This is a genomic window from Arthrobacter sp. PM3 (assembly GCF_003352915.1).
GTDB lineage: Bacteria > Actinomycetota > Actinomycetes > Actinomycetales > Micrococcaceae > Arthrobacter.
Window position 1 is genome coordinate 2,546,644 of the sequence record NZ_CP022314.1, and the last position, 92,528, is coordinate 2,639,171.

Sequence of the window (92,528 nt, forward strand, 5' to 3'; positions counted from 1 at the left end):
CGGCTACCGGGGAGCCTTTGCTATCCACGATTCGGATGGTCGCGGAGTCCAGGGGCGGCATAGTGACTGTGCCGACATCGGCTGCACCGCCGGTTAACGGCTTGGTGACGATCGTGAGTCCTGAACCGACGTTGGTGCGCGCGTATTCGAATACCAGCTGCGGTGACGTTTCAGCTGTGGGGATGCTGAACTGCCCCTTGTCGTTTGTAACTTGGTTGGGGTCCTGAATGCCGCCGGCTACGAAGGCCGGCGCTGCCGCCAGGGGTACGCCCGTTGAATCAACAAGAACACCAGTGACAAGGGGTACCACGGCACTTTCTGCCGAAGGCATGCTCACGAACAGCGCAGCAAGCGACATCACGACGACGGCAGAACCGCTCGTGATGCGCTGCCAGATTGGCGAAGAAGATCTCATACGCCGCCCCCCAATATCAAATAAGTACGGAGACACGAGTACCGCGCCCCACAGAGATACTCGATGGTATCGACACGCCAGGGAAACACCGGCAACCAGCCGATGGGCGTTGCCAGGACGATCAGGAGGATAACTTCAATTCACGTCCCCGTGAGCCGACGACCGACAAGTACCGGCCTCTACGCTCGCCCGGATGACTGGCGTCGGGTTGCAGGCTGCCACAATGCTGGCGGGTATGCCCTTGGTGGCCACGGAGCCGGCGCCGGTGACGCTGTTCACGCCGACGTTTCCCCCGGACGTGCAATGGCGCCCCCGTGGAATCATGCCCTCGGAAGCCTCGATTTGAACCAGTGCCCAGACCGGCCAGACCGATGCGCGGCAATTGACCGCCGGCGTTACGCCCCGCCCGTCTCCGTTGGCGGCGGTGTTCTTGTGGATCCGATGGCGTCGTTGCGACTGGCCTCGGGCCGGAGCCAGGCGTGAGGGCAGTGGACCTTTGCTTGGGACGATTGCAGGCGTCAGTGAACCGTCCCCAATATTCCATCAGCGGAGGCTGTTGTAGCACTGAAATGACTCCGTTGCGCAGCACCTAGATGTTGTTAGCCCGCCACACCGGAGCGGAGGAGAAGCGTAATAATTCCGCCACTTCCGTGTCCCTTTCCTGAAGCTCCCAGCCAATACTCAGGTTTTCCGTTTAGGCGGTTATAGTTCCTCGTGGGGGGATTGATCTGTCTGACCTGACACAAGGCTATATCTCAGTGACACCGCATGGCGGAGAAGCCACCCAGAGAACCAGCCAATCGAGTTAGACAGGAAATGCCATGACAGAGAACACGACGGTGCCCGACGCCAAACGCGAAGACGGGGCGCAGACAGCAGCGACGAAGGCAAAAAAGCCGGTGAACATACTCGGACTTATCGCTCTCATCACATCGGCGCTCGGGTTCATTTTCGCTTGCATGCCCGGTGCTCTCATCGTGGGCTGGGTACTGTTGCCAATCGCATTCGTTCTGGCCCTCGTTTCTCTGTTCCTTAGGGACAAAGCCAAATGGATGGGAATCACTGCCCTGATCGTCTCGATTGTGGGAACGATCGTCGGGTTCGCCGTGTTCTTTTCCGTTGTCGCATCGTCTGTCGACAACGCTTTCGGAAGCGGAGACACCAAAGTCGCCCAGCCGTCCAACAATGCAGGTGCCACTGGCGGAGCCGCAGACGCGAAGCCTGCAGCCAATGCCGGAACCCGCGAGAACCCTTACCCGATCGGCTCGGTTATCGAGTCTAAAGACTGGCGCGTTGTGATCAACTCAGTCACCCTCGCCGCCACGGATGCCGTTGTTACTGCCAACGAATTCAATAAGCCGCCGACCGCAGGGTCGGAGTACATTATGGTGAACTACTCCGCTACTTACATTGGCGATGACGCCAACGGTCAAATGCCCGCCTTCGTGTCCGTTGATTACGTCACAGCGGACGGTAATACTGTCAACGGCCTCGACAAGCTCGTGGTCGCCCCGAAGTCTATCGATACCACGAGCACGCTTTACAAGAATGCGACCGCAACGGGCAACAAAGCCATTGAAGTTCCGACCGCCACGGCCGGGCAAGGCGTCCTCGCCGTCAGGCCGGGCATGCTAGGCGACAAGGTATTCGTCGCCGTCAAATAGCACGTACAGGAAAGGCGCAAAGCCCCCGGCCGCAACCGGGGGCTTTTCTGTGTCGGACTACCGCCAGTGGCAAACTTCGTGATGGTGAGTTGAGCTCCCGACCCAAAGCTGTCCAGAGCGTGCCTCAAGTCCATGTCCCTTGTTCGTGCGCAATCTGACATCGTGGGCCGCCCTGAGGTGATGGCGTCAGTCCTGCAGCACCCAGGCGGCGTTGTTCGGCTGCCGCCAGCCGTCCGCCGCCAGGGGTGCAGCGCTGAGCAGGACCGTTCCGGCAGGCAGCTGCTTGGGCTCGGTGCCTATTGCGACGGCGACGTGGAAGTGTTCGTTGCGTTCGCAGATGAGGAGGTTTCCGGCTTTGACACGCCAGATGCCGCCGTCGTCCGCGGTGAAGACCTCGTTCTTCCACAACTGTCGGCGCAGCTCCAGCGCCGCCTTGGTCAGGCTCAGGGCCGACGTCGCGTCCTGCTGCTGACGTTGGACGGCGTGTGCGCCCCAGCCTTCGGGGACCGGGAGCCACGGATCGGCGGCGGTCTCAGCAACAGAGAACCCAACGTTCCGCGCCCCGTCCTCGGTCCACGGCAACGGGACACGGGTGCCGTCGCGGCAGACGCCGCCGCGGGCCCACATCGGATCCACCGGGGCCTGCACCGGGACGTCGACCTCGGGCAGGCCGAGCTCTTGGCCCTGGTAAAGGTACGCGGCGCCGGGCAGTCCCAGCAGCGCCACGAGGGCGATCCGCGCCCGGGCGGCGCCTAGGGAACCGCCGCCGAAGCGGGTGACGGAGCGGACGATGTCATAGTTTTCCAGCGCCCAGGTCGGGGCGGCGCCGTGCTCCAGACGCGCGGCTTCAAGCTCGTTGCCGACGGCGCCCCACGGGTCGGGGTCGGCCTCGTTAGACGCCGGTCATGTTAGGTCGGGGACGGGAGAGATCCCTCGCTCGGCCCGGCGCTGCGGGTCGGCCGCGTATTCCGACCACCCGCCAGGGTAGAGGCGACCGCGGCCGAGCTCGGCGTGCTCGAGGACCAGGAGGTTGTGGCATGCTGTGATGCCCGAACCGCAGTAGGAGACGACGGCGGAGCCATCCTCGATTCCGGCGCGGGCGAACGCCGCAAGCACCTCGGCGATCGGGCGCAGATGCCCTCTGGCGTCAAGGTTTTCCCGGCACGGGACATTCACTGCGCCGGGGATGTGCCCCGGCTGGGGATCGGTGGGGACTTGGAGAGTGCCGTCGAAACGGTCGGCGTTCCGGGCGTCAACAATGACGCCCTCCCATCCCTTGAGACTCTCAGCCTGCACGAGGAGGTCCGCGGGCCAGGGGGCCGGAGTGAAGCCTGCCGGCGAAGGTTCCACCGGAGCTGTTTCGAGCCGGCCTGCCCACGCAGCGATGCCGCCGTCGAGTAACGCCGCGCGCGTGCCGAGCGCCCTCAGCATCCACACGAGCCGAGCCGCGATGACACCCCCGGCGTCATCGTAGGCGACAACGACCGAGCGGTCGCCAATGCCCAGGGAAGCCATGCCGCGGGCGAAGACCTCAGGTTCGGGAAGCGGGTTGAGCCCCCGCGGGCCGGGGCCGCCCGAGAGCCATGCGTCGAGGTCCACGAAGATGGCGCCCGGGAGGTGCCCGCGGTCGTACGCCGCCCTGCCGGACGAGCCGTCCAGGTACCAGCGAACGTCTGCGACGATGACCTCGTCCCGGTGGCCTGCAAGCCACGCGGCATCAACAAAGGGGGATATTGCAGCGGGCTGCTGGGGCGCGTCCATGAAGGCCACCCTAGACATGCTTCCACCATTCAAGACATTTTGTCTCAAATAGTGAAAGGGCTCGTAATTGCCCCTGCGTACGCCCGGAAGTTACAGCCCGGCTCAGTCCCGGAGCACCCAGACGGCATTGTTCGGCTGCAGCCAGCCGTCCTCTGTCAGCGGCGCGGCACTGAGCAGAACCGTTCCGGCCGGCAGCTTCACGGGTTCCGTTCCCATCGCGACGGCGACGAGGAAGTGCTCGTTGCGTTCGCAGATGAGGAGGTTGCCGGGCTCGACCCGCCAAGTACCGCCGTCGTCCGTGGTGAAGACCTCGTTCTTCCACAACTGCCGGCGCAGCTCCAGCGCCGCCTTGGTCAGGTTCAGGGGGGACGTCGGGTCCTGTTCCTGCCGTTCGACGGCGTGGGTTCCCCAGCCGGCCGGGACCGGCAGCCACGGATCCGCGATGGATTCACCGAGCGAGAACCCGTGGTTCAGCGAAGCGTCCTCCGTCCAGGGCAGCGGGACGCGGGCGCCGTCGCGGCAGACGCCGCCGCGGGCCCACATCGGATCCACCCGGGCCTCCACGGGGACGTCGACCTCGGGCAGCCCGAGCTCCTGGCCCTGGTAGAGGTACGCGGCGCCGGGCAGTCCCAGCAGCGCCACGAGGGCGGCCTGTGCCCGGGGGGCGCCAAGCGAACCGCCGCCGAAGCGGGTGACGGAGCGGACGATGTCATGGTTCTCCAGCGCCCAAGTCGGGGCGGCGCCGTGCTCCAATCGGGCGGCTTCGAGCTCGTTGCCGACGGCGGCCCACGCCTCCGCGTCCCAGCCGAGCTTCACGAACGCGAACGCGAAGGCCTGGTGCATCTCGTCGGCGCGGGTGTAGCGGGCGGCGCGGGCCGGTTCCAGGTTGACCTCGCCCACCAGCAGCCGGTGCGGCTCGTACTTCTCGGCCAGGGTGCGCCAGCGCCGGTAGACCCCGTGGACGTCCTCCTGGTCCGAGACCTGCGGGTTGGACCGCAGCCCGTCGACCACGCCGCCCTCGGACGGCGAATCGGGCAGGCCGTCGGCCTTGAACAGGGCATGTGCGACGTCGATGCGCAGCCCGTCCACGCCCTTGTCGAACCAGAAGCGCAGCACGCCGTCGAAATAATCACCGACGGCGGGATTGCGCCAGTTCCAGTCCGGCTGCCCGGCCGAGAACAGGTGCAGGTACCAGTCTGTGTCCGTCACGGAACCGGGGGTGGCGCGGCTCCAGGCCCGGCCGCCGAACACGCTCTGCCAGTTATTCGGCGGAGTCCCGCCGTCCTGGCCTTCAACAAAGTGGAACATGTCCCGCTCCGGCGAGCCCGGGCCGGCCGCGAGGGCCGCCTGGAACAGCGGGTTCTCCGACGAACAGTGGTTGGGGACGACGTCGAGCAGGACCCGCAGGCCCAGCGCGTGCGCCGCCGAAAGCAGGACATCGAACTGGTCCATGGTGCCGAACAGCGGGTCCACGCCGCAGTAGTCGGTGACGTCGTAGCCCTGGTCCACCTGCGGGGAGGGCTGGAACGGGGTCATCCAGATGCCGTCGACACCGAGCGCGGCGATGTACGGCAGCCGGGCGGTGAGCCCGGCGAGGTCGCCCACGCCGTCGCCGTCGCCGTCGGCGAAGGAACGCGGGTAGACCTCGTAGATGACGGCGGACTGCCACCAGTCCGGCGCGGGCGCCAGCGCCGTCTCCTCGAGCGGGCCCGCCTGCGGGCCGGGAACAGGGCTCATTTGCTCGCGCCCGCCGTGAGGCCTTCGACGATCCGCCGCTGGAAGATCAGCACCATAATCACCAACGGTACGGTGACGATCACGCCGGCGGCCATCTGCTCGCCGAACGGCGCCTGGAATTCGGTGGCGCCGGTGAACTTGGAGATCGCCACCGTGGCTGTCTGGATCCTGGGGTCGTTGATCATGGACAGCGCGATGATGAACTCGTTCCAGCTGTGGATGAAGGTCAGGATCGCGGTGGTGAACACGCCCGGCGCGGCGAGCGGCAGCAGGACCCGGCGGAACGCCTGCCACTTGGTGCAGCCGTCGATCATCGCGGCTTCCTCGAGGTCGAACGGCAGGGCCTTCATGAACGTGGTGAGGTTCCAGACCGCCAGCGGGATCGCGAAGGACAGGCTGGGGACGATCATGGCCTGGTAGGTGTTGATCCAGCCGAGGTCCGTGAAGAGGCGCAGCAGGGGCACCACCACGGAGATGCCGGGGAACATCGACGTCGCGATGATCACGCCGAGGATCAGCGACTTGAAGCGGAAGTTCAGCCGGGAGATCGCGTACGCCGCAAAGACGCCCAGGACCAGCGCGAACGCGGTGGTGGTGCCGGCCACGATCAGGGAGTTCAGCAGGGCCTGGCCGAACATCGTGGAGCCGTCGAACACCTTGACGTAGTTCTCGATCGAGAACGGCTGCGGCAGCAGTGTGTTGTCGAAAATGTCGGCAGTGCGGCGCATGCTGGAGACCAGCATCCAGTAGAACGGCGCCAGGCAGTAGGCGAAGATCAGCGCCAGGCCCAGGTACACGCTGTAGGAGCGCCAGCTGCGCTGTTTTTTCGGTTTGCCGGGGCCGACGACGGCGGCGTCCGCCTTGGGTGCGACGGCGCCCGATGCGCCCGGGGCGCCGGAGTCTTTGGCGGCGTTGCGGAGGTCTGAGATCGTCATCGGGTGGCCTCGGCCTTCTGCGTGCTGGCGGTGGGGGAGTCGGTGCGCTTGGCGCGCTTTCTAGAGGCCAGGCGCAGTTCCTTCGCGCCGGTGACGTCGGCGCCGAGCACCTTCACGAACACAATCGCGACCACCGCCACGTACAGGAAGAGCATCACCGCGAACGCCGAGGCGGAGCCGTAGCGGAGCTGGTTGGATTCGTCCCACGCGAGCATGGAGAGGGTCTCCACGGATTCCTTGCCGGGTCCGATCAGCACGAACGGGAGGTCGAACATGCGCAGCGCGTCGAGCATCCGGAACAGCACGGCGACCAGCAGGGTGGGCTTGACCAAGGGGAGGGTGATGGAGCCGAGCTGGCGCCACCAGCCGGCGCCGTCGATCTTGGCGGCCTCGTAGACTTCGGCGGGGATGACCTGCATGCCGGCGAGGACCAGCAGGCCGATGAACGGGGCGGTCTTCCAGACCTCGGCGATGATGATGGCCGCGCGGGAGGCGTTGCCCTCGGCGGTCCAGAGGATTTCGCTGCCGAGCAGGGTGTTGGCGATGCCGTCGGACTGGAAGATCCAGCGCCACAGCAGGCCGGACACGGCGGTGGGCACGGCCCAGGGGACCAGGATGCTGGCGCGCAGGAAGGACCGGCCGCGGAAGGCACGGTTCATGGCGAGGGCCAGACAGAGGCCCAGGACGGTCTCCAGAAACACGGTGGTGAGGGTGAAGAACGTGGTGTTGCCGAGGGCGTTGAGAAAGCGGCGGCCGGATTCGCCGACGAACAGGTCGGCGTAGTTGGCCAGGCCCACGAACGCGTCGACGTCGGTGACGAAGCCGTCCGCGTCCAGGCCGGACTCGGCGCGGAACAGCGACTGGTGCACCGCGGAGAGCAGCGGGTACAGGATCACCAGGGCCAGGACCAAGAGGGTGGGGGAGAGCAGGAGCGCGGCCATGCGGCCTTCGCCGGAGGTGAGCCTGCCGCGGCGGCTGCGGGTGTCGCGGTTGCGCGGGCTGGCTGATGGGGGCGTGCCGGGCTGCGCGCCGGCGGGCGGGGCGGTCGTCGTCGTCATTCTGGGCACCTCACTGGTGGTGCAGCTGCCCGGCCGGCCGGGGAATTAATCGGCGGGGCCGGCCAGGCAGCTGCTAGGGGGTTGGTATTGCTGGGCCGGACTACTTGGCGGCAAGCTCGGTGAGCTTGGCCTGCATGTCGTTCAAGGCCGTGTCCGTGTCCTTGGCACCGGTGATCGCGGCGTAGGCCTCTTCCTGGATGGCCTTGGTGGTGGCGCCATACTGGACCACCTTGGGCCGCGGCTGGGCGTTGCTCAGCGAGGTCAGCAGGGTGGGGAAGAACGGGCGCTTGGCGACGACGGCGGGGTCCGCGTAGAGCGAGGCGTAGGCCGGGGCGCGGGAGGACAGGGCGAGGCGCTTCTGGGCCTGTTCCTCGCTGGTGAAGAACTTGATGAATTCCAGGGCCGTGGCCTTGTTCTTGGTGAACGGGGACACGGCGAGGTTGCGCCCGCCCAGGGTGGAGACGCCGGGACCGTCGGTGCCCGGGATGGAGGTGACGCCGAACTTGCCGGCCACCTTGCTGGAGCCGTCGGTGGCGCTCAGCGAGGAGTAGAGGAAGGGCCAGTTGCGCAGGAAGACGAGCTTGCCGTCCTGGAACGCGCGGCGGCCCTGCTCTTCGAGATAGGTGATGGCGTCGGAGGGGAAGAGGCCTTCCTTGAAGCCGTCCACCAGCAGGTTCAGGCCCTTCTTGGCCTCGGGGGTGTTGACGGTGGGCTTGCCGTCGGCGTCGACCACCGTGCCGCCGGCGGAGGCCACGGCCTCGGAGAAGTTGACCGTGAGGGCCTCGTTCTTGTCGAACTGGCCGGCGTAGCAGGACATGCCCTTGGCTTCCGGAAGGGCCAGGACGGCCTTGCAGGCGGTCTTCATCTCGTCCCAGGTCTTGGGCGGGGCGGCGATGCCGGCGGCCTTGAGCAGGTCGGAGCGGAAGTAGAACAGGGCGCCGTCGGTGTAGTACGGGGCGCCGTAGAGGGTGTCGCGGTACTTGGCGGCGTTGACGGGGCCGGGGATCATCTTGTCGGTGGGGACGGCGTCGGCCGGCAGCGGCAGGATCCACTTGTTGGCGGCGAACTCGGACGTCCAGACGACGTCGAGGTTCAGCACGCTGAAGGTGTCCGACTTGATCTGGGCGTTCTGGATGAGCTGCTGGCGCTGCTGGTCCGCGGAGTCCGGCAGTTCGATGAACGTGACCTTCTCGTCCGGGTGGGCGGCGTTCCACTCCTCGATGCTCTTGTTCGCGGCCTTCGACGAGTCGCGGGAGGAGACGTAGTTGATGGGGCCCTTGCCCTCGAACGCCACGGCGCTGCCCGGGGCGCTCTTGGCCTCGGGTGCGGTCCCGCCGCAGCCGGTGAGGGCGACGGCGGTCACGGTGAGCGTGGCGGTGGTGGTGAGAAGAGTCTGCCAGGTGCGGCGTCGCTGCCTCATGTGTTGCTCCTTGTCGTTTTTGGGGGGGTGCGGGTGTTTTAGTGCGTGCTGAAGCCCGGCCCCGGGCATGCGGATGCCGCGGGGCCGTTGGTGGGTAAATCGGTGGGTGTTTAGGCGGCCGGGCTAGCCGACCGGTTCCAGGGTGCCGGGCAGTGTTCGGTCTGCCGTTGATGGGTTTGGCGGCGCGGTGGAGCCGCGCTCGATCATCCGGTGCGGCATGATCTTCGGCCCCAGGTCGCGGGAGCGGAGCAGTTTCTTGACCGCCATCCGTCCCATCTCTTCTAGCGGCTGCGCCATGGTGCTCAGCGGCGGGTTCACGTGCCGGGAGGTGGAGGTGTTGTCGAAGCCCAGGACGGACACGTCTTCCGGCACCCGCAGGCCGCGCCTTTGCAGTTCATTGACGACGGCGGCGCCCATCTCGTCGCTGACAGCGAAGATCGCGGTCAGGCCGGGATCCTGGCGCAGCAGGTCGTCGACGCCGGGGGCGCCGCTTTCGTAGAAGAAGGTCCCGGTCCCGGTGACCGGGGTGCACGTGGCCTCGGCCATGGCGCGGAGGTAGCCGCGCTGGCGGGGCTGGGCCACGTAGACCGATGCCGGGTCCCCGGCCAGGAGGCCGATGCGCCGGTGGCCGAGCCGCAGCAGGTGACGGGTCGCGTCATAGGCTGCCTGCTCGTCGTCGATCGCCACGCTGGGGGAGCCCGACTTGTCGCTGATGGCGACGGAGATGATGGGGACGTTCGGCCCCAGCAACTGCCTGGTCTCCGGGGTGATCACCGCGGAGATGAGGATGACGCCGGCGGCCCGGTAGGTCCGCAGCGTCCGGAGATAGCCGGCGATGTAGGCGGACTTTGCCCCGGTGCGGCCCAGCATCACGGCGTAGCCGCGTTCCTGGGCTTCCTCCTCGACGCCCTGCATCACCTGGGAAGCGAGGGCATCCGAAACCATCGGTGCGAGGAGCCCGATGACCGAGGTCTGCCGCGTTTTCAGGCCGCGGGCCAGGGAGTCGGTTTCGTAGCTGAGCTTCCTGACCGCCTCTTCGACCCGCTCCCGGGTTTCTTCGGAGTATCCGACCAGTCCGTTGACTACGCGGGAAACAGTGGCGGGTGAGACGCCGGCGTGCTTGGCGACATCGCGGATTGTTGCCACTGTTCCTCCTCCCTGAGGGCTGCCTGCGGGCGCTGCGTAAGCCGTGATGATGGCGGTCACGCAAACGGTTTACGTAAACGGTTTCGTAAGGTGCAGGATCAACAGTAAGGGCAGACGTGCCGAAGGCGTGACTGTTTAGGAAACAACGCCCTCAGGAGGGCCCGCGGCGCCCGGTCCGTCGAACACTGCGCTCGTGCTGCTCTGGGGCACCACCACGTGGACGGCGTTGCGCTGGACGGTGAAATCGGTGGGCGTGGCGGTGGCGATCTCGCCGTCGAGGTTCACCGGCAGCGGCTGGTCGGTGACCAGCCGGACCTTCGTGGTGGTCAGGTGGTACACCCGGTCGTGTTTGATGAAGCTTCCGTCCTTGAGCAGCCGTGCGATGCTCACGTGCTCCCGCAGAGGGCCCGCCAGGATGGCGTAGATATCAAGGATGTGGTCATCGATTCCCGCAGTGGGGGAGACGGTGTTGCCGCCGCCGTAATGCCGGCCGTTGCCGACCGCCACCTGCAGCAGGTCCTCAAGCTCCAGCGGCTCGTGGTCGCCCTCCGGAAACTCGAGGCGGGCCCGGAACGGCTTGTGCCGGGCATATGCCCGAACCGTGGCGATGCTGTAGGCCAGTGGCCCGAGGGACCGCTTCAGGCGGGGGCTGAGCGCCTCGGTCACCGCCACCGAGAGGCCCACGGATGCGACGTTGAGGAACGGCTCACCGTTGGCCCGGCCGAGGTCGATGTCCACCACCTTGCCTTCGGCGACGGTGGCGCACGCCCCGGCAAGATCGTTGGGTATCTCCAGCGTGCGGGCGAAGTCGTTGGCGGTGCCCAGTGGAAGCACACCGAGGACAACGTTGGTGCCGGCCACCCGGCCGGCGGCGTAGGAGACCGTCCCGTCCCCGCCGCCCACAACCACAAGGTCATGCCCGTCCGCAAGCACCCGGTCAAGCGTCCCGGCCAGGTCTGCCCCCGACCGCACCTGGTGCACGGCGGAGATCGGCACGCCGGCCGTGCGCATCGCGTCCACGGCAGGTTCGTGTGATGCCCCCCGGCGGGAACCGGCGTTGATCACAACGGCGGCGGAGCGTGCGTCCCGGGGAGCCTTCATGAAAATCATGCTAGCCCGCGGACCTGTGAATTCCGTCAGCCGGCCACCGCCGCCTTCGCGGCCTGCGAGGCCGCCATCCACTCGCTCAGCCACGGGGCCCGGACGCTGGAGGTGATCCGGCAGTCGGCCACGAAGGTTCCCCGGGCGCCGGCGTCGATCCAGTCGGTGAGCGCGGAAAGGTCCGCCAGCGAGCGGATGATCGCCGATTCGGCACCCAGCGCCCGGGCGACGCCGCTGAAGTCCACCTCGGGGATCAGCATGGGCTTCTCGGTCAGGCCCTGGGACCCGTACTGGTGGATTTCGGCTCCGTAGGCGGCGTCGTTGTAGATCACGACGACGGCGCTGCTGGCGGCGCCGATCAGCGATTCGAGGTCGGACAGGCCCATGAGGAACCCGCCGTCGCCGGAGGCCAGCACCAGGGTGCGGCCGTCCTCCACCGCGCGGGCGGCGCCGACGGCGCTGGCAAGGCCCAGCCCGATGGTCTGGTACGCCGTCCCCACCATGACCAGGTCCTGCGGCCTCGGGATGCGCCAGTACATGGGCGCCCAGCCGACAAAGTGCCCGCCGTCCTGGACCACCGTGCGGCGCTCCGGCAGCACCGCATCCAATGCGGTGGCGAGGGAGCGCGGGTCCAGCCGGCCGTCCGGCGTCTCCGCGGAGCCCGGGTGGTGGGCCGGGCCTTCGGCCAGGCGTTTGCGGGCCTCCGCGCGCCAGGCTCCAGCGGTGCCGGCGGCCGGCGAAGCCGGGCCATCCAGCATCTTGAGGATGCGTGCCGCAGCAGACTTCACGTCCGCGCTGACGAACGTGTCCACCCGGGGGTGCGTCGGCTGGAGGGCGGCGTCGATCTGGATGACCGTGCTGTCCGGGCCGAGCAGGTGCCCGAACCGCATGGTGAAGGGGCTCAGGCTTGCGCCCGCCACGAGGACCACGTCGGCCTCACCCATGAGCCCGGCCGCGGTGTCGGTGCCGAAGCCGCCCGCGACGCCGAGATAGCCGTCGCCCTGGAGGAGGTTGAGCGCCAGCGCTGTTCCGGCGGTCAGCGCGCCGAGGCGGTCGGCGAGTTCCCGGAGCTCCGGGCCGGCGCCGGCGAGGTGCGCGCCGCGTCCGGCCAGGATCAGCGGACGCTGCGCCCCGGCGAGCAGGCGGGCTGCCTGCGCAAGGTTGCCGTGGCCGCCGCCGTCGACGTCGTCACTTCCGGCCGGTGCCAGCGGCGCCGGAAGCTCTTCATCGGCCGCCTCGAGTGCCGCGAGGTCGTAGGGGATGGCAATCACGACGGCGGTGCGCCTGGTGAGTGCGTACTCCACGGCCTGCTGCGTGATGGAACCCGCGGCGTCGCGGGTGACGGTGAAGGTGGCCGCGCCGAGGCCCGCGGCGATGGCTGCCTGGTCCACGTCCTGGGGGCGGGCGCCGGTGCTCGGAGCATCCCCGGTGACCAGCACGACGGGGATTTGTGCCTGGACCGCTTCGGCCAGGGCGGTGAGCGCGTTGGTGTAGCCGGGGCCGTAGGTGGTGGTGCCCGCGGCGAGACGGCCCGACGTCCGGTAGTAGGCGTCGGCCGCGGCGATGGCGGCGCCCTCATGCCGGACGGCGGAGAAGTGGAGCCCCAGCTTCTCGGCGGCATCCAGGAAGTGGACGTTTCCGTTGCCCATCACACCGAAGAGATCAGTGAGGTAGCTGCTGAGAACCTGTGCCACGCGGCCGGAAACGGTGAGTGAAGTCATGCAGGAAGTGTGTGTGCTGGGTCACGAATCGGCAAGAGCGTTGCCCTTAGATGGGATTTTTGGCAGTCCAACGGCGCAGGAAGTGAAAATCTGCACACTCGTGGTCCGGGCCAGGCGCCTTAGTCGGCGGGGCGGGATTCCTGCTCCGAGAGCCGGGCCAGGAGGCCGTCGTAGCGCGGGGGCATCAGTTCCAGCACGGAAATGGCGGTACTGGTCCGCTGGATGCCGTCGATCTCCAGGATCTGGTTGGTGATGCGGTAGAGGTCGGCCGTGCCGCGGGCCACCACCTTGGCCATGAGGTCCGCATCCCCGGTGGTGGCGTGCACCTCGATGACCTCCGGGATCGCGGCGAGCCCGTCCTCCACCGCTCCGGTGCGCGTCTGGCTGATGGACAACGAGAGGAAGGCCATCAGCTCATAGCCCAGCGCCGCGGGGTCCAGTCGGCGACTGAACGACCGGAGGGCGCCGCTACGCTCGAGCCGCGCCAGCCGTGCATGGACAGTGTTCCGGGCGACGCCGAGCGTCCGCGAGAGTGCCAGGGCGCTGGCTTCGGGATCCTTGTCCATGGCCAGGATGATCCTGCCGTCCAGGGAATCCAGGGTGCGAGAGTTCGGGTTGGTCATATTTTCACCGCAAACAATAGAAGTTGAGCAGAAGTCCCAATGGAATGAGCGTATCTTGCATTGTGCGGCGGGTCACAATCATGATCGGTCCTCATGACCCATGATCAGCTCCTCACCGCACCGGACACCGCGCTTCCCACCCTTCGCGGGGCTGTGGCCGGACTTCCGACCTACGTTCCGGGACGGCGGAGTGCCGGCCTGGACATTGCCGCCCTCGCCAGCAACGAAAGCCACTACGAGCCGCTGCCCGCGGCCGCCGCCGCCGTGACCGAAGCGGCCGGCACCATGAACCGCTACCCGGACAGCGCCGCCGTCGAACTCCGCGAACGGCTGGCCCGGCACCTGGGCGTCACCGTCGGGGAGGTCGCGGTGGGGCCCGGCAGCGTGGGGGTCCTCCAGCAGATCATCACCGGACTGTGCGACGCCGGCGACGAAGTGATCTTCGCCTGGCGCTCCTTCGAGGCGTACCCCATCCTGGTGGAGCTGGCCGGCGCCCGGCCGGTCCGCATCCCGCTGGACGACGCCGAGGGCCACGACCTCGAGGCCATGGCTGCCGCCGTCACCGACCGCACCAAGGTGATCCTGCTCTGCACCCCCAACAATCCCACGGGCGTGCCGATCAGCCACGAGCGCATCGAGGCCTTCCTGCAGTCCGTCCGGTCCGACATCCTCGTGGTGGTCGATGAGGCCTACGTGGAGTACGCCGACGCGGGCAGCGGCCCCAATTCCCTGGCGCTCTACCGCCGGTACCCGAACGTCTGCATCCTGCGCACCTTCTCGAAGGCCTACGGACTGGCCGGCCTGCGCGTGGGCTACGCCGTGGCCGCGCCGGCCATCGCCCAGGGACTGCGCCGCACCGCCCTGCCCTTTTCCGTGAGCGCGCTGGCCCAGAAGGCGGCCATCGCGTCCCTCGACGCCGGGGATGAGATGGAAGTGCGGGTTGCAGCCGTCAAGCAGGAGCGCGCCCGGATGGCCGCGCAGCTGGAAGCGCAGGGCTGGAAACTGCAGCCAAGCCAGGGCAATTTCCTGTGGATCCGCGCGGATGACACCCTCCGGGCAAGGCTGGTGGACGCGTTCGACCGCGCAGACATCCTGGTCCGGGCGTACCAGGGCGACGGCCTGCGGATCACCGTGGCCGATGCCGCCTCCAACGACCGCGTGCTCCGGCTCCTGGCAGCCCACGCAGGCTGAACTCCTCCTGACCTTTACCAACCCGTTCCACCAACAACCAGAGGACTCCCATGGAACAACAGACAACGACGTCTGGCCGCGCACTGGGCGCGGCACTCAAACCCCGCCAGCTCACCATGATGGGCCTGGGAAGCGCCATCGGCGCGGGCCTGTTCATCGGCTCCGGTGCCGGCATCCAGGCGGCCGGCCCGGCCGTGCTGATCTCCTACCTCGTCGCCGGCACGCTGATCATCCTCGTGATGTGGGCGCTCGGCGAGATGGCCGCCGCCAACCCGGACAGCGGCGCCTTCTCCGTCTATACCGCGAAGGCGTACGGGCCGGTGGCCGGCGCCACGGTGGGCTGGCTGTGGTGGGTGCAGCTGGTGGTGGTCATCGCGGCCGAGGCGCTCGGTGCCGCGGCCCTGCTGGCCACCATCTTCCCGGCCCTGCCGGTGTGGCTGATGGCTTTCGTGTTCATTGTGGTGCTTACGGCCGTGAACCTGACCAGCGTCAAGAACTTCGGCGAATTCGAGTTCTGGTTCGCCCTGCTCAAGGTGGCGGCGATCGTCGGGTTCCTGGCGGTGGGCGCTGCGCTGCTCTTCGGCTGGCTGCCGGGCGTGCCGTCGCCGGGCCTGTCCAACTTCACGGGCGCCGGGTTCGCGCCCAGCGGCTTTGCCGGGATCGCGACGGCGCTGTTCGTGGTGGCGTTCGCGTTCGGCGGCACCGAGATTGTCTCCGTCGCCGCAGCTGAGACCGCCGAGCCTGCCCGCAGCGTGAAGAAGGCAGTCCGCACCGTGCTGTGGCGCATCCTGGTCTTCTACATCGGCGCCATCTTTGTGATCGCCGCGGTGGTTCCGGTGGGGTCGGCGGGGCTGAAGAGCCCTTTCGCCGCCGTGTTGGACGCCGCCGGCATGCCCGGCGCTGCCACCGCCATCACCCTGGTGGCCGTCGCTGCGCTGCTGTCGGCCCTCAACGCCAACCTCTATGGCGCGTCTCGGATGGCGTACTCCCTCGCGGAGCGCGGCGAGGCACCACGGGTGCTGGCCTCGGTGTCCAAGGCGCGGGTCCCGGTGGTGGCCGTCCTGGCCAGCGTCGCCTTCGGCATTGTCACGGTCGTACTGGAGCTGGCCTTCCCCGACATGGTCCTTCCGGTCCTGCTCAACATCGTGGGCTCGACGTGCCTGCTGGTGTGGACGTCCGCCCTCCTGGCCCAGCTCGCGCTGCGCCTCCGCGCCGACCGCGCGGGCACGGAGCTTCCCCTGCGGATGCCCGGCTTCCCGGGGCTCACGGTGTTTGGCCTGGTGATCCTCGCGGCGATCTTCACGGTGGGCTTCATCGGCGAGGACTCCCGTCCCCAGCTCCTGAGCACGTTCGGGCTTGTGGCGGTTCTTGCGAGTGGGTGCTGGCTGAACCAGCGGAACCGTAAGGTTGCGCCGGTTGGGGAGTCCTCGGAGGACGCCAAGGAGCCTGTGCTGATCGACTAGATCACGTGCTGCGGACCCGCATGGCGGTCCGGTGCACGCGGAGGGCGCGTCCGGCTTTGGCCGGGCGCGCCCTTCGCAATGCTTTGCCGACACCGCCGGCTTCAACACCATCTCCGCCGGCGCGCCATCATCGCATACTCGTTCGGCGCAGGCCACCGTCTCCATCCTGCTGTACGCGATGGGCTGCGACTCCGTCCTGCCCGAGGCAGTCATCGGCATATTCCAAGGTCACCGTCAGCCGTGGACCGAGGTCGGCGACGGCGCTGAACGTCGCTTCGAGCCGGGAGGAGCCCACGGACGATGCCGCGAAACGGGTAGGCAATGACGCGGTACCGGGGTGCCGGGCGGTGCGGTGGAGCCGCGCTCGATGAGCCGGTGCGGCATGATCTTGGGTCCGAGGTCGCGTGAGCGGAGAAGTTTCTTGACCGCCATCCGGCCCATCTCCTCGAGCGGCTGCGCCATGGTGCTCAACGGCGGGTTCACGTGCCGGGGGGTGGAGGTGTTGTCGAAGCCCAGGTCGGAGACGTCCTCCGGCACCCGGAGCCCGCGGCGCTGCAGTTCGTTGACGACGGCGGTGCCCATTTCGTCGCTCACCGCGAAGATCGCGGTCAGGCCGGGATCGTGGCGCAGCAGTTCGTCGACGCCGGGCGCGCCGCTTTCGTAGAAGAAGGTCCCGGTGGCGGCGACGGGCGTGCACTTGGCCTCGGTCATGGCGCGGAGGTAGCCGCGCCGGCGGGGGTGGGCCACGTGGACCGACGCCGGGTCCCCGGTGAGCAGGCCGATGCGCCGGTGCCCGAGCCGCAGCAGGTGCCGGGTCGCGTCGTAGGCTGCTTGCTCGTCGTCGATGGCTACGCTGGGGGAGCCGGACTTGTCGCTGATGGCGACGGAGATGATGGGAATGCTGGGGCCCAGCAGTTGCCGCGTCTCCGGCGTGATCACCGCGGAGATGAGGATGACGCCGGCGGCCCGGTAGGTCCGCAGCGTGCGGAGGTAGCCGGCGATGTAGGCGGACTTGGCGCCGGTGCGGCCGAGCATCACGGCGTAGCCGCGCTCCGGGGCTTCCTCCTCGACGCCCTGCATCACTTGGGAGGCGAGGGCGTCCGAGACCATCGGTGCGAGGAGTCCGATGACCGAGGTCTGCCGGGTATTCAGGCCCCGGGCGAGGTGGTCCGTTTCGTAGCTGAGCTTCCTGACCGCGGCCTCGACTCGTTCCCTTGTTTCGTCGGAATAGCCGACCAGTCCGTTGACCACGCGGGAAACAGTGGCGGGGGAGACGCCGGCGTGCTTGGCCACGTCGCGGATGGTAGCCACTGCTCCTCCTCCCTGAGGGTGCCTGGTTGGTTGCGGAAACCGTCGTGATGACAGTCACGCAAACGGTTTACGTAAACGGTTTCGTTCGGTGCAGGATCAACAGTAGGGGGAGACGTGCCGAAGGCGTGACTGTTTAGGAAACAACGCTCTCAGGAGGCGCCGCGGCGCCCCCTCCGTAGAACAATGCGTCAGTGCTGCTTTGGGGCACCATGGCGTGGACGGCGTCGCTGGGCGGTGAAGTCAATGGACGCTGCGTGGAGATCTCGCCGACGAGGTTCACGGCAGCGGCTGGTCCGAGAGCAGCCGGACCCCTGAAACCCCGCCAGCTCACCATGATGGGGCTGGGAAGCGCCATCGGCGCGGGCCTGTTCATCGGCTCGGGCGCGGGCATCCAGCTGCCGGCCCGGCGGTGCTGATCTCGTACCTCGTGGTCGGCACCCTCATCATCCTGGTGATGTGGGCGCTCGGCGAGACGGCCGCCGCCAACCCGGACAGTGGCACCTTCTCCGTCTACCCCGCCAAGGTCTACGGGCGGGTGACGGGCGCCACTGTGGGTTGGCTCGCTTGGATTGCGCAATAACCCTGCGGGCGCTTGCAGACCGCGTTGACAGTCGGCCTCTGCCGCTTTGCCGGCACATGACTTGGTAGAAAGTGAGTGGGCGGCACTCGATGACCTCACGGATATTGATCGTCCGACTTTCTTAATGAACCAAACGGTGCTGTGTGGGCGGCTACACGACTAAGCAGGCTCGGGCAGTGTGAAAGCGTTTGACAATTGGCTGAGAAATTCGGGTTGCGGCAATCTACGTCCTATGTGGAGATGAAACCCAACGGGACAGACATCCGTAGGACAACAAACTTGCCTACTGCCGTGCGTAACATGATTCACCACCCGGAAAATCAGAGGAGAATTTTATCCGACACTGACCTAAGCGACAGCATTGAACTCCCTCCAGGCATAGCAAAGCGCCTCGCACCGCCACTTCCCGGCCTAACCTAAGCTTGCGGCTGGAGGCGCCTGCAGCTGCTTATCGAACAGCACCTTGGTCATGTGGGACAGGCTCGCGGACGTGGTTGTCCGCTATGGCAGGCCTGTCCCCGAGCAGGTGACGGTCTCGCGCTGCCCGTGCGGGCGGTCCGCCCGGCGTTACAGGGGCCCTCCGTGCTGTTGCCCGTAGTGCACGCTCAAACCGGCATCCCCAGTCCTACATGAAGACTGTAATCGGCGTCCTTCAACTAAAGCGCCTGCCAAAGGTTCAGTCCGTGGAACGGCAAGAGTCAAAAATCCCTTATGCTTCATCAAATGAGTCAGACCAGCCTACCGCTTCCCAGTCCTGGAGATTGGTGCCAGCCCGATGAGCGACGCTCGGGCATTCGATCCGCGCATGAGATTCAGTCACCTGAATTTGATCTCGACCTGTGGCGCGTATACGAATGGCTTCTTGATCGGCCGATTGGAGAGTTGCTACGTATAGCAACCGATGATGCAGTGAAATATGTTTTGGACGGCGCGCGGACATGGAGATTCGACCTTAGCGATCAGTCCGTCGACTCAGATGAGCGTGCATCCGTTGGTGTGAAGCTTCAGTACCATGTGATCCAAAAATTAGGATTGTCGAAAGAACCGCCCTTGGACACGTCGATCTTGGGAACTGCTGTTGAGATTAAGGGGACAGTCAGAAATACGTGGATGATCCCGCGGGAGGGACAATGCGAGGTGACGTTGCTAATCCGCATTGACGCGGTCAACCATACTTTTGCGGCATGGCTAATGCGGACCCACCGAGCCTGGTTGACCGGCAAGAAGGGAAACCGGGATCTCAAACGTTCACCCCGCGCGGAGGCCGTGCGCCGCTACGCACTTGAGGTTGTCCCATGGACGGATCTGCCGCCAGAACCGCTTCGATTACTCAACCATGAGCAGCTTAAAGTCATTTTTCATGAGAAAAATGGCCTACGTCGTCGGCTGACAGCATTGTTCGAGTTTCTACCCATGGTAGTAGTACCCCGTGAGTCGATATCGGTGGTCGGCGCTGGACTAAGGGACCCCATGAGGAGGGCACGTGAAGTCAAGAACGATCTGCGTTCGAAGGGCCTGATCCTCCTCGTAGGAACCTGGAAGCGCGAACGGAAGGCAGCCGAGGAATGCGGTTTCGACCTCCCGGATGAAGCGTGGGTAGCCGTCCCTCTGGAGCGATTCCAAGAACTGAGTGTGTCCGTTCCCCCACTGAATTAGGTTGGGACGTGGAATCGGCCTCAGGACGGTCATCCTGGGAGCGTTTCCGGGACGGCGACCCGCTCTCTTCACTTGCAAGTGGAAGCCTAGGGATTGTCGACCCCGGGCATTGGCATGTCCCGTATGCTAACGGCCCCACCACTCTGTTCCAATCGTATAGTTCATCTCGATAAAGTTGCTGCATAACATCGGGTTTTTAGAGACGGGGGCGGCGTGGCAAAGGGAATTAGAGATTGGTCTGATGGCGAAGTGTCCGCAACTGTGCGTAGCTACTTCGACATGCTACTGCTAGAAGTGTCGGGCCGGGCGTATGTTAAAAGCGATTTCCGTAGGGCGTTGATACCGCTACTCAATAATCGGTCGGAGTCAGCGGTGGAGTACAAGTTTCGAAACATCTCGGCGGTGATCATGCAGCTGGGCTTGCGACCGCTCCGCGGCTACAAACCTGCCTTAAACTATCAAAAGTCTTTGTTTTCTGAAGTCGAGCGTCGGTTAGCGTCCACACCTCACATTGTAGAGCTAATGGTGTTCGAGGCCGGCCATGCACCTGCAGCAAACCAAGGCAATACGTTGAATGCGACTAGCGCCGCTATCCCCAAAACTATACATATGAAGTCGGCTAGAAGGGCTAAAATTACCACCGCTTTTCCTGACTATGCAGCTATCGAAGCGCAAAACCGGGCACTCGGATTAGCCGGCGAACTGGCCGTCCTTGATTTGGAGTACCAGCGGCTTTGCAATGCGGGAAAAGTTTACCTCGCTAGAAGGATTGATCACGTTAGTGCCTCCCGAGGTGACGGGGATGGGTTCGATATTAGTTCCTTTGAAGTCAATGGCAAGGAAAAGCTGATTGAGGTGAAGACCACTAGGTCGCGTGCGGAAACACCATTCTTCATCACCAGTAACGAGTTGCACGTGTCTGTTACGCGAGCGGATAGCTACTATCTCTATAGGGTTTTCAACTTTGGAAACGACAGCGCCTGGTTTTCCCTGCAAGGAAGTCTTGAGCAGACCTGCCAATTGCAACCCAATAGTTTCACCGCTGTTCCATACAAAAGTTAACATCGCGGGGCCCTCATGCCCGAACCGAGGAGAGCGGCTTATCTGTGCCCCTACAGTATGCTCTATGCCGGAGTGACGCGACGAGTCATTTCGCTTCCTGGCTATTGAACAGGTCGCAGCCAAACTGGAAGTCGAGCCACCTGCTATTTGTCTGCTTCTCAGAACCAACGAGCTCCGGGGCTAATAATTCGGTGGATGGAGTTATCCGGCCCGCATGTTGAGGTCGTTGAGGATTCTTAAACATAGGTCAACCGAGGTGGAGAAGTTCGGGCCAGCATTAACGCGCGCCATATGGCTCGTGGGAGATCCATGATCTTTGTTGTGCATTTGACTGATGGCGGACGTCGGGACCGGCGCTCGGTGTGCGGGTCCCGCAGAATCATGTCATGGCTGACAGGTATCCACCTAGGCCGCCAGCGGTGTTTCCATGAGACCGCGTGATTCGTGCTGCCGGCAGTAGGCGGCGAGTGGGGAAGCTCTATGACGTGTTCTTTATCGAGTTGAGAAGCGAAAACCGTGTTCTTGCCCATGTCGTAGGCGAGCGTCCCAAACCGAGCTAGCGAGTCTGGAAGAATGGGCACATCATGAATGGAATGGAACGCGCGAGCGAGCTGACAGTGGTCGAGATCTGTGCGGGAGCCGGTGGACAGAGTCTGGGGTTGCACCTTGCAGGGTTCCGGCACACACTCGCCGTCGAGCTTGACCGCGATGCGGCCGAAACCCTCGAGCGTAATCTGTTACGCCTGGCAGCCGCTGAGGGGCACCCCGAGCCGAAGGTTGCGGTCGGGGACGTTGCTGACGAGTCAGTGTGGGACCCCGCCGAACATGCGGGAGTCTCGCTGCTCGCAGGGGGAGTGCCATGCCCCCCGTTCTCGACTGCCGGCAAGCAACTGGGCTCGTCGGATGAGCGAGATTTGTTCGCCTGGGCCGTCGAGGCTGCTGGCCGCATGAAGCCTGACGCCGTGCTGCTGGAAAACGTCCGGGGGCTATCGATGCCGCGGTTCGCCGGGTATCGGCAGGCCGTCCTCGACCGGTTAGCTGAGCTGGGGTACCGCGCCGACTGGCGGCTGCTTGAGGCAAAGAATTACGGTGTCCCGCAATTGCGGCCTCGCTTCATCCTCGTGGCTCTGCGTGAAGAATTCGCGCCTTACTTCAACTGGCCTGAGCCGACCCCGGCAGTACAGACGGTGGGCTCTGCACTCTATGACCTCATGGCAGTGAACGGCTGGCCGGGCGCTGAGGCCTGGGCGGAGAGGGCCGACCGAGTTGCACCGACAATTGTGGGCGGCTCCAAAAAGCATGGCGGGCCCGACTTGGGCCCCACCCGGGCGAAGCGCGAGTGGCGCGCCCTGGGAGTCGACGGCCTTGGGATCGCCGATGCAGCGCCGGGCCCCCATGTCCCAGTAGATTTCGTCCCCAAGCTGACCAATCAAATGGTCGCCCGCATTCAGGGCTGGTCGGGCCAGCCGTATGAGTGGGACTTCGCTGAACGTAAAGGGCGAAAAACTACGACCTACAGGCAGATCGGCAACGCGTTTCCCCCACCGGTAGCCCGGGCTGTCGGGGTCGCCATAGCATCCGCATTACATAAGGACGGAACCCCGACCGGCCTCCACGGCGGGGGCAGCCACGACGAGGTCTACCGGGCGCTTCGTGAGCACGCCGGCTTTGTCTCGATCGCGGGCCTGCGGAAGGCGCTCGGAGGAAGTCTGACCGACGACGAGATTGAGCGCAGGGTCGACTTCATAAGCCGTGACTTTGAGGTTGAGGTGCGCCTTCGCGGCGGCGTGCCAATGTACAGGCTGGGGGAGTGGCGGGCGTTCCGCGGGCAGGCGGACCACGCCCGTCACGAAGTGTTTGCGGTCGATCGCCTGCGCGCGAAGGTTAGCTAGCCGACTCGTCTATGACGCTGTGCGTGAGTGATCTTGATTGTTGAGCGCTGCGGCCGGTGTCTCCGACCGCGTGTCGTGGCCGTCGTCGGCCTGTCAACGATAGGTCTTTGGCACACTGTCTTCATCTAGTTTTAGGAGCTCTTCATGCCAAACTTCGGCATTCCTCCAAAGGGGGAGGAAATTAAAGCAGTCATCGACCAGCGCCTGAAGCTGGCGATGACTGAAAACGGCGCGAAGGTCACCATTGACTGGCGTGGGGAGCCCCGCCACCTATACGTGATCTCCATGCCGGTCGATATGCTCTACTTCAACCCGGACACCCATCGAATCCGCGCTCAGCGCACGCTCGACCAGGAGCGCGATAGGGCCATTGAGCTAGATCCCTGGGGTCAAATTGCCCAGGACTACCTGCACGATTTGCTTAGGCAGCGGCCGTCGAACCCGGACCAGACGGACCCCGACTATACCGCGCTCATGGACGAGCTGGACGACGTAGGCCAGCGAGAGCCCGGCATCGTAACTCCTCACGGGATCTTGGTCGACGGCAACACTCGAGCGGCCGCGCTGATTGATCTCGGCGAGCAGAATATTAAGGTCGGCGTTCTGCCGGAAGACACCTCGCGTAAAGATATCAATGCTGTGGAGTTGTCACTCCAGCTTCGTAAGGACCGCCGACGCGACTACTCCTACATCAATCGGCTTATTGCGATCGACGAGGAGCTGGGGAATGGGCGCTCCGAAGCCGACGTTGCCAAGGACTTCAATATCAAGCTCGCGACGCTGCAGCGTGACCGCTGGGTCTACGCGCTCATACTCGAAGCGATCGACCGAAGCAAGACGGCGGATGGGGCGACCCTGCGCCTGATCGATTTCGAACAACACCAGGAAAAGCTACGTGAGCTCCACCGCGATTTCACAAAACTAGCAATAGCCGATTCTGATGCTGCCAACACCCTGAAGCAGTCGCGTCTGGCGATGGTTCTCCTGGACTACCCGAAGACGTCCCTGCGTCTCGCTGAGGCAGAATTCCACACGCGATATCTCGAGAGCCGTCTCCCAAAGGACCTGAAACCGAATCTATCCGCTTTGGAGAAGGTCTCAGTTCCGGGCATTCCAGGAGCGGTTCTACCTAGCCAGAGTAGCGCTTCTGCAGCAGCCGAAGCTCTCACTAACCAACTTCTCCGTGCTAAGGCAACGGCGACTGATGGCAAGAGCGCAAACCCCGTGGATGTCTTATGGGCGTCGGGTGTCATGAAGCAGGCGCGCGATACTTTCGACGTCGCCGTTAAGCTTGCTGGGCAAAATGCCGAGCTTGTAAAGAGGCAGACCGCGGTCCCTGAGCGGCTGACTGATGCCGCGGACTATGTTACTCAGTGCGCGAGCGAGTTCGCGGAGGCGAAGGCAAAGCGAGCCCTTGACGACGAGGCTTTTGACGATGCACTGATCGTGCTCCGCGACAGCCTCCAAAGTCTCGCCCGCCAAGCCGGACGTACTTTCCCCGCGCCCGGGGAAGGCGTAGCTTGGCTCCTTAAAGCCGTCCGGTCCAGGTGACGGTGGCTGACGGCCCGAGCCTCGCCATCGGCCTTGCGGCGGAGGTGACGCGCGCCAGGCTCATCGCTCGGCCTGGGCTGGAGGGTGATCTCCGTAGGTTGGCTGTTGGCTTCCGCACGAGCACGCATCGGTCACCAGGCATTGTCGAGATTGGGCTCGACGACCTTCTGACAAACCTTGAGGTACTCAGCAAGTGGCCGCACGCAACGGACGGCGACGTGACATGGGACGAGCCGCTTCAGGCGCTCGTCGTCGACTCGCTGAACGATGCCCAAACGCTGACTGGGCAGCTGAATGACACCGGTGCGCCGGAAGCGGTGGACACCGAAGCCGTCCCTAGCCTTCTCGGGCCCGAATGGACAGGAGACCTGACTTCGTTCCAACTGCGCGACATCGCCAAGCTGCTGTCGTTGCGGCATGGAGCCAATTTTTCCGTCCCAGGTGCCGGTAAGACTAGAGTTGGACTGGCCGTATTCCAGGCGCTTCGTCGCCAGGAGAATGTCGAAAGACTACTCATCGTCGGCCCCAAGTCGAGCTACGAAGCATGGTGCTACGAGAATATGACGTGCTTGCAGCCGTCGCTGTCTATGGAGGTGGCCGACGGTATCCCGTCCAGCACTGCGCAGGCAGTCATCGTCAACTACGAGCGCCTTCCCAACATGGTGGGATCCCTCGGCCGCTGGCTCACGGAGAAGCCCTCGATGATCATCCTCGACGAGGCCCATCGCATGAAACTCGGGGCGGACGGCGCGTACGGCGCAGCCTGCCTCGCTCTCGGCCCTCGCGGCAGGCGCCGGCTCATCCTCACAGGGACGCCAGCCCCAAACGGTGTCAAGGACCTAGAAAACCTCTTTGGATTCGTGTGGCCCGGAACTGGTCGCCAGAGCGTACTCCGGGCGGTCAACGGCGGCGACCTCGCCGACGCCAGCCGCGCGCTTAGGCCGCTCTTCACGCGAACGACTAAACGCGAGCTTGGTCTGCCGCCAGTAGAGACTAGCCTTAGGACTGTTCCGCTGCCTCCTTTGCACGCGGAAATTTACGAGGCCCTCGTTGGCCAGTTCTCCTCCCGCGCGACCGGACACGAGGGCGACTTCCAGGCTCTTGGGCGGATCTTGGTGTACATGCTCATGGCTGCGACGAGCCCTGCCCTCCTTACGGTCGGAACCACACAGTACGAGCCGCTTGCATATCAGGTGCCGCCGCTTCCGGTTCCCGAGCGGTCGTCGCTCTACCAGCTGATGCAGGACCTTCCCACCTACGAGATGTCGCGGAAGTATCAGGAAGTGCTTGCAATCGTCCGTGAGAATGCTGCCCAGGGTCGGAAGACGCTTGTGTGGTCAACCTTCATTCGGAGCCTCAACACCCTACAGCGAATTTTGGTGCGGTTTGGCCCTGCGCTCGTCCACGGTGGCACCCCGGACCGCGAAGAGCAGATCCAGCGGTTTAGGAACGACCCGGACTGTATGGTGCTGCTGTCGAATCCTGCAACGCTCGGCGAGGGGATTAGTCTGCATCACGAGTGCCACGACGCGGTTTACGTCGACCGTGACTTCGCCGCGGGCCGATTCCTACAGAGCCTCGACCGTATTCACCGTCTCGGGCTCCGACCAGGCGTCACAACCCGGATCACAGTCCTCGCCTCAGAAGGCACCATTGATGAAGTGGTCGCGGCACGGCTTGCGAACAAGTTGACGTTTATGGGTGGCATCCTCGATGACCCCGCGGTTCAGCAGCTGGCTGACCTGGATGAGGAGCCTTCGGTCGGTGGAGGTCTCGGCCAGGGGGACCTTCAGGCGTTGATGGGCCACTTGCGTGCGTCTTCCACCTGAACCGGTCCTTCTGGCCGCGCGGCGCTGGCTGGAACTTCTCCCGTCGAGTGGTGGCATTCCACGTGCCCAGGCGCTGCTCACGACGCACAGTCAGTACAGCGACTTGTCGCCCACTCAGTACGCGACAGCACTTAGTTGGTTGCGGGACCTGGAGCTCCTAGGGAAACTCGGATCCCCCATTCCCCTAGCAAATCTGGTACTTGGCGCGATCTTTGAAAAGGCAGCACCACCCTGGGTTCAGGACGCCGACGAGCTCGTTCAGTCACCGGAAGAATTGCCTACAGACATCGTTTCGGCAGGGGAAGTGCTCGGACTCGATGCGAACGGGGTATACGAGCAGCTCGTCACGAGTTGGGGTAAGGTCAACGCGGCTATTCGCGAGCGGGTTGGTTTTGCGGGCGAAGCAGAGCTCGTCTCGATGCTCAAAGAGAGCGCTGACAGCCGCGTCGACCACGTGTCGACGTGGTCCGATGGGTTCGGATACGACATTGCCTTCGCTCAGGGGGCTGCGTCCGCCCACTTGGAGGTGAAGAGTACAACGCGGACTGGACGATTCACTGCCTACCTGTCACGGCACGAGTACAGGGTGATGCTACGAGACCATCGCTGGGTGCTCGTCATCGTGCGGCTTAGCGCCGACCTCCGCATCGTCGCCGTAGGCTCAGTGCCTCGAGACTGGATTGCTGCTGCCGTACCACGCGACGCAGGTTCTTTCGGGAGCTGGGCGTCATGCAAGCTCGAGGTGCCCGGCGAGGTAATCGAGGATCGTGTCACGCAGCTTGGAGTGGATGTGGCCAGCAGACTTCCGCCGTGGCGTACCGTGCAGCCGCGAGCGACCGCTCGGCGAGCCTGATCCCCGCATTCCGCCGCAGAATCATATGATCACGGGGAACTAATGACCACGCCTGGCTAGGCAAGATTAAAAGGAACAACGTGAAACAACCGGCGTGGGATGACCCCGAGACCAAAGCGGGGACCATGATTCGCGGGGCGCTGTGGCTGCTGCAGGTGGTCGGTGAGGGGCGTACCTTCACAAAGAACGAACTGCGAACGGCTTTTCCCGGCATCTCACAGATCGACAGACGGATCCGGGATCTCAGGGACTATGGCTGGATACTACACTCCAGCGCCGAAGACGCATCACTGCTTGCCGAAGATCAGCGGTTCGTGAAGGCTGGCGTGCCGGTGTGGGACCCACATGAACGCAGGCAGGCTTCGCCCCGAAAGGCGATTTCGAGCAAGGACCGGCAGGCAGTACTTATACGAGACGGGTACATGTGTACACTGTGTGGCATCGCGGGCGCTGAGTCTTATCCAGACGACCCCGTAATGACGGCTGTCGTGGCCGTCTCGCGGCGCACTCTCCGAACCTTTGACGGCCGAGAATCCGAAACGTTTGTGACCGAGTGCAAGCGGTGCACGTCAGGACGGGGGGAATCGCCGATTGACGAGCGCGACGTCCTTTTGGCCGCGGCGGAACTTAGCCCCCAAGATCGCCGGCGTTTCATTCGGTGGACGGAGCGTGGCCGACGCGGCAGCACCGAGCTCGACCGCGCATGGGCGGCGTACCTGCGGATACCGAGTGATAGGCGAAAAGGCGTGGCCGGTCAGCTTGGCCGGGAACAGTAAAGACAAACGCCCAGAAAATGAAGCCCAAATGACGTGACAAAAACCCGGCGAACGTCGGAGCCCTGGAAGTGGCCCTTCGACCGGCGAGCGGCATGGTCGCTAGCCGCAGCAAAAGGCGGTCAACTGTTGTTGACAGTCAGCGGCAGCCGGGTCTTATCCGGTTCTCGTGCGTCCAGCCTCTGCCGCTCACATGCAGCTCCCGCCTAACGCCCTCAGGCGTGGAACGGAGGCACCCCTAGTCTCGGAGAGCCGCCAATACTTACGCCCGCCCGCTTGTTAGGGCTGGTTGCCATGCCTCACGACAGCTCAGTCATGCACCGTCACCGATAATCTGGCTCCATCCGCTTGGTCCTTCCCTTCGAGCGCCAACGGTCTTGCGCGGAGTGATGAAGAGGCTGAGGAACAGCCCAGTGGGGTCGATCCTCGGCACCCCTGGCTTACCCGTGTTCCGCGCCGATCGTTTCGCAGGTGGAACTCGAGCGAGACTAACGCGACGAGCACCTTACATTCCTAAGCCCTCGTTGGAACATTACCTGAGGCTTCGGAAGAGGTTGATGACATGGTTTGGGTTGCGGTCAAGCATGAACATATCGACATAAACCACTCCATCCAGATCGGCGCATTCGTCGTTAATCTGTGCTGTTGCCTTCGTCAGCCTGTCCGACATCAGGTCAGCTTCTCCTGATTCCAGGGGATGCCGCAGGATCACCGCGATGCGTCCTTCGGCTGCTTTGTCCCACAGTGCGCAGGCGGCGAAGTCGTTCTCGAGTAGAGAGACGTTGTAGACCGCAGCCCAGTTTTTGATTGCTTGCCGTTGCTTGTCCAGCTCGATGGTCAGATTCCGGCCGTCGAGTACTGCTTTCAAGTCTCTGGCTAGACGCCAGTCAAGGAGTGCGTGGTAAGCCATATTCGAATAATCACGCAGGCAGCGGTAGCAGGAAGACGAGCACTCCACGGAGTGCTCACCCGCCAGTTCATCCAGGTAGGTGTCAATGTCGGCGAGGTATTCGTGAAGGATCTCGGGTCTTCCCAGGTGGGTGCTGAAGCCCGCGCCGTTCTCCAAGGTGTCGGCAAGGAAAGCGAACGTGGTTGGCTCGCCGTCCTTTAGCCCGGTAAAAATTCCGGCGTTGAATTCCTGGGATTGAATGTCTAGCTTCTTCGCAGCCACTGTCCTCATTAGGAAGCTCAGTGAGTACCAAGCAGCTCGGCGGCCTTGAATAGAGTCATACGCGCCGTGTTGTTGAGGCGTTCCGGTGCTTAGATCTAGCCGTAGCCCCTGAAGCTTGATTTCGGCTGACTGCGGTCCGTAGAACAGGAAGTCCGTCGGTTGAATTGTTCCCAGCGCAGCAGCGATGGAGGGCTCGGACTGGTCGGTGTGCACCGCACTCGTCCCATCAGGAGCTATGGCTATGTAGCCGCCCCAGTAATCGTTCGGGAGGGCTTGCTTGAACTGGAAGGATTTGCCGGAGTTGTCATTGATCACATACCGCTTCCCACGGCCCGAATATGCGACTGAACCGGGGAGGGAAACGGGCTGCAGTTTTTGGAGGTCGGCCACGGCCCGGATAGAGGTCGACTTGGGTGACCAGGAGAAGTTGCCGTCAAAGTCTCGGGGGGTGCCTGCACGATATCCTTTGGGCTCCCGGAGATCGATGGTACTGAAGATTCCGGGGTCAGCTCCGCACTGTGGGCAAGAGCCGGCCGCGTATACCGAGCCTATTGGTTTTTCTTCCACGTATGCACACTGCCTGCATACATCGATTAGTCGTTGGTCACCCAATGCATTGTCTTCAGCCGTAACTGTGCGACCAGCAGGGTAGAAGGAGGCCACTCCGATGACAGGATAAATTTTCCCGTCGCGCACCAGCTCACTGCCGGGAGCGAACTGGTTAACTGCCATCGCTGCATCGCGGTCGATTACATTGTCCGGCGGCCAGGGGAAAGCGGAGCTTGGTTTCTTGAGGTAGAGGTCCCGAACCTTTGAGGGGAACCCGAACATCGGCAGGAGGCCGCTTTCGGCCAACCGCTGACTAAGGTCGGAATGGCCGGGGATGTCACTGAAGGCAACCATGGAAATATCCTCAGCCAGGGAGGCGATACTGGCACGTGCAATGTCCAAGTCATCCTGGCTTAGGTTCGTGTATGTCGCCAAACCGGCCACCGCCTCCTCAACTGTTGCCCGGTTGTCATTGAGCCATCGACTTAGCAGTGGCTTCACCCTGGCCCAGTCCGATACCAACCCGAACTGGCCATGTGTGTTGTTACCTAATCCGGAGAATGCGTCATCCTGAGAGAGGGCGTCGGTAAAGCCGATGAATGCACGCCGGAGCGTTTCACTTCTCAGAGCACGTGTATAAATTTCGGGACGGTTGAGGGCCAGGTATGGCTGCGGTGTTGGTTCACTGGTGATGAGTTCGGGCCGTCCAAAGTAATACTCATCGTGGCTACGGCCCCTGCACACGGTGAGTGACACCGCCATGGGCGTCAGACGTCGGCCGGCACGCCCTACGCGCTGCTGGTAGTTGAATCGGGTGGGTGGCATGTTGGCCAAGATGACGGAATCGAGGGCGCCAATATCGACGCCAGCTTCCATCGTTGTGGTGACGGAGAGCAGCTCAATCCCGTCGGACTTCTTGTTCTCCGTCTGGTTGAGGAAAACATTCTGGAACCGGGCTTGCCGGGATTGGGCGGCGAGCCGATCGGTTTGGCCGGTAAGTTCGGCCGCGGTGAGACGGAACTGGCCCTGGCCATAAATGGCCTTATGCCCGTAATAATCAAGTTCTGTCCCATGGGCAGTTGCCTCTGGGAGGTCCTTACCGCAGTACGTGCACAGACCGCACCCAAATACCAGGTGTCGGCGTCGGCAGTTCTGACATGTCCATTCACTGCTGGAGGGCTGGTAGATGGTTGCCATCTCGGCGTGGATGAGAAAGTTGGATACTGCGTCGCCCCATACCTTCCGGACCAATGTCTGAACGTCATCAACGTCCATGTCGAACTTCAGCGAGACTGCCTGCCAGAAGGTCTTCAGCTTCCTCGGTGGCGTGTCGGAAACGTTTCTCATGCCGGCGAATCGGCGCATTCCTGCAAGGATGCGCAGGCTGGACTGTGCGATGGCAGCCGGAGAGGATGGGACATTCTCAGTGGCGCTGACAGATCCCACGAGTCCAACCCAACCTAAACCTAGCGACTCATAGTCGCGTCCTACCCCAGAAAATAATCCGTCAATGATTTCCTTCTGCACGTTTTTGTCTATGGCACTCTCGAGCTTCTTCTGGGCAGTGGATAGGTCTGTTTTCCGTGCTGGTGAAGGATCCCAGCGGTAGATAGACGACCAGGATGAGGGGACTTTCTCGTCAGTTTGCTGGAGAGAAGCCGATGGACCGCCGGGATTTGTACCCATCTCCACAAGCCGCTGACTAACACGGTCGGTGAGAACGGGAAGTGAAGGAGATTGAGTAAGTCGGCGGATGGCTTCCGTTTCCGGCACGTCACTCTCAAGGTCCCACACGTCCTGCAGGAGGGTGAATGCGTTCAGATCCTTGGCACGCAGGCGTTTGATCGCGTCCTTGGACTCTGCGGTCTTCCTTCCGTCGACGAAATGTTCCTTGGCTAACGGAATATCGACTGCAATCTGATCCGTTGCCGCAAGTTCCGTACGGAGGAGCAACCGCAACAGGTCCTGGTAGTGGCGGAGGCTGATTCCGGAAGATAACTTGGCCGCGTCCTGCCGGCTGTCCGTGAAGACGATGGTTTTCCGGTTCGCGGGCTCGAGGTCTTGGAGCAGTTCTGTGATGAGCACCTGATTTATTTTTTCGAACCCGGTGCGCATGGCCCGAATGGGTGATCTTTGACGTTTCTTGTCTGACGATGCCACTGGCCCATCAGCGGTGTGGGTTACCTCCCAGTCATCGGCGCAATTAGGGCACCGCGTCGGGAACGGCGACAACTGCTCTGGGTTCCGTTTGAAGACGCCCGAATTTTGGCCGCGCTTGCCTGCTGGTGTGGCCACGTGGAACGTCCAGCCTGTGTGGTCGTTACTTCCGGTCGGACGGAGCTCGCCCGTCTCGGGCCTGAGGATTGAGCGCCTGAATGCGTACTCTACTTTTTTGCCGTCTGCAGTCCATTCCCGATCCTCCAAATCCGGGTTCTGCTTCTGCGGCCAGTAAAGAAGGTAGTTATTGGCTGTCCGCTCGAGACCCGCCTGATCGGGTAGATGTTCGATGTCGGACAGGTCTGCCAGCAGGGTTACAGACTTTCCCGGTGGCTGGGTCGAACCGGCGGGTACGTACCCTCCCAGGAAGACGTCTCCACAATTTTGGCAGTACAGGAATTCCAGTACTCTGGAGCCGCATAGGCACCGGCTGACCGGTTCGGAGTACAGGCGCCCTACAGGACGTGTCGGACTGCGCCCTTCCTGAACTTCAGGGCACGCCGGGTCGGTGCAAGCCCACATACCCGGTACGTTGCGGAAGAAAAGATGGCTTCGCAGTAGAGGCCATCTGACCGCGCCTGCCTTCTCCGGAGAGGCTGCAGCAGCTTTTAAGAGCTTCTGTACTGCCTGTCGGCGCGAATCTTCAGGCAGCGCGGGGAATAGATGATGTTCGATCTGCTTAAGAGACTTCGCCTGCGGTTTTGATTGAGGATCCCCGTTTTCTGCCAGGAAGAAGACGTTACTCAGGGCACTGGCTCCCGTGAGCTCGTCCGTGTGGCCGGGGACGCCGTCTGGGGTTGCGAATCCCGTTTCCGACAGGTCTAGAGTCGGATCCTGTGCGCGGATGAGCTGTCCGGAAAGGAAATCAAATGATTCGCGCGGCACACCAAAGAATTCCTCAACGAAGGCCTCGTCCCGGTTAGATTCCAAGGAGGCTGAGGCGGCGATAACTTGGAACTGGCTGGAGTCTTCGGCCAGTCCGAGCCTCATCTTGAAGTTGCGGATGAGCAGCGCGACTTCTGTGCCGGCGGTACCTCTGTAGGAGTGCAGTTCATCGACGATGAAAGTGAATCGATGGTCAGAACTGGCTTGAAGCCATTCACGGGTTGAGTCGAAGTACGGACTGTCACGCTCGCGCAGGAGCAGGACGTTGAGCATCGAATAGTTGGTGATGAGGATGTCGGGGGCAGCGTGGGCCATGTCCCACCTGGAGACCATCTCAGCTCCGCCAAGATGGGGCATGAAGTACTTAGACTCGTCATCGAGCTGTTGCATCTGGGTACTGCGTTGGTCGATATCTTGAAGATAGGAGCGGAGATTTCCCACGGCAACTTTATTGTCTACTGCTCCGGTGACGGGCGTTGCCCCGGTGTACCGACCGAAGTAAAAGCGGTGCCCGCGCCTGTTCTTGTCCAACCACGTCCGGGCCGCGTCACTGTCCAGTGCCTTCCGCAGCCGGATCAGCTGATCATCAACCAGCGCGTTCATCGGATACAAAATGATGGAGCGGACAGCTTTGGTGCGTCCAGCCTCTGTCTCCCGCTGTGGCACAAACGGACTATCTGCCCCTCTCCACCATGTCGCGACGGATGATCCGTGACCGGTCCAGGAGGTTGATTCGGCCAAAAGGTTAGAAAGTAGGGGCAGAAGAAAGGCCTCCGTCTTACCTGCACCGGTGCCTGCGGTCACCACCACATTGCGTTTATCCCTTACGGCCGATGTCAGGGCTGACTCCTGGTGAGTGTACAGGTCCCGACCGGCAGGCACGAGACCGGTCCGGGCGAACTCAACCAAGTCCTTTGAGGCGTGCGCGTGTTGTACTGACTCCTCGAAGGACTGCGTGGAGGCCACGTATTCGGGGCGCAGTTCGATGAAGGGTTCCCTGTAGACGCCGTTGTCCTTGTCGAGGATCCGACGTCGTTCTGCTTCAAGGTTTTCGTCAGCCAGCCCGAACGGTGTGTCGTAATAACGAAAATATGACTCCCGCAAGTGGTCGAACGTCTCCACGATGTCTAAAGGCATGATGTCGGCTTTCTGTAGGAACGAGTGGCAGCGTTGCATATGCTCTAATGCACTTGCAGGTGTTGGTGAATGGATCGAGCGACGGCTAGAGCAACAGAGTGGGGTACATTCTCATACGCCCATGCCCCGCCCAGCGACTTGACGGGGCTGACTCCGCTGCACAGGGCCAGTGCTCGCCGGTGTTCCACCGGTAGCGGCAGGGTCGCATTGACACGGAGTGTCCCGATGGGATCTGCGCTTTCTTCAAGGATCTTCAATTGGAGACACTGCCTGTCCACTTCGGACATGGCCAGGCACATACCTTCGGCATAGCCAACTGAGGACCAGAGCCCTGATGTGAACAACCAGTATTGCCACCGTCCGTTCACCGTTTGCCTGAACAATCCGTCCCGGCGGAAGGCCTCCACGTGAGTGAACTCCCGTTGGAAGATGTTGAACATCTCAACTGCTGCTCCGTAAGTGTTGGGTCCCGCTGATCGAGGCCCGGGACCGAGCAGAGGAAGCTCTGCGGCAATGGACAAAGCAGCGCAAGGGAAGAACGACACTCCTGCAGCGCCGGCAACCTCCCTCAGTTCTGCTTCACTGTCGTATTCAAGGAGAAGGACCCTTGGGTCGCCGAGCGGGGCTGTTCCGGTTTTCGGGGGTCCGACCCTGTGCAGCACAGCTTCCGCTTCGAGCCGGTCTTCTAACTCCGTTGTGCGTTTGCCGATGACCAATGCAAACGCCGAGGACCCTGGAAGTTGTGTCAACACCGTTGGCCGGATTCGCCATTTGCTCTCCGACCACAACAAATCCAGATGCCCCAACACCTCCAAACGTCGCAGATACGCTCGAGCAGCATTCGTTCTGGCATACGGAAGACCGTCCATCAACGCGGCGACTGATGACGTCACGTCAGAAAGGCGGCCGTGCCCACGAAAACTTAACCACTTTAGGACTAGGTCACCGTCCATTGATGCTGTCCTCCATTGACTGCGACAAATATGCTCTCCACAAGCGGTCCGGGTTGCCGATGGTTTCGCCAGCGGCCCGGCGCCAAAAAGCCCGGGCCTGGCCGTCTATCGATCCGAAGTTCGGTGGATCAGCCGCAATCCGCTGGGGCTGCGACAGCTTTCCTGCTTGTTCAGTCAAAACAAAGGTTGTACCCTTTGGGACAGAGATTTTCCACCGGTAGGAATCGGGGAATCCGAGCCCTGTGATGAAGAGGGGAATAGGAGGTTCACCACACCTTTGCACCAGTCCCGAGGGAGTCACGAACCATACAGCGGCGTCCCGTCCCCGTCTGCAGAGCACGAACTCGAGCGCTCGCGTTTTTGGCATCGCGCCGCCCGGAGGCATGACCTCGTCGTGACCGTTGGTGTGCGCCGCTTCCCACTGAGCTGCAGAGCCGGTGGAGTGGACGAAAAAATCCAAGGCGACGCCAGCGACAGAAACTGTGTGCTTCCCCTCCGCAAAGGGCCCGGCGAGCCGAAGGGGAAAGAGGGAACCGTTGGCCTTCACTTGTGTTCCGGGCAGTCTGTTGTCAAGTACAACGTGAACGTACTCGTTAGAGGATCCCTCGGGAAGCTGCACATCCGGCTCACCTCCTAGCAGGTAGTGACGGCCCCCGACATCCGTCCGCAATTCAAGACCGTTCGCAAGTTTAGGCCGCAAGCTCGGAGGTGCTTTCAGGAGCTGGCCAAGGCTATTGAACGAACCCGCCACTGACAGGTCAATCGGCTCCACTAACGACACGTCTACATACACGACCCATCCGGGAAAGACCTTGCCGCGAAGCTTCCAATACCCGGGCGCGGCACTTTTGGTGAGGAGCTCGTCCATCTCTGCTACGTCATTGTCCTGCACAACGAACACGTGGGGCTCGTCCGGCGTGGCGTCGGGCACCGACTGCCAGCGGCCCGATGAAGGATCGATGCGCAAGATCCACACTTGACGCACATTCTTGGTCAGGACCGCTTTGGCTCCTGTTGCCCGAAAACGGTGATTAATCAGAGAAGCGCCTTGGGGGAGGCAGCCTGCTACTACGTCGTAGACAGAACCGTAATCTGGTTTTTGGATGGAGAAGAGTGAACCGTTGTCCTGCCTAAGTTCGTCCCTATCCAACCGACGATCGATAGGGACTACCCAGCTGATCGACCAGTCCTCTGGGTCGATACACATGCTCAGGTCCAACCGCACCCGGCCCTCGGCTGCAGTCGGTCCGGAGGTTTCCTCGGCAGCCAATTTGGCTATCACCGCTAAGAGCAACGGATTTCCCGAGCCTTTTTGAACCAGGTCCACGAACGCCGTGGAGAAACCCCGTGGCTTGTCTAGCCACAGGCGGAGTAAGGCTAACAACTGATCTGGTGACGGTCTGGAGTTGCGATCAACACGGAGCCGGTCAAAAAAACCGGACAATCGATCCCGGTCGGACGCTTTCAACACGGTTTGAGAAAGCGGATAGCCGATTCTGTTGAAGGTCTCATGAGTGCGGATAGTGCTCGGGCCTAAGAGACCCTGGTTTCTTTCTATCCAGTCATCGAGCGTCTGCCACATCTCAGCAACTACATCGAAGTGCTTATGGATCCCGGTCGCGGTGAGCCTGTTTGGACCGGACGTCATCAGGTCGACCAGCCGAGGGTAATAAGCGGCAGAGGAGAATTTTCCGTCGTTGCGCATTCTGGACCCTGCGATGACGGTCACGGCCAACACAGGCAGGCATGGTGGGGGTTGATCCTGCGCACCCTTCCTCCAGGAGGCGAGCCGCCGGTCAATAGGCTCGAATACTGTGGACTTGTCGGTTTGCCGGAGCTCTGCGAGAACAGCCGAGCGCAGTGACCCCGCCGGATCGGGCAGGAGAGGACAAATCCGTGCCAGTTCCTCATCATCGAGAAACATGATGACGGGTTCATCAGGCTGTTTCATCGAGAAGAATTTATCCGACAGCGCCCACTGCCATCGGTCGTAGTCCATATGATTTTCCAAAACTTCCTTGTCCCCCACCTGCATCACTGTAATTGGTGCCACCGACACTCTTGGTTGACCACGCTGCAGAGGAGCTAAGAAAAGTCACGGGACACCAGTACCGCCGGGCACGCTCGGGACTAGGCGGCAGCCCAGGAGCTGACCCCCGTCTTGCCGCGATCGGCCACGCCTGTGCTTACGAAAGGCATTGTTCAATGGAATCAAACAGCGAGCCTCCCACCGTCGTTTTCGGCTTGTGGGACGCTCCTACCCAGTCATTAGTGCAATTGACTTGAGTGCCGGAGCGGGCGTACCGAGAACGAGTGGGAAGAGATGCGCGAAGCGGCGGAGGGCTTTCTCATCTCAACTGCCGAGAAGGGCGGTATGACAGACTATGGCACCCTGAACCGTGCGATTTCGGAGGAAACGGGGCATCGACCATTTAACTTTGGGCAAGAGCCGGAGCGCGCGGCGATAAGACGTCTTCTACGCGAGATTTCGCTAAAGACTAACGAACAGCATGGTGTCATGCTTTCGGCTCTAGTTACGCACCGGGGCTCGAACGACGAAGGTGCCGGTTTCTACAAACTTGCGGCCGAACTCGGAAAGATGCCACGGAAGCCATCCGAGGACGACAAGCTTCAGGCTCTCGTTCGCCTGACTCGAGAAGTGCATGAGCACTACGCTCGCCGAGGCATGACCGATCGCGCTACGGCCAGTCAACCGCAGTCTTCGTGAAGTCAGGGCTAAAAGGGCTGCATCATTCAGCAGTGAAAAAGCCTGAGCACAGTGTCGAAAGGACGGTTCGTCCGTTCTTTATACGAGAGCCGTAAGCGCCCGGTTGTGGCTCGCCAAACGATGGCAACGTGGGACTGTTCCTGGGGGCGAAGACCAAACTCTCCTCCGCTGCCTAACAGAATCGGTGCGGGCGGCTCAGAACAAGGGGCGAGGGACTCGTAGCTGGCGAGGTCGCTGGACATCCGTGGGTGCCATCTCGATCACGGACAGCACGTCGTCTTTGCCCAGTTGCGGCCGCTCCGTCGGGCTTATGAGCTGCTTAAGGCTGTCCTCGATCCGGTGGTCAGCGCACCGTCCGGGACCGGCCTCAGTACCGTCGCCCCGCCGGCCTTGATAGCACCTGCCACTTTGTCCGCTGTTCCCGCCACAGTATTCTCCACACCTCGTTTGGTTTCTCTCGCGAGATTAGCACTGCCTGCGCTCGTGCCTGCTCAGGCGATGGGTCCGTGCGCAGTGCTCACACCTGCAAGTTCTGGTGCAGCAGTTCGCTGAGCATTTTCAGCAGTGCCTGCATCTTCGTCTTGTGGCCCAGAGCCTAGAGGCTGCGGTTGTCAAGGGTCGCCGTAGAGTTCATGACCGTCTTGCCGCCCTTGCATTCAACGGGTGCGGTAACATTGCTCGGTCACAAAGTTCCTCACCACTCCGAAGTGGCGCCTGCTTTGCAAGGACCATCGTGTGTGAAGATGTTGGGATGACCGACAACGACCGTGAACTCTCCCTATACGTCGAGGGGAGAAATGCGTTAGTGGCAGGCGACCCGACAGCAATTGCCGAGCTTTTCCGCAAGCTTGACGTCAAGGAGGAGGCCCGCGCGAACCTAGCGTCAGGGGTGGCGGATCTGCTTGCCGGCCTGGCTGGGGCGGCTGCCCTTGCCATGTCGGCTAATGTCCCGGGCAACTCCTTCCACATGACTCCCGAGTCCTACGCTCGGTTCCTGGAACTCGCTGGGTCCACCAAGGAAAAGCTCGGGATCGTCAGCGGTGTGCTACGCCAGTCCGATGGCAGGATCGACACCATCATCGAACTGGTGAGCTCCTCACCAGTCAACCCCGCCGCGGCCGCGAACGTGCAGATTATGGCAGCAACTTTGGCGATCCGCGTGGCGCTCAAAGACCTCGATTCCCTTGTTCAGGCCGTTGACGCGAAACTGGACACGATCGTCCGGGATAACCGTGACGAGGCGCTCGGTAACGTGCAGGGCACAACCCATGTCCTGGATAAGGCGTTCGGGTACTTCGAGGAGACCGGGCGGCTCAACGACGCCCTTTGGGACCAAGTGTCGGGACAGGCGGCCGCGCTCGCTCAGGCGCACGCCGTCGCTCTCAATCACCTCAACACCATTGCCGATGGTCTCGCCGTCAAGAATCTCGGCAAGCGCGTGGGCAACGCCGAGGCGGCGGCCAAAGGCGAGTTGAAGCATTGGCTGGTCATCGCGGCTGTAGCTCTCACAAACATGGTTCGAATGGACTCCTTGGAGGCTGTGCGCAGCGCGCAGGACGGATCAAATTCCACAGCTCACTCCCGTCACATCGCCAAGTCGCGGGAACGGCGAATGGCAAGCACCACCGCGGCAATTCAAAATCTGTCCGACGCGGTATCGGCAGCCGTGGCCGTCGATACGTTCACCCGCGTTGCGAATCCCATGGATATGACCAGGCTCTACACCGCCGCCGAAGAACTGCAGCGGCTCGTGCGGATCTTTAGTTCGAACTTCGGCATGCCGGAGGCCTCGAGCATCAAGCGCACCCAGTGGCACGAATCGGTGTTGCGACTGGGCCAGAAAGCGACCGGGGCGGTGGCGGGTGCCGCCGTTGCTGTTGCCGATGGAGTGGCTTCAGTTCCAAAAGCGATCGGCGGAGCTGTCGAAGACACCATCCTGCATGTGGCTCAAGGGATTGAGGAGCGTAGGGCGGTACCCACAAAGACTACAGATACGGAAATTGAATCTGAAACCGGAGATGCGGCAATCACTCGGTAGTCACGTTGTTGGTCTTGTGGTGGCCTAGCTGCAGTACTTTCGCGGTGCCTCGGGCCGCAGAAGCGGACAGGTTAGCGCTCGGCACGGCGGCTGGCAGGTCTGTGGCACTCAGGCAACATGATCGGCGTCGATCGGCTGCGGGGCGCCATGAGTCTCTCCTTGAGCCAAGTCCAGGGCTGGATTTGTTGGCACGATCCGCCGCAGTGTCGCCAAGCACAGGTCGCGCTGTCAACAGTATGCGCTGCCGTCGGTCTCTGCCCCTGCTTGCCCCTTAAGGATCCGCATAGGCAGTAACGAGCTCAGCGGAAGCGCAGCAACTACGACACCGGCAACGACGCCCGCGCCGCCAAGGTGATCGGTGACCTCCGCGACAAGGTCACCAGCACGGAGCAGATGCGGGCCATCGGCTTCTGCGTCTCGGTCCAGCATGCCCACTACATGGCGGAGGTCTTCAACCGCGCCGGCATCGCCTCCGTCGCGGTCGACGGCAGCACGGACGACGCCGACAGGGCGACGGCGCTGAAGCTTCTCGCCGCACGTGAGATCAACTGCATCTTCGCCGTCGACCTCTTCAACGAGGGCCTGGACCTGCCTCAGGTGGACACCATTCTGATGCTCCGGCCAATGCAGAGCGCCACGGTCTTCCGGAGAGCGTCAAAAAGTCTGGGGCCGGCGGCACGGTGCACAACTTGGTCTATTGCCGGGGAGGGCGGCCTCTGGTCCTTCCGGCCTGCCAACCGGGAACGGCGGTATCCAGAAGTTTGACCTTTTCAGCTTCGAGCTTGCCGCGGCGGTGTTTGGACCGCTGGGTGTGGATCCACACGCCGAGGGTGTGTTCCCGCTCAGAATCGCACCTCCTGTGGCGGGGCCAATCGTTGCCTTCTTCGCGGAAGTCGACCAGCTGGGCCAGCCGTCGGTGCCATCTGGCTTCCTCTGCCGCTGCCCTGTGGTTCCGACCCCATCCCTGTACTCCGGCAAGGCCCTCGCGGTAAGCCCCGTGTAGGGTGCCCTGGACTGCCTCACGTCGGCGGTCCGAAAGCCACCGCGCCATCGACCGTTCGGATTTGTCTTCCGAGCGTTCGCGGGGGAGTCTGCCCTTGGCTTCGATCCAGGCGATGATCTCGTCCATGCAGGCAAGGCTCGAGGCAGAGGGCTTGGGGTTAGTGCCGGCGGCAGCCAGATGTGCCGCCTCGAGCCTCGGGTCCTGGCGGCGCGCGATGACAAGGTGGTAACCGACGGTGGCGGGCTCAGCGCCGACGAGGTCAGCGATGCGTTTCCGGCTCAGCCCGAGCCGGTACATCAACACCCATTCCGCGTCAGGGGCGCGCCGTACCTTGCTGTCCATGATGGGTGTCATCTTGCCACAGCGCCGGCTAGAAACAATCCGAACGGGGAACGTATTGGTGTCGCACGGGGCTTGGAGTGAGAGCGGATTGGGCGAGGAGTGATCTGGGAAGTTCTGCCAAGTTCTAGCTGGTTCTAGGAAAAACCGTAGAAGCAGCTGGATCCAACTAGAACTTGTGAGAACTCGGAATACCTGAGGTCTTCACCCCGAGAAACCGTGGGCTGAGGACCTGAATTCTAACCCCATGTGCTCCCGACGGCGACCATTGGCCTCCGTCTGTCCAGAACCGGTCCACCACCCTTTTTAGGTGACGCGAAGCCCTTGGCCGTTGTGGACCTCTCGGAGATGATGATTGCAGCGGACTGAAAGGGATGAGGAATGTCTGATGCGGATCAGGAAGCCCGAGCGTCTAGGAAGGAACCATTCTGCGTATACGGACGGGAACCCGGGCGGCCCAACTTCGGATTACCCTCGACGAGGTCCAAAGACGCCGGACGCCGGAGGCGGTAATACGACTTGCACAGCTAACGCCCCCTAAGCTGCCGTCGCCCTTCGCCACGTTGAGAATGCCCAACGGGAAGCTCCCGAGGGATCCGGAGGCTAGGAGAGAATTGGCTCTCCATGTGCGCCGCAATATTTTGGCGGCGCAGTTGAAGGTGGCCTTGGACAAGGAACGGGGCCGGCGGATCCCGGAGGCCGTGAATAGGCTGGCCCAGCGAGAGCTCCCAGAACTGGAACAACGAAATCCCACTGGAAGATGTCGTTGGTGTAGCGCCCTTTTAATCCTAGAACGCTCAAGGGCTGTAGGATCCTCATGCTCATACTCATACCCCGACGAAAAGGAGCCGCCTCATGGCATCCACCAAATACTGCTGTGGTCAGATCTACGAAGAAGGCGAGAAGGTCTGCGCCAGCTGCGGCGAAAAGCTCTGACGGCACGTCCACCCGCAGGGATGGATGAAGCCCACCCTCTGCTCCAGAGGGTGGGCTTTCTTTTCCCTTTAGCCCTATTGGGTTTTGGGCGTCGGACCATCGAGGTTGTTTTCATCGGAGGCGTCGCTGGCGACGTCCTGGTCGGACGCCAACATGCGCCTTGCCAATCTGGCGGCCTGAGCCGTCCTCAGCTTGGCGTAACTCATCATGCTGACTTTGACTAGTGTGGCCCGGCTACCAATGCACCAGCGATGAGCAGATCCTGCTGACGCGTGTCCGTCGAACCGTCATGATGGCCCTTCCCATACACCGGATTTCCTGCCGTGGCTCCCCCTGTCGGCGAGTGGCGATAGTTCGAGCCTAAGGGGGGATGCAGACAAAGTTTCCCGGCCGGGCCGCAGAGGTTGTAAGGTTCCGACATGGCTTGTAGTAAATGCGGATTTGAAGGTCACAACAGTCGTTCGTGTGAAGGCCCCCATTGGCCGTGTTCCAATTGCGGCAAGCCGACGGCCAACATGAACGATTACTCCGAACGCCATGATCGGTCGTATTGTTCCCCGTTTACCAGCCCAGAATGTTGGCGTTGATTGGAACTCGGGGTTCCTTAGCGGCCTGATGTTTCGCTCAACTGAGTCGCGCGACAAATACCTCCGAGGGTGCAGCTAACCGGGACTTGGAGTCTCGGATTTCTAAGGCCGACTTCGGGATCAGCGGCCGTCTCTCGCCCGGGGCCAAAAACCTTGTCTAGTTCGGCGGCAGCGCCCTCAGGCAGTGGTCGGGCAAAGCCGACCCGGGCCCCCAAAGTGAGTACGTGCCTTAGTTCATCCGCTTGTGTAGGTGATAGGGGCCCTGATGGGGACGGGCCTGGAAGGCTGGGCCGGCGTCCCCGCCGACGCGCCGCGGTCCAGTCGCAGAGCGTTCGTCCAGCATGACTGGTGAGAACGGAACGGTGGTCGCGAGGGCGGTAACCCCAGCTAACCGCGAATGAGCGCTAGTGGCGGGAGTAGAGGTTTGCTCGGCTCAAGAAAAGTGGTGGAGTTTCGGTTCGCGCTCCAACGTTTAGTGCTACGAAACAGCCGTCCCGAGTCCTCCCTGTTCCGCCGTGCAGTTGACTGCGGCGCACTAGATCAGCATAAGCGCACTTGAACGCTAATGGGCCTGATACTCAGTTATCATTTTCAAGGACTCAACGCACGGCGCATCGCACACCAATGTCGAGACGACGAAGATCGTCGTTAGTACTGCCGCCGCTGGACAGCCTCGACAAGGTGAAAGGTGTCAGATGATCAAGTCGGCCAACCAATACCCCGTGCACACGCTGTTCAGCCACGAGGGCAACATTCTGTACAGGATCCCTCCCTACCAGCGGGAGTATTCCTGGTACAAATCCCATTGGGAGGACCTGTTCGATGACCTCATCGAGGCCGAAGGAGCGCACTTCCTAGGCACCATTATCACTCTCGATCAGACGACCGACACGCTGGAGGGAAACATCCTCCATGTAATCGACGGCCAGCAACGGCTCACGACGCTGACCCTCCTACTGGCTGCTGTCTACTCAGTGCTCAAAGAGCACTTCGCCGAGCTTGACGACGACACTCGCACCGACCTTACGAACCTTGGTCGGCTACTGGTGCGCAAGTCGGATGAGCAGCCCAGGGTGACGCCGCAGAAGCAAGGGCACAACCTCGGCGACTATCGCAAGGTGCTGCAGGAGGCGGGCTTGCCGATCCTGGGGGAGTGGAAGCCGTATTACCGCAGCCGCCGGATTGCGAAGTGCTACGGCTACTTCCGGTCAGCCATCGTGAAGCTCGCCGAGACGGATGAGATCGCCGTGACGGAAGCCGCGCTGAGGGTGCACGAGGCGGCACTGCGGGCGGTCATTGTGAAGATCGAGGTCGCCAGCCACGCCGACGCCTTCGTCCTCTTCGAGTCGCTGAACAATCGCGGCATGCCGCTCTCGCCCGTGGATCTGATCAAGAACCACCTGCTCGCCGAGTCAGAGAAACGGCAGGTCATGAACGTCGACGAGGCGTTCAAGCACTGGAACGAGGTGCTAACGAGCCTCGGCGACAGTTACGCCACCCACGAGCGCTTCCTTCGCCACTACTACAACGCCTTCAAGGCGGAGCTTCCCGACGTACTTAATGCTTCTGTCGCAACGAAGTCCAATCTGATTCGGATTTACGAGACGCTCCTGGGGTATGACCTGAAGCAGATCATCGATGCACTGGTGGAGTCGAGCAAGATTTACGGCCGCGTCAACTGCGTGGTCGAGCTCGATCAACCGACGTCACTGGACCGGGCGTTCCAGCGACTGATGCGGGCCCAGGGAGCGCCCTCCTACGTCCTGCTCATGTGGCTGATGTCGAAGCAGTCGGAGCTGAAACTCTCCAACGATCACCTCGAGTCCGTCGCGCACCTCCTGACCAGCTTTTTCGTGCGGCGTAACTTGACTGGGTATCCGCCGACCTACGTGTTGGCAAAGTTGTTCATGACCTCGATCATCACTGTGGGCGAGGCGCGTGGCGACGAGGTCTTGGCCGTCGTCAAGGAACTGCTGAATGCGGCTTCGGCCACTGACGAGGAATTCCGGGCGCGTCTCGTGGGGCGGATCTATCAGGAGAACACTGACGTTGCGAGGTTCGTCCTCGCGACGCTGGCCGAGGACGCCATGACCAAAGAGACCAAAGTTGATCTATGGCTTCAGGAGAAGAACCATTTCGTCTGGACAATCGAGCACATTCTGCCGCAAGGCGAGAACCTCCCACTGGCGTGGCAGCAGATGCTGGGTGGCGAGGGGGTCGCGGGCGAAGTGCAGGAAGAGCACCGGCACAGGCTTGGCAACCTAACCATCACCGCCTACAACAGCAACCTCGGCAACAAGTCCTTTCTTGAGAAGCGGGACCGGAAGGACCCGAAGGGCAGATACATCGGCTACCGCAACGGCCTATCCCTGAACGCAGAGCTGGCCGCGAGAGACTCCTGGACGGCCAACGACATCGAGGAGCGAACCCAGGTGCTGGCCGACAAGGCGGTCGAGCGGTTCCACCTCAGCTGAGCCGAGGGTCGTAATGCACGACATCGTTCGCCCCACGCCAATGGGCGCCGGACTCGAAGCCGTCAGAGGTTTTCTAGGTACGGAACGTGGTGGAGTTCCGTCACGGAATAACCTCTGCTGGCCAGGGAAAGAAGTGAGCCTGTGGGGACTTAGCCTCGACCACCGCGACCTCGTCTACCACGGTGCGGAACTAGTGCTGGTTGCTGAGTTCTTCCGTCGCCGACTCATCAAGATTAACCAAGAGCGCCCATTCGCCGAGTCTCAGCATGCTCTTCGGTCGACGCGCACCAGTCACCTGCCGTTACCCGGCTATTCAAGTTTTAGGATGCTTTCATTGCTCGAACCGTACTCTGACCCGATCATCGCCACACTCCGCAGCCTGTTGCCCAAGAAGCGAGAAGATTGGCAGTTGGTCGGTGTTGTCAACCGAGACAAGGACGTGTATTCGTTCGGCACTGATTCGAAAATTATCGGTCGCGCATTTGAAATAGTCGCCGCGGTTTACATTGAAAAACTGGCAGCGGCCCTCGGCTATAGCTTTCATGAATCGACAAACCAAACCACGTATCCAGACTTTTACCTCACGAAGCCTGACGGTCGGCGAATCGGTATCGATGTAAAGTCCACTTATCGGTCATTGAACGGTGTCGGGCAGGTGAGGTCGTTCAAATTCACGCTCGGGAGTTTCACTAGCTACCTCCGCAACGACACCAAGAACATCGAAGGCCAGTATTCGGATTACGACTCTCACTACGTCCTCGCGTTTCTATATACGCGAATCACGGATTACAAACCGATGAAGAAGTCGATCCATGAGATTGACGAAATCCCGCCGACTTACGACGATGTGGAGGTCGTCTTTCAAGAGAAGTTTCGAATAGGCGGCGACAAGACTGGCAGTGGTAACACCGACAATCTGGCAACTATTCAATCTAATACTGCCGAACCGTTTATCTACGGGGCGAGTCCCTTCTCTGTTCTGGGTAAAGAAGTATTCGATCATTATTGGAGCAATCATCCCCGCAACGCGGACCCCGACGGTGTCAAGAAGTCACTTTATAAGAATCTGCCGGCCTATTTTGATTGGCTTTCTCGCCAAGAGAGCGCTCAGTTTGATCACATAGAGCTCCGCAAAAAGTACGAGGACTACAAGGATTGGGTTCGTGTGCAGGGTTGGAAGATAAGTCTGAACTAAAGTTCTGGTGCCTGCATGCTGGGCTGGGAAACGCCCCGGCTTTTTGTTGACTTTGGGTCTTAGGCGCTATGAGCGGGGTCCGATCGATTGTTTCATATTCGATGGGCGTGGGTTTTGCCCAGCCGCCTCTGCCGTCGCTGGGGATGGTTTGTTCTTTCGATCCAAGTTGTAATGGCAGGGTGCGTTTCCTGCCGCGTGAACCAGCGAGGGAAAGGTCAGCTGCAGGGCCGGAGCATCGAACCTCTGCCGGGCCAGCCTGAGTTCGTAGGTACCGGTCGAGGCCTTCCTCCCGAATGCACGATGCCTTGGCGGAGCAGAAGCTCTGAGATCCGGTGCCCTGACCGCATGAGGTCCCCTCGGGCCTCCTCCAGGGCGCGGACCAGGTCACGGACCGCTTCCTGGTCCGCTGACGGCATCCGGACAATAGTGATTTCGCCTAGTTTTAGCAGCCGGGACAGGTGCAGGGCTTCGTTAGCGTCGGTCTTGGCCCGTTCCCCGGACCGGCGTTGGAGTTTCGACGCGGTCGCGAACAGCCTGTCAAGCCCGGCGGCGTCGGAGCAAGAAAATGAGAATCAGCCGGGCCGTCTCCTATCAACTTCGCCATCGCCGCGACCTCGCCGGCTGGTACTGGTCCTTGGCTCCCGGACCGGACCAGGCCAGCCCAATGCGCAACCAGGTTCCGTGCCGGACACCAGGGCACGGATTGCCGGAACGTCCCAGTGGAGTGCGGTTCTTTGCAGCGCGGGGAGTGAACCCGCGTTTGACCTGTGGGCAGCCCGCAAACGGGACACGCTCGACATTGCTACAGCAGCGGTGGCCTCCAGCCGAACACTTCGTCCTGCGGTAACCAACCCGCGCATACCAGCTGATCGGGCCGTCGCCTTTGACCCGCTGACCGCTCCGCCCGACACGCCGGCACCCCACGAGGAAACGGTCCCGGACTACCAAGCCCGGGTTCGCCAAGCCCTTGACAAACGATCCCTACATACCAGGTCAAAGAGTCAACAAAACCCGGGGCGATCCCCCTGCGGTAGTCACCGGGTCGACGGTGTTCTTCGGTGAAACGACCAAGGCCTCAATAACAGCGCTACGATTCAGTTCCTTGGCACCCACATGATAGAAGTGATCAGTGGTGTGCACTACGCCATGAGCCCACAAGTCTAAGTGACCATTCGTGCGGTGTCGGTTGCTATGCCACATACTAAGCGCATAGCCTGAGGGGTTTTTTTGAGTTATTTCCGCGAGCAGGTCTGCTTTCTCCTCGGACCAGGAATCAAAGTATCCGTCATGTCGACCGATGTACGGTGGGTCGAGGTATACGAAGTCGTGCGCCTCGACGTCTTGGTAAGCATCTTCGAATGACTGATTAGCAAACGTCCAATCAGGTCGAGCCTGGAACAACTCCCCAAGCCATCGAACCTGATTGGTGATCTTTGTGATCAATGCCGGCGCAAAGCGGTTGGGCTTGCGACCGAAAGGAACATTGTAGCCACCTGAAGAATTGAACCGGATCATTCCGTTGAAATTCGATCGCTGCAGGAACAGGAAGTCTAGGGGGGAGTGCTCCTTATTAAAGCGATCCCGGACTTCGTAATAATAGCTCTCCCTCCCATCGGGTGTGTCAGCAAGTTTGGGGGCCTCGGTTTCGAGATATTCCCTGACCATGGGCGCAGTAATTTTACCGTCATAAAGAGATTGGTAGAACCTGATCAGGTGCGGATTCGTGTCCGAGAAGATGGCACGCTGGGGTGCGAGGTTGAATCCTACGACACCACTGCCCATGAAGGGTTCGTGGTAAGTGCCCACCCCGTCCCACATAATGTTCGCGGCGATAAAGGAGACCAGCTTTGTCTTGATGCCTTGAATCTTTATCGGTGGTACTTGAACGTTTGTGAGCTTCTGGGGGAGCGACACGAATACCTGCCCTGTGGTTTGCTGAAAGGTCAATTATAGCGTCAGAGTCGAACGCTGGGGTCGCGGACGGGAGCTCTGGGCACGAGTGTTGAGAAAATTTGCGCAGCTGGCGGATGTGCCGGGGGAGTCTGGCTCAAAACTTGTCCCGCCCAGCCGGGTTCCGGGCCCCCACGGGCGTGGCGAGCCAGACGAGGCCGGCGAGAACGGCGTAGCCAGCGGTGATGGCGGGGAGGCTGAGGACCCGGCTGGCCTGTCCGGCGACGAGGCTGGGGACCGCGGAGCCCGTATACGAAATCGCGTAGATCACGACGAACAGGCCGGCGCGCTCCCGGGGGAGCGCTTGGGGCAGGAGGATGTTCATGCTGCCGGAGGTGGCGAGGCCCATCCCGATGCCGCCGAGGATTCCGGCGGAGCTGGCGACCGTGAGGCCGATGCCGGCGGCGGCGACCAGTGTCATCCCGATGCGCTGCGCGGCCTCGGGGGTGAAGCGTCCGGCGAGGAACCCGCCGAGGAAACTTGGTGCCATGTTGGAGGCGAACACGGCGGCCGCGACCAGGGGTCGGCGCGAACTCGACGAGCGGCCCGGAGAGGAAAACGCCGAGGGCTAGGCCGACGGTGGCAGGCGCCGTCGTGACCGCCAGGACCCGCCGTCTGGGGCGCCGGGGTGGGGTGTCGACGATGTAGGCGCCGATGGCGCTGGAGGCGAGACCGGCGGCCAGCCCCTGCAGGGACCGGCCGATCAGGAGGGGCAGGTAGCTATGGACCCACAGCAGCGTCAGGCAGCCGGCGGCGGCGAGCAGGAGCGCGACGATCGAGACGGGGCGGCGGCCGTGGTGGTTGGAGAGCCGGCCGAGAACGAGCAGGGCGAACACGGCGCAGGCGAAGTAGGCGACGGCGACCAGCGAGAACTCGTCATTTGGCCAGGCCGTCGGCGCTCCGGTAGGTGTCGTAGAGCGGAATCGCCGCGGCCCCGGCGGCGAACGCGGAGACGAACGAGACGGTGGCCGCGACGAAGCCGCGCCCCTCGCCGGGGGCGGCGGGGGCGGCGGCACGGGCGGGGCCGGGATGTGTCTGGGTCATGGGCTTTCTGGACCGCGAGGGTCCCTGGCGTCAGCGGTTGACGTAGCCCAGATGCTGGTCGTTGTAGCGGGCGCCCTGCACGCCGATCCGCTGCGCGATCGCGTCGAGGTCGGCGACGTCGTCCGCGGACAGGGCCACCGACGTCGCCCCGGCGTTCTCCTCGATCCTGGCGGTGCTGCGCGTGCCGGGGATGGGCACGATCCACGGCTGCTGCGCGAGCAGCCACGCCAGCGCGATCTGCGCGGGCGTCGTGCCCTTGCTGCGGGCGAGGCCGGCGCCGTGCTCGACGAGCGCGGCGTTGGCGGACCGGTTCTCCTCGGTGAAGCGGGGGATGGTGGCGCGGACGTCGCCGTCGGCGAAGCTGGTGGCCGTGCTGACGGTGCCGGTGAGGAAGCCCTTGCCGAGCGGGCTGAACGGCACGAACCCGATGCCCAGCTCGGCGAGCGTCGGCAGCACCTCCGCCTCGGGGTCGCGGGTCCACAGCGAGTACTCGCTCTGGACCGCCGTCACCGGCTGCACCGCGTGCGCCCGGCGGATGGTCCCGGCAGAGGCCTCCGACAGCCCGAAGTGCCGGACCTTGCCTGCCGCGATCAGCTCCCCGACCGTGCCGGCAACGTCCTCGATGGGAACGTCGGGATCGACGCGGTGCTGGTAGAACAGGTCGATGACGTCCGTGTGCAGACGCTTCAGCGAGGCGTCGGCGACGCGGCGGATCTGCCCGGCCTGCTTTCCAGGCCCACGCTCTTGCCGCCCTCGATCCGCCAGCCGAACTTGGTGGCGACCTGGACCTGGCTTCGGATCGGCTCCAGGGCCTCACCCGCCAGCTCCTCGTTCACGTACGGCCCGTATACCTCGGCGGTGTCGAAGAAGGTCACCCCGAGGTCGACGGCGGAGCGGATCACGGCGATCATGTCCGCGCGGCTGCCGAAAGCGGTGCGGTCCCCACCCCGCAGCCTCCGGCTGACTGCTGCTCCTAAGAGCGTCTGCCAGAATGGCCGGCAAGATCGGGATGCCGCCGCCTGAACCACCTGAGCTGGAGCCGGAGAAGATCCGGGCCCTGATCAACTACACGGACAGGAAGGCCGCACTCATGGAGGCTGAGAGATGGAGCTGGTCCGTGAGCTTGGCAGGGGCATCTCCGGAGAACGACCTGACCGAACTAATCGAAGGCTGCAGGTTCACCGCGCAGGGCCTGCAGGACAGCTACGATGGGCGGTTCTGGGACGGAACCCGTCACGGTCTCCCACCGGCGTTCGCTGGCGGATCGGTCACAGTTGCGTGTTCACCCAGCAACTCCTGCGGGCTGCAGTTCCAGCCGGAACACCCACAGCAGCACGTCCTCGCCGGGCACGTACCAGTCGCGGTCCGGAACCCTCCGGAAGCCCAGGGATTCGTAGAGGCCATGGGCGCGTTCCATGAAGGTCGCACTCGTGATGCTGATTCCGCCGATGTCCGGCAAGGACTGCGCATGGTCGATGACCCGGCGGACAACGGTGCGCCCAATCCCGCCGCCTTGAACGGCCGGATCAACGGCGAGCATCCGGAACTCGAGCTCGTTGTCGCGGGCGATCTCGCTGTACGCCTGCCCCGGGAAGGTCAGCGTCACCGCCGCGACCACAGTGCCGGAGGCTTCGGCCACCCACACCTGTGCATGCTCGGCGCGGTGTTCCACGTTGTCCAGCACGCTCATGTACGGGTGCCCGGCGGTGAAATGCCCGGCGCGGAGGTACGCGTCCCGGGTGATTCTCCGGACCTCGCGATAGTCGGCCGGCCCTGCAGGCCTGAAATCTAGGTTCACCGGGAAGCAACCGAAGATTCAGTGGCCCGGGCGATGTAGTCCTCCAGCGGGGCCAGCGCCGGCTGGGACGAGGGATCACCCACCGCATCCGCGCCGACGGCATTCGCCACCGCCAGCGAGCGGCCGTAAGGAAGCCCCGCCCGGATCGCCAGGACCAGGGCCGCGCAAAACGCGTCGCCGGCGCCGACGGTGCTCGCCACTGGCACGGACAGGGCCGGAGCCTCCGCCACCCGCCGCCCGCGCTCCAGCAGCGCCGATCCGTCCTTGCCGTACGTCACCGCCACCAGGTTCGCGCCGGCCAGGGCCGGGATCAGCTGATACTCGCTCTCGTTGACGATCACCAGGTCGCACCGTTCCAGCAGCTCAGCCGGCAGGTCCATCGCAGGGGCGGCATTCAGCACGAAGAAACCGGTGGAGCGCCGGGCCGCGTCCAGCACCACGGGAAGACTCACCTCAAGCTGGCACAGCACCGTTTCGTCCGGACCAAACGAAACGCCCTCCAGCGAGAACCCGGCGTTCGCGCCCGGGCACACCACGATCTGGTTCTCGCCGTCGCGGTCCACCACGATCAGCGCCGTACCGGTGGCGCCGCCGTCGAGAACCTCCACATCGGCGGTGTCCACGCCCGCACCGGAAAGGGCCGCCAGCATGAGGCGGCCCGGGGCGTCGTCGCCCACGGCACCGATCATCCGGGCGCTCCCGCCCAGCCGGGCGGCGGCGACGGCCTGGTTGGCGCCCTTGCCGCCCGGCTGCTGCTGCAGGACACCGCCGCCGATGGTCTCGCCGGCGGTGGGAAGCCGGTCCGTGGTGGCGATGATGTCCAGGTTGATGCTGCCGACGACGGTGACGGCAGGAAGTCGAGTGCTCATGGGAAGTCCTATCGGGTCCAAGGGGGCTGGATTAGGAAATAGTGTACGGCATGGTTGTACTTGCGAGTCATACATGGTTGTATAACAACTCACATCCTAAAGGCAGGCCCGACCTGCAGAACAAAGGAGTTTGATGTGAACACCCCGGCAACAGTCGCCACTTCGCCGCCCGCCGCCGTCGAAACCCAAACGGGCGAGGACGCCACAAAACTCGGTGGCCGCCGCGCCGCCCTGCTGATCTCCACCCTGCTGCTCGGCGTGCTGTCCTTCCAGCTCAACGCCAGCATGGTCACCCCGGCGCTGCCGCAGATCGCGGCTTCCTTCGGCCAGGGCCCCGACAGCGCCGCCCCCGTCCAGTCCATGTTCTTCCTCGCCGGCGCCATCGCCGGGCCCGTCATCGGACGCTGGAGCGACTTCATCGGCCGCCGCGCCGCCCTGCTCCTGGTCCTGGGCATCATGGGCACGGGCACCATCCTCTGCATCGCCGCCCCCACCCTGCCGCTGCTCATCGCCGGCAGGTTCCTGCAGGGCGTCTCCAGCGCGGTCTTCGCGCTCGCCTACATCGTCCTCAGCGAAAACCTGCAGGCCCGCGTCTTCGGCACCTCCGTGGGCATCATCGCCGCCATCAACGGGGGAGTGGGCGGCGCGGACGGCTACGTTGGCGGCCTCATGGCCGAGACCCTCGGCTTCCGGTCCATCTTCGTCGTCGTCCTCGTCCTGACGGCCATCGCCGCCGCCTGCATCATCAAAACCGTCCCGAAGGGCCGCCCCCAGGGCGTCCGCGGCGCGATGGACTGGTGGGGCGCCGGATCCCTCTCACTGTTCCTGGTCTTCATCACCTACTTCGTCTCGGGCGGCTCGGCCGCCGGCTGGACCGCCCCCAGCACCCTGGCGCTGCTCGCCGGCACCATCGCGTCCTTCACCGCTTTCTGGATGATCGAGAAAAAGCGGAACCACCCGCTCATCGCCGTCCACCACCTGCGCTCCCGCCAGGTCTGGCCCGTCATCGCCACCACCGTCCTCACCCTCGCCGGCATCTTCGCCATCATCAACTTCACAGTGGTGCTGCTCAGCCAGGACACCCACCACGGCTTCGGGCTCAGCGCCTCCCTGTCGGCACTGCTGTTCCTGACCCCCGCCGCGCTGATCGGCGTCTTCGCCGCACCCCTGGCCGGCTGGCTCGCCGACCGCCGCGGCTGGATCAAAACCCTCCGGGCCGGCACCGGGCTGAGCCTGGCCTGCGCCATCGCCGCGGCCACGTTCTCCAATAACCAGACCGCCGTCCTGATCGCCATCGCGGCCCTCGGCATCTTCTACAACGGCCTCTTCCTCACCGCCATCAACGGACTCTCCGTCCTGCTCTCACCCAAGGAAGCACCCGCCGCCCTGCCCGGCATCAACGGCGCCTCCTTCGGCATCGGCGCGAGCCTCGGCGTCGTGCTCGTGGCACCGTTCGCCGCCCAGGCCACCTCCGCCGGCTACGCCACCGCCCTCTGGATCTCGGTCGCCATCACCGCGGCCGCCTTCCTCGTCAGCCTCTTCGTCGCCGCCCCCAAGAGCGAAAAACTCTGATCCTCCACACCAGCACCAACTGAAAGAAGAACCATGACCATCACCAGCCACCCGTTCTACCTCGACTGCGACACCGGCATCGACGACGCCCTCGCCCTGGCCTACCTGCTCGCCTCCCCGCACGCCGACCTCCGCGGAATCGGCACCGTCAGCGGCAACGTCAGCGCCGCCGTCGGCGCCCGCAACACCCTGGACCTGCTCCAGCTCGCCGGGCACGCGCACGTCCCCGTCGCCCTCGGCGCGCACGACCCCCAGGCCGGCACCTTCCACGGCGGAGCGCCGTGGGTGCACGGCGCCAACGGGATCGGCGAGGTCACGCTGGCGACGGCGGCTGCCGGGCTCGCGCCGGAGACCGCGGCGGAGATGCTGGTCCGGCTCGCCCACGAGCACCCCGGGCGGCTGCGGGTCCTGGCGATCGGGCCGCTGACCAACATCGCCGCGGCGCTGCGCCTGGATCCGGGGCTGCCCGCGCTGGTGCAGTCCATCACCATCATGGGCGGCGCCGCGTTCGCGCCCGGGAACGTCACCGCCGTGGCCGAGGCCAACATCGCCAACGACCCCGAAGCCGCCGCGGAGGTCTTCGCCGCCGGCTGGGACGTGACCCTGGTGCCGCTGGACGTCACCATGGCCAACGTGCTCGAGGAAAGCCATCGGCAGGAGCTGCTCGCCTCCTCGGGCGCTGTGCCGCGGGCGCTGGGGGAGATGCTGGGCTACTACTTCCGGTTCTACGAGAGCCAGTTCGGCCGGGCCTGCTCGGCGATGCACGACCCCCTCGCCGCGGCCCTCGCGGTGGGCGGCGTCAGCGCGGCGGTGGCCCCGGTGGTGACGGTCGACGTCGACACCACGTCCGGGCCCGGCCGCGGCCAGACCATCTGCGACCTCCGCGGACGGTACATGGACTACCCGGAGCAGCCCGGCGCCCGCTGCCGGGTGGTCCTCTCGCTTGAGGAGGACTTCGCGCCGCACCTGGTGGAGGTGCTGCTGTCGTCTGGTTCTGAACGTACGACGGCGAAGCTCGCCTCCGCGGTCGCCTAACGTCGACTGGCTGCAGCTGCGCGGGGCCTTCGGACATTCCGTGGAGACTACTTCGAAAAATGACAGCCAGTGCACAACTGAGCAGCTCCCTCGCCAGGTCGGCGGTGACAGGGAGCTGCTCAGTCTTGAGCGGAGAAGTCGCCGCCGGGAAGGTCGCGTACTGGAACCCGGCGGCACAACTCGCGTTGTTGAATTGGGGTCAGGCTCCCTTTCGCTTCTCGGCGACGACGAGGGCGGTGACACGGGTCCGCTCTGCGCGGCCGTACGTCTCTTTGGTGAGCAGAATGCCGATCAGTCCGATGACGGCTGCCATCATATAAAGCAGTGAAGCTCCGGGCCAGCCAATCCAGCCGACGAGCAGAGCCGCAAGAAGTGGGGCGAACCCGCCGATCGCAGCGGCGACCTGATAGCCGAGCGAAGCGCCGGACGTGCGCGTCGAGGTGCCGAACTGTTCGGTGAGGAGCGAGCCCTGCACGCCGGTGAGCGAAGCGTGCACGATCCCGATGCCGAAGATGAACACGGCGATGACAAGTGCGGGTGTGCCGTCATTGGTGAGCAGGTACATCGGGAACGCGAACAGGATTGCCGCGAGGCAAGCCACAATGTAGATCGGCCGGCGGCCGACCTTGTCAGTGAGCGCCCCCATGGCGAATGTGACAACGATCGCCACGATGCTGGCCGCTGTGATGGAGCCGAGTGCTGTGGGGCGAATATCGGGGAAACGCTGGGAAAGGTAGCTGAGCAGGAACGTGGCCGTCGAGTAGTAGGCAAACGACTCCACCATGCGCAGGGCGATCACGCGGAGGATGCTGCGCCAGTCACGACGAAGGGTGGTGAGGAACGGGTTCTTTTCGATCTGTCCCTCCGCCTTGGCCGCCTCGAATTCGGGCGACTCCGACAACCGTGAACGCACGACCAGGGCAACGATGACGAGGACGGCACTGAAGAGGAACGGCACACGCCAAGCCCAGTCCCCTTCAAGGCGCGCGCAGATGAGGAACATGGCGCTGCAGAGTGCGATGCCGAGAGGGTTTCCGGCCTGAGGGATAGCCGCGTACATGCCACGGCGGTTCCATGGCGCATGCTCATATGTCATCGTGATGGCACCGCCCCATTCGGCTCCAAACGCGAGGCCCTGGATCATCCGGATGATGACCAAGAGCACCGGTGCAATGACACCGACCTGGGCGTAGGTGGGCAGAAGCCCGATGAGGCAGGTTGCGCCTCCCATCACCAGCATCGCGCCGACGAGAACCGGCTTGCGCCCGAACTTGTCGGCGAGATAGCCGCCCACTGCGCCGCCGAGGGGGCGCATGAGGAAGCCCACCGCGAGTGTGGCGAAGGCGAGGAGCGTGCCGATGAAACGGTCACTTTGGGGAAAGAAGGCGGCGCTGAAATACAGTGCGGAGGCGGTGCCGTAGGCGATGAAGTCGTAGTTCTCTACGCTCGTCCCCAGAGCGGCGGCGAATGCCGTCTTGTTGCGGTCTTTCGAGCCGAGCGCAGATTTCTGCGTCATCGGGGTTGTTGTCGTCACGGGTGGATCTCCTTTGATCTGTGCGGGCCTGTGTTCAGCCGGCCAATGCCGGCCGTAGGTTGTCGAGGGCGTTCAACTTTTCAACGCGGCGGCGGGTGTCGGCGTCGTCGTCGAATGTTGCGGTGAGGAACTGTTCCACGATGTCGTCGATGAAGGCGGGCGGAACCAGCCAGGCGCCCATGGCAAGGGCATTCGCGTCGTCGTGTTCGACCATTTGATGGGCGGAGTATGACTCGTTGGCAAGACCGCACCGGATGCCGGGAATCTTGTTGGCTGCCATGATGGCGCCGGCACCCGTTCCGCATACCAGGACGGCGCGGTCGGCGCTGCCGTCAAGCACGTGCGCGCAGGTCTCCTGCGTCACGTCGGGGAAATCGACGGGCTCCGTGCTGATGGCGCCTCGTTCGATCACGGTGTGCCCGAGTCGCTCAATGGCATCGATCACGCGCTGTTTGACGGGAAACCCGGCATGGTCTGCTCCTACGGCAACGATCATGCTGGAGTCCTTTCGGTCGGGGCGACGGGCAAAGCCACGACGTCGCCGATGTGGGGGATGGATGAGGATGCTCCCACGCGGGTGACGGCGAGAGCCCCGGCGGCGGCCGCGAGGCGGAGCCGTTCCCCCATCGGCAGTGCGGCATGCGCGGCAAGGTAGCCGACGACCGTGTCACCGGCAGCGGTCGTATCGACCGCTCGCACCTTTGGAGCAGCGACGCTGCCCGAGAGTCCGTCCGCGAAGAAGATCGCCCCGTCGGAGCCGAGCGTGCAGATGGCGTCGGCGTCCAGCGCGCGTGCGCATTCGGCCAGGAGAGCGCTTAGCGCGGAGCTGCCCGGGCCCTCCCCGGTGGCATCGATTCCGAGGATTCCACTGATCTGCTTGAGCTCGTGCTCATTGACGACGAGGAGGTCGATGTCGTGCACGCGATCCGCGGCCGCAGTGGGTGCCGGTGCGGCGTTCCAGATGACCTTAGCGCCAAGGGACTGTGCCAGGCGGGCAGCGGCACGGTTTGCCGCCGCCGGAACTTCGTTCTGCAGCACGAGGACATCACCGGTCGATATCGAGGCGAGGCCGGTCGCGGCCACATCCCCGTCGAGCAGATCATTGGCGCCCGAGAGGACGACGATGGAGTTCTCACCCGAGTCATCGACGAAGACGACCGCGCGGCCGGTCGCGACTCCGTGGCGCGTCGTGACCGAGTCGGTGTCGACGCCGCGCAAGGCGAGTGCCGCAAGCTGAGCGGCCCCTTCGGAATCATCACCGACCATTCCGATCATGCGAGTCACTGCGCCGGCGGCCGCGGCGGCGATGGCTTGATTGGCCCCCTTGCCGCCCGGCGACGCGCTCGCGGTCGAGGCGATGACTGTTTCTCCCGGAGTCGGGAGCGCCGTCATTCGGTAACTGGCGTCGGCATTGATGCTGCCGAAGACCATGACTGTTCCGTTCATTTCACCTCCTTGTAAAAGTTCCATGGAATCGTTTCCATGGAGTGGTGAGCCCAATATTGCACGACGGGCGGGGTTCGTGCAAGCGGCGCCCTCCCATCGAGCGGTCGATCAGTGAGGGCGGCCGTGCGACATCGCACCTCTCAAAAGGAGGTATACTCGGGAACGTTTCCATGAGGGAGTAGGTTTAGTGGCGACGATCAAAGATGTTGCAGCCCGGGCCGGCGTCGCGCTCGGAACGGCGTCGCGCGTGCTCTCGGGAAGCAGTCAGACCTCGGCAGATTCCCGCTCACGTGTGCTGACAGCCGCCGCGGAACTGAATTACATCGCCAACGGACCGGCACGCTCGCTACGTCGTTCCAAGACCAACGTGCTCGGCCTCCTTGTCTCAGACATCCGGAATCCCTTCTTTTCCGACCTTGCCCATGCCGCCGAGCAAGAGGCCGGAAGGCTCGGCTACACCGTGCTCCTTGCGAACGCCAACGAAGAGCAGGCCAAGGTTGATGACTACTTGCGCATTTTCGCTTCGCAGCGCATCGATGGACTTCTGCTGTCTCCACAGGGCGGGCAGTCGCCGCAACTTGAATTGCTTCGCGCGACGGGGCTACCACTGGTGCTCCTGAACCGCACCGTGGACGGTCTGGACGCACCGATGTTCGGGACCGACAACGCCGGGGGCGTCGCAAGTGTGCTCGACTGGCTGCAGCGGCGTGGGCACCGGGATGTCGCATATGTCGGTGGTCCGTCGACTATTTCCACCGGTGCCGAGCGCCTCGCCGCATACCGGGCGGGACGCGAATCCCATGGAATCAGCATGGACGAGGCGCTCATCGACGAGGGCGACTTCCTGCCCGGCGGCGCGGCGAAGGCGATGCACCGAATTCTCGACAGGGGCATGCGCCCAACCGCGGTGTTCGGTGCGAACGGCCCGACGACTTTGGGTGTAATTCGCGCGCTTCGACAACGCCTGGGCCCTGACTGGTCGGCGCACATCGCGGTCGTGTCCTTTGATGACCTCGACTGGTTCGAGTTCGCGTCGCCGCCAATCAGCGCGGTTCGAAATGACGCGGCAACCATCGGACGGCTCGGAGTTGCGGGGCTCGTCGACTTGATTAATGGGCGCAGCGTGGATTCGGTGCGAGTCCCGACCGAGTTCTTCGATCGCTCCGCGGGCATTTCGTGAATGCCGCTGCATTGTCCCAAGGTTGTTCCCGCAACGTCGCCGCGAAGCGCTGAAGGTCCACAGATGCGGCAGCCGGCCAGGGTGATTGCGGCCGCAGCGAGCGGGCCGAGGTCACTCTGGGACTAGGACTGCAAGGACTGCATCACCGACAGGTGCCCGGCCCGGTCCGCGATGAGGCACTTCGCCAGGTAGAACGGCCGGTTGGCGTGTTTGACGTACTGCGTCAGCACCAGGACCGGGTCCGAGGGCCGCAGGTCCAGCAGCTTCGCGCGGCTCGGGCCCACCTGGCTCAGGCTGATCTGGCACTCGCCCGGGCCGAGGCCCCGTCCCGCAGCCTTGTTGAGCGCGGCAAGCAGGGTGGTGCCGCCGTCGTCGTTAATTTCCAGCGGCGCGGCGGCACCGCCGGCGAACCGGACGGGGAGGGCGGAGATGTTTTCCTGCAGCTGGGCGATGGGCTCGCCGTCCCGGAGCAGGACGGACTCCCACAGCCAGCAATCCTCGCCGGGTTCGATTCCAACGCCGGGGGCCGCGAATTCGGAGGCCGGTTGCCGCACCACCTGGATGCGTTTGATTTCCACCTGCCGGCCGGGGCCGCCGAGGACTTCCTCGAAGGGCCGGATCCGTTCGATGCCGATGCGGGGGAGGGTGTCGGCGACGAACCGGCCGACGCCGCGGCGGGCCCGGATGAGGCCGTCCTCCTCGAGCAGCATGAGGGCCTCGCGGACCACGGTGCGGCTCACCTTCATGTCGGTGCCGAGTTCGGTCTCGGTGGGCAGCATGGAGCCGGGCTGCAGGACGTTGTTGCGGATGGCTTCGGCGATCCGGGAGTACACGGCAACCCTCAGCGGCGAGCCGGGCTGGGCCTCCACCGGCTGGGACAGGAACCGGACGGCGTCCTGGTGCACGTTATGCCTCGCTTAGCGTTTGTTCAGGGAATCCCAGCGTACCGCGGGTGTGACGCGTTTGTTGGACAAGCGGGCTTGAAGCTATGGCCCGGCGCCGAGGAGCCCGGCCTTGCCGGCCCCGTGCGTGCTGAAGACCCGGACTCCTGAAAGTGCGGGACAATGGAAGGCCCGACCACGAAAGCGGGCCACCTTGATTCGTCTCCAGCACGATGCCGACGGCGTCACCCGGCCGGGCCATGGAACTGAGTAGCGCCGGCCGTCTGGATCCGCTGCTGTATCCGTGGGACCCGCCTGCGGCCTCGGGTGTCATGGACGGCAATGAATTCCGGCCGCTCGAGCCTTCAGCCGGACTGGAGGAAGCCCTTGCCCAGGCCGGCGCGGCACCGCTGGAAGCCCGGTCCCTAGTGGTCTCCATCGGCTCGAATGCCAGCGCCGACGTGATGCGGCGGAAATTCGCCAACTACCACCAGCCTGTCAGCGCCGTCCTGCCGCTGGTCCGGGGGCAGCTCCACAACATCGCCGTCGGCCACTCCGCCCACGTGAGCAAGGCCGGGTACATCGCCGCCGCACCGTATCCGCTGCCGGGAGAGTGCACAGATGTCTGGCTGTCGTGGCTGGACGATGTCCAGCTGCTGGCCCTCGACGAAACGGAGCCCAACTATCGGCGGATCCAGCTCGACGGCGACGCCTGCCCGCTCTTGGCGGAGCACGGGCAGCGTCCGGAGGAGTTTGCGCTGTTCACCTCGCGCTGGGGCGTGCTGACCGACGGCGACGGCGGGAAGCTTCCCTTCCTCGACCAGCCTGCCCTCTTCGGGATCCTCGCCGGCAGCGGCACCGGGGACCTCCTGGAGGGGAAGTCCGTGTTCGACGGGCCGCCGGAGCGTGTTGCCGAGCAACTCGCGATACCCGCCGTCCAAGAATGGGCCAGAGAATGGTTCAGCTCGACCGGCCTCGCCGCACCCGTGGACTTCGACGGGTCTTGAGCGGGGTAGCTACCCTCTGGAATATCGCCGGGTGATTCCATCCAGCAATGAACGTTTGTGCAGGAGCGCTTGGAGATTTTCCCGGGCCGCTGCCGGTCAAAAAGGGTACTGGCCAGTAACTTCGGTACGAGCGGGAGCCTCAGGTCTGGACGGACCGGGCCCGCCCGCGGAGGCGTTTTTTGTGCACATCCGTGCAAATCCGTGGCCGCCGCAGGCCCCGTGCTGCCTACATTGGAGGAGCCGGGCACCCCCGGCTCACTCGCAGAACAGGGATTACTGCCGGCCCCGGGCCGCCGCCCGCTGACACGCGAACAAAGAGGTTTATATGTCACTGCTCACTAAAGTCCTGTCCGCCGCCGCCACTGCCGTCCTGGCCGGCTCCCTGGCCGCGGCCCCGGCCCACGCGGGAGCTGTGGAGGTTTCCCCGCCGGGGGCCAACGACTGGGCCTGCAAACCAAGCGCCGCGCATCCATACCCGGTGGTTCTGGTGCCGGGAACCTTCGAGAGCATGGACAAGAACTGGTCCACCCTCTCGCCCTACCTCAAGAGCGCCGGGTACTGCGTCTACGCCCTCAACTACGGCGAGACGAACGGCGTCTATGCCACGGCGCCGGTCGCCCAGTCGGCGCAGCAGCTCGCCCCGTTCGTGGACAAGGTCCGTGCCGCCACGGGCGCCAAGCAGGTGGACCTGGTCGGCCACAGCCAGGGCGGCATGATGCCCCGCTACTACATGGGCTTTCTCGGCGGCGCCAAGTATGTCCATCAGCTCGTCGGGATCGCGCCGTCCAACCACGGGACCCAGGGCGTGATCGTCCCCAAGCCGGGCGCCGTCGCCGATCCCAACTACACCGGCCTAGGCTGCGCCGCCTGCGCGGACCAGCAGGCGGGGTCGGCCTTCATGCAGAAGCTCAACTCGATCGGCGACACCGTGGCAGGCCCGGCCTATACCGTCATCTCCACGGTCCACGACGAAGTGGTGGTGCCCTACAACAGCCAGGCCCTCAACGGCCCGGCGCGGCAGGTCACCAACATCACCATCCAGGACAAGTGCCCGGCCGACGCCATCGAACACGACCAGACGCCCAACGACCCCGTGGTGCACCAGATCGTGGCCCACGCGCTGGGCAGGGTTTCCGGTCCAGCCGATCCGGCCTACCAGCCCAGCTGCGTGTAGCAGAGCTCGGGGGACGGGGCGTGGCTGACCTCGGTGGCCCAGAATCGGATCGACCGTGGTCTCAACCTTCGGGATAGCAGATGGCCAAGGCGGGGCTGCCTACTGGACCTGGACCGTCCGCCTCGGTAGCGTGCACCCATGCCCATCAAACTTGAGAACGTCGGCATCGCCGTCCGCGACCTCGAAGCGGCGATCGCCTTTTTCACCGATCTCGGACTCACGGTGGTCGGCCGTGACACGGTCAGCGGCGAGTGGACGGACACCGCCGTCGGCCTTGACGGCAACCACGCCAAGATTGCGATGCTCCAGACGCCGGACGGTCATGGCCGTCTGGAACTCTTCGAGTACATCCACCCCGACGCGATCGAGACCGAGCCCACGCGTCCCAATGAGATCGGCATGCACCGCGTCGCGTTCTCGGTCGACGACATCGACAAAGCCCTGGAGATCGCCGCGAAGCACGGCTGCCGTCCGCTTCGCGGCGTGGCGACGTATCAGGACATCTACAAGCTCACGTACCTGCGCGGCCCCAGCGGCATCCTGGTGATGCTCGCCGAGGAACTGAAGAAAAACTGAGGGCCGGACCCACGCCGGCCCTTGGGGCCAGTCAATGGTCGCTTTTCGGGCGCCCCGACCTGGTTACCGCCCGGCGATGTGCCCGGCCACGTATTCCGCGTCCGCACCGACCAGCGACAGCGTGGCCGACGCGTGCCGGGTCAGCCACGGCAGCCCGACGGCGTACAGGCCCGGGACCTCGGTGACGCCGCGGGTGTGGCGCGGGTAGTTCCACTCGTCCAGCACGGGCAGGTCCAGGAAGCCGAAGTCCAGGCCGTAGCCGGTGCACCAAATGACGGAGGTGACGCCCTCGGCGTCGAGGTCGAGGCGGGCCCCGGAGCCCGCCGGCAGCCAGTCGTCCGCGGGCGCCGGCTCTGCAGGGGGCGCGTCGATGCCGGCCGCGGCGATATACGCGTCCGCCAGGCGCCCCATCCGCTGCCCGAACCCGGCCTCCACCAGCGCCAGGCGTGCGGGGAGGTCGTCGCTGAAGGTGAGGACGCCGTCGTCCGTTCCCTCGAAGCGGCCGTGCAGGCGGACGCCGCGGCGGCCGAGCTCCCGGATGTGGATGCTGTGGCCGCCGTCGTTGCCGGAGATCAGCGGGTTGCACAGGAACCGCGCCGCGGGGGAGGGGAGCTGCTCCACCTGGAAGCCGGTGATGCCGTGCTCCGGCCCGTGCAGGTTGACCTGCAGGATCCAGTAAAAGGTGTCCTGGCCGCGGTAGCGCCGCGGCGCCTCGGGGCAGGACGAGACCGAGAGGTGCACCTGGCGGCCGGCGGCGAGCAGGTCCTCGGTGATCTGCCCGCCCGACTGCCCGGTCCCCACCACCAGCACCGCGCCGTCGGGCAGCTGCGCCGGGTTGCGGTAGTCGTGGCTGTGCAGCTGGCGGATGTGCGCGGGGATCGTGGCGGACGACGGCGGGATCCGCGGCCGCTGGAACGCCCCGTTCGCCAGGACGACGTTCCGGGCCCGCCAGCTTCCGTGATTGGTGTCGACGGCGAAGCCAGGTGTATCGGCGAAGCCGCCTTTGCCCTCCGTGACCCGGGTGACCTCCGTGCCGAGCCGCACCGGTGCCGCGATGCGTTGGGCGTAGTCGCGGAACAGGTCGATCACCTCGTCGCGGGGCAGGAACGCGTCCGGCTCCGGGCCGTCGTACGTCGGGCCCGGGAGCAGGAAGGCGAAGTTGGGCGTGTTCAGGTAGAAGGAGTCCCACCGGTCCTGCCAGGCTCCGCCGAGCTCCGGCCGCTGCTCCAGCAGCAGATGGTCGACGCCGTGCCGGCTCAGCCAGTAGCTCGTGGCCAGGCCGGCCTGCCCCGCGCCGATCACGAGGGTGTCAATTCTTTGCGATGCCTGGCGTGGGGCGGTTTCTTCGGCGGACAGCATGGCTAACTCCTGACCGTCCGGGTTCCTGGCGCTTTGGCTGGCACCCTGCGCGGATGCTTGCCTTCCCGGACTCGCTCGCTTCCGCGGTCTGCCTGCCGCTTCTGCCGCAGCTGACGGGCCGGGCCGGACTTGTTGGCAGGATATGCCCGCAGCGTCGCCGCGTACAGGTCCCCTGGCGTGGCGGGGGAGTTTCAGCACTTCGACCGGCAATGGGGCCTTTTTAGCCTTGCCGATCTTTCAAGCCCCACGGTACGCTCTGTTGCCTCGGCCGATCGACAGGCCGGCAAATGTGCACGCAGCCAACTCTGGGGGGTGGCAGTCAGGGCATGGCCCGTACTGTTATTGGCGTGCGGTCTCCTTGGTGGCGCCATCAATGAAGAAGCCCGGCTTCTGACTGGATGGAGAGAAAACATGAGTACAAGAATGCGGCGCCTCGCGCCTGCGGCAATGCTTGCGGCCCTGATGATGGCGGGGGCACAGCCAGCTTCCGCGGCCAGTTTCCCAACCTCAGACCCCCTTCCCGGATGCCAGGGGTTCGACATTACGGTGAGCGGGGTTAAGGGAAATCAGGCGGTGAAGGTGACCAGGGAGAAGAACGGGTTCATTCGCACGGTCGCAGGCGGCGACGGTTTCATCCTTACCTTTACAAACGTGAAAACAGGCAAGGCCATCACAGTGCCGACCAACGGGTCCGTGACGCACACGTTGGCCCCGAAGCCTCCCGCCACGGGAACGACGACGTTCACCTTGACGGGTCAAAACGTGTTTATCTACTTCCCGACAGATACCGGCGGAGCCCGCACGATTCTGTACACGGGCAAGGCCGTCATCACCAACGACGCGAACGGAAAATCGACGTTCCAGAGCGCCTCAGGGACGCAACGGAATCTGTGCGACGCCCTGGCCTAAGGCGCCCCACCTCGGACTGACGCTTCGTTGCAGGCTGCCGCCCGGGTGGCGGCCTGCAACGGCGACAGGCCAAGCCGCGCGGGGCGCACGGCTACTCCTTCCCGGCGCTCGCGTTGGGTTTGGTCGCCTTCAGTGCTTTTGGCGGCAGCGCGGCGACGTGCTCGAACGCCTTCTCCACCCACGCCCGGGCACGCGCCTGATCGCCGTCGCCCTCGGCGTTCCAGACCTCCGGCAGGCCGGTGTAGCCGCCCATGGGCCGCTCGGCCGGGCCGAACGGGACGGTCCGCTCGGTGCCTTCCAGCTCCTCTTTATCCGCCTCGGCGAGCTTCACGCCGATTGTGGGGCCGAACAGGCCGGCGAACATGTTCCCGTGCACGAACGCCCCGAGGTTCCCGAACATCGGCTTGACGACCACCTCGGGATGGTCGGGCAGCACCGAGCGGAAGTGTTCCTTGTCGGCGTCGGACGCTTTGGGCATTTCCATGGGGCTCCCTCCGGCAACTGCGCTGGTCACGGGTCTTCCTGCAGGATATGCCCGCGGCCGGGCGCGGTACAGGTGCCGCTGTTTCCCCGGTGCGCGCGGGATCACGGCGCGTTAGTGCACTCTACGAGCCGCCGTCCTCGGGCCCCTCGGGCCCCTCGAGCCCCTCGGGCCACTCGGGCCACTGGTCAGCCAGCGCGGTCTCAAGCAACCGGTCGAAGCTGCTGATTCCGTAATCGGGCGGGGTGGCCGCGAGGACCACCTGCGTCGTGACCGCGTCTATTTCCGGATTGGGGTTCTTCTTCGGCTGCGGCGGGGGCTCCCGAAGGACTCTCAGGTCCAGGCCCGACACGCCGTTGACGGAGAGGGGGAGGCTCGTTCCCTTGACCAGCAGCAGCCGGAACTCTTTGGCGGAAAGTTGGTGCGGCTCGGCTGCGGTGAGTTCCAGCAGGACCGCGTTTGCCGTCGCGGTCAGCCCCTGCAGAAACGCCCGCTCACGCGAGCTCTTGCCCAGGATGACCAGTGCGCTGAACGTGGTGGCGAAGACCCCGACGAACAGCGCCGTGGCGCCCGGGTCCCGGAGCCCGGGTAAGAAGAGCATCAGGATCAGGCAAAGGACGAATGCGATGACGGAAAATCCGACGAACATGGGCCCGGCGCCGCCGGCCGGCCTGCCGGTCCATTCCTGGGAAGTGAAGCTGCAGAGTTCCCGCTGCTCGGTGCGTGGAGTTGGCATGGTCAGTTCCCCTTCACTTCCAGCAGGGCTTCGGCCAGAAGGATTGCTTCCCGCGCCTCCCGGAGGGTTGCCTGCAGCCCGGTGTCGGGAAACCCCGGCCCGATGCTTTCCGCGCCCATCGACAGATCAGCTGCGAGCCTAGTGAGCTTCTCCCGCTCCTGCGCAAGCATCCGGGACGAGGACAGTTTGACCTTGCTCTTCTCCAGTTCGAAGAGTGAGGTGTTGATCTGGTCCCGGCGCGCCCGGATCGCGGTGCAGACGTCCTGAACGCGCTGCGTGCGGCTGCTGAAGAGCCGCTCCATCTTGACGGCAACGTCATGGAGATCGCTCAAAGTGCCGGAGGGCGGCGCCTGCCGGTTCGCGGACTGGCGGGCAAGGAGTTGACTGACGCGTGAGAGCCGCTGTCCCCACAGCTCAGAACCCGCACGGTTCTGGTCAACGAGCAGTTCCGCTGCGCCAAGTGCCTTACTCAAGGCATCCAGCCGCGGGGCGAGATTCCCGGCCGCCGCGTCCAGGCGCCCGATGAATTCGGCGTAGTTATCGAGCGGCGGAACTGCTGCGTCGTCCCGGGGTGGAAGCGCAAGTCCACGGGGCGGGACCGCGCGCGGTTCGGAGCCGGAGGCAGGTGCGTCCTCGCCCATGATCAGCCATCCCTATCCATGACCCGTCCAAGGCAGCCTCGAGCCGCCCACGAATCCCCCACGGGGCAGGCGCATCCATGCATCTGCCTGTGAATGCCAATTCTAGAACTCGGGGCAGACGTTGTCTGCGGGGCGGGGTGGTAAGTCACCACGCAAATCTCCTGTAGTGTGGAGACCGTTGTTGTGTTTATGCAGTTCGTAGTTCAGGCAGTACGCGCGGTCGAAAGTCCGTGTTCTTCTGAAGCAGCGGTTTTGAGCACCCCACACCGGAGGACCCGAAAGTCGGGACTTTTCCTCCACCTTCACGAAGGACAAAAATAATGGCTACTGGCACCGTCAAATGGTTTAACGCTGAAAAGGGCTTCGGCTTCATCTCCCCGGACGACTCCTCGCAGGACGTTTTCGCGCACTACTCCGCGATCAACTCCTCCGGCTTCCGCTCCCTCGAAGAGAACCAGAAGGTCTCCTTCGACGTCGAGCAGGGCCCCAAGGGTCCCCAGGCAACCAACATCCAGGGCCTCTAATTTCCTAGAGAACCGGGACCGTTAGGTTTCGAGCAGGGCCCGTCCTCGGACGGGCCCTGCTTTTTTGTTTAACACGCGTGTGCTGCCTGAGGTGCCCTCAACCGCCAGGTTCCAGTTCGAGTTCGACGTCGACCTCGTCTCCGGCGCGGATGTGCGCCGCCGTCCTGATCGCCTTTTTCACGGGCAGGAGGTATGAGCCGCTCCGGCTGTCCGGGAAGAGCGAAGTGGACCAGCGCTGCCTGGCGATGGACGCCGTCACCTTCACGGAACCGAAGGCCTTGGCGAACGGGGCGGCGGCGTCCCCGAGCTCGTCGGCCAGGTCCCGGGGCAGCGTGATGAAGTGCCACCCGGATGCTTCGGGGTAGTGCCACAGCTCCCCGCGGAAGGAGTACGAGGTCCTCACCCGTTGAGTATGGCAGCCGCAGGGTGGCCGCGTCTCCGGCCTATCCGCGCAGCGGCCACGGACGCCACAGGCCGTCCAACTCCCGCAGCCGGATCTCTGCCGCGTGGAGGCGGGTGGCGGGGACCAGGCCGGGGTGCTTACGGCGTCGGCATGCCGCCGTTGACGTTCAGCGTCTCGCCGATCACGTAGCTGGACTCGGAGGAGGCCAGGAACACGTAAGCCGGCGCCAGTTCGGCCGGCTGGCCGGCGCGGCCCAGCGGGGTATCCTTGCCGAACTCCGGCAGGTCCTCGGGGAGCTGGCCCCCGCTGGGCTGCAGCGGGGTCCAGATGGGGCCGGGTGCCACGGCGTTGACGCGGATGCCCTTCGGCGCCAGCTGCTGGGCCAGGCCCTTGGTGAAGTTGTTGATCGCGCCCTTGGTGGAGGCGTAATCCACGAGTGTCTCCGAGGGGCTGTATGCCTGGATGGAGGTGGTGTTGATGATGCTCGGCCCGGCCGGCAGGTGCGGCAGGGCCGCCCTGGTTAGCCAGAACATCGCGTACACGTTGGTCTTGTACGTGTGGTCGAACTGCACGTCCTCGATGTCGGCCAGCGCCTTCTGCGCCACCTGCTTGCCGGCATTGTTGACCAGGATGTCCAGGCCGCCGAGCTCCCGCACCGCGGTCTCGACCAGCTCGCGGCACACCGACGAATCCTTCAGGTCACCGGGGACCTTGACCGCCTTGCGGCCGGCCTTTTCGATCAGGTTGGCGATCCGGGCGGCGTCCTCTTCCTCCTCCGGGAGGTAGGACATGACGACGTCGGCCCCCTCGCGGGCGAACGCGATGGCCGTCGCGGCGCCGATCCCGGAGTCCGCGCCGGTGACGAGCGCCTTGCGGCCCTCCAGCCGGCCGGTGCCGCGGTAGGTGTCCTCGCCAAGGTCCGCCTTGGGCGTCATTTTGGCGTCCAGGCCGGGTTCCGGCTGGCTCTGCTCCGGCGGCTCAATCTGCTCGTACGCCGTGACGGGGTTAGTTCGACGGGGGAGTGCGCGCAACGCGGGCGTGCCGCGGCTGAATCAGGGGGCCGGCGCGGGTCGATCGGCTGCGGCAATCAGCGCCGCGCTGGCGGCCCGGATCGCAGTCAGGCTGTCGCCCAGGCCGCCGAGGACGATGCCGGCGTCGGCCGCCTGCAGCGCGGAGCCGGGGGTGGCGAGCCCGTCGGCGCGGAGGCTGACCAGGGACTCCACCAGCCGGAACGCCAGGTCCCCGACCTGCCCGGCGCCGCTCCAGCCGTTCCCCGGCAGGCGGGAGCCCAGGCGCTGATACAGGCCGCGGAGCTCCCTCCTGTCCGCCATGAAGCTGCCGAACCGGTCGCTGCGCGCCTCCGGCAGGTTGTAGAGCACCCCGAGGTTCCAACGTGCGTTGCACAGCTGCGTTCCGTCATAGAGGGCGACGGCGTGGAGCCGCGCCGCCGCTGCCGGGACGGCGCCGCCGCTGGTGCGGTCGCCGTCGCCGTCGCTGTCCGCGGACACGGCGCGGGCAAACGCGAGCCCGCCCGCCACCGTGCCGGCCAGCAGGACCTCGAGGATGTCGTCCTTGGTGCCGAAGTGGTGGTACAGGGACGACTGGCGGATCCCGACGGCCTCCGCGATGGAGCGGGTTGAGGTGTTGGCGTACCCCTGCGTGGTGAACAGTTCGGCGGCGGCGTCGAGGATTTCGTCGCGGGCCGTGGCTCCCGGTCGGGAGGGTTGCTGTTTGCGGGGGCGCCCGGGGCCGGTTGGAGTCACGGCTTCATTGTTGCACCCCGGCGGGACGCTCCCCGCCCGCCCGGAGAACGGTGAGGTGCGAGAAATGTGGCGGAAATAAACCGTCAATCAGCCTTTTACACAGGGGAAACCAGTTCGGATTCTTCGACTGAAAAACTATCAATCGACCGGTATTCTGCAGTGTCGAGCCAGGGGCTGCACATGACCGGAACGCATGAACCCCCACGACGTTCCAGCCCCGGAGATTCCGATGACATCCACCGTTCTTCCCTCGTCCGCGCAGACGGACGACGCAGACCTCACGTCGCTTGGCTACGAGCCGTCCCTGCACCGCAAGCTCGGCCGCTACGCCTCGTTCGCGGCAGGCTTCTCCTTCGTGTCCATCCTGACCACCATCTTCCAGCTTTTCGCCTTCGGCTACTCCTTTGCCGGCCCGGCGTTCTTCTGGACCTGGCCGGTGGTGCTGGTCGGCCAGCTGCTGGTGGCCCTGAACTTCGCCGAACTCGCCGCCCGCTACCCGCTCTCCGGCGCCGTGTACCAGTGGGCCCGCCGGGTGGGCGGTGAAACGGTCGGCTGGTTCGCGGGCTGGTTCATGGCCCTGGCCCAGGTGGTGACCGCCGCCGCGGCCGCCATCGCCCTGCAGGTGGTCCTGCCCCAGCTGTGGGAGGGATTCCAGCTGGTCGGCGGCGACCCGGCGCTGAACACCACCACCGGTGCCGCGAACGCCGTCGTCCTCGGAGCCATCCTGCTGGTGGTCACCACGGTGATCAACTCGCTGGGCGTCAAGCTGATGGCCCACGTGAACTCGGTCGGTGTGACCTGCGAAATCGTCGGTGTCGCCGCCGTCATCCTGGCCCTCATCACGGCAGCCCAGCGCGGACCGGACGTCGTCATGGACACCACCGTCCTGCAGGGAACCGACCTGGGCCCGGTGGGCGCATTCCTGGTCTCGGGCCTCATGGCCGCCTACGTGATGGTGGGGTTCAACTCCGCCGGTGAGCTCTCCGAAGAGACCAAGTCCCCGCGCCGCACCGCACCCCGGACCATCCTGTCCGCCCTGATCATTTCCGGCATCGGCGGCGCGCTGATGATTCTGACCGCGCTGATGGCCGCCCCCAGCCTCGACGACGGCCGGCTCGCCACCGAGGGCCTGCCCTACGTGCTGACCGCCGTCCTGGGCACCTTCTGGGGCAAAGTCCTGCTGGTGGATGTGGCTGTGGCGATCTTCGTCTGCACCCTCGCCATCCAGACCGCCGGGTCCCGCCTGGTGTTCTCCATGGCCCGCGACGGCAAACTCCCCGGCTCGGCCCTGCTGTCCTCGGTCCACCCCACCCGCGGCACCCCGATGTGGCCCTCCATCGCGATCGGCGCGCTGGCCGTGGGCGTGCTCGCCATCAATGTCGGGAACGCCGCGCTTTTCACCACGCTCTGCAGCGTCTGCATCGTCATGGTGTACCTGGCCTACCTCCTGGTCACCGTGCCCCAGCTGATCAACCGCCTGCGGGGCGACTGGGACCGGGTGGGCCAGACCATGCCGGCCGGGCTGTTCTCCCTGGGCCGGTGGGGCCTGCCGGTCAACATCCTTGCGGTGCTCTACGGCGCCGTGATGGTGGTCAACCTCGCCTGGCCCCGGCCCGAGGTCTACGACCCCTCCGGCGAAAACGGACTCCTCCTGTGGTCCGCTCCGCTGATGGTGGGCGCCGTGCTCGTCGTCGGCCTCTGGGTCCGGCGCACCAGCGCCCGCGCCTGACACCCTGACCCGCCGGCCTTCCGGCCGCTGCCCTCTGACCGACGCCGCTTCCGCCGCCCACTCCAGGATTGACATGACACAGACCACCGAAACACCAGCCACCACCGCCACGTCCACTACAGCAGGGGCCCGGGCGCACGCCCGGGAGCAGCACGGCCGCACCGCGGACACCATGCGCCACGTCCCCGCCTCCTCCGCCCCGGCACGGCTCACCGCCAGCCTGGCCGTCGCCGGGGACCGCCTGACCTGGGCCGAATCCGTCGCCTTCGGCCGCTACACCGCCCTGCCCCTGGCCCGGGGCACCCGGCTCCGCCTCACCGACACCGACGGCGACGCGTGCGTCCACGTGCTGCTCTACCGCACCGGGATGCTGCACGAACGGCTCAACGTGGCGGACACCGTCAAGGTCCCGTGGCAGGCCTACCCCACCACGGGACACCCGCTGCTGTCCGACGCCGGCCGGTTGATGGCCACGATCGTGGCCGACACGTCCGCACGCCACGACGCCCTGACCGGCACCACCACGCTGGCCGGAAACACCGCCCGCTACGGCGCCGGATCCGCCCACAGCAGCTCGCCCGCCGGGCGCGAACTGCTGACCCTGGCCGCCCTGAAGCAGGGACTCGGCGCCCGGGACGTGGCGCCGTCGCTCTCCCTGTTCAAAGGGATCACGGTTTACCCGGACGGCGGCATCCGCTTCACCGGCAGCGCCGGCGCCGGTGCCGCCGTCGAGATCCTGCTCCAGATGGACACCGTGGTGCTCCTGGCGAACACCGCCCACCCGCTGGACCCGCGACCGGACTTCACCGGAACCGCCGTCGACGTCGTCGCCTGGCACGCGCCCGGGGAACTTCGCCGGCTGGAGGAGGGGACCGTGACCGGGCCCCTGACCCCTGAACACCGGCAGGCACTGAACAACACCGAACACGACCTCACCGCAAGGAACGCACGATGACCTCCACCACCGAAACCCGCACACCTGCCAGCGCGAGCGACACAGCGCTCGCCGCCGGCGCCGTCGTCCTCGATGAATACGTCCAGGCGCGCGGACCCTGGTCCGCCGTCGTCGCCGCCGGTGACGTCCTGACCATCGTGGACCTGGAAGGCAACCAGGCGGTGGACTGCCTGCTCTACGCCGCCGACGACACCGACGTGCGCTACTCCGCCGCTGTCACCATCGCCGGGCAGCGCTCGATCGTGCTGACCACCGGGTCCGTGCTCCGGTCCGACGCCGGCGTGCCGCTGATGACCGTGGTGGCGGACGAGGTGGGCGTGCACGACACCATCGGCGGGGCCTGCTCGCAGGAATCCAACACCCTGCGCTACGGCCAGCACACCCGCGAACAGCACGCCTGCGTGGAGAACTTCCTGATCGAGGGATCCCGCTGGGGGCTCGGCAAGCGCGACCTCGTCTCCAACATCAACTGGTTCATGAACGTTCCGGTCGACCCGGACGGCGCTCTCGGCATTGTCGACGGCCTCTCCGCCCCCGGCAAGCGGGTGGCGCTCCGGGCCGAGGTGGACACCCTGGTGCTGGTCTCCAACTGCCCGCAGATCAACAACCCCTGCAACGGGTTCAACCCCACGCCCGTCCGCATGATCGTCACCCGCCCGGAGGCCGCCCAGTGAACCGCATCGACACGCCACTGTTCGACACCCTGCTCGTCGCCAACCGCGGCGAAATCGCCTGCCGCATCATCGACACCGCGCGGAAGATCGGCCTGCGGACCGTGGCCGTGTTCTCCGAGGCCGACCGCGGCGCCCGCCACGTCAAACTGGCCGATGAGGCCGTGCTGCTGGGTCCTGCCCCGGCCAAGGACTCCTACCTGCGGGTCGATGCCCTGCTGGCGGCGGCCGCCGCCACCGGAGCCGGCGCCATCCACCCCGGCTACGGCTTCCTCTCCGAAGACGCAGGCTTCGCCGAGGCCGTGGAGGCCGCCGGACTGGTTTTCGTGGGCCCCACCCCGGACCAGCTCCGGATCTTCGGCACCAAGCACACCGCCCGGGACGCCGCGCAGGCCGCGGGCGTGCCCATGATCGCCGGATCCGGCCTGCTGCCGGACGCCGACGCCGCCGTGCTGGCCGCCCGGGACATCGGGTTCCCGCTCATGCTGAAGGCCACCGGCGGCGGCGGCGGCATCGGGATGACCGTGTGCCGCACCGAGGACGAACTCACCGGCGGTTACGAGCGGGTGGCGCGCCTCGCCGGTGCGAGCTTCAGCACCGCCGGCGTTTTCGCCGAGCGCTATGTCGAACACGCTCGGCACGTGGAAGTGCAGATCTTCGGCGACGGCGAAGGCCGGGTAGTGAGCCTCGGCGACCGTGACTGCTCGCTGCAGCGCCGGCACCAGAAAGTGCTGGAGGAAGCGCCCGCCCCGGACTTGCCCGCGGCGCTCCGGGATGAACTGCACCGCAGTTCGCGGGCGCTGTGCGCGTCCCTGAACTATCGCTCGGCCGGAACCGTCGAGTTCGTCTACGACCCCGCCCGCCAGGAAGCGTCCTTCCTGGAGGTCAACGCCCGGCTCCAGGTGGAGCACCCCGTCACCGAAGCCGTCACGGGCGTGGACCTCGTCGAGTGGATGCTCCGGCTGGCCCAGGGCGGCACCGAGGCCGCCGGCGTGCTGGCCGGACGCCCGGACGGCATCCCCGTCTCCGGCCACGCCGTCGAGGCCCGCCTGTACGCCGAGGACCCGGCCCGCAACTTCCAGCCGAGCTCGGGCACCGTCACCAACGCCGCCTACCCCGGAACCGACGCCGCCCGCGTGGATGCCTGGGTGGAAACCGGCAGCGAGGTGTCCACCAACTACGACCCCCTGCTGGCCAAGATCATCACCACCGGCACGGACCGCGGCCAGGCCTTCGACCGGCTCGGCACCGCCCTGAAGACCACCCGGATCGACGGCATCGAAACCAACCTCGGGATGCTCCGGGCCGTTACCGCTTTGGACGTGGTCCGCGATGCCGCCCACTCCACCGGCACCCTGAACGACCTCGGCGATCCGGAGCCCCGGATCACCGTGGAGCGTCCCGGGCTGCAGACCTCGGTCCAGGACTGGCCCGGCCGGGCCGGCCTGTGGCAGGTCGGCGTGCCGCCGAGCGGCCCGATGGATGACCTCTCCTTCCGCCTGGGCAACCAGGCCCTGGGCAACGACGAAGGCGCGCCCGGGCTCGAGTTCACCATGACCGGGCCCAGCCTGCACTTCACTCATGCCACCACCGTGTGCGTGGCCGGCGCCCCCACCACGCTCACCATCGACGGCGCCGACGTGCCGGCCTGGGAACCGGTGACCGTACCCGCGGGCGGCACGCTCGACGTCGGCACCGCCGAAGGGGCCGGCCTCCGCGGCTACATCCTGTTCCAGGGCGGGCTCGACATTCCGCAGTACCTGGGCAGCGCGTCCACCTTCACCCTGGGCCAGTTCGGCGGCCACGGCGGCCGGGTGCTCCGGGCCGGAGACGTGCTGCGGGCCGCCGCCCCGGACACCGGGTCGACGCCGCAGCTTCCCGGCCCTGCCGGTGCCGTTCCACTGGACAGCAGGCCGGTCCTGACCTCCGCGTGGGAGCTGACCGTGGTGGAGGGCCCGCACGGCGCCCCCGAATTCTTCCGGCGCGAGGACATCGAGGAGCTCTACGCCGCCAGCTACGAGGTGCACTTCAACTCCGCCCGCACCGGGGTCCGCCTCATCGGCCCCAAACCGCGCTGGGCCCGCACCGACGGCGGCGAGGCCGGACTGCACCCGTCCAACATTCACGACACCGCCTATTCGGTGGGTGCCCTGGACTTCACCGGCGACACCCCGATCCTGCTCGGCCCGGACGGTCCCAGCCTGGGCGGCTTCGTCTGCCCCGTGACGGTGGTGACGGCCGACCGCTGGAAGCTGGGGCAGCTCCGTCCCGGCGACACCGTCCGGTTCGTGCCCGTGGAAGCCGGCCGGGCGCCGTCGGCCACGGACCTCGGACCCGGACGGCAGCTGGTGCTGCCGGGGGATGCCGGCTGGTCCCGGACCGGAGGAACCGCCAATTCCGCCGGCGGCGCGAACACTGCCGGCGGAGTCCGGCGCGGCGACGGCGACGACGGCGTGCTGGGCCGGGTGCCGGAAGGCCCCGGACGGCCCGCGGTCACCTACCGCCGCTCCGGCGATGACAACCTGCTGGTGGAGTACGGCGCCATGGTCCTGGACCTCAGCCTGCGGGCCCGCGTGCACGCCCTGCACCAGCACCTGCAGGAACTCCGCATGCCGGGGATTGCCGACCTCACCCCGGGGATCCGGTCGCTGCAGATCAAGATCGACCCGGCTGTGCTCACCGTCCCCCGACTCCTGGGCCTGGTGCAGGAGATCGAAGCCGCCCTGCCGGCCAGCTCGGAGCTCGTGGTGCCCAGCCGCACGGTCCGGCTGCCGCTGTCCTGGGATGATCCGGCCACCCGCGAGGCCATCCAGCGGTACATGGCCGGTGTCCGGGACGACGCCCCCTGGTGCCCGTGGAACATCGAATTCATCCGGCGCATCAACGGCCTGGAGTCCGTAAACGATGTCTTCGACACGGTCTTCAACGCCGAATACCTGGTCCTGGGACTCGGCGACGTGTACCTGGGCGCCCCGGTGGCCACACCCCTGGATCCCCGCCACCGGCTGGTCACCACCAAGTACAACCCGGCCCGGACCTGGACGCCGGAAAACGCCGTCGGAATCGGCGGAGCCTACATGTGCATCTACGGCATGGAAGGACCCGGCGGCTACCAGTTCGTGGGCCGGACCACCCAGGTGTGGTCGCGCTACGCGGACTCCGCGCCGTTCGAACCCGGATCGCCCTGGCTCCTGCGCTTCTTCGACCGCATCTCCTGGTACCCGGTCAGCCCCGACGAGCTGCTGGACCTCCGGGCGGACATGGCAGCGGGCCGGGGGCGCGGCGTCGAGATCGAGGACGGGACCTTCTCGCTCGCCGACCACGAGGACTTCCTGGCCCGGAACAGCGGGTCCATCGCGGCGTTCCGCGAGCAGCAGGCGGCGGCGTTCGCCGTCGAACGGCAGGCCTGGGCCGACGCCGGCGAGTTCGACCGCGCCGACGCCGCGGCCGCCGTCGTGCCCGACGCCGACGAGCTCGTGGTGCCCGACGGCGCCACCCTGGTGGCCGCCCCCTTCGCCGCCAGCGTCTGGAAGGTGGACGTCGCCCCGGGCGACGAGGTGGTGAAGGGCCAGCCACTCGTCTCCCTGGAGGCGATGAAGATGGAAACCGTGCTGGCCGCCCCGTTCGACGGCGTGGTGCAGCAGGTGCTGCCCGTGGCCGGGTCGCAGGTGGTGGGCGGCGAGGCGCTGGTGGTCCTCGGCCCGCCTACGGACGAATTCGACGGACAACCCGAGACCAAGGAACTGGACGGTGCGGCAGCATGAAATCAGCGAATGCCGGCGCGGCGGCGCGCGTGCGGGCGGCGCTGGCCGCCATCGAGGCTGCGGGCCGGCCCGAAATCTGGATCACCGTCCGGGCCGCGGACGCGCTGCTGGCCGACGCGGCCGCCGTTGACCAAGCGGTGGCCGCGGGCGGAGACCTGCCCCTGGCCGGGCTCCTGCTCGCCGTGAAGAACAACGTGGACGTGGCAGGGATCGACACCACGGCGGCGTGCCCCGGCTATGCCTACACGCCGGAGCACGACGCCGAGGCGGTGGCCCGGCTGCGGGCCGCCGGCGCGGTGGTTCTGGGGGCCACCAACCTGGACCAGTTCGCCACCGGCCTGGTGGGAACCCGCAGCCCGCACGGCGTCGTCCGCGACGCGCGCCGCCCGGAGTTCATCTCCGGCGGTTCCAGCTCCGGCTCCGCGGTGGCCGTAGCCCTGGGGCTGGCCGACATCGCCATCGGCACGGACACCGCCGGATCCGGCCGCGTCCCCGCCGGGCTTCAGGGAATTGTCGGCATCAAGGCCACGCTGAACGTCGTGTCCACCGCCGGGGTAGTCCCGGCGTGCCGCTCCTGGGACGCGGTGACCATTTTCGCGCGGGACCTCGGCACGGCCGAGCTCGCCATGGGCGCCATGGCCGGCGGGGCCCGCCCGTGGCCCGCCGACGCCCGGCTGGCCGCACCCGCCCGGCCCCGCGTCGCTTACCCATCCAGCCTGCCGGAACTCCCGCCGGCCTGGGCTGCCGAGTTCGGCCGGCAGATCGCCAGGCTCCAGGCCGCCGGCGTGGAGGCCGAGCCGATCGGGTTCGACGTGTTCCTGGAGGCCGCGCGCCTGCTGTACGACGGCGGACTGGTTGCCGAGCGGTACGCCGCCGTCGGCGCCTTCGTCGACGCGGCGTCGTCGGAGGGTGCAGGGAATCCTGCCGGGAATCCTGCGGGGCTGGACCCGACCGTCGCCGGGATCGTCAGGGCTGCCGGCCAGGTGCCCGCGCACCAGTATGTTGCGGACACCGGGCGGCTGGAGGGCCTCAAGCGGCAGGCCATGGAACGCCTGGACGGGTTCGACGCCCTGGTGGTGCCCACCGCGCCGTTCCACCCGGGCCTGGAAGAGGTCGCTGCCGACCCCGTGGGCGTGAACTCGCGGATGGGCACGTATACGAACTTCTGCAACCTGTTCGACCTCTCCGCTGTGGCCGTGCCGGCGGGAGAGGTGGACGGAGCCCAGTTCGGGCTCACCGTCGTGGGGCGCACGTTCGACGACGCGGTGGTGGCGGACATCGCCCGCAGGATCGAAACCCCGGCCGTGCCGCCGGTGCTGTTCGCGGCCGGAGCCGCCCCGGCACGGCAGCGGCCGGCGGGGGAGCCGTGGCCGGTCCGCGCCGGAGCGTCCTGCGTGCCCCTGGTAGTGGTGGGGGCCCACCGCAAGGGCCAGCCGCTGGCCCACCAGCTCGAAACGCTGGGTGCCTTCTGGGACGGGCCCGTGCGCACGGCGCCCCGCTACCGGATGGTCTCGCTGGACACCCAGCCGCCCAAGCCGGGGGTATACCGCTCGGACGACGGCGCCGAACTGGTGGCCGAGCGGTGGCTTCTCTCGGAAGCGGCGCTGGGAAAGTTCCTCGCGGCGTTGCCCGAGCCGATGCTGCTGGGATCCGTGCGCCTAAACGACGGCTCCAGCGCGGTCGGCTTTGCCTGCGACGCCGTTGCCGCGGCGACCGGGACGGACATCACCGAGTACCGCGACTGGCTGGCTGCGCCCGCTGCCGTGGGCGGCCGGGGATCCCGGACAAGCCTGGCCGACGCGCTCCTGGTCGGCCTCACGCGAGGGCTGCAGCCCGGTATCAGGCGTCCGTAGCGGCGCACCCGTCGCCGCAGGGGGAACGATCGAAAGGAACGGACATGCTCAACCTGAAGAAGTGGTGGTCCATGTTCACGTCTGCGGCGCCGTGCCCCGCGGGTGAATCGTTGCCGGTGGTGACCGGCGAGGCGGGCCTGCAGTACCTCTGGCTGTTGCCGGGCGACGCCGCATGCTGCCACCCGCCGTTAGGCCGGCGGCCGCGGCCGGCTAGTCGCCCTCGGGGATGATGATCCACAGCGCGAGATAGGCGACTACGCCCACGCCGAACAGGCCGAAGAACATGAATCCGAGGCGGACGAACACCCGCGGGACCTCGAAGCGGTCGGCCAGGGCGGCGCACACCCCGGCGAACATTTTTCCGCGCCGGGGACGAACCAGGGTTGCTGCCATTTCGCCACCCTAGCACCGGGGGCCGGTCCCGTCAGCAGCAAATTCTGTCCCCGTGGCACGGCGCCCGAGCCCGGCGCCGCGCCCGCTCGTCACAGCTGCCCGCGCCGCGCCAGGTAGGAGTTGAGTGCCGGGTTGTCGATGTCCTTCGCCAGCCACGGAATTGTCTCCGCCGCGGCGGTGTCGCCCAGGACGGCCCGGTGCGAGTGCGCCCGGACCAGGAGCTCGCGCAGGGCGCCGCGGCCGGCCATCGTGCCGAGCCGGGCGGCGTAGTCCGCGGCGGCGGGGGAGCCGGCGTCGATCGCGACCTCCGCGGCGGTGTCCAACAGCCGCGCCCGGTACCAGAGATACCAGGGCGTGGTGTCGAGCCCGCGTTTGAGCCACGCCTCGGCCGCGGCGGGGTCGTTCCGGGCCACGCTGAGCCGGGCCTTCGCCCCGGCGGCCAGGGTGAGGTAGCAGTGGTCGCCGGCGACGTCGGCCATCACCCATGACCGGTCGATCAGGGCATCCGCGTCCTCCAGCCGGCCGGCGGCGAGGAACGTCTCGCCGCGGAGCCCGGCGACGAAGGGCTCGAACGCCGTCCAGTGCTCGGCCGCGATCAGCTCCTGTGCCCGGTCCAGGGCCTCGGCCGCCGGCTCCAGGTCTCCGCGCAGCAGGTGCACCCGGCCGGCCAGGGCCGTGCCGAACGCCAGCTGGCGGCGGCTGCCCGCCGCGGCGGCGAGCCGGCAGGATTCGGCCAGGGCGGTCAGCGCCTCGCCGTAGTGGGCGGTGTCCGAGGCCGCCATGCCCCGGATGGCCAGGATCCTGGACCGTTCGTCGTCGAACCCGTCCGCCGCCCGGGCGGCCTGTTCGAGCCAGCCGGCCGCGCGGTCCGGGATGCCCCGCTGCACGGACAGGTACCCCAGCTCCCGGTACGCGGCCGCGGCCACCCGCGACGCCGGCCGGTCCCGGTTCCCCGCGTCCAGCCGCAACGACCCGGGGTCCAGGCCCTCCGACTTCAGCGCCCGGTGGAGCAGGTCGGCCACCTCGGCACCCCGGCCGCCGGCCTGATGGATCAGCGCCCCGGACAGGGTCACCAGGGACTCGGCGAGCAGATGGTGGTCGCCGGTGCGCTGCGCGAGCCCGGCCGCGAGCCGCAGCTGCTCCAGCCCGCGCTCCACCGAGCCGGCCGAGAGTGACGCCTCCGCGGCGTCGAGGTAGGACCGCACGGCGGCCGCACTGGCCGGCCCGGGGCCTGACCCGGCCCCTGGCCCGGGGCCGGCCGCGGGCGGCGCGTCGGAGAGTGCCCGCCGCACCTCGGCGGGCAGGCCGAGCCCGAGCTCACGGCGGTAGAGCTCGCGGCATTTCTCGGCCTGCTCCCGCGCGCGCCGGTACTCGCCCAGGGACTTCAGGGCCTTGATCAGGACGGCGTGGCAGTCGGCGTTGAAGGGGTCCAGGTGCAGCGCGCGGGTGGCGAGGTCGGCGGCGTCGTCCGCCTTTCCGGCCGCCAGCGCGGCGAGCGAGGCCTCGTAGAGAAGTGTCAGGACGGAGTTCTCGAGCCGGTGCCGCTGGTCCTCCAGCCAGGCCTCGAACACGGGGCAGTCCGGGAAGGCGAGTCCCTCCAGGAGCTGGCCGTCGAAGGTGCGGGGGTCGACGGCGCGGGTGCCGGTGCCGGCGGCGGGAGCCAGGGCCGCGATCGCATCGCAGGTCCACCCGGCCGGGAGCACGAGCCGCAGCGGGTCGCCGCCGACCGAGTCCGCGCCGAGGGTCCGGCGCAGCTCGGAGAGGTTCCAGCGCAGCGCGCCGAGGGGATCGTCGGCGTCGGGAAACAGCAGGGCCGCCGTGCGGGCCCGGCCGGTGCCGCCGGGCTGCAGCACGAGGTAGGCCAGCACAGCCCACGCCTTGCGGCCGCGCGGCTGCCGGGGTGCGGTGCCAGTGGACTCGATCCGGGGCGGACCGAGGAGCCGGATCCATGTCTCGGCCATACCGTCATGCTACGCCGCAAACGGGGGCGCGGAGAGGGGCCGGTGGCGGCCTGAACCGGGCGGAAAACTCTCACACGGCGGCTCACACGGTGGCCACAGAAACTGGACATGTCCCCCTCCCGAGGAAGGGGAGACTCGAACCGGAAACCCGAACCGCATCCGCACCGGCCACCCGGAATCCGGCCCGAACCGCCCGCTCCATCTTCCACAGCAACAACATCCCATCATTCGCCCGAGGTGCTCTTCACAATGGAATTCCTTCTTCTCCTGCTCGCAGGACTCGTGGTCTACGCTGTCACCGCCACCCTCGTCGCCGTCGTCCGTGACGGGCGGGGCCACACCCCGCCGGTCCGGTCCATCCGGCCCTGGATGGCGGGGAACCTGCCCAGCGAACCGTACGCGACCCCCGGACCGGCCCGGCGCTGACCGCGCCTGACCGCCCTGCCCTGACTGCCGCCCTGACCGCGCTGCCCTGACTGGGCCCTGACCCCCGCTTCCGGCACCGGAAGCGGGGGTCCCGCACGCCGTCGTCCGGTTACCTGGACGTCGCTGCCGGCGCGTCTGGACACCCGCAGCGGCGCGGGAGCATCCTAAACGTGTGCGCGTTCGGGCTGGCGGGGGAGCTCCGGCCCCGGCAGGCGGAGGCCGGGGACGCCGGAGGATGCCGGGGTCTTAGTCCCAAGCGTGCGGACATGATCGGCGAGGGAAGCTGGTACCAGACCATGGACGAATCATCCGACCCCCGGCAACGGCTGTCCTCCCGCATCGACGAGAAGCAGCAGGCCATCCGGTCCTACCTCGGCAAGGAACGGCCCCGGCGCACCCGGCTGGCCAACATCAGCATCGTGGGCAGCGCGCTCGCCGCCGCGCTCACGGCCGGCCCCGCCGTCGGCGGCACGGGATTCACCAGCGCGGTGGCCGACGTCTTCAACCTCAGCGACGACTCGATTGTGTGGCGGGTGCTGTGCCTGCTCGCGGTGATCTGTTCCATTGCCGCGGCGCTGGCCACGAATTTCGCCACGTCCCATTCGCTGGCGGACCGGGTGAGCGCCGCCGAGACCTCCAGCGCCCAGTTGGAAGGGTTGCAGGTTGCGTTGAGCTTCGGCCATATCGACATCGACGAGGCGGTCAAGCTCTACCAGCAGTACGCGACCCAGGTGCCGTTTGTGGAGGGCCTCCCGGGGCGGTGACCGGAGTCAGCCCGCGTTGCCGGGGGACAGGACGGTGAGGCCCGCGTCGACGGCCGCGGCAAGCAGTTCGGCGTCGTAGGCAACCAGGACATCGGCCTGCAGCCGGATCGCGGTGGCCAGGTGAATGGCATCGGCGCTGCGCAACCGGCCAGGCAACGCGGCCGCATACAGCAGGTCCGGGCGCGCCACGTCGGCCAGGTTGATCCCAGCCAGGACGGCATTGACGAGCCCGCCGGGAAGTCCCCGCCGGTGGGCGGCGCAGTGCAGCTCGGTGTGCAGGAGCATGGAGGCTGTCAGCTTGTCGCCGCCAGCGACGGCGGCCGTCAGGTACTCGGCAAGGGCCGCCGATTCGGCTTCCTCCACCACGAGTTTGAGGACCGCCGACGTGTCCACGTAGAGGATCAACGGTCCCCGCGAACGGCGGCCAGGATGTCCGCCGTCGTGTCCGCCGACCTGATCCGCGCCAGGGACTGAAAGTCAACGGCACCGGGGGAGGCCGGCCGGATCTGCCCCGCCAGAAGCAGCCGCTCGAACGGCGAGGAGGACGGGGGGATGAGAACAGCGGCGACTTCCCCGTTGTTTGTCACCTCAATGGTTTCCCCGTTTTTCACGCGCTCAAGAATCCTGCTGCTCTGGTTGCGCAGTTCGCGGTGCGGAATCGTTGTCATGCCAGCCTCCGTAGCAATCGTAGCAACGGCCCGGTCGGCAGGAAAGGGGCGACCGCGGCAGCCTGCACAGCGGCAACCCATCGGCTGCGCAGGAAACGTGGATGAGGACCGGCACCCAGGTGCCGGTCCTCATCCCATTTTTCGGCCGTGCCGCCGGGCTTAGCGGCCGCGGACCCGCTCCAGGAACAGCCGGGTGCGCGATTGCAGGCCGGTGATCTGGCGCTTCACCACCTCGGAGGGGTCCGGATTGATCTCGTTCGCCGGCGGTTCGACCCGGACGTTGCCGGAGCAGAGGAACTCCGCGCAGATGAGGGTCCCCACCGTGTTGCCGTTGCGCCCGGACGCGCCGGCCCGCCGGGCCACCCACAAGAGGACATCCTCTTTGGAGAACACGTCACGGCAGATTTCGCACAGCACCGAGCGGTTCTTCTTGGCCCCGCCCTCAGGCGCCCGGAGCAGGACGCCGGTGAGGCTGCCGCCGTCGGGAAAGATGAGATAGCCGCGCAGCGGCATCTTTTGGTCCCGCCACCCGAGAAAATCCAGGTTGTCCCAATCGAGGGTGTCGAAGTTCTGGGGCAGGTTGAGCTTGGCCGCCTCGGAGCGGCTGGCGTTGATAAATGATGACCGGATCTGCTGGGCAGTGATTTTCTGCATGGTGAAGCCACTTTCGGAAGGTTTGCGGTTGCCCCGGTGCCGGGGCCTGACTGCTGCGAATCAGCCGGTTCCACCCCATCCGGCAACCGGCATTAGGACACGTCGAAGGCACAGGCAGATGGGAGAGGGCACATGGAAGAGGGGAGGCTAGCGCTCCGCGGAGGTGCCGGACCGGACTGATGGGGACGGGGTCGCACAGCAGGCCACAGCGGCCACCTCGCTGACCATGGCTGCACTTGCCGATACGGCGCGCATGCTCATTCTCCCGATTCCGAAAAATTCCAACGTCGGTCATCCTCGCAAATCCGGACGCATCCTGCAACGTCCGGCCGCGGCACGCCGGCCGCGGCACGCCAAAGGCAGGACGGCTGCGGGAGCCGTCCTGCCTTTGGTGCGTACGTCGCATTCCCTGCGCCCGTCTGTCGGGCTTCCTGTTGCGTTGGAGTGCAGGGTTGTTCGGTGCGCGTGCCGGACGTGGTGCCGGCGGTCTCGGGGTGCGGGTTACATGATGCCGGTGGGCACGAGCAGGGCCCAGGCCAGGGCGGGGGCTGCGAGAACGACTCCACCGGCGTACATCATGAGCTGGCGGTAGACGCGTTGGCGGTCGTTTTCCCGGGCGTTCGCGACCACCAGCGCGCCGTCGGTGGAGAAGGGCGAGACGTCCACAACGGTGGCCGCGATGGCCAGGGCAGCGACCGTGCCGGAGGCGCTCAGCGAACTGGTGGCCAGCAGCGGGCCCGCCAAGGGGATGAACGCCGTCAGCAGTGCGGTGGAGGATGCGAAGGCGGAGCCGACACCGATGACGTAGCAGAGGACGAGGGCGATCAGCAGCGGCGCACCCAGCGCGAGGGCCTGCTCGGCGAGGGTGTCAATGACGCCGACGTGCTGGAGCAGGGAGACGTAGGTGATCATGCCGGCCACCAGCAGGACGGTGGACCAGGAAACGCCGCCGATGAACGTTTTGTGTTCCTTGATGTTGACGAATGCCAGGATCAGGCCGGCCGAGAGGGCAACGAATCCGATGGGCAGATGGAAGGCCAGGGTGCACACAAGGATCACCAGGATCAGCGCCAGCGTGACGATCTGCTGGCCTTTGGGGCGTCCGGCGCGGGTGGTTTCCAGGCCGGCGTACGCGTTGGCGTGATGGTCACGCAGCTTGCCCAGGAGGGCGAAGACCACGATGGTCACGGCCGACAGGATGAGGTTGAGGGCGAAGCTGGCCGTGAACAGGGCACCCTGGGAGATGGGGAATCCGTTTTTCAGGGCGATGTCGTGCACCAGCACGCCGGCGACGGACAGCGGCGAAAAACCTCCGGCGTGGGCCCCGTTGATGACGAAGGCGCCCATGAGGACCGGGTGGATGCGCGACTCGTAGGCGAGTCCGAGGGCGGCGGGTGCGAGCAGTGCGACGGCGGCGGGGGAGAAGGTGCCCAAGGACGTCAGCGCCGCCGCCATGAGGAAGAACACCCAGGGCAGGAGCATCGTTTTGCCCCTGACCAGGCGCACGCAGGTCTGGACGATGATGTCGATGGTCCCGTTTCGTTGGGCCATGCTGAAGAAGTAGGTGACACCGATGATCGTCACGACGATGCTGGCCGGGAACTCCTCAAGGATTTGCTTGTCGGTCATGCCGAGGATGAAGTAGCCGACGCCGAAGGACGCAACCAGCCCCATGATGCCGATGTTGAGCGGCCATTTCGTGGCGACGACGAACATCACGACCAGGATGACGAGCGGGATGATCTGCGTGGCGGTCATGGTCGGCTCCGATTCCGAGGCGGCCGCTGGGTTGAAGAGGGCACCTCCGAAAAGGAGGGCGACCAGGCCAAGGATCGTGATGGCGGCTACCGTCACCAGCAGGATACGACGGCGGCGGCGGGGACCGCCGGAGGACGCGTCGCGGGTAGTGCTGGGTGCAGTCTGTTCTGCAGGCTTTTCTGCGATGTTAGTCATGGTGCTTTCTCCTCATTGAGTAGCGCTGGTCAGTTGGTGGCGCTGGCAAGTGAGGCGTCAGCGGCGTTGCCGAGGGCCTCGGGGAGGTGGATGGTGGTGGTGGCGATCGTGCGGGCGGTTCGGTCCACGCCGACGATCAGCGAGCCGTCCCGTTCCTCGCTCCAGGTTTCGATGACTCCGGCCGGTGTGCGCAGCCGCAGGGTGGATCGAACGGTGTCGCCCGTGATGTCGTTCAGTACGGTGCCCGGGGTGCGGGCGGCAAGAGTCAGTGCGATGCTTCCGGTGATGGCCAAGGCAGGGTGGGGCTTGCCCATCGAGAGCATCATGACGCTGACGTCGCTTTCCGGGCCGGACCGGGCCGGTGCGCCCACGATCGCGACCTTAGGGACTGCGCGGGCCGCGTCGCCGGTGGTCGCTGCGAGCCCCATGCGCACAGCCGCCTGGCGGCGGACGTGGTCCAGGGTGTCCAGCTGCAATTCGACGCCGGCGAGCCAGCTGTCGTAGCGCTGCGGGTCAAGGCCAAGGTCCTCGGCCCGGAGAATGACTACCGGCGCTCCGGCGTCGACCATGGAAACAGTCCAGCGCGTTCCGCCGGCAACGATCAAATCCGAGGCTGATCCGGTGGGAAGCAACGCGCCGGTGGTTTTGCCGGCGGGGTCCTGGAAGCCGAGCCCCACCCGGTATCCCGGGAACGGCACGCCCGGCATCTGCGCCTGCGGGACGATCGGCAGCGCGCCGGACGGCGTCGACACCCGCTGGATGATGATCTGGCCGGTGTTGGTGTTCCGGGTGACGATCCGAGTGACGTCGCCGGTCGGCTCCACCCAGCCCTTTTCGATCGCGTACAGGCCGACCACCGCCGAGCAGTTGCCGCAGTTGCTGCCCCAGTCCACGGCGGCCTCTTCAATGCCCACCTGGGCGAAGGTGAACTCGACGTCGACGTCCCGGCCGGCCGGCCGGTGAAGGATCATCGCCTTGCTGGTCGTTGAGGTTGCGCCGCCAACACCGTCAATCTGCCGGTGGTCGGGACTGCCGAACAGCCGGGGCAGCAGCTCATCCGGGCTGGTTCCGGTCTCGCTCAGTTGCCCCGTTTCGAAGACCCAGCATTTGCTGGTGCCCCCGCGCATCCACTCCGCTTCGATTTTCATGGTCAGTTCCTTGCTTCTCGACTGCCCGGATGCCTTCACGGGCTTGATTCGAGATTGATTCAGATCACAAATGAAGACAAGGTTGGATTTCTGATGCGGGCTGTAGTGTTGCTTCATTCACTGTTTTTGAGGGCCGTCCGCACCACTGTTTCAACCGGGCGGCGGGGAGAATGACCCGCTTCATGCCGCAACGTGAGCGGCGAATGCATAGAATTAACCAAGCCGACAGAAGGGTGAAGCGATGCTTAACGATGCGGGCCAGGAATTATTCGACATCCGGCGTCTGGCGCTGCTGGTGGAGGTCGTCGAGCAGGGTTCGATCACCGCCGCCGCCGAGCTGATGATGTACACACCCTCCGCCGTCTCGCAGCAGCTCCGAAAGCTTGAACAGGAAGTCGGGCAGCCGCTCCTCAACCGCCGCTCCCGCGGGGTGGTGCCCACCGAGGCGGGCCAGCTGCTCGCCGGTCACGCCCGGAAGATTGTCGCGCAGATGCGGGCCGCCCAGTCCGACCTCGACCAGATCGCCGGTCTCAAACGCGGCTCACTGACGGTAGGGACCTTTCCCACTCTCGCGGGCTCGTTCCTGCCGATCGTCATCCGGGCGTTCAAAAAGAGGTACCCGGCCATAGGACTCTCCCTGCGCAGCGCACGGTTCGATGACCTCGTGACGGACCTGCAGTCCGGAGTGACCGGCCTGTGCCTGCTGTGGGACTACCCGTGGAACCGCTTTCAGGACGACTCCATCCGGATCACGGAAGTCTTCCAGGAAAGCACGGTCCTCCTGGTATCCCGCGCACACCCGCTAGCCGACCGCGACGAGATCCGGATGGAAGAGCTCCGCAAGGAATCCTGGATAGTGCGGGCCGAAGCCCACCCCGTCGTCGAGGTACTGCAGCGCTCCGCCCATGAAGCCGGGTTCGAGCCGACGATCGGCTTCCTGGCCAACGACTACCAGGAAGCCCAGGCGATGGTGAGCGTCGGCATGGGTGTGGCCATGGTGCCGAAGACCGCCGTCGCCCTGCAACACCCCGACGTCAGGGTCATCAGCCTCGGCTCTGCCGCACCGAAGCGGCGCGTGCTGTTGGCCCAACGCCAGGACAAGGTCTACGCCCCGGCGGAGGTCGCGTTCCACTCCACCTTGCTCGAGATCGCCCGCGAACGCGCCGGAGATTACTTGTAAAGACCGGCCCGAGTCCGTGCTCCCCAGCAGCTGGCGGGCGGGAACGATCAGAGGACCTTCACAGGGACGAGATCGTAGGTGTTGTCGCAGCCTCCGCGGGGCGGCGTATGTTCGATGCCGTACAGCCGGTCGGAAATGTCGTGGTCGGACTTGACGACGACGCGGATCCGGGGGAGCGGGACCGGGGCGTTGTCGGGCTGGACGAACGGAGGTGTTTGCGGAACCATCCACCGGCCCGAGCTGTCACGGGTAAGCGGCACCGGAGTGCAGCGGTCTCCGGGTCCGAAGCAGGCGGACACAGATGTGACGGCGGGCAGGGCCGAGAGGTCGAGCCGCACAGGGTCCAGGTTGACGAATCCTTCGGCGGGGCAAACCAGCGGGGCCGGGGTACAGCCGGACGCGGTGAGCACAAACGCTGGAAGCGTCGTCAACAGCAGCGGCAGCAACCTTGTCTTCACGGCGCCAGCGTAACGCTCTCCCGAATGAAAATGCAGTGGCCCGGCCGTTCGGCTAGGCGCCCAGCTCCGGCCGCGTAGCCCGTTTGAGCAGCGGAATGAAGATGATCAGGGCCGCGAGCTGGGTGCCGACGGTGAAGACGATGAGGCCGGTGGGGGAGGCCGAGTAGAGGGCTCCGATGATGGTGGATCCCGCCAGCCAGGCCACGCCGTAGATGGCGGTAAAGATGCCGTAGCCGGTTCCCCGCGTGGCGGCCGGGACGAGGTCCGCGACGGCCGCTCGGAGCGTGGATTCGTGGATGCCCAGGGCCGCGCCCCAGACGACGGCGCCGGCCCAGACCAGGGCCGGGCTGCTGCTGAAGGACAGGAACGGCACGGCCGCGGTCAGGGGCAGGGCGATGAGCAGGCCGCGCAGCCCCACCCGGTCATAGAGGGTCCCGGACGCCAGGGCCGCCAGCGCGGCCGCGCCCATGGAAACAGCGTAGGTGACAGGGATCAGCGCCGAGGGCAACACCTGTTGGACTTCTAGGTGGTACGAGATGACCCCGAAGGTGGAGAACCCGAACATCGATACGGCGGTGAACGCGCTGTACCACCAGAACCGCGCCGGCAACGGGACCCGGACCCGGGCCTTCGCGGGGGCGGCGGCAGGTGCGCTGACAGTCCCGCCGGCGGGTCCGCCGTCGTTCTCCCTGACGAAATGCTGGTCATAACGGGCGGGGTCGGGGGCCGCCCGGCGGAGCAGGACGACGGCGACGAGCGCCACCGCGCCCGGGATGGCCAGGACGCCAAAGCCGAGCTGGAAACCGGAAATGGCTACCATCAGGCCGACGAGCAGCGGGCCGAGGAGCGCGCCGGACTGGTCGAGGGCCTCGTGGATGGCGAAGGCCTTCCCGCGGCCCATGTCCGCCCCGGCGTGCGAGAGCATGGTGTCCCGGGCCGGGGTGCGGACGGCTTTGCCGAACCGTTCCGTGATGACCAGCACCGACGCCTGCCACAGGGAGCCAGCCAGGGCCATGAGCGGCACGGCGATCACGGTCATGGCGTAGCCGGCGATGGTCAGGGGCCAGTATTTGCGGGTCCTGTCGGCCAGGGGGCCGGCGGCCAGCCGGAGGACCAGGGCCACGGCCTCCCCGAACCCGGTGATAAAGCCGACCATCACCGCGGACGCGCCGAGGGTGGCCAGGAACGGTCCGGTGATGGAGCGGGCACCTTCGTAGACGACGTCGGCGAGCATGCTGACGATGCCGAAGCCCAGGACGAATCCCATGGGGCCGAGCCGGTTTGTCCGGCTCACCTTGGCTGGGCGCACCTTGGCCTGACTCATGTTGTCCCGGCTCACAGGAGGCCCGCCACGGCGAGGCCTGCGGCTGCTGCGGCGACGGCGGCGACGGCGGTGCCGATCCCGTTCAGCAGGGCCAGTCCGGTGCGGCGGGACTGGATGAGCCGGACGGTCTCGAAGCTGGCCGTGCTGAACGTGGTGTAGCCGCCGAGGAACCCGGTGCCCGCGATCAGCTGAAGCTCGGCCGGGGCGGCGTGCACGATCACCGCCCCGGCGACCAGGCCCAGGAGGAAGGACCCGGTGACGTTGATGGCGATGGTGCCCACGGGCAGGGCCGTGCGGAGCCTGGACCGGACCAGGCCGTCGACGACGAACCGGGTGCCGGCGCCGAGCCCGCCGGCGAGCCCGAGCAGGAGAATGGTCAGTACGTTCACCGGTTGCCCTCCTGACCATGGGGAGCCGCATCCCGACCCCGGCCGGTCACCTTGGTGTGGTGTCCGGCGGCGATCCGGATCCCGGCCACCGTCGCGATCGCGCCGCCGACCAGGGTGGCCGCGACATAGAGCAGCGCATCAGTGGTCCGCCCGGCGCCGAGCAGGAGGTTCGTTTCCACCGCCAGGGTGCTGTAGGTGGTGAAGGCGCCCATGAACCCCGTCCCGGCGAGCAGCCGGATGACCCTGAGCCGGCCGGCGTCGGGTCCGCGGCGGACCAGACCCTCCAGCAGGGCCCCGAGCAGGAACGCTCCGGCCAGGTTGATGATCAGGGTGGGCAGCGGCCAGCCGCCGGGGGCGGGCAGGACCGTGCTCAGACCGTACCGGGCCAGGGCGCCGAGCACGCCGCCGGCGATCACCACCAGCACGAACCCGGGGTGCAGGTGCACGGGACGGTGGGCTCGCGCCGCACCGAGCGTCCCCGCGTCCGGGTCCGCCGGGGGCCGGTCCGCGCTCCCGGGCGCGGACGCCCCGGAAGCAGCCGCCGGGGTTGCCGTCTCGGGGGTGGGCGGCTCCATCAGTGGCCCTCCTTCGGACGGTGCTTGGGCTGCGGGGCGAGCGGAACCACCAGCACAGGCCGGTGCTGGCGGTGGGTGAGGTGCACCGCCACGGACCCCACCAGCAGTTCCTCGAACCGGGCCCCGAACCCGCGCTCGCGGGTGCCGACCACAATGACGGACGCGTCCGTGGACTCGGCCAGCCGCCCCAGCGCCCGCGCCGGCTCCCCGGCCAGGGTGACGAACGACCACGGGACACCGCTTCCGCCCAAGGCTTCCTGCAGGCGTTCGGCGATGCCGGCACTGATGCCCTCGATGTCGTCGTCGACGCCGTCCGGGTCGATGGGCCGGGCTTCGGTCCGTCCGTCGGGCTCTTCGGCGAGGTAGGTGGTGACGTCGACGTAGGCGCAGATCAGCTTTACGTTCAGGCTGTGGGCCAGTTCCGCGGCGCGGTGTGCGACGGCCAGCGGCTGCCCGGGCACCACGCCCATCAGCACGGGCCCGGTGATCTTTCGCGGGACGTAGGCGGCGGCCCCGGCGCCGGGCCGGGTGTCCTTCGCAGGCTCATTCATGGGCGCTCCTGTGGGGATCGGTCTGCGACGAAAGTATCACCGCATGCCCGGGGATACCGCGGGAGGGCTCCCGGGTGCGGGAGAACGCGAAGGCGCAGACGGCGTCGGACGCCAAACCGGGCAAGACAAGCCGGACAGGAAGCGACGGCGGCCGTCGCGGAGGGGGATGTGTCACGTGGGGGCATGGTTCACCTACCTTCGTCAGCAAAGGTAGGAACCATCAGCCGGAGGCGGTTCGAACGCCGCGCACCGTGATGCGGGCTGTTCCGGCGGGATCCATCGCCGTGATCAGAGACTACAGGCACGACGCCGGTGCCCGCCACCCTGTGACGCGCTCCGGTTCGGACCGGCACGTCAACCGGTCCCGGCGGGATCCATCACCGTTACAACTAGGCTAAACCCGCCGGCGTCGTCCGGTCACGATGCCAGAGGACATGCCCGCCGTTGTCGTCAGCGCTGAAGCGTGTTTCACTGGGTGAGTGGAGGGGAGTATCCCCCGAATGTTCCGTCGTCAGTACGGTCGCCCCTGAGCGGCCCGGCGGGGCGGGCCCGCGGGGCCGGGAGAGACCTCCGGTTGGTGATGACTGACTGGAAGCAGGTGCTCCTCGATGAATGTTCCCCTTTGGGCCTGGTTGGCCGTTTTCGCCGTGATTGTCCTCATGCTGGCAGTGGACTTGGTCGCGCACCGCAAAGCCCACGTGATTGGCGTCCGCGAAGCAGCGCTGTGGTCCAGCGCCTGGGTCGCGGTCGGCGTCGGCTTCGGAGTGCTGGTCTGGCAGCTGTACGGGGCCGAATCCGGCCAGCAGTACTTCGCGGGGTACCTGATCGAAAAATCCCTGGCGGTGGACAACGTCTTCATTTGGGCGATCATCTTTACGTACTTCGCTGTGCCGCGCGAGTACCAGCACCGGGTGCTGTTCTTCGGTGTCCTGGGCGCCCTGGTCCTCCGCGGCCTGTTCATTGCCGCGGGTTCCGCGATCATCGCCAGCGCCGGGTGGGTGCTCTACCTCTTCGCGGCGTTCCTGATCTTTACTGGCTACCGGATGATCCGCCATCGCAACGACCATCCCGAGCCCCAAAAATCGCGGGTGCTGAGGCTCTTCCGCCGGCACGTGCCCATGACGGACCGGTTCCACGGGCAGAAGTTCCTGATCCGGAAGAACGGTATGGTGCTGGCCACCCCGCTGCTGGCCGTGCTGGTTCTGGTCGAGGTCACGGACATCATCTTCGCCGTGGACTCGATCCCGGCAATCTTCGCCGTCACCGACGAGGTATTTCTGGTCTTCACGGCCAACGCCTTCGCGATCCTGGGGCTCCGGGCGATGTACTTCCTGCTCGCCGATCTCATCCACCGGTTCATCTACCTCAAGATCGGACTCGCGCTCGTCCTGATCTGGGTGGGCATCAAGATGCTCCTGAAGACCGACATCTTCTACATACCTACCCCGCTGTCCCTGGGCGTCATCGCCACGATCCTGGGCATGTCCATCGGTGCGAGCCTTTGGGCCACCCGCGGCCAGGAGCGCAGGGCTCCCGTGGGGTCGGTGGACTCACCGTTCGGGGTGGCCACCGCCGCGGAAATGGCCGAGCTGGAGCCGGTCTGGCGGCGGCGCCCCCGGGAGGCGCGCAAACCCATGTGACCGGCATCGTTCCGCGCGCTTGCTGGTGGCCGCGGCTGTGATCCACTCCATAAAAGTCCGACGCCGGCCTGGCCGCCCTTCGGGGCGGCCGCGCTGGCCGGTTTCCGCGCGGATCCGCGGAAAATGACGCCAAGCGGCTCGACTGAAGACCGATTTGTGCCGGGTCCATCCGGCGTGTAAAGTAATTCGAGTCGCCGCCGCTGATGCGGAAAGAAAGCGACCGACCCCCTTCCAAACAGCCTGGAAAATGGCACACATTTTGTGTGCTGAATAAGGGCGGGGACCACCTCGGAAGAATGTAAATCGCAGAAATGCGAATTTGCAAAGACTTCCGGGATCGGGTAAGTTTGAAAAGTTGCTCCGGAGCGATCCGCGACTGTAGGGCCTGTGGGTCTGGTTGTGGTGGTGCCGGGTGTGTCTGTTGTTTGAGAACTCAATAGTGTGCCAAGTTTGTTGATACCAATTTATTATGGATTGGTTGTTTTGCCGGGCCCGTCACCCCGTGTCGGGTCTGGTTTTTCAGCTGGTTTCAAATTTTGTGCAGCCTGGTTCCGCGTTTTCCCGTGGTGCCTGGTTGTGTCTGTTATTTTTCAACGGAGAGTTTGATCCTGGCTCAGGATGAACGCTGGCGGCGTG

General features: G+C 65.5%; 72 protein-coding genes, 4 pseudogenes and 1 riboswitch. Of the genes and pseudogenes, 31 read left to right on the forward strand and 45 right to left on the reverse strand.

The features are described 5' to 3' along the window. A partial coding sequence (locus tag CFN17_RS11695; protein WP_208747877.1) for a hypothetical protein occupies positions 1-415 on the reverse strand: 415 nt, incomplete at its 3' end. 821 nt (positions 416-1,236) lie between these two features. On the opposite strand from CFN17_RS11695, the gene CFN17_RS11700 reads away from it, so the two are divergent. Further along, positions 1,237-2,079 carry a DUF308 domain-containing protein gene (locus CFN17_RS11700; RefSeq protein WP_261792169.1) on the forward strand — a complete coding sequence of 281 codons (843 nt, stop codon included), beginning with the start codon at positions 1,237-1,239 and terminating at the stop codon, positions 2,077-2,079. A 186-nt stretch (positions 2,080-2,265) separates the two neighbouring features. Here CFN17_RS11700 and CFN17_RS11705 read toward each other — a convergent pair whose 3' ends face one another. The 10 genes from CFN17_RS11705 to CFN17_RS11750 all read right to left on the reverse strand — a co-directional run bounded on the left by CFN17_RS11705 (position 2,266) and on the right by CFN17_RS11750 (position 13,581). After that, complete coding sequence (locus CFN17_RS11705) at positions 2,266-2,916, reverse strand: alpha-amylase family glycosyl hydrolase (RefSeq protein WP_208751457.1); 651 nt, start codon at positions 2,914-2,916, stop codon at positions 2,266-2,268. Between the two features lie 66 nt (positions 2,917-2,982). Then, complete coding sequence (locus CFN17_RS11710; protein ID WP_261792170.1) at positions 2,983-3,858, reverse strand: sulfurtransferase; 876 nt, start codon at positions 3,856-3,858, stop codon at positions 2,983-2,985. Positions 3,859-3,942: 84 nt separating this feature from the next. Then, entirely contained in the window at positions 3,943-5,577 is a 1,635-nt protein-coding gene (locus CFN17_RS11715; protein WP_208747879.1) for an alpha-amylase family glycosyl hydrolase, read from the reverse strand. Next, complete coding sequence (locus CFN17_RS11720; RefSeq protein WP_261792171.1) at positions 5,574-6,512, reverse strand: carbohydrate ABC transporter permease; 939 nt, start codon at positions 6,510-6,512, stop codon at positions 5,574-5,576. Before CFN17_RS11720 ends, CFN17_RS11715 begins: the two co-directional genes overlap by 4 nt. Then, positions 6,509-7,570 carry a carbohydrate ABC transporter permease gene (locus CFN17_RS11725; protein ID WP_261792172.1) on the reverse strand — a complete coding sequence of 354 codons (1,062 nt, stop codon included), beginning with the start codon at positions 7,568-7,570 and terminating at the stop codon, positions 6,509-6,511. Before CFN17_RS11725 ends, CFN17_RS11720 begins: the two co-directional genes overlap by 4 nt. 100 nt (positions 7,571-7,670) lie before the next feature. Continuing rightward, the gene (locus CFN17_RS11730) at positions 7,671-8,990 is read right to left on the reverse strand and encodes an ABC transporter substrate-binding protein (protein ID WP_208747880.1); all 1,320 of its coding nucleotides are present in this window, start codon (positions 8,988-8,990) and stop codon (positions 7,671-7,673) included. Positions 8,991-9,113: 123 nt separating this feature from the next. Next, a complete protein-coding gene (locus CFN17_RS11735; protein ID WP_208747881.1) occupies positions 9,114-10,136 on the reverse strand; it encodes a LacI family DNA-binding transcriptional regulator in 1,023 nt (340 codons plus the stop codon). A gap of 135 nt (positions 10,137-10,271) precedes the next feature. After that, complete coding sequence (locus CFN17_RS11740; protein ID WP_208747882.1) at positions 10,272-11,237, reverse strand: lipid kinase; 966 nt, start codon at positions 11,235-11,237, stop codon at positions 10,272-10,274. A 35-nt stretch (positions 11,238-11,272) separates the two neighbouring features. Continuing rightward, a complete protein-coding gene (locus CFN17_RS11745) occupies positions 11,273-12,958 on the reverse strand; it encodes a thiamine pyrophosphate-binding protein (protein WP_208747883.1) in 1,686 nt (561 codons plus the stop codon). A gap of 119 nt (positions 12,959-13,077) precedes the next feature. After that, positions 13,078-13,581 carry an Lrp/AsnC family transcriptional regulator gene (locus CFN17_RS11750; protein WP_208747884.1) on the reverse strand — a complete coding sequence of 168 codons (504 nt, stop codon included), beginning with the start codon at positions 13,579-13,581 and terminating at the stop codon, positions 13,078-13,080. 93 nt (positions 13,582-13,674) lie between these two features. On the opposite strand from CFN17_RS11750, the gene hisC reads away from it, so the two are divergent. Both hisC and CFN17_RS11760 read left to right on the forward strand, forming a co-directional pair. Then, a complete protein-coding gene (gene hisC, locus CFN17_RS11755) occupies positions 13,675-14,772 on the forward strand; it encodes a histidinol-phosphate transaminase (RefSeq protein ID WP_208747885.1) in 1,098 nt (365 codons plus the stop codon). A 50-nt stretch (positions 14,773-14,822) separates the two neighbouring features. Next, positions 14,823-16,235, forward strand: a complete 1,413-nt coding sequence (locus tag CFN17_RS11760) for an amino acid permease (RefSeq protein ID WP_208747886.1) — start codon at positions 14,823-14,825, stop codon at positions 16,233-16,235. Positions 16,236-16,469: 234 nt separating this feature from the next. Here the strand turns inward: CFN17_RS11760 and CFN17_RS11765 are convergent, their stop codons facing one another. After that, a complete protein-coding gene (locus CFN17_RS11765; RefSeq protein ID WP_208747887.1) occupies positions 16,470-17,546 on the reverse strand; it encodes a LacI family DNA-binding transcriptional regulator in 1,077 nt (358 codons plus the stop codon). Between the two features lie 335 nt (positions 17,547-17,881). Between CFN17_RS11765 and CFN17_RS19815 the strand changes: the two are divergent. The 7 genes and pseudogenes from CFN17_RS19815 to CFN17_RS11800 form a co-directional block, all read left to right on the forward strand. Next, positions 17,882-18,117: pseudogene (locus tag CFN17_RS19815) on the forward strand (amino acid permease); the annotation flags it as partial. Positions 18,118-18,849: 732 nt separating this feature from the next. Next, the gene (locus CFN17_RS11775) at positions 18,850-19,782 is read left to right on the forward strand and encodes a NaeI family type II restriction endonuclease (RefSeq protein WP_208747888.1); all 933 of its coding nucleotides are present in this window, start codon (positions 18,850-18,852) and stop codon (positions 19,780-19,782) included. A 213-nt stretch (positions 19,783-19,995) separates the two neighbouring features. Further along, the gene (locus CFN17_RS11780; RefSeq protein WP_208747889.1) at positions 19,996-20,844 is read left to right on the forward strand and encodes a DUF3883 domain-containing protein; all 849 of its coding nucleotides are present in this window, start codon (positions 19,996-19,998) and stop codon (positions 20,842-20,844) included. A 584-nt stretch (positions 20,845-21,428) separates the two neighbouring features. Then, entirely contained in the window at positions 21,429-22,736 is a 1,308-nt protein-coding gene (locus tag CFN17_RS11785; protein ID WP_208747890.1) for a DNA cytosine methyltransferase, read from the forward strand. A 144-nt stretch (positions 22,737-22,880) separates the two neighbouring features. Next, the gene (locus CFN17_RS11790) at positions 22,881-24,287 is read left to right on the forward strand and encodes a hypothetical protein (protein ID WP_208747891.1); all 1,407 of its coding nucleotides are present in this window, start codon (positions 22,881-22,883) and stop codon (positions 24,285-24,287) included. Next, positions 24,284-26,116, forward strand: a complete 1,833-nt coding sequence (locus tag CFN17_RS11795; RefSeq protein WP_261792173.1) for a DEAD/DEAH box helicase — start codon at positions 24,284-24,286, stop codon at positions 26,114-26,116. The genes CFN17_RS11790 and CFN17_RS11795 overlap by 4 nt, the downstream gene beginning before the upstream one ends. A 103-nt stretch (positions 26,117-26,219) precedes the next feature. Further along, positions 26,220-26,969, forward strand: coding sequence for a protein NO VEIN domain-containing protein (locus CFN17_RS11800; protein WP_208747892.1), 750 nt, complete (start codon positions 26,220-26,222; stop codon positions 26,967-26,969). 1,305 nt (positions 26,970-28,274) lie between these two features. Here CFN17_RS11800 and CFN17_RS11805 read toward each other — a convergent pair. Together CFN17_RS11805 and CFN17_RS11810 are read right to left on the reverse strand one after the other, a co-directional pair. Continuing rightward, the gene (locus CFN17_RS11805; RefSeq protein ID WP_208747893.1) at positions 28,275-33,701 is read right to left on the reverse strand and encodes a DEAD/DEAH box helicase; all 5,427 of its coding nucleotides are present in this window, start codon (positions 33,699-33,701) and stop codon (positions 28,275-28,277) included. A 942-nt stretch (positions 33,702-34,643) separates the two neighbouring features. Then, on the reverse strand, positions 34,644-36,707 hold the full coding sequence (locus tag CFN17_RS11810; RefSeq protein ID WP_208747894.1) for a hypothetical protein: 2,064 nt from the start codon (positions 36,705-36,707) through the stop codon (positions 34,644-34,646). A 1,426-nt stretch (positions 36,708-38,133) separates the two neighbouring features. Between CFN17_RS11810 and CFN17_RS11815 the strand changes: the two genes are divergently transcribed. Next, on the forward strand, positions 38,134-39,420 hold the full coding sequence (locus CFN17_RS11815) for a hypothetical protein (protein WP_208747895.1): 1,287 nt from the start codon (positions 38,134-38,136) through the stop codon (positions 39,418-39,420). A 324-nt stretch (positions 39,421-39,744) separates the two neighbouring features. Further along, positions 39,745-40,065 (forward strand): annotated as a pseudogene (locus CFN17_RS11820) (DEAD/DEAH box helicase); the annotation flags it as partial. A 49-nt stretch (positions 40,066-40,114) separates the two neighbouring features. Here the strand turns inward: CFN17_RS11820 and CFN17_RS11825 are convergent. Next, complete coding sequence (locus CFN17_RS11825; RefSeq protein WP_208747896.1) at positions 40,115-40,765, reverse strand: helicase associated domain-containing protein; 651 nt, start codon at positions 40,763-40,765, stop codon at positions 40,115-40,117. Between the two features lie 2,215 nt (positions 40,766-42,980). On the opposite strand from CFN17_RS11825, the gene CFN17_RS11830 reads away from it, so the two are divergent. Both CFN17_RS11830 and CFN17_RS11835 read left to right on the forward strand, forming a co-directional pair. Then, a complete protein-coding gene (locus CFN17_RS11830; RefSeq protein WP_208747897.1) occupies positions 42,981-44,759 on the forward strand; it encodes a DUF262 domain-containing protein in 1,779 nt (592 codons plus the stop codon). Positions 44,760-44,772: 13 nt separating this feature from the next. Further along, positions 44,773-45,954 carry a type II restriction endonuclease gene (locus tag CFN17_RS11835; protein ID WP_222612628.1) on the forward strand — a complete coding sequence of 394 codons (1,182 nt, stop codon included), beginning with the start codon at positions 44,773-44,775 and terminating at the stop codon, positions 45,952-45,954. A gap of 993 nt (positions 45,955-46,947) precedes the next feature. On the opposite strand, the gene CFN17_RS11840 is transcribed toward CFN17_RS11835, so the two are convergent. From CFN17_RS11840 to CFN17_RS11860, 7 genes and pseudogenes are all read right to left on the reverse strand, one after another. Further along, positions 46,948-47,901, reverse strand: coding sequence for a Dam family site-specific DNA-(adenine-N6)-methyltransferase (locus CFN17_RS11840; RefSeq protein WP_222612629.1), 954 nt, complete (start codon positions 47,899-47,901; stop codon positions 46,948-46,950). Positions 47,902-48,001: 100 nt separating this feature from the next. Further along, a complete protein-coding gene (locus tag CFN17_RS19965; protein WP_261792175.1) occupies positions 48,002-48,394 on the reverse strand; it encodes a hypothetical protein in 393 nt (130 codons plus the stop codon). A 73-nt stretch (positions 48,395-48,467) separates the two neighbouring features. Further along, positions 48,468-48,770: pseudogene (locus CFN17_RS20080) on the reverse strand (MFS transporter); the annotation flags it as partial. Between the two features lie 10 nt (positions 48,771-48,780). Beyond that, the gene (locus CFN17_RS19970) at positions 48,781-48,948 is read right to left on the reverse strand and encodes a hypothetical protein (protein ID WP_261792176.1); all 168 of its coding nucleotides are present in this window, start codon (positions 48,946-48,948) and stop codon (positions 48,781-48,783) included. Between the two features lie 30 nt (positions 48,949-48,978). Then, a pseudogene (locus tag CFN17_RS11850) lies at positions 48,979-49,859 on the reverse strand (aldo/keto reductase). A gap of 371 nt (positions 49,860-50,230) precedes the next feature. Then, a complete protein-coding gene (locus tag CFN17_RS11855) occupies positions 50,231-50,746 on the reverse strand; it encodes a GNAT family N-acetyltransferase (protein ID WP_208747899.1) in 516 nt (171 codons plus the stop codon). After that, positions 50,743-51,615, reverse strand: coding sequence for a ribokinase (locus CFN17_RS11860; protein ID WP_208747900.1), 873 nt, complete (start codon positions 51,613-51,615; stop codon positions 50,743-50,745). The genes CFN17_RS11855 and CFN17_RS11860 overlap by 4 nt, the downstream gene beginning before the upstream one ends. Before the next feature lie 135 nt (positions 51,616-51,750). Between CFN17_RS11860 and CFN17_RS11865 the strand changes: the two genes are divergently transcribed. Next, positions 51,751-53,187: an MFS transporter gene (locus tag CFN17_RS11865; protein WP_208747901.1), complete on the forward strand. Its 1,437-nt coding sequence runs from the start codon at positions 51,751-51,753 to the stop codon at positions 53,185-53,187. 33 nt (positions 53,188-53,220) lie between these two features. Continuing rightward, positions 53,221-54,222 carry a nucleoside hydrolase gene (locus CFN17_RS11870; RefSeq protein ID WP_208747902.1) on the forward strand — a complete coding sequence of 334 codons (1,002 nt, stop codon included), beginning with the start codon at positions 53,221-53,223 and terminating at the stop codon, positions 54,220-54,222. Between the two features lie 199 nt (positions 54,223-54,421). Here CFN17_RS11870 and CFN17_RS11875 read toward each other — a convergent pair whose 3' ends face one another. Genes CFN17_RS11875 through CFN17_RS11885 form a run of 3 tightly spaced genes read right to left on the reverse strand, consistent with a single transcriptional unit; the run spans position 54,422 to position 57,202 of the window. Further along, positions 54,422-55,756 carry an MFS transporter gene (locus CFN17_RS11875; RefSeq protein ID WP_261792177.1) on the reverse strand — a complete coding sequence of 445 codons (1,335 nt, stop codon included), beginning with the start codon at positions 55,754-55,756 and terminating at the stop codon, positions 54,422-54,424. Between the two features lie 34 nt (positions 55,757-55,790). Then, a complete protein-coding gene (locus tag CFN17_RS11880) occupies positions 55,791-56,252 on the reverse strand; it encodes an RpiB/LacA/LacB family sugar-phosphate isomerase (RefSeq protein ID WP_208747903.1) in 462 nt (153 codons plus the stop codon). Beyond that, positions 56,249-57,202, reverse strand: a complete 954-nt coding sequence (locus CFN17_RS11885) for a PfkB family carbohydrate kinase (protein WP_208747904.1) — start codon at positions 57,200-57,202, stop codon at positions 56,249-56,251. Before CFN17_RS11885 ends, CFN17_RS11880 begins: the two co-directional genes overlap by 4 nt. A gap of 187 nt (positions 57,203-57,389) precedes the next feature. Here CFN17_RS11885 and CFN17_RS11890 point away from each other — a divergent pair, with 187 nt between their 5' ends. After that, entirely contained in the window at positions 57,390-58,382 is a 993-nt protein-coding gene (locus tag CFN17_RS11890; RefSeq protein WP_208747905.1) for a LacI family DNA-binding transcriptional regulator, read from the forward strand. A gap of 122 nt (positions 58,383-58,504) precedes the next feature. On the opposite strand, the gene CFN17_RS11895 is transcribed toward CFN17_RS11890, so the two are convergent. Continuing rightward, complete coding sequence (locus CFN17_RS11895; protein ID WP_208747906.1) at positions 58,505-59,287, reverse strand: GntR family transcriptional regulator; 783 nt, start codon at positions 59,285-59,287, stop codon at positions 58,505-58,507. Between the two features lie 236 nt (positions 59,288-59,523). Between CFN17_RS11895 and CFN17_RS11900 the strand changes: the two genes are divergently transcribed. The 3 genes from CFN17_RS11900 to CFN17_RS11910 all read left to right on the forward strand — a co-directional run bounded on the left by CFN17_RS11900 (position 59,524) and on the right by CFN17_RS11910 (position 62,020). Beyond that, positions 59,524-60,270 (forward strand): hypothetical protein, encoded by a 747-nt coding sequence (locus CFN17_RS11900; RefSeq protein WP_208747907.1) that lies wholly within the window; start codon positions 59,524-59,526, stop codon positions 60,268-60,270. Positions 60,271-60,595: 325 nt separating this feature from the next. Further along, a complete protein-coding gene (locus CFN17_RS11905; protein ID WP_208747908.1) occupies positions 60,596-61,444 on the forward strand; it encodes a triacylglycerol lipase in 849 nt (282 codons plus the stop codon). Between the two features lie 138 nt (positions 61,445-61,582). After that, on the forward strand, positions 61,583-62,020 hold the full coding sequence (locus tag CFN17_RS11910) for a VOC family protein (RefSeq protein WP_208747909.1): 438 nt from the start codon (positions 61,583-61,585) through the stop codon (positions 62,018-62,020). A 63-nt stretch (positions 62,021-62,083) separates the two neighbouring features. On the opposite strand, the gene CFN17_RS11915 is transcribed toward CFN17_RS11910, so the two are convergent. Beyond that, entirely contained in the window at positions 62,084-63,379 is a 1,296-nt protein-coding gene (locus CFN17_RS11915) for an NAD(P)/FAD-dependent oxidoreductase (RefSeq protein WP_208747910.1), read from the reverse strand. 411 nt (positions 63,380-63,790) lie between these two features. Between CFN17_RS11915 and CFN17_RS11920 the strand changes: the two genes are divergently transcribed. After that, complete coding sequence (locus tag CFN17_RS11920) at positions 63,791-64,288, forward strand: hypothetical protein (protein WP_208747911.1); 498 nt, start codon at positions 63,791-63,793, stop codon at positions 64,286-64,288. Between the two features lie 91 nt (positions 64,289-64,379). On the opposite strand, the gene CFN17_RS11925 is transcribed toward CFN17_RS11920, so the two are convergent. From CFN17_RS11925 to CFN17_RS11935, 3 genes are all read right to left on the reverse strand, one after another. Next, complete coding sequence (locus CFN17_RS11925) at positions 64,380-64,772, reverse strand: TfoX/Sxy family protein (RefSeq protein WP_208751464.1); 393 nt, start codon at positions 64,770-64,772, stop codon at positions 64,380-64,382. 121 nt (positions 64,773-64,893) lie between these two features. Further along, positions 64,894-65,505, reverse strand: a complete 612-nt coding sequence (locus tag CFN17_RS11930; RefSeq protein WP_208747912.1) for a hypothetical protein — start codon at positions 65,503-65,505, stop codon at positions 64,894-64,896. A gap of 2 nt (positions 65,506-65,507) precedes the next feature. Beyond that, complete coding sequence (locus tag CFN17_RS11935; protein WP_208747913.1) at positions 65,508-66,146, reverse strand: hypothetical protein; 639 nt, start codon at positions 66,144-66,146, stop codon at positions 65,508-65,510. 320 nt (positions 66,147-66,466) lie between these two features. Between CFN17_RS11935 and CFN17_RS11940 the strand changes: the two genes are divergently transcribed. Further along, positions 66,467-66,670, forward strand: coding sequence for a cold-shock protein (locus CFN17_RS11940; protein WP_208747914.1), 204 nt, complete (start codon positions 66,467-66,469; stop codon positions 66,668-66,670). Positions 66,671-66,767: 97 nt separating this feature from the next. Here CFN17_RS11940 and CFN17_RS11945 read toward each other — a convergent pair whose 3' ends face one another. The 3 genes from CFN17_RS11945 to CFN17_RS11955 all read right to left on the reverse strand — a co-directional run bounded on the left by CFN17_RS11945 (position 66,768) and on the right by CFN17_RS11955 (position 68,836). Next, entirely contained in the window at positions 66,768-67,073 is a 306-nt protein-coding gene (locus tag CFN17_RS11945) for a DUF1905 domain-containing protein (RefSeq protein ID WP_208747915.1), read from the reverse strand. 137 nt (positions 67,074-67,210) lie between these two features. After that, positions 67,211-68,104: a glucose 1-dehydrogenase gene (locus tag CFN17_RS11950; RefSeq protein WP_261792178.1), complete on the reverse strand. Its 894-nt coding sequence runs from the start codon at positions 68,102-68,104 to the stop codon at positions 67,211-67,213. 21 nt (positions 68,105-68,125) lie between these two features. Continuing rightward, complete coding sequence (locus CFN17_RS11955; RefSeq protein WP_208747917.1) at positions 68,126-68,836, reverse strand: TetR/AcrR family transcriptional regulator; 711 nt, start codon at positions 68,834-68,836, stop codon at positions 68,126-68,128. Positions 68,837-69,065: 229 nt separating this feature from the next. Between CFN17_RS11955 and CFN17_RS11960 the strand changes: the two genes are divergently transcribed. The 5 genes from CFN17_RS11960 to atzF all read left to right on the forward strand — a co-directional run bounded on the left by CFN17_RS11960 (position 69,066) and on the right by atzF (position 77,808). Beyond that, positions 69,066-70,565 carry an amino acid permease gene (locus CFN17_RS11960; RefSeq protein ID WP_208747918.1) on the forward strand — a complete coding sequence of 500 codons (1,500 nt, stop codon included), beginning with the start codon at positions 69,066-69,068 and terminating at the stop codon, positions 70,563-70,565. Positions 70,566-70,638: 73 nt separating this feature from the next. Further along, positions 70,639-71,520 (forward strand): urea amidolyase associated protein UAAP1, encoded by an 882-nt coding sequence (locus tag CFN17_RS11965; protein WP_208747919.1) that lies wholly within the window; start codon positions 70,639-70,641, stop codon positions 71,518-71,520. After that, entirely contained in the window at positions 71,517-72,194 is a 678-nt protein-coding gene (locus CFN17_RS11970) for an urea amidolyase associated protein UAAP2 (RefSeq protein ID WP_208747920.1), read from the forward strand. Before CFN17_RS11965 ends, CFN17_RS11970 begins: the two co-directional genes overlap by 4 nt. Continuing rightward, positions 72,191-75,955 (forward strand): urea carboxylase, encoded by a 3,765-nt coding sequence (gene uca, locus CFN17_RS11975; RefSeq protein WP_222612630.1) that lies wholly within the window; start codon positions 72,191-72,193, stop codon positions 75,953-75,955. The genes CFN17_RS11970 and uca overlap by 4 nt, the downstream gene beginning before the upstream one ends. After that, positions 75,952-77,808: an allophanate hydrolase gene (atzF, locus tag CFN17_RS11980; RefSeq protein WP_208747921.1), complete on the forward strand. Its 1,857-nt coding sequence runs from the start codon at positions 75,952-75,954 to the stop codon at positions 77,806-77,808. Before uca ends, atzF begins: the two co-directional genes overlap by 4 nt. 210 nt (positions 77,809-78,018) lie before the next feature. Here atzF and CFN17_RS11985 read toward each other — a convergent pair whose 3' ends face one another. Both CFN17_RS11985 and CFN17_RS11990 read right to left on the reverse strand, forming a co-directional pair. After that, a complete protein-coding gene (locus CFN17_RS11985) occupies positions 78,019-78,201 on the reverse strand; it encodes a PspC domain-containing protein (RefSeq protein WP_208747922.1) in 183 nt (60 codons plus the stop codon). Between the two features lie 89 nt (positions 78,202-78,290). Next, positions 78,291-80,162, reverse strand: a complete 1,872-nt coding sequence (locus CFN17_RS11990; protein WP_208747923.1) for a BTAD domain-containing putative transcriptional regulator — start codon at positions 80,160-80,162, stop codon at positions 78,291-78,293. A 249-nt stretch (positions 80,163-80,411) separates the two neighbouring features. Between CFN17_RS11990 and CFN17_RS11995 the strand changes: the two genes are divergently transcribed. After that, on the forward strand, positions 80,412-80,588 hold the full coding sequence (locus CFN17_RS11995; protein WP_208747924.1) for a hypothetical protein: 177 nt from the start codon (positions 80,412-80,414) through the stop codon (positions 80,586-80,588). Between the two features lie 266 nt (positions 80,589-80,854). After that, a complete protein-coding gene (locus tag CFN17_RS12000) occupies positions 80,855-81,352 on the forward strand; it encodes a hypothetical protein (RefSeq protein WP_261792179.1) in 498 nt (165 codons plus the stop codon). A 6-nt stretch (positions 81,353-81,358) separates the two neighbouring features. Here the strand turns inward: CFN17_RS12000 and CFN17_RS12005 are convergent, their stop codons facing one another. From CFN17_RS12005 to CFN17_RS12025, 5 genes are all read right to left on the reverse strand, one after another. Continuing rightward, entirely contained in the window at positions 81,359-81,745 is a 387-nt protein-coding gene (locus CFN17_RS12005) for a PIN domain-containing protein (protein WP_261792180.1), read from the reverse strand. Between the two features lie 8 nt (positions 81,746-81,753). After that, complete coding sequence (locus CFN17_RS12010) at positions 81,754-82,020, reverse strand: type II toxin-antitoxin system Phd/YefM family antitoxin (RefSeq protein ID WP_208747926.1); 267 nt, start codon at positions 82,018-82,020, stop codon at positions 81,754-81,756. 159 nt (positions 82,021-82,179) lie between these two features. Further along, complete coding sequence (locus tag CFN17_RS12015; protein WP_208747927.1) at positions 82,180-82,674, reverse strand: FBP domain-containing protein; 495 nt, start codon at positions 82,672-82,674, stop codon at positions 82,180-82,182. Positions 82,675-83,175: 501 nt separating this feature from the next. Continuing rightward, positions 83,176-84,627 carry an SLC13 family permease gene (locus CFN17_RS12020; RefSeq protein WP_208747928.1) on the reverse strand — a complete coding sequence of 484 codons (1,452 nt, stop codon included), beginning with the start codon at positions 84,625-84,627 and terminating at the stop codon, positions 83,176-83,178. 29 nt (positions 84,628-84,656) lie between these two features. Continuing rightward, on the reverse strand, positions 84,657-85,775 hold the full coding sequence (locus CFN17_RS12025) for a PrpF domain-containing protein (RefSeq protein ID WP_208747929.1): 1,119 nt from the start codon (positions 85,773-85,775) through the stop codon (positions 84,657-84,659). Between the two features lie 241 nt (positions 85,776-86,016). On the opposite strand from CFN17_RS12025, the gene CFN17_RS12030 reads away from it, so the two are divergent. After that, complete coding sequence (locus tag CFN17_RS12030; protein WP_208747930.1) at positions 86,017-86,955, forward strand: LysR family transcriptional regulator; 939 nt, start codon at positions 86,017-86,019, stop codon at positions 86,953-86,955. Positions 86,956-87,002: 47 nt separating this feature from the next. Here the strand turns inward: CFN17_RS12030 and CFN17_RS12035 are convergent, their stop codons facing one another. From CFN17_RS12035 to CFN17_RS12055, 5 genes are read right to left on the reverse strand one after another with little or no spacing between them, the layout of a single operon-like run. Next, on the reverse strand, positions 87,003-87,413 hold the full coding sequence (locus CFN17_RS12035; protein ID WP_208747931.1) for a hypothetical protein: 411 nt from the start codon (positions 87,411-87,413) through the stop codon (positions 87,003-87,005). A 52-nt stretch (positions 87,414-87,465) separates the two neighbouring features. Continuing rightward, the gene (locus tag CFN17_RS12040; protein ID WP_208747932.1) at positions 87,466-88,707 is read right to left on the reverse strand and encodes an MFS transporter; all 1,242 of its coding nucleotides are present in this window, start codon (positions 88,705-88,707) and stop codon (positions 87,466-87,468) included. 41 nt (positions 88,708-88,748) lie between these two features. Continuing rightward, positions 88,749-89,117 carry a fluoride efflux transporter CrcB gene (crcB, locus tag CFN17_RS12045; protein WP_208751467.1) on the reverse strand — a complete coding sequence of 123 codons (369 nt, stop codon included), beginning with the start codon at positions 89,115-89,117 and terminating at the stop codon, positions 88,749-88,751. A 5-nt stretch (positions 89,118-89,122) separates the two neighbouring features. Next, positions 89,123-89,701 (reverse strand): CrcB family protein, encoded by a 579-nt coding sequence (locus tag CFN17_RS12050; RefSeq protein WP_208747933.1) that lies wholly within the window; start codon positions 89,699-89,701, stop codon positions 89,123-89,125. Next, positions 89,701-90,252: a universal stress protein gene (locus CFN17_RS12055; RefSeq protein ID WP_208747934.1), complete on the reverse strand. Its 552-nt coding sequence runs from the start codon at positions 90,250-90,252 to the stop codon at positions 89,701-89,703. The genes CFN17_RS12050 and CFN17_RS12055 overlap by 1 nt, the downstream gene beginning before the upstream one ends. Before the next feature lie 204 nt (positions 90,253-90,456). After that, positions 90,457-90,545, reverse strand: a riboswitch (Fluoride riboswitch). 315 nt (positions 90,546-90,860) lie between these two features. Between CFN17_RS12055 and CFN17_RS12060 the strand changes: the two genes are divergently transcribed. Further along, positions 90,861-91,892, forward strand: a complete 1,032-nt coding sequence (locus CFN17_RS12060) for a TerC family protein (RefSeq protein ID WP_208747935.1) — start codon at positions 90,861-90,863, stop codon at positions 91,890-91,892. The last annotated feature ends 636 nt before the right edge of the window (positions 91,893-92,528 follow it).

Coding starts and splice junctions, on each gene's coding strand:
- CFN17_RS11700 (WP_261792169.1), top strand. CDS start 1,237: ATGACAGAGAACACGACGGTGCCCGACGCCAAACGCGAAGACGGGGCG.
- CFN17_RS11710 (WP_261792170.1), bottom strand. CDS start 3,858: ATGTCTAGGGTGGCCTTCATGGACGCGCCCCAGCAGCCCGCTGCAATA.
- CFN17_RS11715 (WP_208747879.1), bottom strand. CDS start 5,577: ATGAGCCCTGTTCCCGGCCCGCAGGCGGGCCCGCTCGAGGAGACGGCG.
- CFN17_RS11720 (WP_261792171.1), bottom strand. CDS start 6,512: ATGACGATCTCAGACCTCCGCAACGCCGCCAAAGACTCCGGCGCCCCG.
- CFN17_RS11725 (WP_261792172.1), bottom strand. CDS start 7,570: ATGACGACGACGACCGCCCCGCCCGCCGGCGCGCAGCCCGGCACGCCC.
- CFN17_RS11730 (WP_208747880.1), bottom strand. CDS start 8,990: ATGAGGCAGCGACGCCGCACCTGGCAGACTCTTCTCACCACCACCGCC.
- CFN17_RS11740 (WP_208747882.1), bottom strand. CDS start 11,237: ATGAAGGCTCCCCGGGACGCACGCTCCGCCGCCGTTGTGATCAACGCC.
- CFN17_RS11745 (WP_208747883.1), bottom strand. CDS start 12,958: ATGACTTCACTCACCGTTTCCGGCCGCGTGGCACAGGTTCTCAGCAGC.
- CFN17_RS11750 (WP_208747884.1), bottom strand. CDS start 13,581: ATGACCAACCCGAACTCTCGCACCCTGGATTCCCTGGACGGCAGGATC.
- hisC (WP_208747885.1), top strand. CDS start 13,675: ATGACCCATGATCAGCTCCTCACCGCACCGGACACCGCGCTTCCCACC.
- CFN17_RS11760 (WP_208747886.1), top strand. CDS start 14,823: ATGGAACAACAGACAACGACGTCTGGCCGCGCACTGGGCGCGGCACTC.
- CFN17_RS11775 (WP_208747888.1), top strand. CDS start 18,850: ATGAGTCAGACCAGCCTACCGCTTCCCAGTCCTGGAGATTGGTGCCAG.
- CFN17_RS11785 (WP_208747890.1), top strand. CDS start 21,429: ATGAATGGAATGGAACGCGCGAGCGAGCTGACAGTGGTCGAGATCTGT.
- CFN17_RS11790 (WP_208747891.1), top strand. CDS start 22,881: ATGCCAAACTTCGGCATTCCTCCAAAGGGGGAGGAAATTAAAGCAGTC.
- CFN17_RS11805 (WP_208747893.1), bottom strand. CDS start 33,701: ATGCCTTTAGACATCGTGGAGACGTTCGACCACTTGCGGGAGTCATAT.
- CFN17_RS11815 (WP_208747895.1), top strand. CDS start 38,134: ATGACCGACAACGACCGTGAACTCTCCCTATACGTCGAGGGGAGAAAT.
- CFN17_RS11825 (WP_208747896.1), bottom strand. CDS start 40,765: ATGGACAGCAAGGTACGGCGCGCCCCTGACGCGGAATGGGTGTTGATG.
- CFN17_RS11830 (WP_208747897.1), top strand. CDS start 42,981: ATGATCAAGTCGGCCAACCAATACCCCGTGCACACGCTGTTCAGCCAC.
- CFN17_RS11835 (WP_222612628.1), top strand. CDS start 44,773: ATGCACGACATCGTTCGCCCCACGCCAATGGGCGCCGGACTCGAAGCC.
- CFN17_RS19965 (WP_261792175.1), bottom strand. CDS start 48,394: ATGGCACCAAGTTTCCTCGGCGGGTTCCTCGCCGGACGCTTCACCCCC.
- CFN17_RS19970 (WP_261792176.1), bottom strand. CDS start 48,948: ATGACCCAGACACATCCCGGCCCCGCCCGTGCCGCCGCCCCCGCCGCC.
- CFN17_RS11860 (WP_208747900.1), bottom strand. CDS start 51,615: ATGAGCACTCGACTTCCTGCCGTCACCGTCGTCGGCAGCATCAACCTG.
- CFN17_RS11870 (WP_208747902.1), top strand. CDS start 53,221: ATGACCATCACCAGCCACCCGTTCTACCTCGACTGCGACACCGGCATC.
- CFN17_RS11880 (WP_208747903.1), bottom strand. CDS start 56,252: ATGATCGTTGCCGTAGGAGCAGACCATGCCGGGTTTCCCGTCAAACAG.
- CFN17_RS11885 (WP_208747904.1), bottom strand. CDS start 57,202: ATGAACGGAACAGTCATGGTCTTCGGCAGCATCAATGCCGACGCCAGT.
- CFN17_RS11900 (WP_208747907.1), top strand. CDS start 59,524: ATGGAACTGAGTAGCGCCGGCCGTCTGGATCCGCTGCTGTATCCGTGG.
- CFN17_RS11905 (WP_208747908.1), top strand. CDS start 60,596: ATGTCACTGCTCACTAAAGTCCTGTCCGCCGCCGCCACTGCCGTCCTG.
- CFN17_RS11910 (WP_208747909.1), top strand. CDS start 61,583: ATGCCCATCAAACTTGAGAACGTCGGCATCGCCGTCCGCGACCTCGAA.
- CFN17_RS11915 (WP_208747910.1), bottom strand. CDS start 63,379: ATGCTGTCCGCCGAAGAAACCGCCCCACGCCAGGCATCGCAAAGAATT.
- CFN17_RS11920 (WP_208747911.1), top strand. CDS start 63,791: ATGAGTACAAGAATGCGGCGCCTCGCGCCTGCGGCAATGCTTGCGGCC.
- CFN17_RS11925 (WP_208751464.1), bottom strand. CDS start 64,772: ATGGAAATGCCCAAAGCGTCCGACGCCGACAAGGAACACTTCCGCTCG.
- CFN17_RS11930 (WP_208747912.1), bottom strand. CDS start 65,505: ATGCCAACTCCACGCACCGAGCAGCGGGAACTCTGCAGCTTCACTTCC.
- CFN17_RS11935 (WP_208747913.1), bottom strand. CDS start 66,146: ATGGGCGAGGACGCACCTGCCTCCGGCTCCGAACCGCGCGCGGTCCCG.
- CFN17_RS11940 (WP_208747914.1), top strand. CDS start 66,467: ATGGCTACTGGCACCGTCAAATGGTTTAACGCTGAAAAGGGCTTCGGC.
- CFN17_RS11960 (WP_208747918.1), top strand. CDS start 69,066: ATGACATCCACCGTTCTTCCCTCGTCCGCGCAGACGGACGACGCAGAC.
- CFN17_RS11965 (WP_208747919.1), top strand. CDS start 70,639: ATGACACAGACCACCGAAACACCAGCCACCACCGCCACGTCCACTACA.
- CFN17_RS11970 (WP_208747920.1), top strand. CDS start 71,517: ATGACCTCCACCACCGAAACCCGCACACCTGCCAGCGCGAGCGACACA.
- atzF (WP_208747921.1), top strand. CDS start 75,952: ATGAAATCAGCGAATGCCGGCGCGGCGGCGCGCGTGCGGGCGGCGCTG.
- CFN17_RS11985 (WP_208747922.1), bottom strand. CDS start 78,201: ATGGCAGCAACCCTGGTTCGTCCCCGGCGCGGAAAAATGTTCGCCGGG.
- CFN17_RS11990 (WP_208747923.1), bottom strand. CDS start 80,162: ATGGCCGAGACATGGATCCGGCTCCTCGGTCCGCCCCGGATCGAGTCC.
- CFN17_RS11995 (WP_208747924.1), top strand. CDS start 80,412: ATGGAATTCCTTCTTCTCCTGCTCGCAGGACTCGTGGTCTACGCTGTC.
- CFN17_RS12000 (WP_261792179.1), top strand. CDS start 80,855: ATGATCGGCGAGGGAAGCTGGTACCAGACCATGGACGAATCATCCGAC.
- CFN17_RS12010 (WP_208747926.1), bottom strand. CDS start 82,020: ATGACAACGATTCCGCACCGCGAACTGCGCAACCAGAGCAGCAGGATT.
- CFN17_RS12015 (WP_208747927.1), bottom strand. CDS start 82,674: ATGCAGAAAATCACTGCCCAGCAGATCCGGTCATCATTTATCAACGCC.
- CFN17_RS12020 (WP_208747928.1), bottom strand. CDS start 84,627: ATGACTAACATCGCAGAAAAGCCTGCAGAACAGACTGCACCCAGCACT.
- CFN17_RS12025 (WP_208747929.1), bottom strand. CDS start 85,775: ATGAAAATCGAAGCGGAGTGGATGCGCGGGGGCACCAGCAAATGCTGG.
- CFN17_RS12030 (WP_208747930.1), top strand. CDS start 86,017: ATGCTTAACGATGCGGGCCAGGAATTATTCGACATCCGGCGTCTGGCG.
- CFN17_RS12050 (WP_208747933.1), bottom strand. CDS start 89,701: ATGGAGCCGCCCACCCCCGAGACGGCAACCCCGGCGGCTGCTTCCGGG.
- CFN17_RS12055 (WP_208747934.1), bottom strand. CDS start 90,252: ATGAATGAGCCTGCGAAGGACACCCGGCCCGGCGCCGGGGCCGCCGCC.
- CFN17_RS12060 (WP_208747935.1), top strand. CDS start 90,861: ATGAATGTTCCCCTTTGGGCCTGGTTGGCCGTTTTCGCCGTGATTGTC.